This is a genomic window from Flavobacterium praedii (assembly GCF_026810365.1).
Lineage (GTDB): Bacteria > Bacteroidota > Bacteroidia > Flavobacteriales > Flavobacteriaceae > Flavobacterium > Flavobacterium praedii.
On the sequence record NZ_CP113948.1, the window covers coordinates 867,672 to 950,000 of the forward strand.

66 protein-coding genes, 1 tRNA gene, 1 rRNA gene and 1 pseudogene (1 of these 69 cut by a window edge) are annotated in these 82,329 nt (G+C 33.1%); 49 read left to right on the forward strand and 20 right to left on the reverse strand.

The genetic code is table 11. The features are described from left to right. The 3 genes from menD to OYT91_RS03760 all read left to right on the forward strand — a co-directional run. Nucleotides 1-713: the 3' portion of a 2-succinyl-5-enolpyruvyl-6-hydroxy-3-cyclohexene-1-carboxylic-acid synthase gene (menD, locus tag OYT91_RS03750; protein WP_281239571.1), read on the forward strand. 949 nt of this gene lie to the left of the window's left edge; the window shows 713 of its 1,662 coding nt (coding positions 950-1,662); its start codon lies beyond the left edge, outside the window; its stop codon occupies nt 711-713. 161 nt (nt 714-874) lie between these two features. After that, nucleotides 875-1,216, forward strand: a complete 342-nt coding sequence (locus OYT91_RS03755) for a DUF2853 family protein (protein WP_269222969.1) — start codon at nt 875-877, stop codon at nt 1,214-1,216. 134 nt (nt 1,217-1,350) lie between these two features. Beyond that, nucleotides 1,351-2,205, forward strand: a complete 855-nt coding sequence (locus OYT91_RS03760) for a CvfB family protein (protein WP_269222968.1) — start codon at nt 1,351-1,353, stop codon at nt 2,203-2,205. Nucleotides 2,206-2,898: 693 nt separating this feature from the next. Here OYT91_RS03760 and OYT91_RS03765 read toward each other — a convergent pair. Further along, nucleotides 2,899-3,762, reverse strand: coding sequence for a DUF3943 domain-containing protein (locus tag OYT91_RS03765; RefSeq protein ID WP_281239572.1), 864 nt, complete (start codon nt 3,760-3,762; stop codon nt 2,899-2,901). A gap of 533 nt (nt 3,763-4,295) precedes the next feature. Between OYT91_RS03765 and OYT91_RS03770 the strand changes: the two are divergent. The 7 genes and pseudogenes from OYT91_RS03770 to OYT91_RS03800 form a co-directional block, all read left to right on the forward strand. After that, a pseudogene (locus OYT91_RS03770) lies at nt 4,296-5,841 on the forward strand (type I restriction-modification system subunit M); the annotation flags it as partial. A 152-nt stretch (nt 5,842-5,993) separates the two neighbouring features. Then, on the forward strand, nt 5,994-6,611 hold the full coding sequence (locus OYT91_RS03775) for a restriction endonuclease subunit S (protein WP_281240361.1): 618 nt from the start codon (nt 5,994-5,996) through the stop codon (nt 6,609-6,611). A gap of 163 nt (nt 6,612-6,774) precedes the next feature. Beyond that, nucleotides 6,775-7,434 (forward strand): transposase, encoded by a 660-nt coding sequence (locus OYT91_RS03780; protein WP_281239573.1) that lies wholly within the window; start codon nt 6,775-6,777, stop codon nt 7,432-7,434. Between the two features lies 1 nt (nt 7,435). Further along, nucleotides 7,436-10,315, forward strand: coding sequence for a type I restriction endonuclease subunit R (locus OYT91_RS03785; protein WP_281239574.1), 2,880 nt, complete (start codon nt 7,436-7,438; stop codon nt 10,313-10,315). Nucleotides 10,316-10,616: 301 nt separating this feature from the next. After that, nucleotides 10,617-11,207: a transposase gene (locus OYT91_RS03790; RefSeq protein WP_281239575.1), complete on the forward strand. Its 591-nt coding sequence runs from the start codon at nt 10,617-10,619 to the stop codon at nt 11,205-11,207. Between the two features lie 53 nt (nt 11,208-11,260). Then, nucleotides 11,261-12,823, forward strand: a complete 1,563-nt coding sequence (locus OYT91_RS03795) for a DUF1186 domain-containing protein (protein WP_281239576.1) — start codon at nt 11,261-11,263, stop codon at nt 12,821-12,823. Between the two features lie 184 nt (nt 12,824-13,007). Beyond that, nucleotides 13,008-13,466, forward strand: coding sequence for an RNA methyltransferase (locus OYT91_RS03800; protein WP_281239577.1), 459 nt, complete (start codon nt 13,008-13,010; stop codon nt 13,464-13,466). A gap of 270 nt (nt 13,467-13,736) precedes the next feature. On the opposite strand, the gene OYT91_RS03805 is transcribed toward OYT91_RS03800, so the two are convergent. After that, the gene (locus OYT91_RS03805; RefSeq protein ID WP_281239578.1) at nt 13,737-14,096 is read right to left on the reverse strand and encodes a hypothetical protein; all 360 of its coding nucleotides are present in this window, start codon (nt 14,094-14,096) and stop codon (nt 13,737-13,739) included. An 88-nt stretch (nt 14,097-14,184) separates the two neighbouring features. Beyond that, entirely contained in the window at nt 14,185-15,573 is a 1,389-nt protein-coding gene (gene mnmE, locus OYT91_RS03810; protein ID WP_281239579.1) for a tRNA uridine-5-carboxymethylaminomethyl(34) synthesis GTPase MnmE, read from the reverse strand. 212 nt (nt 15,574-15,785) lie between these two features. On the opposite strand from mnmE, the gene OYT91_RS03815 reads away from it, so the two are divergent. The 3 genes from OYT91_RS03815 to OYT91_RS03825 all read left to right on the forward strand — a co-directional run bounded on the left by OYT91_RS03815 (nt 15,786) and on the right by OYT91_RS03825 (nt 19,552). Further along, on the forward strand, nt 15,786-16,613 hold the full coding sequence (locus OYT91_RS03815) for a universal stress protein (RefSeq protein WP_269222958.1): 828 nt from the start codon (nt 15,786-15,788) through the stop codon (nt 16,611-16,613). A 251-nt stretch (nt 16,614-16,864) separates the two neighbouring features. Continuing rightward, on the forward strand, nt 16,865-17,698 hold the full coding sequence (locus tag OYT91_RS03820; RefSeq protein WP_269222957.1) for a universal stress protein: 834 nt from the start codon (nt 16,865-16,867) through the stop codon (nt 17,696-17,698). 81 nt (nt 17,699-17,779) lie between these two features. Then, nucleotides 17,780-19,552 (forward strand): MutS-related protein, encoded by a 1,773-nt coding sequence (locus tag OYT91_RS03825; RefSeq protein ID WP_281239580.1) that lies wholly within the window; start codon nt 17,780-17,782, stop codon nt 19,550-19,552. Nucleotides 19,553-20,230: 678 nt separating this feature from the next. Here OYT91_RS03825 and dnaN read toward each other — a convergent pair. The 5 genes from dnaN to OYT91_RS03850 all read right to left on the reverse strand — a co-directional run bounded on the left by dnaN (nt 20,231) and on the right by OYT91_RS03850 (nt 25,304). Beyond that, entirely contained in the window at nt 20,231-21,349 is a 1,119-nt protein-coding gene (dnaN, locus tag OYT91_RS03830) for a DNA polymerase III subunit beta (RefSeq protein WP_269222956.1), read from the reverse strand. Nucleotides 21,350-21,456: 107 nt separating this feature from the next. After that, entirely contained in the window at nt 21,457-23,142 is a 1,686-nt protein-coding gene (gene gldG / locus OYT91_RS03835) for a gliding motility-associated ABC transporter substrate-binding protein GldG (RefSeq protein WP_281239581.1), read from the reverse strand. Then, entirely contained in the window at nt 23,142-23,867 is a 726-nt protein-coding gene (gene gldF / locus OYT91_RS03840) for a gliding motility-associated ABC transporter permease subunit GldF (RefSeq protein WP_281239582.1), read from the reverse strand. The genes gldG and gldF overlap by 1 nt, the downstream gene beginning before the upstream one ends. A gap of 84 nt (nt 23,868-23,951) precedes the next feature. Beyond that, nucleotides 23,952-24,248, reverse strand: coding sequence for a putative quinol monooxygenase (locus OYT91_RS03845; protein WP_269222954.1), 297 nt, complete (start codon nt 24,246-24,248; stop codon nt 23,952-23,954). Nucleotides 24,249-24,473: 225 nt separating this feature from the next. After that, on the reverse strand, nt 24,474-25,304 hold the full coding sequence (locus OYT91_RS03850; protein WP_281239583.1) for an SAM hydrolase/SAM-dependent halogenase family protein: 831 nt from the start codon (nt 25,302-25,304) through the stop codon (nt 24,474-24,476). A gap of 127 nt (nt 25,305-25,431) precedes the next feature. Between OYT91_RS03850 and OYT91_RS03855 the strand changes: the two genes are divergently transcribed. The 6 genes from OYT91_RS03855 (at nt 25,432) to OYT91_RS03880 (ending at nt 32,072) form a co-directional block, all read left to right on the forward strand. Beyond that, nucleotides 25,432-25,650 (forward strand): hypothetical protein, encoded by a 219-nt coding sequence (locus OYT91_RS03855; RefSeq protein ID WP_281239584.1) that lies wholly within the window; start codon nt 25,432-25,434, stop codon nt 25,648-25,650. Nucleotides 25,651-25,797: 147 nt separating this feature from the next. Further along, nucleotides 25,798-26,751 (forward strand): PhoH family protein, encoded by a 954-nt coding sequence (locus OYT91_RS03860; RefSeq protein WP_281239585.1) that lies wholly within the window; start codon nt 25,798-25,800, stop codon nt 26,749-26,751. Nucleotides 26,752-27,207: 456 nt separating this feature from the next. Then, the gene (locus OYT91_RS03865) at nt 27,208-28,026 is read left to right on the forward strand and encodes a Cof-type HAD-IIB family hydrolase (RefSeq protein WP_281239586.1); all 819 of its coding nucleotides are present in this window, start codon (nt 27,208-27,210) and stop codon (nt 28,024-28,026) included. 18 nt (nt 28,027-28,044) lie between these two features. After that, nucleotides 28,045-28,620, forward strand: coding sequence for a hypothetical protein (locus OYT91_RS03870; protein ID WP_269222948.1), 576 nt, complete (start codon nt 28,045-28,047; stop codon nt 28,618-28,620). 51 nt (nt 28,621-28,671) lie between these two features. Next, a complete protein-coding gene (locus OYT91_RS03875) occupies nt 28,672-31,020 on the forward strand; it encodes a S9 family peptidase (RefSeq protein ID WP_281239587.1) in 2,349 nt (782 codons plus the stop codon). Nucleotides 31,021-31,118: 98 nt separating this feature from the next. Continuing rightward, nucleotides 31,119-32,072, forward strand: coding sequence for a phosphoribosylaminoimidazolesuccinocarboxamide synthase (locus tag OYT91_RS03880; protein WP_269222945.1), 954 nt, complete (start codon nt 31,119-31,121; stop codon nt 32,070-32,072). 604 nt (nt 32,073-32,676) lie between these two features. Here the strand turns inward: OYT91_RS03880 and OYT91_RS03885 are convergent. From OYT91_RS03885 to porX, 5 genes are all read right to left on the reverse strand, one after another. Beyond that, nucleotides 32,677-33,051 (reverse strand): DUF4258 domain-containing protein, encoded by a 375-nt coding sequence (locus OYT91_RS03885; protein WP_269222944.1) that lies wholly within the window; start codon nt 33,049-33,051, stop codon nt 32,677-32,679. Between the two features lie 123 nt (nt 33,052-33,174). Further along, nucleotides 33,175-34,368, reverse strand: coding sequence for an alanine dehydrogenase (locus tag OYT91_RS03890; protein WP_281239588.1), 1,194 nt, complete (start codon nt 34,366-34,368; stop codon nt 33,175-33,177). 92 nt (nt 34,369-34,460) lie between these two features. Beyond that, nucleotides 34,461-34,937, reverse strand: a complete 477-nt coding sequence (locus OYT91_RS03895) for a GNAT family N-acetyltransferase (RefSeq protein ID WP_281239589.1) — start codon at nt 34,935-34,937, stop codon at nt 34,461-34,463. Nucleotides 34,938-34,944: 7 nt separating this feature from the next. Continuing rightward, nucleotides 34,945-35,352: a tRNA (adenosine(37)-N6)-threonylcarbamoyltransferase complex ATPase subunit type 1 TsaE gene (tsaE, locus tag OYT91_RS03900; RefSeq protein WP_281240362.1), complete on the reverse strand. Its 408-nt coding sequence runs from the start codon at nt 35,350-35,352 to the stop codon at nt 34,945-34,947. A 102-nt stretch (nt 35,353-35,454) separates the two neighbouring features. After that, on the reverse strand, nt 35,455-37,038 hold the full coding sequence (gene porX / locus OYT91_RS03905) for a T9SS response regulator signal transducer PorX (RefSeq protein WP_281239590.1): 1,584 nt from the start codon (nt 37,036-37,038) through the stop codon (nt 35,455-35,457). A 479-nt stretch (nt 37,039-37,517) separates the two neighbouring features. Here porX and fabG point away from each other — a divergent pair, with 479 nt between their 5' ends. The 6 genes from fabG (at nt 37,518) to OYT91_RS03935 (ending at nt 43,132) form a co-directional block, all read left to right on the forward strand. Next, the gene (gene fabG / locus OYT91_RS03910) at nt 37,518-38,264 is read left to right on the forward strand and encodes a 3-oxoacyl-[acyl-carrier-protein] reductase (RefSeq protein WP_281239591.1); all 747 of its coding nucleotides are present in this window, start codon (nt 37,518-37,520) and stop codon (nt 38,262-38,264) included. 82 nt (nt 38,265-38,346) lie between these two features. Then, complete coding sequence (locus tag OYT91_RS03915) at nt 38,347-40,374, forward strand: hypothetical protein (protein WP_281239592.1); 2,028 nt, start codon at nt 38,347-38,349, stop codon at nt 40,372-40,374. A gap of 187 nt (nt 40,375-40,561) precedes the next feature. Further along, nucleotides 40,562-40,873: a nucleotidyltransferase family protein gene (locus OYT91_RS03920; RefSeq protein ID WP_269222940.1), complete on the forward strand. Its 312-nt coding sequence runs from the start codon at nt 40,562-40,564 to the stop codon at nt 40,871-40,873. After that, a complete protein-coding gene (locus tag OYT91_RS03925) occupies nt 40,842-41,174 on the forward strand; it encodes a HepT-like ribonuclease domain-containing protein (protein ID WP_281239593.1) in 333 nt (110 codons plus the stop codon). Before OYT91_RS03920 ends, OYT91_RS03925 begins: the two co-directional genes overlap by 32 nt. A gap of 30 nt (nt 41,175-41,204) precedes the next feature. Then, a complete protein-coding gene (locus OYT91_RS03930; RefSeq protein ID WP_281239594.1) occupies nt 41,205-42,101 on the forward strand; it encodes a LysR family transcriptional regulator in 897 nt (298 codons plus the stop codon). Between the two features lie 68 nt (nt 42,102-42,169). Next, a complete protein-coding gene (locus OYT91_RS03935) occupies nt 42,170-43,132 on the forward strand; it encodes a YeiH family protein (RefSeq protein ID WP_281239595.1) in 963 nt (320 codons plus the stop codon). 171 nt (nt 43,133-43,303) lie between these two features. On the opposite strand, the gene OYT91_RS03940 is transcribed toward OYT91_RS03935, so the two are convergent. Beyond that, nucleotides 43,304-44,035, reverse strand: coding sequence for a YoaK family protein (locus tag OYT91_RS03940; protein WP_281239596.1), 732 nt, complete (start codon nt 44,033-44,035; stop codon nt 43,304-43,306). A gap of 96 nt (nt 44,036-44,131) precedes the next feature. Here OYT91_RS03940 and OYT91_RS03945 point away from each other — a divergent pair, with 96 nt between their 5' ends. After that, on the forward strand, nt 44,132-45,136 hold the full coding sequence (locus OYT91_RS03945) for a zinc dependent phospholipase C family protein (protein WP_281239597.1): 1,005 nt from the start codon (nt 44,132-44,134) through the stop codon (nt 45,134-45,136). Between the two features lie 194 nt (nt 45,137-45,330). On the opposite strand, the gene OYT91_RS03950 is transcribed toward OYT91_RS03945, so the two are convergent. Continuing rightward, nucleotides 45,331-47,430, reverse strand: coding sequence for an LTA synthase family protein (locus OYT91_RS03950; RefSeq protein WP_281239598.1), 2,100 nt, complete (start codon nt 47,428-47,430; stop codon nt 45,331-45,333). Between the two features lie 393 nt (nt 47,431-47,823). Here OYT91_RS03950 and OYT91_RS03955 point away from each other — a divergent pair, with 393 nt between their 5' ends. The 11 genes from OYT91_RS03955 to OYT91_RS04005 all read left to right on the forward strand — a co-directional run bounded on the left by OYT91_RS03955 (nt 47,824) and on the right by OYT91_RS04005 (nt 59,050). Further along, the gene (locus tag OYT91_RS03955; protein ID WP_281239599.1) at nt 47,824-48,258 is read left to right on the forward strand and encodes a thioredoxin family protein; all 435 of its coding nucleotides are present in this window, start codon (nt 47,824-47,826) and stop codon (nt 48,256-48,258) included. Next, a complete protein-coding gene (locus OYT91_RS03960) occupies nt 48,258-49,244 on the forward strand; it encodes an FAD:protein FMN transferase (protein ID WP_281239600.1) in 987 nt (328 codons plus the stop codon). Before OYT91_RS03955 ends, OYT91_RS03960 begins: the two co-directional genes overlap by 1 nt. 7 nt (nt 49,245-49,251) lie before the next feature. Then, nucleotides 49,252-49,458, forward strand: a complete 207-nt coding sequence (locus OYT91_RS03965) for a DUF4266 domain-containing protein (RefSeq protein WP_269222934.1) — start codon at nt 49,252-49,254, stop codon at nt 49,456-49,458. A 190-nt stretch (nt 49,459-49,648) separates the two neighbouring features. Then, nucleotides 49,649-51,001: a DUF3570 domain-containing protein gene (locus tag OYT91_RS03970; RefSeq protein WP_281239601.1), complete on the forward strand. Its 1,353-nt coding sequence runs from the start codon at nt 49,649-49,651 to the stop codon at nt 50,999-51,001. A gap of 117 nt (nt 51,002-51,118) precedes the next feature. Then, a complete protein-coding gene (locus OYT91_RS03975) occupies nt 51,119-51,787 on the forward strand; it encodes a response regulator transcription factor (protein ID WP_269222932.1) in 669 nt (222 codons plus the stop codon). A gap of 4 nt (nt 51,788-51,791) precedes the next feature. Further along, complete coding sequence (locus OYT91_RS03980) at nt 51,792-53,168, forward strand: sensor histidine kinase (RefSeq protein ID WP_281239602.1); 1,377 nt, start codon at nt 51,792-51,794, stop codon at nt 53,166-53,168. A gap of 140 nt (nt 53,169-53,308) precedes the next feature. Next, the gene (locus OYT91_RS03985) at nt 53,309-54,427 is read left to right on the forward strand and encodes a VIT1/CCC1 transporter family protein (protein WP_281239603.1); all 1,119 of its coding nucleotides are present in this window, start codon (nt 53,309-53,311) and stop codon (nt 54,425-54,427) included. An 80-nt stretch (nt 54,428-54,507) separates the two neighbouring features. After that, the gene (locus OYT91_RS03990) at nt 54,508-55,020 is read left to right on the forward strand and encodes a DUF2231 domain-containing protein (RefSeq protein ID WP_281239604.1); all 513 of its coding nucleotides are present in this window, start codon (nt 54,508-54,510) and stop codon (nt 55,018-55,020) included. A gap of 88 nt (nt 55,021-55,108) precedes the next feature. After that, nucleotides 55,109-55,678, forward strand: a complete 570-nt coding sequence (locus OYT91_RS03995) for a hypothetical protein (RefSeq protein WP_281239605.1) — start codon at nt 55,109-55,111, stop codon at nt 55,676-55,678. A gap of 32 nt (nt 55,679-55,710) precedes the next feature. Further along, nucleotides 55,711-56,574 carry a cytochrome c3 family protein gene (locus OYT91_RS04000; protein WP_281239606.1) on the forward strand — a complete coding sequence of 288 codons (864 nt, stop codon included), beginning with the start codon at nt 55,711-55,713 and terminating at the stop codon, nt 56,572-56,574. 355 nt (nt 56,575-56,929) lie between these two features. Beyond that, nucleotides 56,930-59,050 (forward strand): chitobiase/beta-hexosaminidase C-terminal domain-containing protein, encoded by a 2,121-nt coding sequence (locus OYT91_RS04005; RefSeq protein WP_281239607.1) that lies wholly within the window; start codon nt 56,930-56,932, stop codon nt 59,048-59,050. A 203-nt stretch (nt 59,051-59,253) separates the two neighbouring features. On the opposite strand, the gene OYT91_RS04010 is transcribed toward OYT91_RS04005, so the two are convergent. After that, a complete protein-coding gene (locus tag OYT91_RS04010; RefSeq protein ID WP_269222922.1) occupies nt 59,254-60,798 on the reverse strand; it encodes a hypothetical protein in 1,545 nt (514 codons plus the stop codon). Between the two features lie 153 nt (nt 60,799-60,951). On the opposite strand from OYT91_RS04010, the gene OYT91_RS04015 reads away from it, so the two are divergent. The 9 genes from OYT91_RS04015 (at nt 60,952) to OYT91_RS04055 (ending at nt 72,829) form a co-directional block, all read left to right on the forward strand. Next, a complete protein-coding gene (locus OYT91_RS04015; protein WP_269222921.1) occupies nt 60,952-62,115 on the forward strand; it encodes a 2-isopropylmalate synthase in 1,164 nt (387 codons plus the stop codon). Between the two features lie 35 nt (nt 62,116-62,150). Next, nucleotides 62,151-63,266 carry a 3-isopropylmalate dehydrogenase gene (gene leuB, locus OYT91_RS04020; RefSeq protein WP_281239608.1) on the forward strand — a complete coding sequence of 372 codons (1,116 nt, stop codon included), beginning with the start codon at nt 62,151-62,153 and terminating at the stop codon, nt 63,264-63,266. A 274-nt stretch (nt 63,267-63,540) separates the two neighbouring features. Beyond that, the gene (ilvD, locus tag OYT91_RS04025; RefSeq protein WP_269222920.1) at nt 63,541-65,214 is read left to right on the forward strand and encodes a dihydroxy-acid dehydratase; all 1,674 of its coding nucleotides are present in this window, start codon (nt 63,541-63,543) and stop codon (nt 65,212-65,214) included. 52 nt (nt 65,215-65,266) lie between these two features. Next, complete coding sequence (ilvB, locus tag OYT91_RS04030) at nt 65,267-66,964, forward strand: biosynthetic-type acetolactate synthase large subunit (RefSeq protein WP_281239609.1); 1,698 nt, start codon at nt 65,267-65,269, stop codon at nt 66,962-66,964. 99 nt (nt 66,965-67,063) lie between these two features. Beyond that, nucleotides 67,064-67,585 (forward strand): acetolactate synthase small subunit, encoded by a 522-nt coding sequence (ilvN, locus tag OYT91_RS04035; protein ID WP_269222919.1) that lies wholly within the window; start codon nt 67,064-67,066, stop codon nt 67,583-67,585. A gap of 65 nt (nt 67,586-67,650) precedes the next feature. Then, nucleotides 67,651-69,120 carry a ketol-acid reductoisomerase gene (ilvC, locus tag OYT91_RS04040; protein ID WP_281239610.1) on the forward strand — a complete coding sequence of 490 codons (1,470 nt, stop codon included), beginning with the start codon at nt 67,651-67,653 and terminating at the stop codon, nt 69,118-69,120. Nucleotides 69,121-69,525: 405 nt separating this feature from the next. Next, complete coding sequence (gene acs, locus OYT91_RS04045) at nt 69,526-71,436, forward strand: acetate--CoA ligase (RefSeq protein ID WP_281239611.1); 1,911 nt, start codon at nt 69,526-69,528, stop codon at nt 71,434-71,436. 364 nt (nt 71,437-71,800) lie between these two features. Continuing rightward, nucleotides 71,801-72,178 (forward strand): ankyrin repeat domain-containing protein, encoded by a 378-nt coding sequence (locus tag OYT91_RS04050; protein WP_281239612.1) that lies wholly within the window; start codon nt 71,801-71,803, stop codon nt 72,176-72,178. A 180-nt stretch (nt 72,179-72,358) separates the two neighbouring features. Continuing rightward, a complete protein-coding gene (locus OYT91_RS04055) occupies nt 72,359-72,829 on the forward strand; it encodes a hypothetical protein (RefSeq protein WP_281239613.1) in 471 nt (156 codons plus the stop codon). Nucleotides 72,830-72,916: 87 nt separating this feature from the next. On the opposite strand, the gene OYT91_RS04060 is transcribed toward OYT91_RS04055, so the two are convergent. From OYT91_RS04060 to OYT91_RS04075, 4 genes are all read right to left on the reverse strand, one after another. After that, a complete protein-coding gene (locus OYT91_RS04060) occupies nt 72,917-73,558 on the reverse strand; it encodes a DUF2238 domain-containing protein (RefSeq protein WP_489886107.1) in 642 nt (213 codons plus the stop codon). After that, complete coding sequence (cydB, locus tag OYT91_RS04065; RefSeq protein WP_281239615.1) at nt 73,542-74,579, reverse strand: cytochrome d ubiquinol oxidase subunit II; 1,038 nt, start codon at nt 74,577-74,579, stop codon at nt 73,542-73,544. Before cydB ends, OYT91_RS04060 begins: the two co-directional genes overlap by 17 nt. Before the next feature lie 9 nt (nt 74,580-74,588). Next, nucleotides 74,589-75,941 carry a cytochrome ubiquinol oxidase subunit I gene (locus OYT91_RS04070; protein ID WP_281239616.1) on the reverse strand — a complete coding sequence of 451 codons (1,353 nt, stop codon included), beginning with the start codon at nt 75,939-75,941 and terminating at the stop codon, nt 74,589-74,591. Nucleotides 75,942-76,176: 235 nt separating this feature from the next. Then, nucleotides 76,177-77,265 carry a M42 family metallopeptidase gene (locus tag OYT91_RS04075; RefSeq protein WP_281239617.1) on the reverse strand — a complete coding sequence of 363 codons (1,089 nt, stop codon included), beginning with the start codon at nt 77,263-77,265 and terminating at the stop codon, nt 76,177-76,179. 83 nt (nt 77,266-77,348) lie between these two features. On the opposite strand from OYT91_RS04075, the gene OYT91_RS04080 reads away from it, so the two are divergent. From OYT91_RS04080 to OYT91_RS04090, 3 genes are all read left to right on the forward strand, one after another. Continuing rightward, complete coding sequence (locus OYT91_RS04080) at nt 77,349-78,017, forward strand: DUF4294 domain-containing protein (RefSeq protein WP_281239618.1); 669 nt, start codon at nt 77,349-77,351, stop codon at nt 78,015-78,017. A 2,475-nt stretch (nt 78,018-80,492) separates the two neighbouring features. Next, a 16S ribosomal RNA gene (locus OYT91_RS04085) occupies nt 80,493-82,006 on the forward strand. Nucleotides 82,007-82,210: 204 nt separating this feature from the next. Continuing rightward, a tRNA-Ile gene (locus OYT91_RS04090) sits at nt 82,211-82,284 on the forward strand. The last annotated feature ends 45 nt before the right edge of the window (nt 82,285-82,329 follow it).

Consider the following 82,329-nt stretch of genomic DNA (forward strand, 5'->3'; position numbering starts at 1 on the left):
AACATTTTGAGGTAACTCCCAATACTTTTTTCGAGGCTTTTATACCCTTGACAAAAATTATTGAAAGTGATTATTTTTCTAAAATGAATGCGGTTAAAACCGTGCGAAAAGAAAAACACGATATTTATTTGTCCAAAATTCCTTTTTCAGATTTCAAAGTTTTTGAGAACGTGATTGGTACTTTGCCTCAAAAGAGTCAATTGCAAATCAGTAACAGTTCGGCCATACGGTATGCGCAATTAATTCCAATTGATCCTTCAATCGAAGTCTATTGCAATAGAGGTACAAGCGGAATAGACGGAAGTACTTCGACTGCAATTGGTGCAGCTGTCGCAAATGTAAAACAGACTGTATTTATAACCGGAGATATTGGTTTTTTATATGATAGCAATGCACTTTGGAACAATTACATTCCGAAAAATTTTAAAATCATTTTGATTAATAATGGTGGAGGTGGAATTTTTAGAATTTTGCCAGGACACGATGAAACGCCTGTTTTTAATACTTTTTTTGAAACTTCGCATAATTTGACTGCCGAACATTTGGCTAAAATGTATGGATTCGATTATGTTGCGGCCAATGATGAGTTGAGTTTGACTAACGCATTAACATGTGTTTATAGTCAAAATGAAAATCCTTGCATTCTTGAAGTTTTTACCCCAACATTAGAGAATAATTCTATTTTATTGCAGTATTTTAAAGAGTTGGTTTAGTTCTAGAATTAAGTTGTGAAATTAATAAATGTATAATTCTTACTTTGGTAAAAATATAATTAAAAATGCTTTAAAAAAATAATGTATAAAAATCGCACATATTTAAAATAAATGATTAAATTTGAGATAGTTAAACTAAAATAATCTTTAAATATTTTATTATGAGTGCAAGAGATGAATTAATTTTAAAGTATGCAGCCGATTTGAAAGACAAATGCGGCATTGTTCCGGATATGAATTTATTGACAAAAGTAACTATTGGTTGTGGACCGTCAATTTATAATCCAGATTCTTCTACAGTTTCAGGAACACAAAAAGCAGAATTGGTTACTGTCAAAAATAATTTTTTAATTAAGAAATTGGGTTTACCTGATGATTCAGCTCTTGATGCAGGTATAGATGCTGTTTTAGAAATATATGGAAAATCAAATAAAAATAAATACAGAGCCGTTTTTTATTATTTATTGGCTGTTCATTTTAAAAAAGAAAGTGTTTTCAATTAGACCATAGATTGACCCGAATATAAACGTCCTTAATTGGGCGTTTTTTTATGGGATTATTTTTCGAATTCCCATTTTCAAACTTCGTACCTTTGCGCTTTAAATAAGTTGTTCAACAACTCAGAATCGATACAAAAATGATTGAAATAGGAAAATACAATACGCTTACTATATTACGGGATACCAAAGTAGGTTTGTTTTTAGGAAACCCAGAGCAAGACCCCGAAGGAGTACACGATATTCTTTTACCCAATAAATATGTTCCAAATGAATTTGAAATAGGCGAGGAGCTTATTGTTTTTGTTTATTTGGATCACGAAGAACGTCCAGTTGCTACAACTTTAGAACCTTATATTTTACTTAATGAATTCGCACTCCTACGTGTGAATTATACCAATCAAATAGGAGCTTTTATGGATTGGGGTATGGAAAAGGATATTCTAGTTCCGTTCAAAGAGCAAGCGCGTCCTATGGAAAAAGGAAAGCGTTATTTGGTATACCTGTATATGGATGAAAAAACAAATCGTTTGGTAGCCTCTAGTAAATTGAATCAATTTTTGAAAAATGATCATCTTACCGTTGAAAAAGGAGAAGAAGTAGAACTAATCGTTTCTCATATAACAGAACTTGGTATCAATGTGATTATCAATGAACTGCACAAAGGGCTTTTGTATAAAGACGAAGTTTATGATGACGCTATTCGTACAGGCGATCGTATGCGAGGATATGTCAAGAATATTAGACCGGATAACAAAATAGATGTTTCGTTGCAAATTCAAGGTTATCAGAGTATAGAGCCCAATGCTGAAAAAATATTAGACGAATTGAGAGCCAGTAGGGGCTTTTTGCGTCTAACAGATAATTCTCATCCCGAAGACATAAAAACGGTTCTTAAAATGAGCAAGAAAACTTTTAAGAAAGCCATTGGTGCTTTGTATAAAGAGAAACTTATCGAGATAAAAGAAGATGGTATTTATTTAGTAAAGGAATAAAAAAAAAGAAAGACTAGTCATTTTGATTAGTCTTTCTCTTTTTACTTTTGTTTGTATCCTGTAGACATAAACAAAAATAAAACATTTTCGAACATTCTAGAAAGTGTTCAAACTCTTTTTAAACTCAAAGTATATAAAATACTAAATTAGTATAAAGATAAAAACTCTTTTTAAAATGGATTGTCTATAAATAGAGCTATTACTTTGATAGTAAAATGTAAATTTCACAATAAAACCATTGGTTTTCTATACATTTAAAGATTGCAATCTAGTAGTGTACTTGTGTAAAGTAGTTGTATTGTAAATCTTTTTCCTAACCTTTAGGTGTTACTTTTTATCAATTACTATTTGGGTAAAAGCGGTATTTAATTGCTTGTATTTTAAAATAGTTTTTGAAAAAATTATATAATTTAAAACCATAAAAATAGAAGCGACAATAATTTCAATTTTACTCAAAAAAATCATTTTTTAGGTTAATAAATCAGTGAAAAATAGATTTGCTAATCTTGACATAAAACTAATGTTGACTTAATATTACTATGATTAGCAGGAAATAAAAGTAATAAATAATTCAACTTGTGATTGTTAAAATAACAGGTATTTTTTCTTTTTTTTAAACTTTAACACTTCTAAAGTTATATTGAAAGAAATGATTTAATAATTGATTTTCAGTGATTTGTATATTCGTATTAATTAAAATTGCATATTGAAATTAAGTCCCCAAATGGCTTTATTGCTTCCATTATCAAAACCTACTGGAGCAATGTTTAGTTGGGTTGTACGTTGGTCTTTATAACCAAAACCATCTAATATAGTATTGAACGGGTCAATTAATAATAGCGATGTGTATCCTAAAAATTTTGAATTCAGTACTTTTTTATCATGTTTTACGATGCTTTTTTTGACATAGAAAAAACCTTCCCCTATAATAGAACCTATCACTGGTGTAACTATTAAATCTTGTTTAGATGGAATTTCAGCAAACGCCTCGATACCATATTCCCAGAAAAAAGTAGACATAAAAGCCGAATATAAAAAGGACTCAAAAATATTGAAACCACTGCTTCTGGCGGTCATATAATAAACGCCTCCAGAATATGGATGTGTAATGTAATTTAGTACCCAATCATCGTTATCCCAAACTGGACCTGCTTTTACATTTTGTTTCCATTTGTTGAAAATCCCGTTTTTTTTCATATCCTTTTTGTCCCAATTGGTTACACTTTCCGGCATAGAATACAAAACACCAAATGCAATAATTGTAGCACCTACATACATTGAAGTATTATAACTTAATCTTGTATAATCTCTAGTTGCAGGTGGGTAGACATTTAAAGGTTGCGCCGTTTTTAATGTGTCTATACTGTTGATTAGAGTATAGTTGAGTGTGTCTTTTTTAATTGCATTTTGAGAAATGGAATCTTCAATTGTATTTTGGGCAAGAACTTCGAGAGATTGGTTTTGCGTGATTTCGGATTGATCCGCTTGTTGTGCAAAAAGGGTATTTCCAAAAAAGGATAATAGAAGTAGGTATAAAACAGTTTTAAATGAATTCATTTGGGGAATATAAAAGCGGTTAAAGTTGTCCAAAAAATGAATTTGGTTTTAATAATAGGAACTGATTTTGTAATTAAAACCATTGAATTGCAATTACTTTTAGATTGAATTTGAATAGTTTTAAAACGGCGCAAATATAATTAATTAATAAGAACATTGAAGTTATTTTTTGAGTCTTAAGGTTAAATTAATAAATGGTTCTTGTCTCATGCGTTTGTTGCGTAATTTACTTTTTTTCAATTGTAAGAATTACATTGGTTTATGCCGTTATAGCTTATGATAAACAATAAATAAATAGAGTTTTAATTGAAAGCGAATTGTTAAATTTGATAAAATTACTTTTAAAATTAAATCTTGAATATCTCTAATTACAATTTAACTAGAAGTTGAACAATTTGAAAGTGTAAGTATTTATCTTGTAGAATTCATAATCACTTAAAATAATTAAAATTGACCTTATTTACGGTTTTCCTCAAAAAGTATCGTATAAATTTCAATACCTTAGCGGTTATAAAAATAGATAATACCCTATAATGGCAGCCGAACAAAAACAAAAATTAGAACAACAACTCTGGAATATCGCCAACACCCTACGTGGGAAAATGGATGCCGATGATTTCCGTGATTACATATTAGGTTTTATTTTCTACAAGTACCTGAGCACCAAAATGGACTTGTATGCCAACACCATCCTAAAACCAGACGGTTTGACTTTTCAGGAAGTCGAAGGTCATGCAGATGAAGCGGCTTTGCTGGAAGAAATCAAACAATTGGCTTTAGACAAATTAGGTTACTTTTTGCTCCCATCCGAATTGTTCTCGGAATTGGCACGAAGAGGCAACGCAGGCGGAAAAAACAATTTTATTCTGGGTGATTTAGCCAAAGTATTGACGCACATTGAGCAAAGTACGATGGGTTCTGAAAGTGAAGAAGATTTTGGAAACCTGTTTTCTGACCTCGATTTGACTTCCCACAAACTTGGAAAATCCGAAGCCGACAAAAACGAACTCATTGTAAAAGTCCTCGTGCATCTGGATGAAATTGATTTTGATTTAGAAAATACCGACAGTGATGTTCTGGGAGATGCCTACGAATATCTAATTGGGCAGTTTGCCAGTGGCGCAGGCAAGAAAGCAGGCGAATTCTATACCCCACAACAAGTCAGTAGCATTTTGGCACAACTGGTAACGGTGGGCAAAGACAAACTCAAGAGCGTTTATGACCCTACTTGCGGTTCCGGTTCGTTATTGTTGCGTGTAGCCAAAGAAGTAAAAGACGTAAGTGCTTTTTACGGACAGGAAATGAACCCTACGACGTACAACTTATGCCGCATGAATATGATTATGCACGATGTGCATTACAAGCGATTTGACATTAAGAACGAAGATACGCTGGAACGCCCACAGCATTATGATATGCGTTTTGAAGCCATTGTTGCCAATCCTCCTTTTTCTGCCAATTGGTCTGCCAGCCCTTTGCACATGAACGACGAGCGTTTCTCTGCCTATGGGAAACTCGCACCAAGCTCCAAAGCCGATTTTGCCTTTGTGCAACACATGGTGCACCAACTTGCCGATAACGGAACTATGGCAATCGTTCTCCCTCACGGTGTTTTGTTTCGTGGTGGTGCCGAAGGACACATACGCGAATATTTGATCAAAGAAAAAAACTACCTCGATGCCGTAATTGGTTTGCCAGCCAATATTTTTTACGGAACCAGCATACCAACCTGTATTCTGGTTTTGAAGAAAAAGCGTACCGATGCCGAAAATATTTTGTTTATCGATGCCAGCCAGCATTTTGAAAAGGTGAAAACCCAAAACGTGTTGCGTACCGAGGATATAGATAAAATAATTAGCACTTACGAAAACAGAACCGAAGAAGATAAATATTCGCATATTGCCCCTATTGCGGCCCCTATCATCCGTACAGACGCGATTAATCGTACAGACGCGATTAATCGCGTCTCTACATCATCATTATTAGACGCGATTAATCGCGTCTCTACCAGCATCGCCGAAAACGATTACAACCTGAATATTCCTCGTTATGTGGATACTTTTGAAGAAGAAGAAGAAATTATTGTTAATGATATCTGTATTAGCTTAGAAAAACTATCTGATTTATCAAACAAAAATGATGATATTCTTAAAAAACAATGTGATATTCTAAAAATTCCTTTTCCAAACGGACATAATATATCATTATTAGAACAATACAAAAAAGGCGTAATGCAACAATTGTTCTCCGGTAAATTAAGGTTTAAAGACGAGAACGGAAAGGATTATCCGGATTGGGAGGAGAAAAAGTTGGGGGATGTTTGTGAAATTGTTGGTGGAGGAACACCAGATACTAATATTTCAGAATATTGGGGAGGAGAAATTCAGTGGTTTACACCAACAGAAATTAAATCTGATTTTGTTTCAAGTAGTATTAGAACAATAACAGAATTAGGTTTACAAAAATCCTCAGCTAAGAAATTACCTATTGGAACAATCCTTCTTACTACAAGAGCTACAATTGGTGAAGTTTCAATAGCACGAGAAGAATGTTCAACAAATCAAGGGTTTCAATCGTTAATTGCAAGAAAAGGAAATAGTAATATTTTTATATTTAATTGGATAAAACAAAACAAGCATGAATTAACTTCTAGAGCTAATGGTTCTACTTTTCCTGAAATTAGTAAAACTGCAATTGAGAAAATATTTTTAAATGTACCTTCTTTTAAAGAACAACAAAAAATCGCCAATTTTTTATCGAGTATTGATACAAAAATAGAAACCGTGAATGGGGAAATAGGAAAAACGCAATTATTCAAAAAAGGGTTGTTGCAGCAAATGTTTGTGTAATGCAACGGTAGAGACGCGATTTATCGCGTCTATGTGTGGTGTGATGCAACGGTAGAGACGCGATTCATCGCGTCTATGTGTGGAGTGTGTGTAATGCAACGTAGAGACGCGATAAATCGCGTCTGTACACTATCCGGAGCATGTAGAATAAAAATAATGAAATATGAAAAAATTTCAGAATAAATATCGAATCCCATCCGCCCGATTGCAAAATTGGGATTATGGCGAAAATGGAGCGTATTTCATCACAATATGCACCAAAAATATGGCGTGTTATTTTGGTAATATTGTATCCGGCCCATCCGTAGAGACGCGATTAATCGCGTCTGTACATGATAATGATTCAAAATGCGAAATGCAATTGAATGAATTAGGGAAAATTGCCCATCGCAATTGGGAAAATATTCCAAATCAATTTCCCGATATTGAATTGGGTAATTTTGTGATTATGCCCAATCATATGCATGGGATATTAATAATCAATAAAATGAAATTGCCATCCGATACCGTACAGACGCGATTAATCGCGTCTAATGATGATAATACAGAGACGCGATTAATCGCGTCTGTACATGCGCAAAATGAAAATAAAATAGGTGGATTTGCAGGCGATAAAAATCCGATGCTAAATGAAAATATATCACGCATCATTCGGTGGTATAAAGGAAGATGCAGTTTTGAAATGCGTAAAATTCATGCTGATTTTGAATGGCTTTCACGATTTCACGATCATATTATTAGAGATTCAAAGGCATTCGAAAGAATACAAACCTATATAGAAAACAACCCTTCCAAATGGAAAGAAGATAAATTTCACAACTAAAATGAGCCATCAATCCGAAGCAATATTAGAAAACAACTTAATCAAGCAATTGCGGGGTTTAGGCTATGCGTCTGTAACCATTCCCGATGGCGATGCTTTGGTTTCCAATCTACAAAGTCAATTAGAAGCTTTTAACGAAACCACTTTTACAGCCAAAGAGTTTGATGCTATCGTCAATCATCTAGCCAAAGGCAATGTTTTTGAAAAAGCCAAAACGCTACGAGACCGTTTTCAATTGACCAAGGAAGATGGCACTTCGTTTTATGTTCGTTTTTTCAATGTGGAAGACAATAGCCAGAATTTATTTCAAGTTACCAATCAAATCAGTCTGGAAGGAAGCTACAAGAACCGTTTTGATGTAACGCTTTTGGTCAATGGTTTGCCATTGGTACAAATAGAACTCAAACGTTCGGGCTTAGAAATTAAAGAAGCGTTTAACCAAATTAATCGCTACCAATTGCATTCTTTTTGGAGCAATCACGGTTTGTTTCAATACGTGCAACTGTTTGTAATCAGTAATGGTGTAAATACCAAATATTTGGCAAACAACAAACTGCAATCGGTCAAACAAACGTTCTTTTGGGCAGATACCAATAATAAAAACATAACCGAGTTGCACGAGTTCGCAGCTGCATTTCTGAACCCGGAACATTTGGGCAAAATGGTGTCTCATTATATCGTGATAAACGAAACACACAAGGTAATGATGGTGTTGCGACCGTATCAATATTTTGCCACAGAAGCGATAATTCATCAAATCAAAAACTCAAGCGAGAACGCCTACATTTGGCACACCACAGGTTCGGGTAAAACTTTAACCTCGTTCAAGGCAAGCCAAATTGTGATGGAATTACCTGAGGTGTACAAAGTTGTTTTTGTTGTGGACCGTAAAGATTTGGATTTCCAGACCATGAATGAATTCAACGCTTTCAAAAAAGATAGTGTTGATGTCACGGATAATACACAATCCTTGGTTCGGCAATTAACGGATACTACCAAGTTGGTTCTGACTACGATTCAGAAATTAAACAATGCCGTTTCAGAACGTTTTGCTGGTAAAATAGAGTCGTTGCGCCATAAGAAAATCGTTTTTATTTTTGATGAATGCCACCGTTCCCAGTTTGGAGAAACCCACGATAGAATTACCAAATTCTTTGACAAAAGTCAGTTAATCGGTTTTACAGGAACGCCCATATTTGCCGAAAACGCTTCCAAGAATGATTTAGGAAAACGCACCACCAAAGATTTGTTTGGTAATTGCTTGCACAAATACGTGATTACGGATGCCATTCAGGATGAAAACGTATTGCGCTTTGGGATTGAATATGTGGGGAAATACAAAAACAAGAGCAATTCTTTTATCGACATAGAAGTCGAAGATATAGACAAGCAAGAGGTTTTGGATTCGGAAAAGCGAATCAACAAAATCGTCGATTATATTATTGCCTATCACAATCAGAAAACCTTTGATAGAGATTATTCAGCCCTTTTGGCGGTAAGCAGTATCAATAATGTGATTCAGTATTACGATCTATTCCAAAAAAAGAAAGAAGCTGGAGAACACGATTTGCGTATTGCCACTATTTTTACCTATGGTACCAATGAAGATTCAGACCAAGCACAGGATTTCCTTCCCGAAGATGAAGTCGATTTTGATGTTTTGGCAGAACCACAAACCAGTTATCAGGGAAAGCATACCCGAGATAAATTAGAAAGATATATTGGAGATTATAATACAATGTATGGCACCAGCTATTCTACAAAAGACAGTGATTCTTTTCAAAAATATTTTCAAAATATCAGCAGAAGATTAAAAGACCGTGAGAAGGAGAATTTTGACAATGAGAAAGACCGTTTGGATATTGTAATTGTTGTGAATATGATGCTTACCGGTTTTGATGCCAAAAAAGTAAATACGCTTTATGTGGATAAAAATTTGAAGCAACACGGTTTGATACAAGCATTTTCGAGAACGAATCGAATCCTTGGAGAACAGAAGTCACAAGGAAATATTTTGTCCTTCAGGAACCTCAAAAAAGCTACCGACGATGCTATTACTTTGTTTTCAAATAAAGAGGCGATTGAAGTCGTTACCATGCCCGATTATGAAAAAATAGCAGCGAAGTTTGATGAAGCTTTGAAACTCCTACGAGAAATTACACCAACCTACCAAAGCGTAAATGATTTGGAAAGTGAAGAAGCAGAAGCTCAATTTGTACAAGCTTTCCGAAAATTAATGCGAGCCATGAACGTTTTGCAATCCTACACCGATTTTGATTGGGAGGATTTACTGTTAGACGAGCAGGAATTTGAAGATTATAAAAGCAAGTATTTAGATTTATACGAAAAAGTAAAACGGGACAACGAAAAACAAAAAACTTCGATTCTTGATGACATTGATTTTGAATTGGAGTTAATCCATCGTGACCAAATCAACGTGGCCTATATCCTGAAATTGTTAGCACAATTGAAAGGAGCAAAAACACCATCGGCAGTTGCCGCACAAAAGAAAGCCATCATTGATTTATTGGGTGGTGATATTCAGTTAAGAAGCAAGCGAGAGCTGATTCAGAAGTTTATCGATGAAAATATGCCCCACATCAAAGACGGTGATTCCATTGAAGATGAATTTGAAAAATACTGGCAAGACCAAAAAGTATTGGCACTAGGCAAACTTTGCGAAGACGAACACCTGGACAAAGCGCAATTCAAAGCCTTAATTGATGCCTACATCTACAGTGGTCGCGAACCCATCAAAGATGAGGTTTTCCAATGCCTAGACAACAGACCAAGTATTCTGCAAGCCAGAACAATTGGCGATCGTATCATTGCCAAAATGAAGGAGTTTGTTGAAGTTTTTGTTAAGGGGATGATGGCGTAAATTTGTAGAGACGGGTTTGAAACCCGTCTGTACGAATTCCGTCTGTACGAATTCCGTCTGTACGAAACCCGTCTGTACTGTATGAATTCCGTCTGTATGAAACCCGTCTGTATGAAACCCGTCTGCCGATGATCCTATATCTAGATTATCTCATTTGTGAAATTATCATAATAATTCTGAAAATTGGGAAAATGATTGTGTTTGGGCAAAATAAATAGGATCGGGTGAAATAATTCTGAAAATTGTAAAAATGATAATTTTGTAAATATATTTGAAATAGCAATAAATTGAATAATAGAATATGCAAAAATTTAAAGGTAAATACCGCATTGATACCGCTAGAGCAAAATGGTGGGATTACAAGAATGAGGGGAATTATTTTATAACAATTTGTACCAAAAATCGAGCGCATTTATTTGGATATGTAAACGATGGCGAAATGAAATTGAACGAATATGGTAAAATTGTTTCCGATTGTTGGTATGATTTGCCCAATCATTATAGCAATATTATATTGGATGAATTTCAAATAATGCCCAATCATATTCATTGTATTGTTGGGGTGGATAATTCCAATTCGATTTTCCCCGTAGAGACGGGTTTCAAACCCGTCTGTACTTCTAATGATTCCGCCAATGATTCCGCCAATGATTCCACCGATATTTCAGAAAATAAAGAAAAAAAAATTCACGGTATATTTGAATTTATACGTGCATTAAAAACATTTTCGTCTAGAAGAATTAATGAAATGCGAGATACCAAAGGAGTTTCTAATTGGCAGGAGCGATTTCATGACCATATCATTAGAGATGAAATGGAATACAATAGAATAAAAAACTACATCATAAATAATCCTAAAAATTGGAGTGAGGATTGTTTTTTTGATAAATAAAAAGGAATATAGAATAAAATCAAGGGTACATATAAATAAATAGAATTGTAATAATGAATAGCAACACCATTCACACCAAGTTAAAAATATCGTTCGACAATGATTTTATTAGTCGTCTATATGACGTAACACCCGCACAAACTAAATTATTGAGAGAATTAACGATACGGGTACATGGGAAAATTGATAAAGTTTTGATTCGAAAATTAGAAAAACTGTCGAAAGAAAACCCCAATTTACCGCAGTTAAAGAATTTTATGTCTGTGGCTTACAACAAACTTGGTGATTTTGCCAAATCATTGGAAATAAACAGTCAGCTATTAAAAGAATTTCCGGATTATTTACATGCCCGACTTAATGCAGCAAATCATTATATACACAAAGGAGAACCTGATAGTGCTTTGGAATATTTGGGTGAAAATTTAGATTTAAAAGGAATGTTTCCTAATCGTTCAGAATTTCATTTTTCGGAAGTACAAGCTTATTATTATTCAACGTTTCTATATGCCATAGCAAAAAGAGATTTGCCTTTAGCCGAAAATAGATTGTCATTTTACAAATCAATAGACGAAGACAATCCTCGTATCGAAGAACTTGAAGAACATCTAGAAAGTTTAAAATTTGATTTAGGTTTTGATGATTTTGGCGATGATTTTTCAGAATTAATAGAAAATGAGCCTCCTGTAACCGATAGAGTTAATCCCCCAGTTTTTAACCATCAAGAGATTTATGAACTGTATCAATTAGGTTTCAAGAATGCAAAACCAGTACTTGATAAAATTTTAGCACTACCTAGAGAAACTGTTATTCAAGATTTAGAAATGGTTTTACAAGATGGTATAGAGCGCTATCCCTATTTTTTAGATAAGGACTGGTCCGTTTTCACACATTCGTTTGCGTTACATGCGATGTTTCTTTTGATGGAATTAAAAGCGACAGAGAGTTTAATGCCAGTTTTGAATTTTTTACAATATGATGAAGAATTTTTAGAATTTTATATTGGCGATTTTTTAACAGAGGAAATTTGGCAATGTGTGTATTTTCTTGGGAAAGGCCAAGTAGATTTGTTAAAAGAGTTTTTGATGAAACCAGGAGTATATACTTTTGCAAAGTCTGCTGTATCTCAAGCTTTAACACAAATTGCAATCCTTGAAAATCGTAGAACTAATGAAATAGAAAAGGTATATACAGAAATACTAACTTTTTTCATAAATGCTAAAGGGGAAGACAATGTAATAGATCCCACATTTATAGGACTGATGATAGGGGATATTGGTGATGTCAAATTGAAAAGTTTATATCCACTTATTGAAGCTTTATATGATTTAGAATATGTTGATTATAGTTTAGAAGGGGATTTTGAAAATTTTAAAAAAAACCATAATCAAGATGAAATTGTAACTCTTGAATATTCGATAAAAATATTAAGTGTAATCTATTCCGAAGCAGATTTTTGTGAAGAGTCTGATACTGTTGAAAATAAAGACGATAATTATTTTCATTCGCTTAAAAATGAACCAAAAGTCATTCAGTTACCAGTAAGTTCTGTAAAAGTGAATAGAAATGATCCATGTCCTTGTGGAAGTGGCAAAAAGTATAAAAAATGTTGTGGATAAGAAAATAAGCAATAAAGGTGGTTTTTGGGAATTATATAAAACTCATTAAATGAAACTCTCCGTAGTCTCCCGACTTCAAAGTCTTTTTTAATACCAATCCCCAAAATCCCTACCGATACCGGCTCTTTCTTTCATCTCAATAATAAAATTGATTTGTGTACGTACAGTTTGTACTTTTGCCTTTATGAATGATAACTTTATAAATGAATACTTTGGGATAGGGATACAAAACGGTAAAACGCCCGAAAATTTGGGTGTTTTGTGGCGGTCTGCCCAAAACTTAGGCGCCAGTTTTATATTTACCATTGGCAATCGCTATGCCAAGCAGGCTTGCGATACCCATGATGCCGTAAAAGCAATTCCGTATTTTCATTACGATACCTTTGAGGCTTTTTTTGACAACTTGCCCAAAGGAGCGCGATTGGTTGGCGTTGAATTAGACGAAAATGCGTCAGATTTAGAGACTTTTGAACATCCAAGGCGTTGTGTGTATTTATTGGGAGCCGAAGATCATGGCTTATCCAAGAAAGCAATGAATAAATGCCATCATTTGGTAAAATTTAAATCAGAAAAAAGTTTGAATGTAGCTGTGGCTGGAAGTATAATTTTGTACGATAGAGGTTTGTCTAAACCACGTTCTTAAAAAAAACTTTACTAAACTTCTGTTGTATCTGAAATTGGTTGACGGGGAAGATATTTTGTCAATAATGGTTGTTTTGGGTAACGAATAGTTCTTGAAATTCGATATACTGTCAAGGATAGCAGCGAAAAGCCCGTAAAGGCAGAAATCCTATTAAAACAAAACCCAAAAGAGCGACCAACGGAAGCTCCTTTTGGGTTTATGTTTTATGGATTGATGACTGCGGACTTGTAGCGGATAGCCTGCCCGGACAGCCTTATTATTATGCCAAGATTAATTCAAAATTTCATGAGAGGTCATTCTTAAACAGCGTTCGTTGCCTAAATAGAGGGGGTTCCCATGTTTCTCGGACCAAAAACCATCTAGTATATCTTTGTTGATGCATTTGTAGACAGCAATACCTTTGTAAATATGATCGTCTTCGCCACGGTAGTTGAAATGAATCACCAAAATACCGTCCTTGAAAAATCCGTTGCCGTTTTGTACTTGGTCTTTGTTGATCACCCATTGGGCAATAATTCGGTTGTTTTCATCAAGGGACAAACTCAATTTGCCTTTGTAAGCAATTTTGTCACTTTGCTCTTGATTGCTGCCTTCGATTGCATATTCGCCTACTAAATCGTTTATGGTCATTTGGTTTTATGATTGTGTCGTAGTAAAGAAAAATTTTGTGTTGCAGAAATATCGGCGCTTGATTTGATCAATAGTATGAGTATGCTTTTTACTTTCCGATACAGAAATTCGCAAAAATATTCCCCAGTAATTCATCATTCGTAACCTGACCGGTAATCATTCCAAATTGGTATAGTGCTTCTTTAATATCAAGTGCCATAAGGTCACTAGAAAGATTGGTTTCTAGACCAAATTTTACTTTTTGGATTTCCTCTAAGGCTTTGAGCAACGAATCGTAATGACGTGTATTGGTAACAATAGTTTCGTTATTGCGCAAAGCGCCAGTATTAACAAAAGAAAGCAACTGATTTTTAAGATCCTCAACACCTAGTTTTTCTTTGGCTGAGATCAATAGAATTTCTGGAATCTCGGTTTTTATATTTTGAATTTCAGTTTCACTTAATTTATCAGCTTTGTTCCCAATAATCACAAGCGGTTTCAACGGAAACTGATTCTTAATTTTCTCCAATTCTACTTTCAACTTTAATCCCGAAACTTTAAACTCGGAACTGTCAAAAAGAAAAACCACAACTTGCGCCTGTTCAATTTTTTCAAAAGTTTTTTTAATTCCAATGCTTTCTACCACATCAACCGTTTCACGAATACCCGCTGTATCAATAAATCGAAATCCAATACCGCCAATTACCAATTCGTCTTCAATAGTATCACGCGTAGTCCCCGCAATTTCAGAAACAATGGCGCGTTCTTCATTCAGTAAAGAATTCAGTAGTGTAGATTTCCCTACATTGGGTTCGCCTACTATCGCCACAGGAATTCCGTTTTTAATCACGTTCCCCACGGCGAACGAATCAATTAATCGTTTTAGTACAAACTCAATTCGGTTTAGCAATTCATGAAATTGGGTTCTATCGGCAAATTCTACATCTTCTTCGGCAAAGTCCAATTCAAGTTCAATCAGCGAGGCAAAATTCAACAGTTCCTCACGGAGTTTGGCAATCTCGTTAGAAAATCCCCCACGCATTTGCTGCATAGCAATTTGGTGCGACGCTTCGTTGTCTGACGAAATCAAATCGGCAACGGCTTCGGCTTGCGATAAATCGAGTTTACCGTTCAAGAAAGCTCTCAAGGTAAATTCACCAGCATTAGCCATTCTGCACCCTTTTCGTAGCAATAACTGAATAATTTGTTGCTGAATATAAGTAGATCCATGGCATGAAATCTCAATAGTATTTTCACCAGTATAGGAATTAGGCCCTTTAAAAATCGAAACCAACACTTCATCCAGCGTTTTGGTATCATCTACAATATGACCCAAATGCAATGTATGGGTTTTTTGTAACCTTAAATCCTTGCTCTTAATCGATCGAAAAACCGAATGTCCTATAGCTATGGCGTCTTCGCCAGAAATTCGAATTACGGCAATGGCACCAGCTCCTGATGGGGTGGCCAAAGCTACTATAGAATCGTTTTGAATCATAACTGAAAATTTATGCAAAAGTACGCAAAACTTAGAACTTTTTGACTTTTTGTAATCTGTGTTAGGCAAAATAGAGCACTCTAAAACCTGCTTTTTGACAAAAGACAGATGTTATATTAAATTTTAAATCAAATTGATTTTTTTCATACTTTATTTTAAGAAGTTTCGTAACTTTAAATGAAATAGTGGTACACAATAAATTAAAGATAGATATGAAAAAAATATTGTTTCCAACAGATTTTTCCGTAACCTCAAATAATGCTTTTATATACGCATTAAAGCTTGCTGATGCTATAAATGCTGAGATTATTACACTGCATGTTTATCAAGTAGATTCACCGGTATATTTGGATATGTCAATGTACTTGAAGGAAATATACGATTATGAACAACTGAGTAATTTCGAAAATTACAAAGATGAGGTGCCTTTACTTCGAAAAATTGCCGATGAAAATAATTTAGGACATATAAAGTGGAGTAATGTGCTTATACAAGGGGTGTTAATAGATGAAGTAGTCAAAATCTCAAAAAAAGAAAATATTGATTTCATTGTAATGGGGACCAAAGGCGCAAAACACATGAGTGAAATATTTTTAGGAACACAAACAACCAAAGTAATGAATGATGCCAAAGCCATAGTTTTGGCCATACCTGAAAAATGTCAATATGCACCCATTCAAAAAATTCTTTTTACTACCAAATATGAAATTAAAGACATAGAGGCATTACAAAAAGTAGCTGATTTAGCTAAGTTTTTGCATTCGCATATCGATTGTCTTAACATAAAAGCGCCTCACAAAGTATACAAAGATGATCTAATACTTGATTTTAAAAATGTTTTCAAAGATCAAAATATTAATTTTCATTCCGTAATAAGTAATGATGTAGAAGGAGAAATTTTGAAGTTTATAGAAAAAGATAAAATAAACATGCTAGCCATTCATGTACGCCATCGAGGTTTTTTTGAAAAATTATTCAACGTCAGCCTTTCCAAAAAATTAGCTTTTCACAGCAACATACCTATTTTGTCTATTCAATAAATAAATTCTATTTCAACTAGTTGGGCGTGACCCCGTTGAGCAAAGGGGCTTACTCGTAGTGCCGCTCATACAGCCCCTTTGCTCAACGCTGTCGGGCTATACGCACTACTTCGGTAGCTTGCTTCTATCCCTCACGCAAAACCGATGAACAAGACGTTTAATGCATTAAAACAAAATAAGAACCTTGTTTTTTATCGGTTCAAAATCATAAAAATATATTTTCATCAATTAAAAATTTAAATACCTTAGTAATGAAAAAGATTTTATTTCCCACCGATTTTTCCGAAGTTGCCAATAATGCTTTTATCCATGCATTGCATTTTGCTAAAATTGTAAACGGAGAAGTTTTATTGTTGCACACTTTTGATTTGCCAATAGTAGACAATCAATTTATTCCAGATAATTATTATACTATTTTTGATTCCTTACAATTGGCACAATTTGATATGTTTAAGGAAGAAATTCCAAAACTCCGAGAAATGGCCATTGCCCATCATCTAGATCATATAAAATTAAGCCATAAACTTGTTGATGGTGACCTAATTTATGCTATCAAACAAGCAGTCATAGACGAAAGAATAGATTATGTGGTTATGGGAACCTCCGGTGCTACAGGTTGGGAATCTTTTTTTATAGGTTCAAATACCGGTGCTGTGGTAACTGCTGTCGATGTTCCTGTTTTATGTGTACCTATCGAAGCAAAATACTCAAAAATTGAAACGATTGGCTTTACAACCAGATTCAGAGATAAAGATAAAGCAGCTTTAAAGCAAGTAATCAAAATGGCAAAAAAAACGCATGCGGTTGTAAAATGTTTGTATGTAAAAACTAGTAAATCAGATGTTAAAGATGATACTGTTGCTCAATGGAAAATAGAATTCGAAAAAGAACCTGTTCAGTTTTCAATTGTAAAAAGTGATCTTGTAAAAGAAACAATTTTAGATTTTATCTCCCACAAAAACATAGATACTTTGGCAATGATTACCCATAAACGTAATTTCTTCTCCGAGCTATTTAAACCAAGTTTGACTCAAAAATTCTCGAATATATCAACCATTCCTGTTTTGGCAATGCACGAAGAATAGAATTCAATTAATTTGTTATTTTGCCATTGCAATTGATATTGCCATTGGCTTTCCCTACATTTGTATATCATTAAAACAAGCATGGAAATATACAAAAGTTATAGTCAAAATTATTTAGAGGAGTTAAAATCAATAAATACAAAATACAATAGCATTAGTTTTCTGAGGTTTATTAGTATTTTGCTTTTTTTAGGAAGTTTATTTTATTACATAAAAACTAGTGAATCAGTATTTGTCATGGCAGCAATTATACTCTTTGCTAGTTTTCTTTTTTTGATGCGAATCCACTCGAAACTTTCTTTTCAAAAGAAAATTAAAACGGCATTGGTAGAAATCAACAACAATGAAATTAATTATTTAGAAAGAAAATCAATCCCTTTTGAAAATGGTTCCGAATTCAATGATTTTCATCATCCTTATGCTTATGATCTTGATATTTTTGGAGATCATTCGTTGTTCCAAAATCTAAACAGAACCGCCACTTTCATAGGAAAAAAAACTTTGGCCAAAAAGCTTTTAACCCTTTTACACAATGATGAAATTCTAAAGAATCATCTGGCAGTGCAGGAATTAAAAGAAAAATTAAATTGGCGTCAGGAGTTTTTGGCTCTTGCCAAAATAGGGCAGGATAATCAATCGGTATATTCGTCTTTACTACAATGGAGTCGATTTGAAAGTACACCTTTATCAAAAGTTAGTGTTGCTTTGTCTTTCCTTTTTCCAATAGGTTTTTTTTGTAATTTGTTGGGTTATATTTTGACCTCCAATCCTGTTTTTTTATCGTATTTAACCTTTTTCTTTGTGTTGAATATGTCTTTTTTAGGCAGATTTTATAAAAGAATAACAATAGAAATTGCCAACGCCGAAAATATTGATGTTATCGTTGGACAATATAGTTTATTGGTTCAGAAAATAGAAAACGAAACTTTTCATTCTGATAAATTAGTTGATTTACAACAAAAACTGAATTTTCAAAATCAGAAAGCAAGTGTACATCTTAAGAAATTATCGGGCTTATTCTCCAATATGGATACGATCGGAAATTTTGTGACAGGTATAGTACTCAATGGAACCTTCCTTTTTAACTTCCACGTTCTGAAATCGCTGATCGCTTGGAAAAAACAGCATACTATTGTTCTAGAAGAATGGTTAGAAGTAATTGGAGAATTCGAAACACTCAGTAGTTTGGCGAATTTCTCTTTTAATAATCCGGAGTTTGTGTATCCAACTTTAAACACTAATTTTAAAATTGATTTTTCTAACTTAAGTCATCCTTTGCTGAATCCAGCAACTAGAGTAGGGAATGAGGTGCAGTTTCATCCACAATCGTTTATGATTTTGACGGGTTCGAATATGTCGGGCAAAAGTACTTTTTTGCGTAGTTTAGGAATCAATATGGTGCTTTCGGGGATGGGAGCTCCCGTATGCGCGAGTCAGGCCAATGTACATCCGCTACCTGTTTTGGTTTCTATGCGATTATCCGATTCCTTGTCCGATAGTGAATCCTATTTCTTTGCCGAAATCAAGCGCTTAAAGCAAATTATGGATGAATTGGAAATGAATCCTGCCTTTGTGCTTTTGGATGAAATTTTAAGAGGAACCAACTCCGATGACAAACGAAATGGAACGATTGAAGTGGTCAAAAAAGTAATTTCCAAAAAAGCCATTGGTGCCATTGCTACACATGATATTGAAGTTTGTTTGACCACCAATGATTATCCAGATATTCTAACCAACAAATGCTTTGAAGTCGAAATCAGCAACGATGAACTGCATTTTGATTACACACTTCGTAACGGTATTTGTAAAAACAAAAGCGCTACTTTTTTGATGAAGAAGATGGGGGTTATTTAAAAAAAGTGTTCAGTATTCAGTTTTTTAGTATTCAGTCTCAGTAATCTTTGTCAAAGTTTTGAACTTTGACAAAGATTGATTTGCACCATTTTCTGCAAGGTTTTTTTTAACCGAGATTCCGCAATAGGAAATATTTCACGAAGATGCGCAAAGGATTCGCAAAGACACGCAAAGGGAAATCTAATTCTTTGAATGGAGGTTAAAAAACTTTGTGATTCTTCGCTAATTCTTCGTGTAACTCTGCGTAATAATGTCTAATGCTGAATCCGGGTTTAACCTTGTAGGTATTGAACCTAAGGATAAACGACCAATATACCTACAAGGTTCAAAAAAAACCTTGCAGGGTAATCTAGGAGCAATTGATTTAGTTCTTTTGAAAAACAAAATCTTATAATTTTCCTTAAAGTTCTTGTATACGCGTAAGTGATAGAAGCTAGCTACCGAAGTAGCGCGAATAGCACGACCCCCGATAGGAAAAAGGGCAATGACGACAAAGAAACGAGCCCTTTTTTCTAGCGGGGGTTACGCCCACACAAGCTTAATCGGACTGACGAGGTAAATAATTTTAAACCGATCTATTTGTTCAGTTAAGTTCAAAAAAAAACCAAAACTCTGGTTAGGAATTTCGGTTTTTTAAATATAAAAAATGGTTTTGGTTAGTTTAGTATTTTGAGGTAACTAGCTGTTTAGCATTACAGGCATCACTAGCATGGTTACGGTTTCGCCATCTTCTAGTCCATCTATCGGAGTTAGAATACCAGCTCTGTTTGGTAATGACATTTCAAGCATTATCATATCAGATTGCAAATTATTCAACATTTCGGTTAAGAAACGAGAGTTGAAACCGATTTGCATATCATCTCCTTGGTAATCACAAGTCAATCTTTCTTCGGCCTTGTTGGAGTAGTCAATATCTTCGGCAGAAATGTTTAATTCGGCTCCAGCCACTTTCAAACGAATTTGGTGTGTGGTTTTGTTAGAGAAAATCGCAACACGACGAACTGAGCTCAAGAATTGAGAACGATCCATCATCAATTTGTTTGGATTTTCTTTTGGAATAACGGCTTCGTAATTTGGATATTTTCCATCGATTAAACGACATAATAAAATGTAGTTGTCAAAAGAGAAAGTAGCGTTCGAATCGTTGTATTCTATTTTTACTTCAGCATCGGATGTGCCTAAGATACTTTTTAAGATGTTCAAAGGTTTTTTTGGCATAATGAACTCAGCTACTTGAGATGCTTTTACATCAGTACGAGCATATTTTACCAATTTGTGAGCGTCTGTTGCCACAAAAATCAAACCTTCTGGAGAAAACTGGAAGAAAACACCAGACATTACCGGACGCAAATCGTCATTTCCAGCTGCAAAAATCGTTTTGCTGATAGCAGTAGCCAAAACATCTGCAGGAACTAGTGTTACCGATGGTTCGTCAAGGTTTACTGATTTTGGGAATTCCTCTCCTGGAGCATACGCCAACGCATATTTTCCAGAGTTTGAACTGATTTCTATAGTGCTGTTTTCTTCAACCGTAAAAGTTAAGGGTTGTTCTGGAAAGGTTTTAAGGATTTCCAACAATAATTTTGCGGGTACTGCAACACTTCCTTTACTGGTTGAGTCAATAGCCAATGTGGCAGACATTGTAGTCTCCAAATCGGATGCCGAAACAGTTAATTCGTTATTATTTAATTCAAATAAGAAGTTATCCAAGATTGGTAAAGTATTGTTATTATTGATAACGCTACCTAAAACTTGTAATTGTTTTAATAAGTACGAACTCGATACTATAAATTTCATCTCTATTATTTTGTTTTTAAGGGTGTGCTTTTTCAGAATTAAAACTTAGAATACACTTTACAAATATATTGTAAACTATTCTAGAAAACCAACTTTTTTATTAACATCTATTTGCTGTATTTTCTTTTTCGAAGGAATGTAAATCCAAAACCAAATAGTAACAAAATTAGAATTGGAAGCCCGATAGTTAGGAACTGTGTAAAGGTATAGTTTTTATATACTTTTTCTTTATCTAATAATGGTAAGTCAAGATCTTTGCTACGAATGTTAATAAGTCCTGTATCATCCAATAGATAATTCACACAATTCATCATAAAATCTTTGTTGTCATATAAATTCCCAGAACGTTGGTCATAGCCTAATTCTATTGGCTGTCCCGCTTTATCCAGTTGGTTTTTTATAATATCCCCGTCTGCAATCACAATCATTTTGCTTTCTTTTCCATTGGTAACAAATGATTTGTCTCCAAAAGGAAGTACACGATTCTCAAACATCGAATGAAAAGAACCTTCTAATAAAACCGCTAACGAAATGTTTCCTTTATTCAGGTAATCAGTTGGAGCAGTTTGTTCCGAAACCATATTTAGGTTAATTTCTACTGGTGTTCCTATTTTTTTGGAATAGGAAGATGATTGTAATAATACCGTTTTCTTGATTCCATTTTTTAAGGTATCCATCGCATTGGCAAAATCAAATTTGATACCACCTAGATTTTTTACAATGGGATGTTTACTGATAGGATATACTTGAGGTGCAAATTTCCAGTTGAAATCCTGGTATTGTGTTCCGCTTCCTTGTTCTCCACTGGCCAGTTTTATAGGACTTCCTTGTTCGTCTTTGACCAAATCTGGATTGATACGCACCCCGTATTTGAAGAACATATCGTTTAAGTTCAGATCCTTTGGAAATGCCAATGTGGCTCCAGATGGGTTGTAAAGACTGTCCATTTCGGCATTGACTTGATCGATTAGCCACAGGGTTTTTCCTCCGTGTATGATGAACTGATCCAGAACCATTTTTTCTTCATCGGTAAAAGCTTCAGTAGGTTTGGCTATGACTGCCAAATCGTAATTTTGTAATGATTTTAATGTTCCTTCAGGGTTTTTGGCAACCGAATCCAAGGTGAATGGACCAATGAAGTAACTTTCGCGAACTTGCATCAGAAACTTGGCGATATGTCTTTCTTGAAGTTCTCCATTTCCTTTGATGATGGCAACTTTCTTTTGTTTGTCTTTAGAAATTTTATTTATTCCATCCGAAATCGAATATTCAAGATGCTGAACCGATCCAATTACTTTTTGGGTGGTAGAAGCGCCCATAATGTTTTTTAACAGCGGAATATTCACCTCTTTATTATTGTAAACAGCAATTGCCCAAGGAAAAACCATCGATTGAGATTGTTTTCCTTTATCATCAACAGTTATGTTTATTGGCGTTAAGCCTTTTCGATACAACTCTTTAATATTGTCCATGCTCTCGTCTTTGTTCTCCAATGGATCTACAAATTCGATAATGATATTAGAATTATAGGCTTGAAATTCTTCCAAAAGTTGTTTGGATTCCATTTGTAATCGCTTGAATTCTGCTGGTAATTCACCTTGCAGGTATACTTTTATGGATAGTGGATTCTTTACCTCTTTAAGAATTTTTAAAGTTGTAGGGGAAAGAGTATAGCGATGATCTTGAGTTAAATCAAAACGATGAAAAACGAAATTGCTAATTATATTTATAAGGAAAACAATTGCAACAGTGATCAATAATGATTTGGCGTTTTTTAAAGGGAATGCTCTCATTACGATTTAATAGATTTTAAATTAAAGACTGTGAACGAAAGAAACAAAACTGCGATACTAATAAAATAGATTACGTCTCGTGTGTCTATAACGCCTCGACTCATGCTCTTGTAATGATCTTGCATTCCGAAATAAGAAATGAAATTAGAAAAACTAGGTAATACAGAGGCCAACCCTTGAAATCCAAAATAGAAAAAGAAACAAAGGAAAACAGCAATGATAAAGGAAACAATTTGATTCTCGGATACAGACGAAGTAAAAATTCCAATAGCAGAATAAGCTGCAATCAAGAACAATAATCCAAAATAAGAACCTAGAGTGCTTCCTAAATCTAGATTTCCTTCGGGTGAGCCTAAATTCCAAACCACTTCTACATAAATAAAAGTTGGAATGATTGCCATTATAATTAATAGAAATGCACCCAAGAATTTTCCGTTTACAATTTCCCAAAGACTAATTGGTTTTGTGAGTAACAACTCAAGTGTGCCTTGCTTTTTTTCATCTGAGAAACTGCGCATGGTTACAGCGGGAATTAAGAAAATTAAAATCCAGGGAGCCAATGTGAAAAAAGGCGTTAAATCGGCAAAGCCCGTATTTAAAATATTATATTCACCTTGGAAAACCCAAAGGAATAATCCATTTCCGATAAGGAAAAGTGCAATTACTAAATATCCGATTGGTGAACCAAAAAAGGATTTTATTTCGCGAAATACGATTGACTTCATTTTATATTTTTTATTTTAAAAAGTTTAATGTTTAAAAAGTTTAATGTTTAAAGTTTATTTGAATTTGTTTCCAATTAAACAACTTTAAACCAAAGAAACTAATTTATCAACACTCCAAGCTTCTGGTTTTGCATTAAATAATTGTTTGGTAAAGGTCCAAACGGTATCAAAAAGGGCTGAATTTCGATAATTTTCCAAATCCATTTCTGTTTCCCAATAACTATAGGTAAAGAAAATACTTTTATTTTCTTTGTCCTGATACAGCTCTAAAAAACGATTACCAGGAGCATTTCGTATTTGATCTTTCATTAATTCAAAGTTTTCAAGAAAAGCTGGGATGTTTTTCTCGTGAAAACTCAGTTTTACAATTCGTACAAACATGGTGGAATTTTAAATTTATTGTGCAGATTTTAGGTTTTTGAATTTAATTTAAAACTTGATTTTTATTCAAGGAATTGTATATTTTGCTTTATAATTTAATTCTATAATTTCTTTCATCTACTAATTTTTATGGTAATCAATATTCTATTGTCTCTCTCTCTCTTATTTTTTAAATCTGCATTATTCAATTCAAAATCTGCAATCTTCATTCTGCAATCGAAAATCTCAATTCTTAAATAGTATCGAAACTACATCTCTGTAATTAAGTCCCAGTAGCGTACTAGCAGATCCTACTGTTAATGGGTTACTCCTAAAAAGTGCAATCTCCAGATAACCAGCTTCATTGAAAATAGCCAATCTCTGGCCTTCATAGTATTTTACAGGATATTTATCTGAATTGGCAATGGCAGAATAATAAGGTAAAATTGTTTTAATTGTTTGGTTTCTGTACACAACTTCGTAATCTCTCCCTTTTGCACATTCTATAAACTGTTTTTTGGTAATATTGATTACCACATTACCAAAATGATCGATATAAATCACGTTACCTTTTAGCTGATTTCCTTCGTCGGTTAAAATAACTTGTAAATCGGTGACTTGTTTCAGGGTTGTAATTTCTTTTCCAATTACACTTAATACACCACCTTTGGCAATATGGCAGGCTACTTTTACAAAAACATCCAAATCAGAAGCTTCATTATGCAGTCGGTCGTGTATCGTTATTGCAGCAATTTTTTGAGGAAGTATCTTTTGCGAAAGCATACTTAATATGCCATTATCGGCAGCAATAAAGAAATGATCATTCCATTGCATAACAATATGTTGGTTTTCTTTATTCGATTCTAAATCAACACCAATGATATGAACTGTTCCTTTTGGAAAACTATTGTAAGATGCCGAAATAATATAACAAGCTTCTGCAATGTTGAATGGATTGATGTCATGTGAAATGTCAATTATTGAAGCTTCTGGATACTCTGATACTATTTTCCCTTTCAACGCACCTACAAAGTGGTCTTTCAATCCGTAATCGGTAGTAAGGGTTATTGTTGACATAAAATTGTTTATAACTATTGAGTTTTATAGCGACCGAAACTTTTTTTTTATTAAATTTGAGTACTGCAAAGCTAAAGTATTTTATACTTTATTTAAACAGTTTTTTATCTGATTTAAAACAAAATGTATGTTGAAGATTATTTTTTTAGTATCTGTTTTCTTTTTTAGTATGCAATCTTTTAGTCAAAAAGCTTTTTCAAATCCTAAAATTAAACAATCTTTTATTCCTACAAAAGAAATTGATATTGAATTACTTGCAAAAGATAATCTTTGTAAAATTTTATCTATAAAAGTTTCTGATTTATTGAATGAATCTATGTTAAAAAAATTAAAAGCAAACGTATAATTAGAACTAGAATAACCGAAATTCTAGAAAGATGTTTTTTAGTGTTATTTACAGAATTGGAAATTAAAAACTGCAATATAATAATTTGTAGCGTAAATATTAAAAATTGATTTTAAACTCAATTAATTAACTTAAAAACTTCTTATTTTGAACGAAAGAATCATCGAGCTCGTCGACATTGCTCCAAAAGATTTTTGGGGCACTCAGGATTCACATCTTGAGTCAATTAAAAAGTACTTTCCTAAATTAAAAATTGTTGCAAGAGGGACAACGCTCAAAGCATTTGGAGACAAAGATGTCTTAGATGAATTTGAAAAACGTTTTCAACGCTTGATGTTGCATTTTACCAGATATAACACTATTGATGATAATGTAATCGAACGAGTGATTCTTAGCGATTCTAGAGAGGAAAACAAAATTCTAGGACAAGACAAAATTTTAGTGCATGGTGTAGGGGGTAAAATCATAAAACCCATGACTCCCAATCAACAATTATTGGTAGACACTATGGATAAAAATGATATGGTTTTTGCTGTTGGTCCTGCGGGAACTGGTAAAACCTATACCGGAGTAGCCATGGCCGTAAAGGCACTAAAGGAGAAACAAGTCAAGCGAATTATTTTGACTCGACCTGCTGTGGAAGCTGGTGAAAATCTAGGCTTTCTTCCAGGAGATATGAAAGAAAAATTGGATCCATACATGCAGCCGTTGTATGATGCTTTGCGAGACATGTTGCCTAACGAAAAATTAGAAGATTATATTTTAAAAGGTATTATTCAAATTGCACCATTGGCTTTTATGCGAGGTAGGACATTAGATCATGCTTTTGTAATTTTGGACGAAGCACAAAATACGACTCATTCACAAATGAAAATGTTCTTAACACGTATGGGTAAAAGTGCTAAGTTTATGATCACTGGCGATCCCGGTCAAGTGGATTTACCCCGTAGAACTATATCTGGACTCAAAGAAGCATTGTTAGTCTTAAAAGATGTTGAAGGTATAGGGATTATTTATTTGGATGATAAAGATATTGTACGTCATCGATTGGTTAAAAAAGTCATTGATGCTTACAAACAAATTGAGAATAATGATTATTAAATTTAAAAACGGATGTACTATTCTAATTTAAATGATGAAAATAATTCAATACTATTTTGAAAGGAGAAACTCTATATTTGAGTTTCTTCTTTTTGCTTTAAAAAACAATAAGATTAGCCCGTTGGGTGCAATTATTTTAAACACATACATAGATTTTCTAAGCTCAAAAAAGAGATGTTTCACTTATTTGAAACACACATAGTGCTTTATGTGAAATAAATATATTTTTTTTTGATATTCTTTTTTAAAATAAAGTCTATATTTCTATGTGTTTTATAAAAATTTCATGAATTACACCCAACGAGTTAAGATTATTAGAACAGTATTTATTTTGAAAATTAAAGTTAATATTTGGTATAATTAAGTTAAAAGCATCTTTAATATGGGTTACTTTTTGGGTTTCTTCTTTAATTGCAATAAATTTGGAATATGTTATAAATCAATTTGAAAAGCAAAATGTCAAACCAAAAAATTAAAGTAATAATCAGCGATTTAGATGGTACATTACTAAACTCGGATCATGCAATTTCGGACTATACTAAATCTGTTTTTAAAGAATTTCATGAACAAAACTATTTGATAATTGTGGCAACAGGAAGACATCACATCGATGCAATGGCTATAATAGAGAGTTTAGAAGTTCCAGTCTATTTAGTGACTTCTAATGGAGCAAGAATACATTCACCACAAAAAGAGCTTTTGTATTCTTTTAATATAGAAAGTGATGCTGTAAAATCGGTTTTGTCAATAGACATAGATCCAGAAATCACTACGGTATTGTTTAAGGAATCAGTTTGGCAAACTTCTAAAATCAATAAAAAGTTAAATGCATTTCAGAAAGATTTGGTTTATCCTCCTGAAGTAGTTGATTTTTCCACATTGGATGATTACAGCGCCATAAAAATGTTTTTTACCCATGAGAACCATCAAAAATTGGTTGATTTAAAAGATAAAATTTTAGAAAATCATTCGGATATGTTCAGTCATGCGTTTAGTTTACCAATTTGTTTGGAGTTTATGGATAAATCTGTTGATAAAAGTATTGCTATTGCAAAAATTCTTAGAAAAGAAGGTTTTTCATTTGAAGAAGTCATTTCTTTTGGTGATGGTTTTAATGATGAAAGAATGCTGGAAGTCGCTGGAATTGGATTAATTATGGGAAATGCACCGGAGAATCTAAAAAATAAATTACCTCATTTAGAAGTAATTTCAACAAATAACGAAGATGGTGTTGCAAAATATTTGTCAAATTTTATTACGTGTTTTAATGTTTAATTTAAAAAAATAAAAGGTATGAGTCATTATTTAGAAAATGTAAAGCAAAATTGTATTTCTGGTATTTTATTTTTATTGCCAGTTTTGATTTTATTGGTTTTAATACAAAAGGTATTTGGAATTTTTGCCAAATTCGGAAATGGTATTGCCAAAATGATTGGAATAGATCAGATTTTAGGTCCGAATACTGCAAATTTTATTGGTGCTTTAATTTTATTGACCTTTGTCTATATATGTGGATATTTGGTTAGATTGACTTTTTTGAAAAAAATAAGTGATGGAATTGATGCTAAACTAAAACAAATAATTCCTGGGTATGAAAAGCATAAAGAAATGGCCAAAAAACAATTAGTCGATGTGCCTAAAATAGAGACAGATTTACCAGTTTTGTTGCAATTCGGGGACTATTGGAAACCAGGATTTTTGATTGAACAAACCGATGAAGGAAATGCTGTAGTAAGTATTCCAAATTCAAACGGTAATGAGATTTATATTGTTCCAATTCAAAAAGTGAAATTATTAAAAGAAACTTCGCTAAGTGCTTTGAAGGCATCTGTTAATGCTTCAGGAAAAGGGCTTTTGGGTTTTAAATAGATTACTTTTGAATAGTTCTGTTTTAAAAAATAATAGTATTAAAAATAAAAAATGTTTAAAAAAGGATTGGTTTTAGTTTTTTTGGTTTGCAGTTTCTTTGGTCAAAGTCAGGTTTTAAAATTGGAGGAAATCATGAAGGGCGAGTCATATATAGGAGGACAACCTACAAATGGACATTGGTCAGCTGAGGGAAAAAAAATCTATTTTGAATGGAATCCGAATAATGAAATTGATAAGAGTATTTATTATTGGGAGAAAGGAATAGCGAGTCCACAACTGGCTTCAGCAAAAGAAGCGGCTTTTTCAAAACTAAACATACTACGAAATCCCAATCTAGATTTAGGCTATTATCTTGAAAATGGTGCTTTGTATTCCTATTCGGTAAAGAGCAAAATAGCTAAAAAACTTTTGCAGCAAACCAATCCTATTTCTAATCTAAAATTGGCTTTTGAGAATGGTGTGCTTTTTTTTGAACAAAATGGTAATATTCTAAAATACAATACCAAAGAAGGAACCATTTTGCAACTTACCAATTTTAAGGAAGGAAAAGAACATCAAACAGAATTGGAAAAAGAATCTTTTTTGAAAAGTCAGCAAAAGGAATTGTTTCAATTCATCCGAGACCAAGAGTCAAAAAAGAAATGGAATACTCTAAAAACAAATGAAAATAAGTCGGATTTTCCAAAAGAGTACAACTATGGTTTGGGTGTTTTTGATAATTTAAGCATCAATCCAAAAGGGAATTTTGTAACGTTTAGACTAACAGATAAAACGACCTCTCAAAGCGAAAAAATGGAGCTCTTTATAACCAAAGACGGTTACAATCAAACTCCAGACACTAAAGAGAAAGTATCTGTTACTAATTTAGTGAATTCAAAATTCGGAATCTATTCTGTAGCCAAAGATTCTGTTTATTATATGAACTTTTCATCGTTAAGTCATATTCAAGATGTGCCAAAATATTATGATTTATATGATAATTTAAAAAACAGTAAAAAAGAAGATAAGTTGATTGTGGTTCAAACACCAATTTACAATCAGGATGGAACTTTTGCAGTAACGGAAATTAGAAGTCAAGACAATAAGGACAGATGGTTAATTAAGCTAAATTTAGATAAAAAAACTTTTGAAGAGATAGATTATCAGCATGATGAAGCTTGGATTGGAGGTCCCGGAATTCCTTCTTATCCTTTTGATTCAGGTGTTCTTGATTTTCTGGGTGATAATGAGACAATTTATTTTCAATCAGAAGCTACGGGTTATTCTCATTTGTATACTTATAATATCAAAACTAAAAAGAAATCACAATTGACCAAAGGAAATTGGGAAGTGAGAGATGTAATTTTGTCAAAAGATAAGAAAACTTTTTATTTGACCACAAATACAACCCATCCTGGAAATAGGAGTTTTTATAAATTGTCTGTCAGTGATGGGGTTTTGCAACCTATTTTGACAAATGATGGAGCTTATGAAGTGAGTTTGTCACCAGACGAAAATAGTTTGTTGGTTCGTTATTCCTTTAAAAACAAACCTTGGGAGCTTTATATTGCGGAGAATAAAACAAAAACTGCACTACAGCAAATTACTTTTTCGACCAAAGAGGAATTCAATAAGTATCCTTGGCGCGTACCAGAAGTTATAGAATTTAAGGCTCAAGATGGAATGGTTGTTCATGCTAGGTTGTATAAACCGCAATTAGATAAAAGCAATAAAGCGGCAATTCTTTTTGTTCATGGTGCTGGTTATCTTCAAAATGCGCATAATTATTGGAGTAATTACCACAGAGAATACATGTTTCATAATTTATTAACCGATTTAGGTTTCACTGTTTTGGATATCGATTATAGAGGAAGTGATGGCTACGGAAGGGATTTTAGAACAGGGATATATCGTTTTATGGGAGGTAAAGATTTAACGGATCAAATTGACGGGAAAAACTATTTGGTTAAAAATTTAGGAATAGATCCGAGTAAAGTAGGGATATATGGTGGTTCTTATGGTGGTTTTATCACTTTGATGGCAATGCTTACCACTCCAAAAGAATTTGCTTCAGGAGCTGCTTTACGATCAGTAACAGATTGGGCTCATTATAACCATGGATATACGTCTAATATTCTAAATTTTCCGGAAACGGATCCAATAGCATATAAAAAAAGTTCTCCAATCTATTTTGCAGAAAATTTACAAGGCAATTTATTGATGCTACACGGAATGGTTGATGACAATGTGGAGTATAAGGATATTGTTCGAATTTCACAACGATTTATTGAATTGGGAAAGAAAAATTGGAGTCTCTCCTCTTATCCAATAGAAGCACATGGTTTTAAAGAAACCTATTCTTGGGTCGATGAATATAGTAGAATATTGAATTTATTTACTACTACGCTACTAAAAAACTAGAAAATATTGTTTTTTTCAAGTTGAATTATGCTTCAACATTTTTGTGTATCTCTTTTAAACAACCTATTTTTGCCAAAATAACAACACATCAAACTACAATGAGCAATACAATAACTACTACCAATTTTAATTTTCCAAATCAAAAATCGGTATATCGCGGAAAAGTAAGAGAAGTTTATACTATTAACGATGATTTACTTGTGATGATTGCCACGGATAGGCTTTCGGCATTTGATGTCGTTTTACCAAAGGGGATTCCATACAAAGGGCAAATTTTGAATCAAATTGCCACAAAATTTATGGAATTAACAAAAGATATTGTTCCTAACTGGTTAATAGCTACTCCAGATCCAAGTGTTGCTGTTGGGCATTTATGTGAGCCTTTTAAGGTAGAAATGGTAATTCGTGGATACCTTTCGGGTCATGCAGCACGTGAATATGCTCTAGGCAAAAGACAAATTTGTGGAGTAACAATGGCTGAAGGTTTGAAAGAAAATGATAAATTTCCAGAACCGATAATCACTCCAACCACAAAAGCGGATAATGGAGAACACGATGCGGATATCTCAAGAGAAGCTATTCTTGAAAAAGGAATTGTAACCGAAGAAGATTATTTAGTTCTAGAAAAATATACTCGTGCTTTATTTCAAAGAGGAACCGAAATTGCTGCCAGTCGTGGTTTAATTTTGGTGGATACAAAATACGAGTTTGGAAAAACTAAAGATGGTGTTATTGTATTGATTGACGAAATTCACACTCCTGATTCTTCTCGTTATTTTTATTCTGAAGGGTATCAAGAAAGACAAGACAAGGGAGAAGAACAAAAACAATTGTCAAAGGAGTTTGTGAGAAGGTGGTTGATTCAAAATGGTTTTCAAGGTTTGGAAGGGCAACAAATTCCCGATATGACCGATGAATATATTGAAACTGTTTCTGAGAGATACATTGAATTGTACGAAAATATTCTTGGCGAAAAGTTCGTAAAAGCTGATATTTCGAATATTAATGAACGAATTGAGAAAAACGTTTTGGCTTATTTAGCGCAAAGATAAAAGAGGTTTCATTCTAAAATAGGTTCTACCCTCAACTTTGTGGGTAAAAGTTTTTCGCCACAAATTACACAAATTATCACAAATTCTATAAACTCAAAATTTGAATTACACGAATTATAAATAGTTAACTTGGATTTACTAACAGTTGAATAGTTGGTAGTAAAATATTAATGTGCTTTAATTTGTGGTTCACCCTTTTTTAATTTTTGTAAAACCTACACAATTAGTGGTAATACCCTAAAATAATACGTTTTTTAAAAAGTCATAATTCAAAATTTGAGTTATGGCTTTTTTTTTGAGTTTTGAAATTAGATTAGATTTATACCTTACAGGTTTTTTTTAACCTGTTTGGTATTATTTTACGGACTAAGGAATTAACGGTTGTAATCGGTAGTGTTTCCTAAAACAGACTATTTTGGCTATTTAGCCCCGATGGGAGGGAATATTCTTTTGAAGAGACGGGTTTCAAACCCGTCTCTTCAAAAGAATTGGAAGGACAGCGGGAATCCTATTTAATGATAAAGCCTATTGTTTCGCTCCTTACTATTTTTATAGTACCTTTTTAACAAAAAAAAAACTCTTCGAGAGGAAGAGTTTAGTAGGCTTATTTTTTGGTAATGTCTTCAAGAACTGCTTTGTTGGAGTAATTGATGACTTTGACTATAATTTGTTGGTTTTGTTTAGTTTTACCCTCGATAATATATAATTTTCCTTTTTTGTAAGGTATGTTACTTTTGTCAAAATCTACATCACCCAGTTTCAAAGTGTTTTTTATATCAGTGGTATCAACCCATTTTTGTGATAAAATAGCGGAAGCTTTATCTGAGTAATAAAATGGTTTTGTGCTTAAATCATTCAGTACTCTGGCGTTTGGAAAGTAATTACAACGGGTGTCTTTTCCGCTAAATATAGCTGCAACGACAAATAAACCCATTATCAAACCCACTAGATAGTAGGCAAAACGTTGTATGAAATTCATATTTAATTTATTGTTTTTTATTGTTTATATGTAATTCGCATAATTACTGTTGGTGTTTTCGACCTATTGAAATTTAAGCTCCTTTTATATTTTAACTTTCGGCAAAGGTATGGGAAAGTTTAGTTAAAAAACAATTAAATTAATGTCGTTATCAGGTAAATCGAACCAGTCACCTATGGCTTTGTTTGTTAAAATGCCGTGATAGAGATAGATACCATTTTTTAGGCCTGCATTGCAACGGATAGCACTTTCTATGCCGCCATCTTCGGCCAATTGAATCAAATAGGGTGTGATTATATTGCTAATGGACAGTGATGCAGTTTTTGAATATCTTGAAGGAATATTGGGTACGCAGTAGTGTAAAACATTATTCTTGATGAATGTGGGTTTTTCATGGGTTGTTACTTCAGATGTTTCAAAACATCCACCGGTATCAATACTTATATCTACAATTACTGCGCCTCTTTTCATGTGTTCTACCATAGTTTGGGTCACAATAACGGGGCTTCTCTCGATACCTCGCATTGCACCAATAGCGACATCACAGCGTCTTAAGGCTTTTAGTAAAGATTTTTGTTGGATTGTGGAAGTGAAAATTCGTTGGTTTAAATTGTTCTGCAAACGTCGTAATTTGGTAATGGAATTGTCAAAAACTTTTACACTTGCCCCAAGTCCAATGGCTGTTTTAGCAGCAAATTCCCCCGCAGCTCCTGCGCCAATAATAACAACTTCGGTAGGAGGAACTCCTGTGATGTTTCCAAATAATAGTCCTTTTCCAAATTCATTGGTTATCATCAATTCGGCAGCGATTAATATGGAAGCAGTTCCTGCAATTTCACTGAGTGATTTTACGGCAGGGTAGGAGCCATCTTCGTCTTTCAGGTATTCAAAAGCGAGTGCGGTTATTTTTTTTCGGGATAGCGCTTCGAAATAGGATTTTTTTCTAGTTTTTAATTGAATTGCTGATAATAAAATGGTTTTGGGATTCATCATTTCAATTTCAGCCGTAGTTGGAGGTTCTACTTTTAGTAGCATTGGGCAGCTAAAAACCTTTTTGGTATTTTGAGTAATTTCGGCACCCGCTTCGCTGTATTCTTTATCACTATAACTGGAACTCACTCCAGCTCCAGCTTCAATCATTACTCTGTGTCCTAAATAGGTAAGAGAATTCACAGCGTCAGGTGTTAAACAAATACGTCGTTCTTGAAAACTGGTCTCTTTTGGAATTCCTATAAAAAGTTGGCTTTTTTGTCTAGCAATTTCTAGTTTTTCTTCTTGAGGCAGTAATTGTTCTTTTGTGAATGGACTTATAGACATTGATGGTGTGAAATTAGTGGTACAATTTACAAAAAAGATTCAAAGTATTTTTATTTAAATGAGGCCTAATTGGATTATAAAAAAAAATCTAATTAGCGGAGTATTTTCTCCATTTTTATGTCAGCTCTTTCATAAACGCCTTCTTCGACAGGAATTTCGATGAAGCCAAAACTTTCATATAGATGTATCGCAGGCAGTAATTTTCTATTGGAATATAGAATCAATTTTTGAATTCCTTTGTCTTTTGCCTCATTCAAGCAATGTTTCATCAGTTTTTTACCGATGCCTAATCCTTGATTCTCATCTGAGACTGCCATTTTTGTCAGTTCAAATGTGGTTTCATCTATTTTTAATAAAGAAACCGTACCCACAATTTGATTGTTGTATTGAGCATAAAAAATAAATCCTCCTTTATCGATTATTTCGCCTTGAGGGTTAGATAATACTTTTTCATCTTTGGGTTCCACTTTAAAGTATTTATGGAGCCATTCCAGGTTTAAGGTTTTGATCGGGTCTTTCAAATCAATTGAAAAAGGGATGATTTCTACTTTATTGGTATCTAAGTTCATTAGTTTATTACTTTAATTCCAATAAACGCTCACCATTTGGTAGTAATTCGATTGTAATTATGGTGTGTTGTTCCGGAATCAGGTTTTCAATTTTTTCAGACCATTCTATAAAACACCAATTCCCAGAATACAAATAATCATCGACACCCATATCTAATGCTTCTGTTTCTTTGTTTAATCTATAAAAATCAAAGTGATATACAATTAGATTGTTGTTGGTTTGATATTCATTTACCAATGAGAATGTAGGACTGCTCGTAGCGTCATTTACACCCAATGTTTTACAAAGTTGCTTGATTAAAGTAGTTTTTCCTACACCCATTTCTCCATTAAAAAGGATTACTTTATTTGGATTTTGGTCTAAAATTTGTTGAGCGACTTTTGCAAGTTGGTCTATAGAAAATGTGATTGTCATTTGTTTTGAATATTCTGTTATGCGTTTTGGGTTATGCGTTTTTTTAGATTTCTCCATCAGTTTAATAACTGATTACTAAAAACTGAACACTGACCACTTCTTTTACTTTGGATTAAAAACCAAGAATGGAATGATCATTTCTTCCAATGAAATTCCACCGTGTTGATAAGTGTTTTTGTAATAACTCACATAATGATTGTAGTTGTTAACATAAGCCAAAAATAAATCATTTTTTGCAAAAATATAGGAACTACTCATATTGATGGCAGGCAAACCAATGTTTTTAGGTTCTTTGATGGCATATACATCTTTTTGTTCGTATGTCAAACTACGCCCAGTTTTGTAACGTAAATTCAAACTCGTGTTTTTGTCGCCTACTACTTTTGATGGATTTTTTACATTAATGGTGCCATGATCAGTCGTCAGAATTAATTTGAAGCCTAATTTTTGTGCTTGTTGAATAATTTCGAGTAAAGGTGAGTTTTTAAACCAACTTAAAGTTAAAGAACGATAGGCTTTATCATCGGAAGCGAGTTCTTTTACCACATCCATTTCGGTTTTAGCGTGCGAAAGCATATCGACAAAATTATACACTACAGTTACAAGGTCATTGTCTTTTAATGATTTAAAACTTTCTGCTAGTTTTTTTCCACCGGCTAGATTGGTTATTTTGAAATAATCTTGTTTTAAATCTAATCTCAGGCGCTTAATTTGAGCGGTTAAAAATTCAGCTTCGAATAAATTTTTACCTCCTTCTTCTGGATCATTTTTCCAATACTGAGGAAACTGTTTTTCCATTTCTAGAGGCGTTAAACCGGAGAAAATTGCATTTCTTGCATATTGTGTAGCCGTAGGAAGGATAGAGAAATAAGGTACTTCTTTTTCGAGTTTGTAATAATTACCTACGACACTTTCAAAAGCTTTCCATTGATCATAACGTAAATTGTCGATAACAACAAAAAGTACAGGTTTAGCTTTGCTCAGTTCGGCGTCGCCTCGGGTGTCTTTTTTCAGAATCTCTGGGACAACTAATTCTTTAAACAAATTGTGAGATTGTATGGGTTTATCTGCTTTTGGTGCAAACCAATCTTCGTAGTTCCGTTCGATGAATTTGCCAAATTGGGAATTGGCTTCTACTTTTTGGGATTCTAGGATTTCAATCATTCCTTGGTCATTAATATTCTCCAATTCTAGTTCCCAAAAAATAAGTTTTTTATACAATTCAACCCAATCTTCATAGGAGTTGACCATCGCCATTTCCATAGTGATTTTTCGAAATTCTTTTTGATAATCCAAAGTTGTTTTTTGAGAAATCAAACGGGAATGATCTAAGTTTTTCTTTAAACTCAACAAAATTTGATTTGGATTAACAGGTTTAATCAAATAATCTGCAATTTTGGAACCAATGGCTTCTTCCATAATATACTCTTCCTCACTTTTGGTAATCATAATCATAGGGATGGAAGACTTTTTTTCTTTCATTTCTGATAATGTTTCCAAACCACTCATTCCAGGCATATTTTCATCAAGAAAAACGATGTCAAAATTATTTTCTTCAAAAATATCAATTGCATCACGTCCATTGTTACAAGTAGTTACGCTGTAATTTTTTTTCTCTAGAAATAGTATATGTGGTTTAAGTAAATCGATTTCATCATCAACCCAAAGTATTTTTATGTTGTCCATTTAATTTTAAATTTTAGTGCAATTTAATAGTATAGATCTAAATATATATTAAAAATAGTATAAAGTTGATTGATAAAAAAATAATATGTTTTATTGGTTACAGTACTTTTAAAACACGGATTTAAATTTATTCATTAAAAATCAGGGAAGAATGGGTTTAAATTTAGTGAAAATAATTTAATTTGAGGTTGGTAATTAATAGGATAGCTTTAAATACCATTTTTTAGTCTAATATTGGTCTAATTGAATTTTTCTATTATTTTTCTATCCGTAATTTATTATTATATTTGAACTTTGTAAACTAGCCCTGATAGAAACGGAAATCCTTTATTTTTTTTCTTTAAAAAAATAAAGATTGAAGTGGATAGCAGGAATAGCTCCTAATGAAAACAAACTAATTTTAGAATATGAGATGTGCATTAACTACTAGTTGTTATGCGAATTACATATGACAAATAAAAAGCAATAAATATTAACATATGAAATTACTAGAAGGAAAAGTTGCCATAATTACTGGCGCAAGTCGTGGAATTGGAAAAGGAATTGCAGAGATTTTTGCTAAAAACGGAGCAAACGTTGCATTTACGTATAGCTCATCGGTAGAGTCAGCTTTGGCTTTAGAAAATGATTTGAATGCTTTGGGAATAAAAGCAAAAGGGTACCAATCCAATGCAGCCGATTTTAATGAAGCTCAAAAATTTGTAGATGCTGTTTTGGCTGATTTTGGTACAGTTGATATATTGATTAACAATGCCGGAATTACTAAAGATAATTTATTGATGCGTATGTCAGAGGCTGATTTTGATCAAGTTATCGATGTTAACTTGAAGTCGGTTTTTAATATGACAAAAGCAATTCAAAAAACATTTTTGAAACAACGTTCTGGTTCGATTATCAATATGAGTTCTGTAGTTGGAGTAAAAGGAAATGCTGGTCAAACAAATTACGCTGCTTCTAAAGCTGGTGTTATTGGTTTTTCAAAATCAGTGGCTTTGGAATTGGGTTCTCGTAATATTCGTTGTAATGTAATTGCGCCTGGTTTTATTGAAACTGAAATGACAGCTAAACTTAGTGAGGATGTTGTAAAAGGTTGGAGAGAAGGGATTCCGTTGAAACGTGGTGGTTCTACTGAAGATGTTGCCAATGCATGTTTGTTCTTTGCGTCTGACATGAGTGCTTTTGTAACGGGCCAAGTATTGAATGTTTGCGGAGGAATGCTTACTTAAATAATTTAATGATTTAATAATTGAAAGATTTAAAGATTTGTATTCTTCAATCTTTTAATTTTTCAATCTTTCAATCAACTATATGACAACAAACACAATTCTATTACTACTACTTTCTTTACTAATAGCGGGTGGTTTGTCGTTTTTTCAATATTTATACAAAGTCAAAAACAAATCGAATGTGCATTTGTTTTTGACTTTTTTGCGTTTTTTTAGTATTTTTTCGGTGCTGTTGCTTTTGATAAATCCCATCATTACGACTAGTACAACTGAAATTATTAAAACACCTTTGCCAGTAGTGGTCGATAACTCTAGTTCTATTTCTTTTTTGAATTCCAAAGATAAAGCTTTGGAATTAGCCCAAAAGTTAAAGTCAAATAAGGCGCTTCAAGAAAAATTTGACGTGCAATCGTATCTATTTGATGCTGATTTTAGGCAATCGGATAGTATGACTTTTAAGGGAACTCAAACCAATTTGGATTTGGTTGCCAAAAATCTGAAGAGCATCTATAAAAATGCATTTTATCCAACGGTTATTATCACTGATGGAAATCAAACTTCTGGGAATGATTATGTCTATAGTTTTGATGAAAATAATAAAGTGTATCCTTTGGTTTTAGGCGATACCACAAAAGTATTGGATTTGAAAATCAATCAGCTGAATGTTAATAAGTATGCTTTTCTGAAAAATAAATTTCCAGTTGAAGTGTTTTTGCAATATTCAGGGGATAAAAGTGTAACCGCAAATTTTAGTATTATACAAGGAAATGAAGTTTTGCATAAAGAAAGCGTTTCTTTTTCTCCAACTAAGAAAACAGCAGTCCTAAATGTGCTTTTGCCTGCCAATAAAGTAGGATTGCAAATTTATAAAGCTAAAATTGAATCTAAGGAAAGCGAAAAAAACACCTTTAACAACATCAAGAATTTTGCTGTTGAAGTAATTGACCAAAAAACAACCGTTGCAATTGTATCTGCTATAAATCATCCTGATATTGGTGTTTTTAAAAGAGCCATTGAATCCAATTTGCAACATAAAGTAGTATTGGTTAAACCAAGTGATGTGAAATCATTAGAAGATTATAACGTGTTAATTTTGTATCAGCCCACTACTGATTTTAAGTCTGTTTTCGAATTGAATAAAAAAGCAAATCTAAATACCTTTATCATAACAGGAACGAGTACTGATTTTTCGTTTTTGAATCAACAACAAAATAATTTTGTTTTTAAAATGAGTGGTCAGGAAGAAGATTATTTGGCAGATTTTGATTCGCAGTTTAATCTTTTTGCAGTGGATAATTTAGGGTTCGAAAATTTACCTCCTTTGCAGAATAATTATGGTTCAATTACCACCAATGGGGAAGTAAATGTGTTGCTTTCTGCTAAAATCAGAAATATAGATACCAAAGCCCCTTTATTGTCTTTTACGGAGAATCAAGGAAAAAGAGCCGCTTATTTATTTGGAGAAAACAGTTGGAAATGGAGTTTGCAAAGCCATATCGACAATCAGTCTTTTGAAAAATATGATATTTTTGTAAATAAGATTATACAATATTTGGCTTCTAATAATGCCAAAAAATCATTGGTTGTCAATCACGAAAGCTTCTACAATTCGGGTGAAGCCATCGAAATTACGGCGCAATTTTTCAACAAGAATTATGATTTTGATGAAAAGGCACGTTTGACAATTGCGGTGACCAACGTTAAAACGAAGCAAACCAAGAACTTCGACCTTTTAAAAGGGAACAATACATATAAAGTAAATCTTGACGGACTTTTGGCAGGAAGTTATAATTTTTCGGTTAAGGAATTGAATTCCAAAACTTCGTATTCAGGACATTTTGAGATTCTGGATTTTGATATTGAAAAGCAGTTTGTAAATCCAGATGTTCAAAAGTTGAATCAATTGGCAGTACAAACTAAAGGAGCTGCTTTTTATCCCAATCAAATAGATGCTTTGATAAAAACATTATTGGAGAATGAAGAATATAAAGCTGTTCAAAAAGAGGTTGTAACCAAATCTCCTTTGATAGATTGGAAATGGTTGCTAGTTTTGATTGTTGTTTTTCTTTCTACAGAATGGTTTGTAAGGAAGTATAATGGGATGTTGTAGGTTTCAGAATAATCAGTGCTTGGAGATTAGTGATGAATAACTTCAAAAAAAATAAACTATCTTAGCTTTATGAAATCGCCATAACAAATTGCTTGTTGCAAACAAAAACTATAAATAAAAAGCGATCCCATATAGGACCACTAACAAAATATTTTTTGCATATATGAAAATGAAAGAGTCAATACAAATGAAATTAACAGAATTTTTGGCATTATGCAAAAGCCATAATGTTAAGAATATTTATGCTTTTGGATCTGCTGTGACTGAAAATTTCAATGATGAATCTAGTGATATCGATTTGCTAATCGAAATTGATAACGAAGATCCAATAGAGCGTGGAGAAAATTTGATGGATATTTGGGATAAGCTCGAAGTGTTTTTTCAAAGAAAAGTTGATTTATTGACTAATTCCTCTATAAAAAATCCAATCCTCAGAAAAAATATAGACACCACAAAAATTTTACTTTATGACGGAAAAGAGCAAAAAGTATCTTTCTGATGTCTTAATGGCGATACACTTAATTCGCGAATTTACTTTTGACATTATAGATTTTAATATTTATGATAATGACAGAAAAACTCAAAGTGCCGTCGAAAGACAATTGGTAATTATTGGGGAGGCTTTGAATAAATTAAGGCAGACTGAAGCTGAAATTGTAATTGAAAATGACAAACAAATTATTGGTTTTCGCAATCGTTTAGTTCACGCTTATGGCAGTATTGATAATTCCATTGTTTGGGCAATTATAAATCGTCATTTAGAAAATTTAAAAAACGAAATCGAGAATTTAGAAAGTTAATAAAAACTGTTTGCTAAAAGAAATACAATTATGGATTTTAGACTAAAAGTATTCTTCACTGTTGCAACCCGATTGAGCTTTACCAAAGCGGCAGCTGAATTGTTTATTACACAACCTGCAATTTCCAAGCATATTCAGGAATTGGAAGAAGAATACAAGATTAAACTTTTTGAAAGAAACGGTTCTAAAATAGCACTTACAAATGCTGGCGAAGTGTTGCTGAAGCATACCAAAAACATTTTTGAAATTTATAGAGAAATTGATTTTGATATGAGCACGTTTATCAATGAACGCAAAGGAGTGTTGCGTTTGGGAGCTAGTACTACTATTTCTCAATATATTATTCCGCCAGTATTGGCTCGCTTTCATCAGAAGTTAGAGTCTGTAAAAGTTAGTTTACTTAACGGAAATACGGAGCAAATTGAAAATGCTTTGTTGAACAAAGAAATTGAAATTGGAATTGTAGAAGGACAATCCAAAAATCAATCTATAAAGTACACTCAATTTATTAAAGATGAGTTGGTTTTGGTTTGTAGTGCCAATAATCCACTAGTACAAAAAAAAGAAATTATTCCGACTGATCTAAAATCTTTACGATTTGTCGTGCGAGAACAAGGGTCTGGAACACTTGAAGTTATAGAATATGCTTTAAAACCGTTCCATATTACAATTGATCAATTACAGGTCGAGATGCAGTTGGGTAGTACGGAGAGTATAAAGTCCTATTTGATGAATTCTAGTTGTGTTGCTTTTTTATCTATTCATTCCGTTTATAAAGAGTTAAAAAACAGAGAGTTGCAAGTTATTGATGTCGATAATTTAACTATTGAACGTTTTTTTTATATTATTACTTTACAAGGAAAAACAGATTCCCTTTCGGAGTTGTTTGTAAAAAATATTTCAAGCTATTATAATTTAAAGTTATAGTGGATTATTTTTAACGATTGGTCTTGATTGTGTTTTATATCGACCTTTGTAGTGTTAAAAATAAAAAAATGAAAATTAAAAACAGTAATGCCCCGATATTATATAAAATCAATACCAAGTTACAACGAGGTATTTTTGTTTTGTTATTGCTTCTTTGTTTGTTTCCTATTATTTCACCGCCTATAGCTTTGTTGTTGGGTTTGGTTGTTGCCAATCTTTCAGGGCATCCTTTTTTGCATTTAAATCATAAGGCCACAAATATATTGTTGCAGGTTTCTGTAGTAGGACTAGGGTTTGGAATGAATGTGCATAGTGCGGTAGCAGCAGGCAAAGAAGGTTTTCTTTTTACTGTTGGTTCTATCGTTATGACCATTGCTTTGGGAACTTTACTGGGTAAATGGTTTGCTATTCAAAAGAAAACGTCACATCTTATTTCATGTGGTACAGCGATATGTGGAGGTAGCGCTATTGCTGCGATTGCTCCAGTAATCCAATCGGATGAAAAGCAAACATCGGTAGCATTGGGAGTAATTTTTATACTAAATTCGATTGCTTTGTTTGTTTTTCCTGCAGTGGGACATTGGTTGGATATGTCACAGAATGATTTTGGATTGTGGTGTGCCATTGCCATTCATGATACAAGTTCTGTTGTTGGGGCAGCCAATAAATATGGAGCAGAAGCTTTACAAGTTGCAACAACGGTAAAATTAGCAAGAGCTTTGTGGATTATTCCCGTTGCATTGATTACGGCAGTCGTTTTTAAAAACAAAACAAGCAAACTGAAGATTCCTTATTTTATAGGGTTGTTTATTTTGGCGATGATTTGTAACACATATTTTTCTCCAGTTGCCAGTATTGCACCATATATAGTTTCCATTGCTAAATTAGGACTTACGGTTACATTGTTTTTGATAGGAGCAGGGTTGAGTGGTTCCGTATTGAAATCAGTGGGATTGTTGCCATTATTGCAGGGAGTTTTGCTTTGGGTATTTATTGCAGTTGTTGCTTTATTAGCAATTTTATATTTTTGATGCATGATTTTTTCAATCGTAAAGGTCTTGTCTAAATGGTTTTGCGTGAGTGATGGCAGTGGAGCTCTTTTATTGATCCTTTTTTTTGGGATCAATAAAAAGCGGGAACGAACAGCACGACCTGAAGTTTTTCACGAATGGGCACGCCCAAAATAAACGGATTAATTGTTTTTAAAATGCTTTTTTCTTGCGCTTTATGGCAATCAAATGCAACCGGATGTAGTCGTAGTAAAGTGCTATCAATAGAAAAGTTGCGGCAACAAACAATGTTTCTAGGGCTAAATATCCGTAAACAAATCCTCCGATGAAACAACCCAAGAAAAAGAATGAAATAATGGATAGTCTTAAATAAATACTGGTTTTTAAGGCTTTGATTTCTTCGGGTTTTTTGTAAAAAAATAGCTGCGATAATTCGATACCTAAATCGGTGAAAAGGCCTGTTAAGTGCGTTGTTCTTACGGTTGATTGTGAAATTTTGGTCACTAATGCATTTTGTATTCCCATGGCAAAAAGAAGACCAAAGGCAATCCATTTTCCATCTATGGTATTGTATGTAGGAAGCATGCTTAATGTTCCCAGCGAAATTAAAATTAAAAATTCGATTGCTATGGCTGGCAAATGGGAAAGGTCTTGTTTTTTTTCGGAAACTAATTCGGCCAAAAAATTGGATGTAAAAGCACCTGCCAAAAAGAATAGTGTATAGATTAAAAATACAATGGCGGATTGGTAATTTTTTTTGGTTACTTCTTCGGCAAAATACGCAAAATGTCCTGTGACATTTGTTGTTAATGTGTGAACGGCCAAAACGCCTGTTACATTGACGATACCTGCAACAAATGATAGTACTATAGCGAGTCGTAAATTGTGTTTTGAAGTTCTGTTTTTGCCTTGATGTCTGAACATTTTAATTTATTTTCTTTGGATTAACATAAATTTAAACTCAAATTGATTAAATTATCTTTAAAAAAAATACTTTTGTACTTCAAATAAATAAATATAATGAAAAATTTTAGATTTAAACCTACATTCATTACTTTTTCGGTAATAAGTATTGCTTTTGTTACATTGTCTTGGGGGATTTTTGGTCACGAGCATATTAATAATTCGGCTGTAATGGCTTTGCCAAAACCTTTGCAAACATTCTTTTACAATCATGTTGATTTTATAACTCAAGAATCCACGGTTCCTGATTTGCGTAAATATACTTTACGTGATAAATCCGAAAATCCGCGTCATTTTATGGATTTGGAGAATTTTGGGGCAGTAGATTCAATTCCACTTTCATTTGACGTTGCCAAGAAAAAGTATGATGAAAAGTTTTTGTCAAGTAATGGTATTTTGCCTTGGTATATCCAAGAAACTATGACTAAGTTGACCAAAGCATTCAAAGATAAAAGAAAAACTGAAATATTATTCTTGGCCGCTGATTTAGCTCATTATATTGGAGATGCAAACATGCCTTTTCATACTTCTGCCAATCATGATGGACAATTAACCAATCAAAAGGGGATTCATTCATTATGGGAATCCCGTCTTCCGGAAATGTTTGGTAAAAACTATAATTTTTATACCGGTGAAGCTAAGTATATTGAAAATATTGAAAAAGCGACTTGGGATATGTTAAAAGACAGTCATAGTCTTGTTGAGCCAACTTTGCTTATTGATAGAAAACTTCGTGAACGTTTTACACCAGAAACGATGTATGATAAAGATGAGAAAGGTAATATTGCAAAAAACAAGTTTAATGATATGGTTCATTCCAAAGAATATGTGACTCAATTTCACACTGATTTGAATGGAATGGTGGAAAGCCAAATGCGAAAAGCCATTGTTGCAACTGCCAATTTTTGGTATACAGCATGGGTAAATGCTGGGAAACCAAATTTGGATGATATGGATTCAAAAGAGTTGACCAATCGAAATAAGAAGAATTTGAAAAATGATTTAAAACTTTGGAAAACGGGAAAACTTTTTGGTTTAGAAAGTGAAAATGATTTTAATTAAGTTGAGCATAATTTAGACACAGATTTCACAAATTATCACAGATTAATTAATGTAAACGGACCTCCTTAGTTATCTATCGATTTGTTGTAGAAATTGTTTCAATAATAATATTGATTTTTTTATAAAAAAGCCTGTAAATTTAATGTTTACAGGCTTTTTTGTATTCCTAAAATTGGAATTTTTATTTTGGAATTCTACTTCAATTTTTGGTATTTCTTTTTCTTCAATATATCCGAAGCGGTTTGATAATAGGATATGGTTTCGTTAACAAGGTCAGTTCTTTCTTTTATTAAAGGAACTTGATCATAGTAGATTTGGAATTCAGGGGACAATTTTTGATCTGGTTTTAAGGTCAATTGGAACTGTTTTACCGTTTGTTTTGGAGAAAGAACGGTTAAAACATTGTCTTTTATTAATCCTAAATCCTGATAAGTAGCTACTAATGCTCTTGGTTTATAATCGGGTTTTAAAACATCTTGTCCAAAAAACTTACTTTGATAATTAAAATGTAATAAGCCAAAAAGCGTCGGCATAATGTCTATTTGTGACATTAGATTCGTGTAATTTTGAGGTTGAATAAAACCTGGGCTATAAATCATAGCTGGAATTTTATATTTATCAACAGGAAGTTCAGTTTTACCCGCACTTGAAGCACAATGGTCTGCAAGAATAACAAATACAGTATTTTTGTACCAAGGTTGTTTGCTTGCCATTTCAAAGAATTTTTTCAAGGCATAATCGGTATATTTTACACCGCCATCTCGAGATTTGGCATCGCCAGGAATATCAATTTTATTGTTTGGATAGGTAAAAGGGCGATGATTACTCACAGTCATCCAGTGATTAAAAAAAGGTTTTCCTGTTTTGGCTTCGGTATTCATTACTTTTATGGCTTTGTTGGCCATATCTTCGTCACAAACTCCCCAAATATTGGCAAAGGTAACTTCGTCAGGAGTAAATGATTTTTTATCGACAATGTCATAACCATTTCCAACAAAGAAGTCTTCCATATTGTCGAAAAAGGCATCTCCACCATAGAGAAATTTTACATTGTATCCTTTTTGTTTAAAAACAGCCCCTGTCGAAAATTTGTCTTTATTGTCTTTTCGTTTTACCACACTTTCTCCGGCTGTAGGAGGAAAACACAACGTTACAGCTTCAAGACCTCGAACTGTTCTATTTCCTACGGCATATAAATTGGTAAACAATAAGCTCTTTTGAGCAAGATTGTCAAGAAATGGAGTGATGTTTTGTTCGTTGCCATACATTTTCATGAAATCAGCACTATAACTTTCAATGGTGATTAAAACCACATTTTTTTTGGTTTCAACGGAATCACTTTTAATTGGTCTTAAAGTTGATACTCCAGAAATGGAATTTATCTGTTTTCCTAATAAAGCAAAAGCTTCATTTTCGGGCAGCGTTTTATAAAATTTAAAATAATCCAATTCACTATTGACAAAAGCCAAGTAGAATCGATAAATTCCATTGGATTGTAGTTCATTGGCAAAAACATTTTGGGAATTTTCTTTTTTTGCTAAATAAGGAATTGCCAATAATGAAATGCCAAATAAGGATAAATAGATTCCGGATAGTTTTAATTTATCAGAAAAATTAGGAATAAAATCAATATAATTTCGAGTTCTTTTAACAATAAAATAAGTTACAGTTCCAGCTATTAGAAACAGAGCCGAAAACAAAGGAATTACAGGGTATGATTCCATAATATTTCCAATTACTTCATTGGTGTAAACCAAGTAATTAACGGCTATGAAATTGTATTTAACACCAAATTCATTCCAAAAGAAATATTCGCTAATTCCGTTTTGAAGAATAAAAACAACATAAAGAAACATTACAAAAGTGAACAGCCAAAATCTGATTTGGCTACGGTATTTAGGTAAAAAAAGTAAAAGACCAAAAAGTAAAGTCTTGATGCCAACAAAAATCAAACCAATTTTTGGTAAAGCACCACCATATTCGTTTAGAATTGTTTTCCCTGAAGCAATATAAAGGAACAACGCTACTAATAATCCAAAAATGATGTAACCATAGGGTTTGTAATATTTTGAATTGGATATAAAAATTAAGTACAACCACAAGAAACCAGTTGCTAATACAAATACAAAAAGATCTGAAACAAATCCTATTGTGAAGATTTTCAAGCTATCAATAAAAGTAAAAGATGTTTGAGTTATCGGGTGAAAGACTAAAACGATTCTTAAAACTAAACTTACAAGGATGTAAAAAAGAGCAAGATTATAAAAAGGGGAAAACTTTTTTAAAAGATTCATAAAGTATTATTTTTTGGCAAAAATACAAAAATTGAGTCTAGAATATTGTTTATGCCAGAATGTTTTGATTCTTAAATTTGACTTAAGACCTTTTATAGGATACATTTAAACGTTTTTTTTGAGTTAAATTTGTTCAATATTTATTGTATATTTAATGAAAAATGTATAAAATAATTATTTCAAGAGTTGTTTGTTACAGTAAAAGTACCTGAAGCTGTACCGAGAGTTTTTTCTTAGTATTTTAAGGTTAAGTTATCATTTGTTATTGTAATTAATCTTGATTCAAAAAAATGAATATTTACATGATTTTAATTGAAATTGAATATATGTTAGGTTAGTTCTTAACTATGAAATGCATAAAAAATTAAGTCCCAAAACATTAAATTTAGTTATATGAAATACTTAATCTACTTCTTTTTATTACTTATGACATCTTTTGGATATTCTCAAAATTGGAACACCAATTTTGAAGACGCAAAGGCAAAAGCTGAAAATGAAAATAAAAACATATTATTGGTTTTTTCAGGTTCAGATTGGTGTGGACCATGTATAAAATTGGATAAAGTGGTTTGGCAATCACCAGAATTTCAAGCTGAAGCCGATAAAAGTTGGGTGATTTACAAAGCCGATTTTCCAAAGAAAAAAGCCAATCAACTTTCACCAGAATTGACAGAAAGTAATAATAAGTTGGCTGAAAAATACAATAAGAGTGGCAGTTTTCCGCTAGTTTTACTTTTGGATAAAAAAGGAAAAGTTATTGGTATTACTGGTTTCAAAAACGTATCAGCACCAGACTATATTAAGCTCATTCATTCTTTCGAAAAATAATGAAAAAAATAGTTTCTATCTGTTTTTTATTTGTTGCATGCTCATCTTTTGCACAGATAATTCATAAGCGCAAGCTATCGATGTTGGGCAGCCCTTTTGAAATGACAGTGGTAGCCAAAGATACTGTCGAAGCCAATATTTATATTAATATGGCGGTTGGAGAAGTAAGAAGAATTGAAAATGAAATCTCCGATTGGATTCCAACAACTCCGATATCACAAGTCAATCAAAATGCTGGAATTAAACCTATAAAAGTACCTCTTGAAGTATTTGAATTGGTTGAAAGAGCAATTAAAATTTCGGAAATAACATCTGGTGCATTTGATATTTCGTATGCTTCGATGGATAGGATTTGGAAGTTTGATGGTTCCATGAAAGAAATGCCAACACCAGAAGCAATAAAAAAATCAGTTGAGAAAATTGGTTATAAGAATATTATTTTAGACAAAAAAGAACATTCCATTTTCTTGAAACAGCAAGGAATGAAATTGGGTCTTGGCGGAATAGGTCAAGGCTATATTGCGGATAAAATTCATGTATTATTGTTATCAAAAGGGTGTGCTTCAGGATTGGTAAATGTTTCAGGAGATATTTTTGCTTGGGGTAAACAACCAGATGGAAATCCCTGGACTGTTGGTATCGTAAATCCAATGAATAAAAACAAAATTTTCGCCACTTTCCCTTTAGAAAATAGCGCCGTAGAAACATCAGGTAGCTATGAGAAGTTTGTGATTTTTGATGGAAAAAGATATTCACACATTATTGATCCTAGAACGGGATATCCAGCAATGGGAGTGGTAAGTGTTTCTGTTTTTGCCAAACAAACTGAGATTGCAGATGCTTTGGCAACAGGGATTTTTGTTTTAGGGGTTGAAGTTGGATTGGATTTAGTCAATCAACTTAAAGGAATTGAGTGCATTATTGTTGATGATAAAGGAAAAACATTCACATCAAAAGGGATAGATATAAAGAAATACAGCAAATAATAACAAGATGAAAAAAGTAATATTAATAGCAGTCGTAATTGTTTTACAGTCTTGTAATTCTGTGAAAGAATATCAAAAAGTAAATATTAATGACCCTGAAATGAAATTAGGGGCCAAAACAACTGAAAGGTATGAAACTACTTTTCAAGTATATAGAGAAGCAGCGGCTGGAGCCAATGGTGGAAAATCAGGTGGTGGTTGCGGTTGTAATTAGTTTTTTTTAAAGTTCCTGAGATGCTGATATTCTTTGATTTTAGTATTTTGGTATTTAGCTTTAAAACAACAAAATAATTATTCTAAAAATAACGAATTAATTTCCTCAAGTATAGAAAGTCATAGGTATTACATAGATTCTCAGAATCTTAGTAGCTCATGAAGTTTTTTCACCAAATAAATTTCCCAAAATGAAAATTATAAAAACATTATTTCTTTTTTTCTTCTTAGTAAGTATGATTTCTTATGGTCAAGAAAAAGATTCTACAGTTGTATTTAAAAAGAGAGTTTTAGAAAGTACCGAAGTTGATTTTATGGCCAGTTATTATGACCAGGACGGAACACATTCTGCCGTTTCAGGTGGAATTGGTTCTGAAAAACTGAATGATTTTGCGACTAATATAACTGTTGCAATGCCATTAAATGATGATGATGTTTTAACGGTAGATCTTGGATTATCTGCCTATTCATCAGCTTCATCAAGTAATATAAACCCATACGATTCTGCTTCAGGAAATCCAACACCATGGCAAGCGTCATCTGGTGCATCTGAAAGTGACCAATTGGTTTCAGCGACTCTTAATTATGCGCATAATAGCGACAACAGGAACTTCATTTGGAACGCAGATGTTTCTTTTTCCAATGAATATGATTATACTTCAGTGGGTTTTGGTGGTGGTGTTACCAAGCTGTTTAATGAAAAAAACACAGAAGTTAGCATGAAAGCCAATGTTTATCTTGACCAGTGGAGACCAATTTATCCAAAAGAACTAGAGTATCCACTTTATGGATTTACTATTTATGACCAAAACGGCGCGGTTTCAAATGGTTATTTGCCATCTAAATTTGCACCAATAACTGCTGTAAATAGAAACTCTTATTCTGCTTCGTTTGCTTTTTCTCAAGTTTTGACTAAAAATTTCCAATTCTCTATCTTTTTTGATGTATTGCAACAACAAGGTTTACTGTCTACTCCTTACCATAGAACGTATTTTGCAGATAAAGCCCATTATTATGTTGGTCAGCCTCAATATATAAATGACTATACAAGTTCAAAGAATACAGGAGTTTATGAACTAGCGGATGATATTGAACGACTTCCTGACAATCGTTTTAAATTGCCTATTGGTGCCCGTTTTAATTATTATATTAATGAACATTTTATTGTAAGAACCTACTACCGTTATTATACAGATAATTGGGATTTAAAAGCACATACCTTTAATATCGAAGTTCCTGTAAAGCTGACGGATAAATTCACGGCCTATCCAATGTATCGTTATTATACACAAACACAAGCCAAGTATTTTGCTCCTTACCAAACCCATTTGTCAACAGAGCAATATTATACTTCCGACTATGATTTGTCTACTTTTTCGGCTAATCAATACGGTTTTGGAGTATCTTACACTGATCTTTTTACAAAAGCCCATATATTTTCATTTGGAATGAAAAATATCGATTTTAGATTCAATCATTATGTAAGGAGTGATGGTTTGAGTGCAAATATTGGTACAATTGGTTTTAAATTTGTATTTCAATAAAACAAGAATGGGGCATGTCCGAATGTTGATCTCAAATGACAATTAAAATTTGTGATTCAAGCCTTAGCAGAATTTGTAGTAATTACATATTCTATTGAAAAAAAATATTATCTTAATATGAAGATTCTAATTGTTGAAGACGAAATAGGGATTGCTAATTTTCTAAAGCAGGGTTTAGAAGAAGAAGGCTATGAAGTTTTGGTAGCACATGATGGTAAATCTGGACTCGAAACAGCAAAAAGCCAAAAAATAGATATTATTTTACTAGATTGGATTTTGCCACAAATGCTTGGAATCGATGTTTGTAAAGAAATTAGAAAAGAAGATTCGAAAACCCCCATTTTATTTTTAACAGCCAAAGATACTATTCAGGAAACTATTGAAGGTTTAAAGGCTGGAGCCAATGATTATATCAAAAAACCGTTTAGCTTTGACGAATTGGTGGAGCGAATTAAAATTCATTTTAGAAATGATAATCATAATAATGTACTTTCGCTAGGTAATATTAAAATAATTCCGTCCAAACATCAAGTAATAGCTAATGATAAAGAAGTTTCGCTAACACAAAGAGAATATGAGTTACTTCATTATTTGATAAAAAACAAAGGTAAAGTTTGTACAAGAAATGAAATTATAACCGATGTTTGGGATATTCATTTTGAATATGATACAGGAGTAATAGATGTTTTTATGAATGCTATTCGAAAAAAACTCAATTTGAACAAAGATGAAGATCTAATAAAAACTATTCGTGGTGTTGGGTATATTGCAAACGATATAAATTAAATTAATGTTTTCATTTTCATACAAAAACAGAATTGCTTTTAATTATATTCTAAGTACTGCACTATTGATATCGGTAGTGTTTTTTACTATTTATGCCATTACTTTATATAGTATCAATAAACATATTAATGATGATATTTTAGAAGAATCTGATGAATATTTGAAACAGATTGAAATTGATAGCAATAATGCTTATCTGATTCAGGTTGACGAATGGAGAGAAAGTGACAACAATAGGGTGAATGTTAATCCTGTTTTTGTGCAATTTTTAGATAATAACAATAAATTAATAGATAAGTCTCCTAATCTAAAAAAAATGCAACTTCAATTGCATAAAGATGATAAGGACAATCTATTTGTAGATTCCTATTTGAACAAACAACCAATACGTCAAATTCAAATCCCTCTTTTTGATAAAGATAAAAAAGTAGGTTACCTTTTTGTTGCAATGTCCTTGGATGAAGCAATATTAATATTGTCTAATCTTAGAAATACACTTTTTATTGCTTTTCCTTTAATCTTACTGCTGTTGTTTTTTATAGCAAGATTGATAGCAGGAAGAAGTATAAAACCAGTAACGCTAATAACAGAAACTTCTCGAAGAATAACAACTGATAATCTTAAAGGTAGAATTATATTGCCTCAAAATAAAGATGAATTATATGTACTTTCGAAAACAATTAATAATTTATTAGATCGTATAGAAAATGCTGTCGAAAGAGAAAAACAATTTACTTCAGATGCTTCTCATGAGTTGAGGACTCCATTGACTGTTTTAAAAGGTACACTCGAAGTTTTAGTGCGAAAAACAAGGAGTCAATCCGAATATGAAGATAAAATTAACTTCAGTATTTCAGAAGTTAATAGGTTGAATAATCTAGTAGATCAATTGCTTTTGTTGGCTCGATTCGAAAATCATAAACAAACCTTGAGAATAGAAAAAATATATTTGAATGCCATAATTCTAGATGTACTTACTTTATACTCTAGTAAAATTAATGATAAAAAAATCGAGGTTTTCCATGATTTTACAAAAGATTATTTTATTAAATCCGATAATTATTTAGTTAGTACTATTATAAGTAATGTGATTTCTAATGCCATAAAATATTCCAATCAAAATGGTAAAATTTCGATTAATCTTAAAAAAAATGGTTCCAAAACCATTTGTTCTATATCAGATAATGGAATTGGAATTGCTTCAGAGGATATAGATAAAATTCTAAATCCGTTTTACAGATCAAATCCTACATTTCATCCGGAAATTAAAGGTTCGGGCTTGGGACTTTCTATTGTAGAACGTATTACAAAATTGCTTGACATTGAGTTTAAAATTGAAAGCGATTTAAATAGAGGCACTCACGTCTATTTTATATTTTAATTTTTTTTACTACAAAATTATTTAATACATATAAGAGTATTAAGCGAATTTTAATCGTTTCTTTTTTAATAGCAATTATAGTTTAAGTACCTTTACTTCAACAGAAAATTAGTTGATTGTTCTGTTTTAATTTATAAATTATGGATTTAAAGAAACTCAAAGAGCAATTACAAGTTGAAGTCGATACTGCTTTCCTATATGAAAGTATTGCAGCCATTCAGGAAGATGAAAATTTAACCAAAGTATTGCAAAGTTTAGCTTCCATCGAAAAAGGGCATGCTATACATATGTTGAATAAAGTTTTGACACTAGACTCAAAATACAAAATGCCATTGCCGTCTTCCAAAGCAAAATTTCAATTAAAATTGGGTAAACTATTTGGATATAGTTCAATTATAAGCAGCTTATCAAATATTGAAAAGCAATTTGCAATCAATACTTTAAAAAATAAAATAGAGAAAGGGGAAAAACCAACTGGTTTTGAACACAATCACCTTAATATTATTGAAGCGGTAAACAATAATTCGGCTTTGAATGTTTCTGGAGGTTTGTTGTCCAAATTTGAAAGTAGGCATAAATCCGTTGGTGGAAATGCCTTGAGAGCAGCGGTTTTGGGTTCCAATGATGGATTGGTATCCAATATGAGTTTGGTGATGGGTGTAGCTGGTGCAGCAGTTTCAAATGATACGATTTTGTTAACCGGAATTGCAGGGTTACTCGCTGGTGCCATTTCAATGGCTTTGGGAGAATGGTTGTCTGTGCAAAGTTCAAGAGAATTGAACCAACGTCAGATAGAACTGGAAACCGAAGAACTCGAAGCTTCTCCCGAAGAAGAAAAAAAAGAACTAGTATTACTGTATCAAGCAAAGGGAATGAATGTTTTGGAAGCTCAAAAACTAGCCGATAAAGCATTCGAAAATCCTCAAACAGCCATAGATGCAATTATAACAGAGGAATTAGGAATTGACAAAGAAGAATTGGGCGGTTCTGCTTGGGAAGCAGCGATTGCATCTTTTATATTATTTGCTATTGGTGCTATTATTCCTCTTTATCCATTTATGATTTTGGATGGGAAAAATGCCATTTTTTTGAGTATTGGTAGTAGTGTTATCGGTCTTTTTGGAATAGGAGCAGCCATTACATTATTAACGGGTAAAAGCATTATGTTTTCAGGCTTTAGACAGGTGGCATTTGGACTGGCTGCTGCAGCAATCACCTATGGAATTGGAACCTTAATTGGAGTCTCTCTAGCTGGGTAGATTAGGTGTGAATAATGTAACACGAAATGCAAATAACAATTGTACTTTTAATTAAAAATAAACTTTAAAATTTTAATATTATGAACGACGCACATTTACACATGGTAGTGAACCATTTTCCTATAATTGGAACCATTTTCGGATTTGGTATTTTAATTATTGGTTTGCTTTTAAAAAATAAAACCTTACTAAATACTTCTTATGTATTGTTTATAGTTGCTGCTATTTTTGGAGCATTTAGCATGGGAACAGGTGAAGGAGCAGAGGAATTGGTTGAAGATATGCCAAATATTGGTAAGCAAATTATACATGAACACGAAGAATTAGCCGAAAAATTAGCTATCCTTCTTTATGTGTTAGCAGGTTTATCCCTCGTTGGTTTGTATTTGAATTTTAAGAATAATGCAAAAGCAAAATTACTGTCTTTTTTAATACTTGGTATTGCTACAGCTGGATTGTTTTTGGCGCAAAAAGTAGGGACTTCAGGGGGAGAAATTCGTCATACCGAAATTAGAGCTAATGCTTCTACATTAAATAGCGTAGGGACTGAAAAAAGTACAGCTATCGAAGAAGGTAAAGAAGATAACGATTAATTTAAAATATAAAATATTGTAAAAGACTCAAAATTAGATATTAGTAATAAAGATTTCGATTTTGGGTTTTTTGTTTATAAAATAAATTATGAAAAATAGTGTCATTTTAAAAGATATAGTGCCTTTTATAACTTGGTTTTCAGCAATGATTTTTAGTGCAATACTAATTGATATTATTCTTCACTATTTTGATATTGTTTTTATAGGTAGACATTTGGGGTATTTAGGTACTTTTACAATTTTGGTTTCTTTCTTGTATTCATTAAAAAAAAGAAAAATGATACAATTTAGTTCACCAAAAGCTTTGTTGGATTTGCATGAATATCTGGCTATTTCAGGATCAGTAATGATTTTGGTTCATGCAGGTATTCATATTCATTCTATTTTGCCATGGTTGGCAATATTAATGTTGTTGATTAATGTCTCTAGTGGATTAGTTGGTAAATATCTTTTGGCTCAAGCCAATAAAACAATGAAGGTTAGGAAATCCTCATTTGAAAATTCAGGAATGTCAGAAGATGAAATTTCTAAAGCCATTTTTTGGGATGCAACAGCAGTAGAAAGCATGAAAAAATGGAGAAAAATACATTTGCCGATTACTTATTTCTTGGGGTTGTTATCCTTGATACACATCGTTTCTGTAATTCTTTTTAACTGATGAAAAATAAAATTATTTTTATAATTATCACATTGATTGTTATCATATTTACAATTAAGTTTCCTCATGAATTGTTGTCGCCTGGCAATTTATATCAAGCTCACTCAGATTTAGAAAATAATTGTTTTGCCTGTCATAAAGTGTTTTCGGGTACACCAAATGAAAAGTGTATTTCTTGCCATAAACCTTCGGAAATTGGTTTGAAAAAAGATAAAAATGGAAAGTTCATTAAGGATAATGATAAAATTTTGTTCCATAAAAATATTGAAAATCAATCTTGTATATCTTGTCATTCAGATCATAAAGGTTTAAAAATGATAAGATCTTCTATTAAATTTGAACATTCGTTGTTGCCTGAAATTTATAGAAATAAATGTGTAAGTTGTCATTCTCAACCCAAAAATGAACTTCATAATCGTGTTTCCAATTCTTGTGTAGGTTGTCATTCAACTATTGGTTGGAAATCTAAAATTGGGTTTAATCATGAATTGATTGAAAAAACATCAAAAGACAAATGTATTTCCTGTCATAAGATTCCAAATGATGATTTTCATAGTAAGATTACTGATAATTGTACTTCTTGCCATGGATTTAATAAATGGAAACCATCGACTTTTAACCATAACTTGTCATTTCAACTTGATGAAAATCACAATACAGATTGTAAAGTATGCCATACAACCAATAATTTAAAGGAATACACTTGTTTTGGATGTCATGAGCATTCTGTTACTTCTATTCGTGAGGAACATTTAGAAGAAGGAATAACTAATTTTACTAATTGTGTAAAATGCCATAAAAACGGTAGTGAAGAAGGGGGAGAATATGATGAAGGTAAAGTTAGGAGTTATATTAACAAGGAATTAAAGAATAAAAATGAAGAAAACGACGATTAATTTTTTAATATAAAAAAGTTAGAATGACTTGTTGTTTCAGTTTAAAGCGATCAAATGGATCACTTTTTTTATGATTCAATTTTGAATTCTATAATTTTTTTCTTGTAATTTTTTATGGTTTTTCTTTCTGGATAAATGTTAAAACAGGAAAAGTTATTCATACTATTACGTTGTCGTAACCAAGTGAATTGTTTGTGGATGATTTTATTGTTTTAAAATGTATAATTTAGAGGACTAAATTTAAGAATGATTAATTAAAGTTTGTTTAAATTGATTTTTGATTAAATTTTAACTTATTTTAATTGTATTTACTAATTTCTTAAATTATTACATCGATAATTAACAACCCCAAATTATGAATAAAAGATTACTTATTAGAAAGGCACTTTTGATGTGCTTGATTATGTTTTCAGGTCTTGGAGCAAATGCTCAAACTTTCAAAGATGATATTATGATGCAAGCATTCAGTTGGGATGTTCATAATCAAGCATCAGTAACCGCTGAAGGTGGACTATATAATTTTCTAAATGCTAGAGCAAGTAGTTATGCTGCAGCAGGTATTACAGTTTTATGGATGCCGCCTCCAAGTAAATCTTCAGGAGGAGTGGGGTATATTCCAACAGAATTGTTTAATTTTTCACAAACTGTATATGGTACAGAAAGTCAATTAACAACTTTATTAACCAATTTAAATTCAAGTAGCCCTAAAATTCATGCAATGGCAGATGTTGTTGTGAATCATAGAGGGGGAACAACAAATTGGACAGACTTTACAAATCCAACATGGGATTGTAAATCAATAACAAGCACCGATGAAGCCAATTCAGGTGTGATTACTGGAGTTCGACCTTGCGGAACTGCTGATACAGGAGATGATTTTAATGGAGCAAGAGATTTAGATCACCGTGATATTCAAGTTCAAAATGGAGTAAAAGAATATTTAACTAGACTAAAAACTTTAGGTTTTGATAGTTGGAGATGGGATATGGTAAAAGGATTTTCAGCAAGTTATGTTGGAACTTACACTACTGATTCTGCACCACATGGTTCTGTAGGTGAGTATTGGGATGGAAATGTAACCAATGTGAAAAATTGGGTTGATGGAACCAGTAAAAAATCAACAGCTTTTGATTTTCCTTTGTATTATAACTTGAGTAGTGCACTTTTGGGGAATTATTCTAAACTTGCTGGAACTCCTGGTTTATCTAGTCAAACGGGATACGGAGACCTAGCAGTAACATTTATTGATAATCATGATACTTTCGTCAAAACAGAATGGATTGCTGATGCCAATGTAATGAAAGGATATGCTTATATTATGACGCATCCAGGTATTCCATGTGTGTTTTTTTCGCATTATTATGGAGGAACTTATAGCAAAGACGGTGTAACAAGAACGTACGTTTCTCATGAAAACGATATAAATGCTTTAATGGCGGTTAGAAAAGCAAATGCAATAAATGCTTTAAGTACTGTAAGTATTCAAACAGCAACAACATCAGAATATTTAGCAATAATTGATGGTAAAGTAGCAGTTAGACTAGGAAATACAACAACATTACCAACTGGTACAGGTTGGATTGAGAATGCTTCTGGAACTGGATATAAAGTTTGGTCAAAAGTTGCGATAAATGTAGCTCCAACAGTAGCCATTTCTCCGGTAGGAGGTTCGTTTGTAGCAGGAACAACTCAATCAGTTACAATTGCGGCTACTGATGATAAAGCAGGTTCTGTTATTTATTATACAACAGATGGAACAACTCCAACTGTAAATTCTTCAGTTTATTCAGCACCAATTAGTGTGTCAACAAATACTACTATTAAAGCTATTGCAAAAGATGTTGCTGGATTGTTCTCTGGAGTAGCTTCACAAACGTATACATTTGTTGCTACTTCTACTTTCTCAGTTTATTTTAAACCACCAACTTCTACACCAAATTGGCCATCGCCAAAAGTTCACTTTTGGGGAGCTACTCCAGCAGGAAGTATTATCGATGCAAATTGGAGTGCTCCAGTTGCAATGACAGCAGATGGAGCAAATCCTGGATGGTTTAAATATACTTTTTCTGGTGTTTCTACAATTAATTTGTTGTTTAGAGACGGAAATTCTACTGGAACATTGGGGGTAACAAAAACAGCAGATGTTGTTAATGTTTCTAAAGAAGTTTGGTACGAATGGGATCCTACAAATACAACGACTTATTTAAAACAAGTAAGTTTGTCAGCAAATGATTTTAAAGCTAGTTCTAATAAAATCACTTTATATCCAAATCCAGTAATAGATTCATTTAAAATAAATGGTGTAGTTTCAAATCTTTTCATTTATGATTTGAATGGCAGAATTGTAAAACAACTTACAAAGACAATAGAATCAAATACTGCTATTGATATTACTGAACTAGTAAAAGGGATCTATTTTGTTACTGCAAAAGATGAAAATGGTTCAAATTTTACATTGAAAATAATTAAAAATTAAAAATAGTTTGTTAGTTAGTTATCAAAGGCTACTTGACTTGTTCAGGTAGCCTTTTTTATTTGTTTTAATCCCAGATTCTGAAGTATTCTTCGTTATTAAGGAATACTATTTAATAAAAACAGTCTAGGTCTTGGTATTGAGTAAGTATACGGATATAGTGGGTTTTTAAAGAGAAATCTGGATTAAAATAAAAAGTTAGTTTATTATCTATTATTCAGTAAAGCTTTCTCTCTGATTATTTCACTTATTTTTCTGTTTTCAATTTTACTCTCCAACCAAGCAATAATATCAAGATATAGGAATGCTCTCTTTTCGTATGTGTTTTTTTCTAATTCGATAAAACGTTCTCTTGCTTTTATAAATTCTTTTTTGATATCACTTGGATATAAAGTACTCAAATTCTTTAAGAAACGAATGATTTCTTTTTGTACTTCATGTAAATCATTCATCTTAATTAAAAATTTATAGGTATTTTTAAGCTGATTTTCAAGGTTGTAATCGTTTCCAACCTCGTAATGTGCAATTAAGCATAATAGTCTAGCAAAACACATTAAATCCTCACGCATGGTTAGATTTTTATTGTTGATTATTTTTTCTAAATAAACAATGCATTCTTGGTATTTTTCATTTCCAAAATAGATACAGGCAATTTTATAATAGAACATCATTTCGTGATGTTCATCCAAGTGCTCACTGTGAATTTTCATTTTGTTTAATATAACAGGAACCAAATATTCGCTTTCGGCAAATGTACCTTCGAGTATGTGATAATTTAACTTATTGTTGTATAAATATAGAAAAGACAAGGAAGCAATGTTGTCATTTACAGGAAAACGAGGATCATTGATGGTTTCTTCTAATAATTCTAAATATTTTTTAAAATTTGATTTGTATTTCAGCATAAATAAAGACTCTAATAAATAATGATTTCCTTTTAGAAAGAAAACTGGATTTAGAAAAATCATATTTTTATTGTCATAAAATAAAGTTACCCATTTATAGGCATATTTATAGCAGGAAAGAAAGTCTTGTACCAAAAAACTTCTCCATAAATTAGCATTATAAAACCAATATTTTTCTCTAAATTCAAATTTAGATTGATCCAAATGGGCAATATGTTTATTGAAATAATCATCAATGTATTTGTATTCTTCATCGCTTTTTACAAATCCGGTTTTTAGCATTATACCATACAATTGCAGTGATAAATTAGATAATTTACTAGAAATAGTATTGCGATAATTTAATTCTTTGGCTTGAATTACCAATTCATCAGCTCTTCCTTGGATACTTCTGGTGATGTATTGTGACTCGATCAGTTTTTCAAATTCAACAATTTCAAAAGCCATGTATTTTTCATCATTTTCAATGGCTTGTTGTTTGGTTTTATCCAATATTTTTAAACTTTGCTTGTATAATCCTTTGTTATATAGAATTGCGGCAAAGTCGATTTGTTCTCTTAGTTGGTATCGAATGTTTTGACTTGGAATGTTCAATCGAATACTAACTAGAATTTGTTTGTATAAGTATGATTTTAGATTTGATAATTGCACTTTCTTAATCAACCCATTCTTTAATATCAATTTTTCATCATACACTTCTGATTTGTCTAAAATATTAAACAATTCGATAAACTTAGTATTTGAACTGGTTTCCAGTCGACTTGCAAATATCTTAAATTGTCTTTTTTCAGATTTGGAAAGGGATTTTATTAGAACAAATAAAAAATCTTTTTGATGGTTAGCCATTGTATTATAAAAGTATTTAATATTCTGATATACAGATTGTTAAGTTGGTATTTTTTGCTTTATAAGTAGTATATTTACTCAAAAGAGGTTTAGTTTTAAGTAAATGAAAACTATTTTTGTTTTAAGATGTGAAATTACATTAAATATATTAAAATGAATAGAGAGAAAGTCCAAATTTTTGACACCACATTAAGAGACGGAGAACAGGTCCCAGGATGTAAGTTAGACACCAATCAAAAACTAGTTATTGCCAATCGACTAGATGAGATGGGTGTAGATATTATTGAAGCTGGTTTCCCTGTTTCTAGTCCAGGTGATTTTTTATCTGTTTCAGAGATATGTAAAATTGTTAAAAATGCTACTGTTTGTGGTCTTACAAGAGCTGTAGAAAATGATATAGATGTTGCTGCAGCCGCTTTGAAACACGCTGTTAAACCTAGAATTCATACTGGAATTGGAACTTCTGATTCCCATATTATACACAAATTGCAGACTACGCGTGAAGATGTCATTGCAAGAGCCAAACATGCTGTTGCTCATGCAAAGAAATATGTAGAGGATGTTGAGTTTTATGCAGAAGATGCTGGAAGAACCGAAAATGCTTTTTTGGCCAAAGTTTGTGAAGAAGTTATTAAATCGGGGGCAACTGTTCTTAATATTCCTGACACCACGGGTTACTGCTTACCAGAAGAATATGGTGCTAAAATAAAATACCTTAAAGAGAACGTAAAAGGAATTGAAAATGTTATTATTTCATGTCATTGTCACAATGACTTAGGTATGGCTACTGCTAATTCTATTGCTGGAGCTATAAATGGCGCAAGACAAATTGAATGTACAATAAATGGAATTGGAGAAAGAGCCGGAAATACAGCACTTGAAGAAGTAGTTATGGTTTTTAAGCAACACCCTTATTTGAATTTATATACGGACATCAATACTAAACAATTGAACGAAATGAGTCGATTGGTATCTGAAAGTATGGGAATGTTCGTTCAGCCCAATAAAGCAATTGTTGGGGCTAATGCATTTGCGCATAGTTCTGGAATTCATCAAGATGGAGTAATTAAAAATAGAGCTACTTACGAAATCATGGATCCTTTGGATGTTGGGGTAAATGAATCATCTATAATCCTTACCGCTAGAAGTGGAAGAGCGGCTTTGGCATATAGAGCCAAAAAAGTAGGTTATGAACTTACTAAAGTACAATTGGATATTGTTTATGTTGAATTTTTAAAATTCGCAGATATCAAAAAAGAAGTTTTAGATACTGATATTCATCAAATTATTGAAGCCAGTAAAATTAATATGAACTAAATTGCATTAGTTTTAATTCTTTAAAATATATAATTATGAACTTAAAAATAGCTGTACTTGCAGGGGATGGAATTGGACCGGAGGTTATCTTACAAGCAAAAAAAGCGTTGTATGCTATTAGTGTTGCTTATGATCATGAATTTATTTTTGAAGATGCTCTAATCGGTGCAACTGCAATTGAAAAAACAAGAAATCCATTACCCGAGCAAACTTTAAATCTTTGTTTGAATACTGATGCCGTATTGTTTGGTGCTATTGGAAATCCAAAATACGATAATAATCCAGAAGCTAAAATCCGTCCAGAACAAGGATTGTTAAAACTTAGAAAAGAATTAGGTCTTTATGCTAATATTCGCCCTATAAAACCTTTCAAAAATCTTTTGGATGCGTCTCCTATCAAAAAAGAGGTTATCGAAAATGTAGATTTTGTAATTTATAGAGAACTTACAGGCGGTTCTTATTATGGCGAAAAAATAATAAATGAAGAAGGGACTTTTGCTTCAGATGTATGTGAGTATTCTGAAAATGAAATAAATAGAATTACACATCAGGCATTTAAGGCAGCGCAAACGCGAAGAAAAAAAGTGACATTGGTGGATAAAGCCAATGTATTGGAGACTTCTAGATTGTGGAGAAAAATTGTTAAAAAAATTGCTCTTCAATACCCAGATGTAACATTAGAATGTCAATATATTGATAATGTTGCAATGCAAATAATCACGGACCCTAAACAGTATGATGTTATTTTGACTGAAAATTTATTTGGTGATATTTTGTCAGATGAAGCTTGTGCAATTATGGGATCTATCGGTTTAATGGCTTCGGCTTCTATTGGAGAAAATAATGCGCTTTTTGAACCTATCCATGGATCATATCCACAGGCGAAAGGTAAGAATATAGCCAATCCAATCGCTTCAATTTTATCGGCAGCTCTATTGTTAGAACATTTCGGTTTGGATAAAGAAGCAAAGAAAGTATATGAAGCTGTTGAGAAAGCAATAGAATATAAAGTAGTTACGATAGATTTGAACCCTGGTTCACGTTTTGGAACAAATGATGTAGGGGATTTTATTTCGAACGTCATATTAAGTAAAGATGATTTGTATTTTAAAAACGATAATGTTCAAATTGGACAATCAACTATTGTTTAGATAATAAAAATCATAAAATATTGCATTATATCACTAAAAACATTTGGATTGTTGATAAAATGTTTTTTTATTGGATTTGTTTTTTATACTTTTGCAGAGTTAAAAACAAGAAAAATGAAACATATTATCAATATCCTTTTTGTCGTAAGTGTCATTGTGATTATCACATATGAAAAGGGATTGGTATAGATATAAGTGAAAACATATTTAAAACCTCCCATAATTTGGGAGGTTTTTTTTTAGAAAAATAATAAAATACACAAAATAAAATACAATGGAATTAAATAAATACAGCAAGACAATTACACAAGATATCACACAACCAGCTGCTCAAGCAATGTTGTACGGGATTGGTTTGACAGAGGAGGATCTTAATAAAGCGCAAATTGGAATAGTGAGTATGGGGTATGAAGGGAATACTTGTAATATGCACTTAAATGAACTTGCCAAAGATGTCAAAAAAGGGGTCTGGGATGCTGATCTTGTTGGTTTGATATTTAATACGATTGGTGTTAGTGATGGTATTTCAAATGGTACCGAAGGAATGCGTTTTTCCCTTGTTTCTAGAGATGTGATTGCTGATTCTATTGAAACAGTAATGGGAGCACAATGGTACGATGGGTTAATTGCTGTTCCGGGTTGTGATAAGAATATGCCAGGAGCATTGATTGCTATGGGTAGAGTAAATCGTCCAGCATTAATGGTGTATGGAGGAACCATTAATTCTGGTAGATGGAAAGGAGAACACTTGAATATTGTATCTGCTTTTGAAGCACTAGGTAAAAAATTTCAAAAAACTATTTCTGACGAAGATTTTAAAGGAGTTATCAAAAACTCTTGTCCAGGTCCTGGTGCGTGTGGTGGAATGTATACAGCTAATACTATGGCATCGGCTATTGAAGCTTTAGGAATGAGTTTGCCATACAGTTCTTCAAATCCTGCTTTAAGTGAAGATAAAAAACAAGAATGTGTTGATGCTGGAAAAGCAATCAGAATATTATTGGAAAAAGATATTAAACCAAGAGACATAATGACTCGTGAAGCTTTTGAAAATGCAATTACAATCGTTGCAGTTTTGGGAGGTTCAACAAATGCAGTAATGCATTTAATTGCTATGGCTCACTCGGTAGATATCGAAATAACTTTAGCAGATTTTCAAGCTATTAGTGACAAAACACCAGTATTGGCTGACTTAAAACCAAGTGGTAAATACATGATGGAAGATTTGCATGCTGTTGGAGGTGTTCCAGCTGTTATGAAATATTTATTAAAAGAAGGATTTATTCATGGAGATTGTTTGACTGTAACTGGGAAAACTGTAGCGGAGAATTTAGAAACGGTTCCTGATTTAAAAGAAGGACAAGAAGTAATCCATGAAATTCAAAAAGCACTAAAATCGACTGGAAATATTCAGATTTTATACGGAAACTTAGCCTCAGAAGGGTGTGTGGCTAAAATAAGTGGAAAAGAAGGAGAGTATTTTGAAGGTACTGCAGTAGTTTTTGAAAGTGAATTTACGGTTATTCCTGGAATTCAAAGTGGTTTAGTTAAGCCTGGGGATGTTGTGGTTATTCGTTATTGTGGTCCAAAGGGCGGTCCAGGAATGCCAGAAATGTTAAAACCAACTTCTGCCATTATGGGGGCAGGTTTAGGAAGTAGTGTAGCCTTAATTACAGATGGTCGTTTCTCTGGAGGTTCACATGGATTTGTGGTTGGTCATGTTACACCAGAAGCCTACGACGGTGGTGGAATAGCATTGGTTGAAGATGGAGACTTAATTACTATTGATGCTGTTAAGAATACCATCAATTTGAAAATTAGTGATGAAGAATTTGCTAAAAGAAAAGCCAATTGGGTTCAACCTGTATTAAAGGCATCTAAAGGGGTTCTTTTAAAATATGCAAGATCCGTTTCAAGCGCTTCAACAGGATGTGTTACAGATAAATAAGGTACAAAAGCTATGGCAAAATAGAAATTTGCAAATGCTAAAAATATAAAAAATGAAAAATAATAGAATATCAGGAGCAGAAGCCGTTATCAGATGCTTATTAGCCGAAGGGGTAGACATAGTTTATGGATATCCAGGTGGTGCTATTATGCCGGTTTACGATGAATTATATAAATTTCAAGATCAATTGCATCACGTATTAGTACGTCACGAACAAGGTGCAACACATGCAGCACAAGGGTATGCAAGAGCTACAGGAAAAGTAGGTGTGGCAATTGCTACTTCAGGACCAGGGGCAACCAATTTAGTCACAGGAATTGCAGACGCTCAAATAGATTCTACTCCAATGGTTTGTATAACAGGTCAAGTTGGTAAACATTTATTAGGATCGGATGCTTTTCAAGAAACCGATATTATTGGAATTTCAACTCCAGTAACCAAATGGAATTATCAAGTAACTGAGGCTCATGAAATACCTGCAATTATTGCAAAAGCTTTTTTTATTGCAAAATCAGGACGTCCAGGACCGGTATTGATTGATATCACCAAAAATGCTCAATTTGATGAAATGGATTTTAGTTACGAAAAATGTACCAGCATTAGAAGTTATACACCTAAGCCAACTTTAAATCTTGAAAAAGTTGCAGAAGCGGCTGATTTGATTAATAATGCAAAAAAACCATATATCGTTTTTGGTCAGGGAATTATTCTTGGTGAAGCCGAAGAACAATTAAAAGCATTGATAGAAAAATCTGGAATTCCAGCTGCTTGGACTATATTGGGTCTTTCGGCTTTACCAACAGAACATCCTTTAAACGTTGGTATGTTAGGTATGCACGGGAATTATGGACCTAATGTTTTGACAAATGAGTGCGATGTATTGATTGCGTTAGGAATGCGTTTTGACGATCGTGTTACGGGTAATTTAGCTACTTATGCCAAACAAGCCAAAGTAATTCACTTTGAAATTGATCCTGCCGAAATAGATAAAAATGTTAAAACTACAGTAGCTGTTTTGGCCGATGTTAAAGAAGCATTAACAGCTTTGATTCCACTTGTTGAAAGTAAAACTCACGAGGCTTGGCACAATGAATTCAAAGAGAAATACAAAATTGAATTAGAAGCTGTTATCAATGAAGAGTTAACTCCGACAAATAATCGCGGAATATCAATGGGTGAAACTATTGAAATGATCAATAAACATTCAAATGGTGATGCAATCATGGTTTCGGATGTGGGTCAACATCAAATGTTTACATGTAGGTATTCGAAATTTAATTCATCCAAAAGTAACATTACTTCTGGAGGTTTGGGAACTATGGGTTTTGCTTTACCAGCAGCAATTGGTGCCAAAATGGGTAGGCCTGATCGAGAAGTAGTTGCCATTATTGGTGATGGTGGTTTTCAAATGACAATTCAGGAATTGGGAACCATTTTTCAAACCAAAGTTCCTGTAAAAATTGTGGTTTTGAACAATGAATTTTTAGGAATGGTTCGACAATGGCAACAATTATTCTTTGACAAGCGATACGCTTCTACCGAAATGATAAATCCCAATTTTATAGCAATTGCTGAAGGATATTACATTAAATCAAAAAAAGTAACAAAGAGAGAAGATCTAGATGCTGCTGTTGCCGAAATGATGGCCTCTAAAGATTCTTACTTTTTAGAAGTAATGGTAGAAAAAGAGAATAATGTATTTCCGATGATACCAACAGGAGCTTCGGTTTCAGATATTCGATTATCTTAAATTAGTTTAAAGTTTAAGGTTTAAAGTGGTTTGAAAATGAAAATTAAATTCATTAAACGATTTTAAACTTTAAACAGAAAAAACTTTAAACAAAAAAAAATGGAAAATAAAATGTTCACCATTTCTGTTTATTCAGAAAATAATGTTGGCTTGCTAAATAGAATATCAGGAATATTCTTGAAACGCCACATTAATATATTGAGTCTAAATGTTTCCGAGTCTGAAATCGAAAATGTTTCCAGATTTGTAATTGTCGTAAATACAACCGAAAAGTGGGTACATAACATTGTAGGTCAAATAGAAAAACAAATTGAAGTTATAAAAGCATTTTATCATATTGATGAAGAAACCATCTTTTTGGAAAGTGCAATTTTCAAAATAGAATCTAGTTTGCTTTTTGATGAAAGACAAATACAGAACATCATTAAAGATAGTAAATCAGAAATTGTTACAGTTTCTAGAGAGTTTTTTGTGATTTCAAAATCAGGTAAACGCTCTGAAATTGAAGATTTATATGCAAAATTAAAACCTTTTGGAATCATGCAATTTGTACGATCAGGAAGAATATCAGTTTCAAAAGAAAAAATGGAAATCTCAACTTTATTGGAAGCACTTTCTTAAAAGACAGTAGTTTTCAGTTTTTAAATTAATTAATAAAATTTTACATTCATTAAATATTAAAAAAAATGGCAAATTATTTCAATTCATTACCACTTAGATTACAATTACAACAATTAGGAGTTTGCGAATTCATGGATCAAGCTGAATTCTCTAAAGGAATAGAAGCATTAGCAGGGAAAAAAGTAGTTATTGTTGGTTGTGGAGCACAAGGTTTAAACCAAGGTTTGAACATGAGGGATTCAGGATTAGATATTTCTTATGCATTGCGTGCTGATGCAATTACAGAAAAAAGAGCTTCTTTCAAAAATGCTTCAGATAATGGTTTCAAAGTGGGGACTTATGATGAATTAATCCCAACAGCTGATTTGGTTTGTAATCTTACACCAGATAAGCAGCATACTGCTGTGGTCACAGCTATTATGCCATTAATGAAACAAGGTGCTACTTTGGCTTATTCTCATGGATTTAATATTGTAGAAGAAGGGATGCAAATTCGTAAAGACTTAACTGTTATTATGTGTGCGCCTAAATGTCCAGGTTCTGAAGTACGTGAAGAATACAAAAGAGGTTTTGGAGTACCAACTCTTATCGCAGTTCACCCAGAAAATGACCCAAACGGAGAAGGATTAGAGCAAGCAAAAGCATATGCAGTAGCTACGGGAGGTCATAAAGCAGGAGTTTTAAAATCTTCATTTGTTGCTGAAGTAAAATCAGATTTAATGGGGGAACAAACCATTCTTTGTGGAATGTTGCAAACGGGATCTATTTTATGTTTTGATAAGATGGTCGAAAAAGGAATCGAACCAGGATATGCTTCAAAATTAATTCAATACGGTTGGGAAACTATTACTGAGGCTTTGAAACACGGTGGTATCACTAATATGATGGATCGTCTTTCTAATCCTGCAAAAATTGAAGCGTATGAATTGGCAGATGAATTAAAAGACATCATGCGTCCATTGTTTCAAAAACACATGGATGATATTATTTCGGGTGAATTTTCTAAAAACATGATGATTGACTGGGCAAATGATGATATCAACTTATTGACTTGGAGAGCTGCAACAGCGGAAACCAATTTTGAAAAAACAGCTCCAACCGAAGCTGCAATTTCAGAACAAGAATACTTTGATAATGGAGTATTAATGATTGCAATGGTAAAAGCGGGTGTAGAATTGGCATTTGAGACAATGACTGAATCTGGAATTATTGAAGAATCTGCATATTATGAGTCATTGCACGAATTACCTTTGATTGCCAATACAGTAGCAAGAAAAAAATTATATGAAATGAATAGAATCATTTCGGATACTGCAGAATACGGTTGTTATTTGTTTGACCATGCTTGTAAACCATTATTGACTGAGTTCATGAAAACGGTTGAAACTAACATTATTGGTAAGTCTTTTTCTACTACAAATGGTGTAGACAATGCAGTGTTAATTGCAGTTAATAAAAGTATTCGTCAACATCCAATTGAAGAAGTTGGAGAATGGTTGAGGGAATCTATGACTGCCATGAAAAAAATAGGATAGTTAAATAAAATAGGAATTACCACACATGAGGGTGTGCTGGGATTTGCATAATATCAAATAGGTTTGAATATTTTGAATTAGTAAGCACTTATTAGACAATTGAAGATATTTATGCATATTACATTCACTTAACTTCGTACGAGCTGTAAGTTAAGTGAAGTAATCCCTAGTTTCTATAAATAATTTTTTTGATTCAATAAGAAGATAAAATTGTTGTTAAATATTGTTGATAAAGGACATTTTAGTATTCTATTGTGTCCTTTTTTTGTTTATGTCTAAAATGTTTAATAAAAAAGCATTAAATTTTGAATAAGTTCTATTTTTTATTATTTTTTTGGAACATTTTATAATTTATTAGTTTTGAAAACCGAACAGATTTAATACTTTTATAAAAAATTAAAAAAGATGAGTTATTTTAAAATTGATAGTTTAGAACAATACTTTAAACATTATAATAAATCGATACGAGAACCAAGAAAGTTTTGGGGTAAAATTGCTGAAGAAAATTTTACTTGGTACCAATATTGGGATAAAGTTGTTGATTTTAATATGGCTGAAGCCGAAGTTAAATGGTTTGTTGATGCTAAAGTAAATATTACAAAGAATTGTATAGACAGACATTTAGCTAAAAAAGGAGAAAAAACCGCAATTATTTTTGAACCAAACGATCCAAATGAACAAGCATTACACATTAGTTATAATGAGTTGTATGATCGTGTTTCTAAAATGGCCAATGTTTTAAGAGATCAAGGTATAACAAAAGGAGATCGTGTTTGTATTTATTTACCAATGATTCCAGAATTGGCTGTAGCCGTTTTGGCATGTGCTAGAATTGGTGCTATTCATTCTGTTGTTTTTGCTGGTTTTTCAGCATCTGCAGTATCATCACGAATTAATGATAGCCAATGTAAAATGGTTATCACTTCAGATGGTGGTTTCCGTGGAAATAAAACTATAGATTTGAAAGGGATTATTGATGATGCTTTGGAGAATTGTCCATGTGTAAAATCAGTTTTAGTTGCCAAAAGAACTAATGCTCAAATCAAAATGAAAGAAGGTCGCGACCAATGGTTGCAACCACTTCTAGATAATGCGATAAATAATTGCGTTGCCGAGATTATGGATGCTGAAGATCCTTTATTTATTTTATATACATCTGGTTCTACTGGTAAACCAAAAGGTATGGTACATACTACTGCGGGATATATGGTTTACACTGCATATACTTTTAAGAATGTATTTAATTACGAAGAAAATGATATTTTCTGGTGTACTGCAGATATTGGTTGGATAACTGGACACTCTTATATTCTTTATGGGCCATTACTAAATGGAGCTACAACTGTTATCTTTGAAGGAATTCCTTCGTATCCCGATTTTAGTAGATTTTGGGAAACAATTGAAAAACATAAAGTAACCCAATTTTATACTGCACCAACTGCTATTCGCGCTTTAGCGAAAGAAAATTTATCATACATTCAAAAATTTCCATTAAAATCATTGAAAGTTATAGGATCTGTAGGAGAACCTATTAATGAAGAAGCTTGGCACTGGTATAATGACCACGTAGGAGGGAAGCGTTGTCCTGTAGTTGATACGTGGTGGCAAACCGAAACAGGTGGTATTATGATAGCTCCTTTATCATTTATTACACCAACAAAACCAACATATGCTACACTTCCATTACCAGGAATACAGCCTGTTTTGATGGATGATAAACGCAATGAAATTGAAGGCAATCAAGTAGATGGTAGTTTATGTATTAAATTCCCATGGCCAGGTATCGCCAGAACTATTTGGGGAGATCATCAAAGATATAAAGATACTTATTTCTCTGCTTTTCCAGGTAAATATTTCACAGGAGATGGTGCATTACGTGATGAAGTAGGGTATTATAGAATCACAGGTAGAGTTGATGATGTAGTAATTGTTTCTGGTCATAATTTAGGAACTGCACCTATTGAAGATGCAATTAATGAACATCCAGCAGTTGCAGAATCTGCTATTGTTGGTTTTCCACATGATATCAAAGGAAATGCTTTATATGGTTTTGTAATTCTAAAAGAATCGGGTGAGTATAGAGATAGAGACAACTTGATAAAAGAGATTAATCAACATGTATCTGATCACATTGGCCCAATTGCCAAATTAGATAAAATTCAGTTTGTTTCAGGTTTACCTAAAACTAGATCTGGTAAAATTATGCGTCGTATTTTGCGCAAAATTGCCGAAGGAGATTATTCTAATTTTGGTGATATAACTACGCTTTTAAATCCAGAAATTGTAGATGAAATTGTTCAAGGAAAAATTGAATAACGATTTTTAAATGTTTTAAAAAAACTGCTTCTTTAATTGAAGCAGTTTTTTTTTGTCCGCATATTAAATGTTTTTTATAATGTTAATTTTTTATTAACTAACGTAACAAAAGGATTGATTTTCAGTCTATTTAATGTTATTAAAATGGAATTATTTAAAATCTAAAATGTTTGTTTTTCTATATTCTATTTATTTCATTTTCATTTAATCAATAAAAAGACTGATAAAGTTAAAAAAATGTTAAAATTAAGTACTATGTGATGCATGATACCTTTTTTAAGATATATATTTGCATAGGATATTATTATATGAATTTATATCCCATAACATCAATTAAAAATTAATCAATCAAAAATCAATTATTATGAAAAAATCAATCGTTTATTTAGGTGTAGCTCTGGTAGCTTTTGCAAATGTTTCTTTAGCTTCAAATTTAAAACCATTCAATAGCCAAAAAGCAATTGAATTTTATGAAGGAACAACGCCATTAAGTGTTGCAATTAGTAAAGGTGATCTTGAGGCGGTGAAAAAATTTATTGAATATGGGGCAGATGTAAACGAAAAATCAAACGGGATGAGTCCTTTAATGATAGCAGCTCGTTACAATAAAGTTGAAATTATTAAAATTCTGATTTCAAAAGGAGCTCATCTTAATGATAAAGATGAGAATGGCTTTACGGCTTTAAAATATGCAGAATTATCAAATGCAAATGATGCAATCGTGTTATTAAAACATTCTTAAAATAATCAAATGAAGCATCATCTAAGATGTTGATGCTTCATTTTAATCAATCAATCAATCAATCAATCAATCAATCAATCAATCAATCAATCAATCAATCAATCAATCAATCATGAAAAATTCAATTTAATATTAGGAATCTCATTACTTTCTTTAACTAATGTTTGTAATGCAAAAAATGTGGTCAGTAAATCGTTTAATTTATTTCAAACAGCTGTCTTAACTGAGGCTAATGAAATAATTGTTCCAAATGAAGAAGTGAAAATAGTAAAACCTTCTTTAATCGAAGTTACAGAAGAGTTTAATCCAGAAAATGTTATTTCTTATAATCGTAAAACGGTGAAAGAAACCATTGAGGAAGACGATAAAATAATAGAAAATACAACTTCAGATGATTTAGAATTTATAGCTTATGAGGAATCAATGAAGAAGATTATAGCACAATCTGACTTAATTATAGAGAATACTGGTTCAAACGTAATTTTTCCTCTTTATATCGAAAGAACTATTGAAGATGAAATTGCTGAAATGGAGTTGATTATTGAAAGTACTGAAACCAATGAAGTGAGTCCGTTGGATTTTAGAAAAATCAATAAAAGTTCAATTATTAAGGATACAGTTTACTCCAAAAGATTTGTCGGAATGAATTAAATAGTTAACAAATTTAAGATAAAAGCTTTATAGGGATTATAAAAAAGCAACATTATTAAGCGTATAATGATGCTTTTTTTATAAATTTCAAATTATATTTCTAAGTTGATTGTCTTGTGTTTTTGAAAATAAAAGTAAAGCAACAGTAGCTCCAATTGTCGCAAACAACATATCCGATTGGGTATCCCATACATAACCTTGTGTTCCTAAAAATGCATCTCCACCTTCACCAGTGGCAATAGAAACAAACCATTCAATCCATTCGTAAGCAGCACTGATAGCCAGACAAATACAAATAATTATAAAATTGAAAAAGCTCTGGTTAGCAATTACTTTTTTTCGAATAAATAATTCACGAATGATCATAGCTGGTACAAAACCTTGGGCAAAATGACCAACCTTATCATAGTTATTTCTACTTTGATGAAACACCTCTTTGATATAATCGAAAAAAGGAACTTCGGCATAGGTATAATGTCCTCCTATAAAGAGTATAATGCAATGAAATAAGATTAAAGTATAAGTAAAATTGCTAAATCTAAATTTGTTAAATGTCAAAGTCAAGATCAAAATCCCAATTATTGCAGGAATAATTTCCAAGAAACAAGTAAATTCTTCTTTCGGATTTATAATTGACCAGATAAATGTTAACATAAATAGGGTTAACAGTAGATAGATGTATTTCATTAATAGATTTAAGGATTTTTTTGGTTTAATAACTGGTATCATCTAGCTGTACTTTTCCATTGAATGTTTTGTACAAAAAGAAAAAATAAGCCGCCAATAAAGGTGCTCCAATGGCAACAATTGTCAGCATTATTCCTAATGATTTTTGAGATGAAGCTGCATTATAAATGGTTACACTATATTTTGGGTCAATTGTAGAAATTAAAAGTGTAGGATACAATTGTAGTGCAACAAGAATAAGCAAAAAGGCCATTGTCAAAGATGAAAACACTAATGCCAGCATATATTCTTTTTTGGATACTAATCGTGGGACATTGGCAACAGCCAAAAATGATATAACAGGAACAACAAAATAAAGCGGATTAGCTCTAAAGTTAGCTGTCACTTCGGGAATGAAAACCAATGTATAAAGTGTTGTGATTCCAAAGCTTATGATAAAAAATATCATTCCTTTTTGAAGTAAAAATGTAAGTCGCTCATGCAATCTGCCTTCAGTTTTTAGTAAAAGATAAATAGCACCTTGTGTCATAAAAATGGATAGAGTTGTGAATCCAACCATTATTGCATAGGGATTTAAGAATGAAAAGAATATGCCTCCGTGATAACTAAAATTAGAACCCAAAGCAAATCCTTGTAAAATATTGCCTAAAACAACTCCAAGCAAAAAAGCTATAAGAATACTGGAAACGCTGTAAATTATATCCCAGCTTTTTCTCCACCAAATCATTTCTTCAACACTTCTAAATTTAATCGCTGCTGCACGAAGTACATTTAGCATCAAAAAAAGCATAAAAGGAACATACATTGCCGAAAGCATGGTAGCATACATTACAGGAAATCCAGCAAATAATGCTCCTCCTCCAATAATTAACCAGACTTGATTGGCATCCCAAACCGGGGCAATAGCATTTATAGCAATCCTTCGGCTTAAATCTTTTCTGAAAAATAAATGCCAAGCTCCAGCACCAAAATCAAAACCTTCTAAAATAGCATAACCAGAAAAAAGCAATCCGATTACTAAATACCATAATGTTGGATAATCAATTCCTAAAAAAGTTTCCATATCTTTAGTTTATATAAAATTGAAGTTTACCTCTTCTTTAGGTTCATCATAAGGCCCGTGTTTTATTTTTTTGTTAACGGTGTATAAAAACAAAGCTAACAATAGCGAATATACAACTGTAAACATAACCAATGAAAATATGATTTGGTTGGAAGCAACTTCTTGCGAAAAAGCTTTGCTAGTGCGTAATTGTCCGTAAACTACCCAAGGTTGCCTACCCATTTCGGCAGTAAACCAACCCACTTGATTGGCAATTTGTGGTAAAATAACCGCAAAGGAGAATATCCATAACAGCCATTTGGTTTCAAATAACCTACCACGCCACCATAAAAAACAAGCGTATAATGTAAGACCAATTAAAGCCATTCCTATAGCAACCATAATATGATAAAATTGAAAAACAGCATTTATTTGACTAGGCCTATCTTCAACAGGAAAATTGTTTAACCCTTTTATGGGAGCATTAAAATCCTGATGGACTAAAAATGACAATCCGCCTGGAATCCCAATTCCAGTAACTTTTTGATTTTCTTTATCTACCCAACCCAAAAGATATAAATCAGCAGGTTTATCCTTTTGAAAATGACCTTCCATTGTAGCTAGTTTCGCCGGTTGATTCACAGCAACTCCATCAGCTGTACTGTGGCCTGAAATCAATTGGGTTAATGAAAATAAAGTAGCAACAACTAAGGAAATTTTGAATGCTTTTTTAGATATTTCGATATAACGACCTTTTCTAATGTAGTAGGCATGAACACTTAAAACCAAAAAAGCTCCAGCCAAAATAGCACCTTGCCAAGTATGAATGATTCGATCAACACTTGAAGGGTTGAAAACCATTGCCCAAAAATCGGTTACTTCGGCACGGGCATGCAATCCTTTACCAACAATATGATAGCCTGCAGGTGTTTGTTGCCAAGAATTGGCGACTACTATCCAAACTGCAGAGAACATCGAACCTAAAAACACACCTAAGGTAGATATGAAATGTACCCATGGTTTTACTCTATTCCATCCAAATAGCAATATTCCTAGAAAAGTACTTTCTAGACCAAAAGCAAATAATCCTTCGGCAGCTAAGGCACTACCAAAGATATCACCTACATATCTGGAATATACTGCCCAATTGGTTCCAAATTCAAACTCCATTATAATTCCTGTAGCAACACCTATGCCAAAAGTTAAAGCAAATATTTTAATCCAAAAACGGGTTAAAATTTCATAATCTTTATTTCCAGTTTTTAAGTAAAGTCCTTCCATTATTACCATAATCAATCCAATTCCTATGCTAAGAGGTGGATAGATATAATGAAAAGCTATAGTAAAAGCAAATTGTATACGGGCAAGTATTTCAACATCCATAATGAAATTTTTTTTTAAAAGTCTTCGCAAATTTACAATAGAAATAGGACTAATTGGTTAAATAGATCAATTTCACGGTGCCTTTTTTTACTTTTTTAGCAATTGTTTTTGTAGTAGTTAAAATAGGTTTAAAATGATTTTATATTTAATAATTTATCTACAAAATGTTTATCTAAAAATTTAAAAAGAGTACTTATCAAAAAAAAGCACCATTTTTAAGATGGTGCTTTCTTTTTTATTTAAAATACGAAAAGGTTTCGTTGTTTTCAATCTTCAGTAACGTTTCATAAATCAATTTGATTACATTTTCGACATCCTCACGGTGTACCATTTCAACTGTAGTATGCATATATCGCAAAGGCAGTGAGATTAATGCCGAAGCTACACCACCATTACTATAGGCAAAAGCGTCTGTGTCTGTACCTGTAACTCTTGAGGAAGCCAAACGTTGAAACGGAATATTTTTTTCAATAGCTGTATCTAGTATTAATTCTCTCAAGTTATTTTGAACAGCAGGAGCATAAGTAACAACAGGGCCTTTACCAATTTTAGTATCCCCCTCAATTTTCTTGTCAATCATCGGAGTAGTTGAATCATGGCAAACATCTGTAATTATGGCAACATTTGGTTTTATCGTTTGAGTAATCATTTCGGCTCCTCTCAAACCAACTTCTTCTTGAACCGCATTGGTAATGTATAGACCAAAAGGAAGTTTAATGTTATTTTCATGTAATAAACGAGCCACTTCGGCAATCATAAATCCTCCCATTCTATTATCAATGGCGCGACAAACGAATTTATTCTCATTCATAATCATGAATTCGTCAGGATAGGTAATTACACAACCTACATGAACTCCCATTTTTTCAACCTCTTCTTTTGTTTCACAACCCAAATCGATAAAAATATTGCTAATCTTTGGATTTTCTTCTTTGTCTCTATTTCGGGTATGAATAGCTGGCCAGCCAAAAACGCCTTTAACAATTCCGTTTTTTGTGTGAATATTTACGCGTTTCGATGGCGCAATTTGATGGTCTGAGCCTCCATTACGAATTACATAAACCATTCCCTCGTCAGTAATATAGTTCACATACCAAGCAATTTCATCGGCATGACCTTCTATAACTACCTTATAAGCAGCATCTGGGTTAATAACGCCTACAGCAGTTCCATAAGTGTCCGTAATAAAAGTATCTACGTAAGGTTTTAGATAGTCCATCCATATTTTTTGCCCTTCACTTTCAAAGCCAGTAGGGGAGGCGTTGTTCAAATATTTCTCCAAAAAGGTTATAGACGATGCTTTCAATATTGATTCAGTACTCATATAAATTATTTTTTCGCTAAATTAGAAATTTGTCTTTATACTTCTATATTTAATGTATAATTTTGTGTTAAAAATATTCTTTCATGAACTTTTATAAAATCTTAGTTTTTACTTTTTTCCTAACATTGTCTATTAATGCTCAAGACACAAAAAAGGACAATATTCCAATGGGTTATATTTTAACAGAAGCCGATAGTATTTTTGGGGACACCATTGTGCTTCCAGAATTAGTCATAGAAAGACACAAAATGAGTGATGAGGATAAAAAACAGTTCCTTTTATTACAAAGAAGAGTTTATGCAACATATCCCTATGCCAGAATTGCATCCGAAAGACTGACTTCCTTAAATAGAGGTATGGCCAAGTTTACCAATAATAGGGACAAAAAAAAATACTTCAAAATAGTTGAGGATTATTTAACCAATGAGTTTGAGGTCAGGTTGAAAAAACTCTCCAAAAAACAAGGTCAAATCTTGGTTAAATTAATTGATAGGCAAACAGGAACCACAACATATGACTTGATTAGGAATCTTAAAAGTGGTTGGAAAGCATTTTGGTCCAATACGGCTGCCAGTATGTTTAATATTGATTTGAAATTAAAGTATAAGCCTTATGAAGTCAATGAGGATTATTTAATAGAGACAATCTTGGTAAATGGATTTGAGTCGGGTCGACTTAGAAAACAAGAACCCGCTCAGCCAATAGATTTTGATAAGTTGGTTGATACTTGGAGTGAAAAAGCAAATCATTAAAAAGATGGCATTCCAAATAAAATCTAAAAAGGCAATTACTACAGTAGTTGTCTTTTTTTTGTGTTCATTAGAAATTTTATTACAAGGAGCTTAAACCTGCTATCCGCTTCAATCTTATGAGCCGAATACCGGCTCATAAGGATTTCCACTACTATCAGGGCTAGGACATTCGTTTTCATGAGGTCGTATTCATAAATAAAACAACACCTAATATATAGGTAAAGAAGAAACAAAGAAAATCCGCATCCCACCCCGCCGAATTAGATTAAGTTAAGCTTTGTTTTTCTAGCCAAGCCACCAAGGTACCAAGTTTAGAACAGTTTTCTTTGCGCCTTCGCGCCTTTTCGAGACCTATATTTTTTAATAGGACATAGCTATAGAGAGTTACAAAGACCACATTATATTAAGGAAGGGAATAAAAATCCGCTTCCCACCGCGCCTAATTATATTGAGTTAAGCTTTGTTTTTCTAGCCAAGACACCAAGGCGTCAAGTTTAGAACTGTTTTCTTTGCGCCTTCGTGCCTTTGCGAGACCTATATTTTATAATAAGATACAGCTATAAAAGCCCCACTATATAAAGGAGGGAATAAAAATCCGAGCTCCTCCGCGCCTTCGCACTAGCGAATCAATAAAATCTGCATCCCACCGCGCCTAATTAGATTTAGTTGAGTTTTTTTTTCTCGCCAAGATGCCAAGGCGCCAAGTTTAGAACAATTTTCTTTGCGCCTTCGCGCCTTTGCGAGACCTATATTTTTTAATAGGACACAGTTATAGAGAGGTACAAAGACCACATTATATTAAGGAAGGGAATAAAAATCCGCGCTCCTCCGCGCCTTCGCATTAGCGAATCCGTCAAATCCGCATCCCACCGCGCCGAATTAGATTAAGTTAAGCTTTGTTTTTCTAGCCAAGACGCCAAGGCGCCAAGTTTAGAACAGTTTTCTTTGCGCCTTCTCGCCTTTGCGAGACCTATATTTTATAATAAGATACAGCTATAAAAGTCCCACTATATAAAGGAGGGAATAAAAATCCGCGCTCCTCCGCGCCTTCGCATTAGCGAATCCGTCAAATCCGCGTCCCACCGCGCCGAATTAGATTAAGTTAAGCTTTGTTTTTCTAGCCAAGACGCCAAGGCGCCAAGTTTAGAACAGTTTTCTTTGCGCCTTCGCGCCTTTGCGAGACCTATATTTTTAATAGGACACAGCTATATAGAGCTAGAAAAACCACCTTATATTAAGGAAGGGAATAAAAATCCGCGCTCCTCCGTGCCTTCGCATTAGCGAATCCGTTAAATCCGCTTCCCACCGCGCCTAATTATATTGAGTTAAGCTTTGTTTTTCTCGCCAAGACGCCAAGACGCCAAGTTTAGAACAGTTTTCTTTGCGCCTTCGCGCCTTTGCGAGACCTATATTTTTAATAGGACACAGCTATAAAAGCCCCACTATATTAAGGAAGGGAATAAAAATCCGCGCTCCTCCGCGCCTTCGCATTAGCGAATCCGTCAAATCCGCGTCCCACCGCGCCGAATTAGATTAAGTTAAGCTTTGTTTTCTCGCCAAGACGCAAAGGCGCCAAGTTTAGAACAATTTTCTTTGCGCCTTCGCGCCTTTGCGAGAACTGTATTTTTTAATAGGACACAGCTATAGAGAGGTACAAAGACCACCTTATATTAAGGAAGGGAATAAAAATCCGCGCTCCTCCGTGCCTTCGCATTAGCGAATCCGTTAAATCCGCGTCCCAAAGAGCGATAAATGTCCATTAGTAAAACCCAGTCCATATCTCGAGAGAATACAACCAGGAACAAAGAGTAGTACTAACAAGCTGTAAAAAGGGCAATACATCTGGTATTAATCCCTTCTGAAAAGGCACAAAAAGTAATAAAACCGTAAAAAGGGCCTAAAATTTTCAGTAAGAACGATGGATTTGATAAAAAAGGGGTTGTATAAAGCTCAATATACCAATAGATTAAAAAATAAATCAAAAAAACCTCAAAAAAGTCATTGTTTAAAGGGATAAAGGGTCTACTTTTGCACCCGCAACAGCGACTAAGTTCTTTAAAACACTGACAAGTAATAAAAATCAAAAGAAGATTTATTTTCAAAAAAGATTAAAAAAAGCTTGTGGGAATTAAAAGAGTATGTTACTTTTGCACCCCGCTAAACGCGCAACGTTCCTTGAGAGGCTGATAAGAAAAGAGAAGAAACTGAGAAAAATATTTTTCAAAAAAAACTTCAAAAAGTTCTTGCCAGTTAGAAAAAGAATTGTTAGTTTTGCACCCGCTTCGAGAGACACGCAATGTGAGTTAAACGAGTGGAAAAACGATAAGAATACGTTCCTAGACATATTGAATTGACAGCCGTTTTAACAGAGATGTTAAAACAAAAGAATAAGAGTAATAGAATCGAAAGATTTGAGAATAGACCACTAGAATTGGAGTCGCATAATAATAGCTTAAGCAATTAAGCATACAATATACGATGAAGAGTTTGATCCTGGCTCAGGATGAACGCTAGCGGCAGGCTTAACACATGCAAGTCGAGGGGTATTGGTTTTCGGACCAAGAGACCGGCGCACGGGTGCGTAACGCGTATGCAATCTACCTTTCACAGAGGGATAGCCCAGAGAAATTTGGATTAATACCTCATAGTATAGCAGTTTCGCATGAAACCACTATTAAAGTCACAACGGTGAAAGATGAGCATGCGTCCCATTAGCTAGATGGTAAGGTAACGGCTTACCATGGCTACGATGGGTAGGGGTCCTGAGAGGGAGATCCCCCACACTGGTACTGAGACACGGACCAGACTCCTACGGGAGGCAGCAGTGAGGAATATTGGACAATGGGCGCAAGCCTGATCCAGCCATGCCGCGTGCAGGATGACGGTCCTATGGATTGTAAACTGCTTTTGCACAGGAAGAAACAACATTACGTGTAATGTCTTGACGGTACTGTGAGAATAAGGATCGGCTAACTCCGTGCCAGCAGCCGCGGTAATACGGAGGATCCAAGCGTTATCCGGAATCATTGGGTTTAAAGGGTCCGTAGGCGGTTTAGTAAGTCAGTGGTGAAAGCCCATCGCTCAACGGTGGAACGGCCATTGATACTGCTAGACTTGAATTATTAGGAAGTAACTAGAATATGTAGTGTAGCGGTGAAATGCTTAGAGATTACATGGAATACCAATTGCGAAGGCAGGTTACTACTAATGGATTGACGCTGATGGACGAAAGCGTGGGTAGCGAACAGGATTAGATACCCTGGTAGTCCACGCCGTAAACGATGGATACTAGCTGTTGGGAGCGATCTCAGTGGCTAAGCGAAAGTGATAAGTATCCCACCTGGGGAGTACGTTCGCAAGAATGAAACTCAAAGGAATTGACGGGGGCCCGCACAAGCGGTGGAGCATGTGGTTTAATTCGATGATACGCGAGGAACCTTACCAAGGCTTAAATGTAGATTGACCGGACTGGAAACAGTTTTTTCGCAAGACAATTTACAAGGTGCTGCATGGTTGTCGTCAGCTCGTGCCGTGAGGTGTCAGGTTAAGTCCTATAACGAGCGCAACCCCTGTTGTTAGTTGCCAGCGAGTCATGTCGGGAACTCTAACGAGACTGCCAGTGCAAACTGTGAGGAAGGTGGGGATGACGTCAAATCATCACGGCCCTTACGCCTTGGGCTACACACGTGCTACAATGGCCAGTACAGAGAGCAGCCACTGGGTGACCAGGAGCGAATCTACAAAACCGGTCACAGTTCGGATCGGAGTCTGCAACTCGACTCCGTGAAGCTGGAATCGCTAGTAATCGGATATCAGCCATGATCCGGTGAATACGTTCCCGGGCCTTGTACACACCGCCCGTCAAGCCATGGAAGCTGGGGGTGCCTGAAGTCGGTGACCGCAAGGAGCTGCCTAGGGTAAAACTGGTAACTAGGGCTAAGTCGTAACAAGGTAGCCGTACCGGAAGGTGCGGCTGGAACACCTCCTTTCTAGAGCTTTAGTGTTAGTTGAAAGACACGCTAAAGAAAGAAGACGAAGAGACTATTGGTTACAGATTTAAGGTTATATTACTCTTGCTGTTAATTTAAAAAAATAATTGAAAGATTTAAAATTTTAAAATTTTAAAGATTAAAAAATTCGCAAGAATGGTTCAATCTTTAAATCATTTAATCTTTAAATAAAAGAAAAAAGAGTGTCTCGTAGCTCAGCTGGTTAGAGTACTACACTGATAATGTAGGGGTCGACAGTTCGAGTCTGTCCGAGACAACAAAATAATTATTAATTGTAAATTGATAATTATAAATTGAAAAGA

What these genes read in the sequence shown, in the direction of transcription:
- OYT91_RS03755 (WP_269222969.1), top strand. Translation starts at nt 875, where the DNA reads ATGAGTGCAAGAGATGAATTAATTTTAAAGTATGCAGCCGATTTGAAA.
- OYT91_RS03760 (WP_269222968.1), top strand. Translation starts at nt 1,351, where the DNA reads ATGATTGAAATAGGAAAATACAATACGCTTACTATATTACGGGATACC.
- OYT91_RS03765 (WP_281239572.1), bottom strand. Translation starts at nt 3,762, where the DNA reads ATGAATTCATTTAAAACTGTTTTATACCTACTTCTATTATCCTTTTTT.
- OYT91_RS03775 (WP_281240361.1), top strand. Translation starts at nt 5,994, where the DNA reads ATGCAACAATTGTTCTCCGGTAAATTAAGGTTTAAAGACGAGAACGGA.
- OYT91_RS03780 (WP_281239573.1), top strand. Translation starts at nt 6,775, where the DNA reads ATGAAAAAATTTCAGAATAAATATCGAATCCCATCCGCCCGATTGCAA.
- OYT91_RS03785 (WP_281239574.1), top strand. Translation starts at nt 7,436, where the DNA reads ATGAGCCATCAATCCGAAGCAATATTAGAAAACAACTTAATCAAGCAA.
- OYT91_RS03790 (WP_281239575.1), top strand. Translation starts at nt 10,617, where the DNA reads ATGCAAAAATTTAAAGGTAAATACCGCATTGATACCGCTAGAGCAAAA.
- OYT91_RS03795 (WP_281239576.1), top strand. Translation starts at nt 11,261, where the DNA reads ATGAATAGCAACACCATTCACACCAAGTTAAAAATATCGTTCGACAAT.
- OYT91_RS03800 (WP_281239577.1), top strand. Translation starts at nt 13,008, where the DNA reads ATGAATGATAACTTTATAAATGAATACTTTGGGATAGGGATACAAAAC.
- OYT91_RS03805 (WP_281239578.1), bottom strand. Translation starts at nt 14,096, where the DNA reads ATGACCATAAACGATTTAGTAGGCGAATATGCAATCGAAGGCAGCAAT.
- mnmE (WP_281239579.1), bottom strand. Translation starts at nt 15,573, where the DNA reads ATGATTCAAAACGATTCTATAGTAGCTTTGGCCACCCCATCAGGAGCT.
- OYT91_RS03815 (WP_269222958.1), top strand. Translation starts at nt 15,786, where the DNA reads ATGAAAAAAATATTGTTTCCAACAGATTTTTCCGTAACCTCAAATAAT.
- OYT91_RS03820 (WP_269222957.1), top strand. Translation starts at nt 16,865, where the DNA reads ATGAAAAAGATTTTATTTCCCACCGATTTTTCCGAAGTTGCCAATAAT.
- OYT91_RS03825 (WP_281239580.1), top strand. Translation starts at nt 17,780, where the DNA reads ATGGAAATATACAAAAGTTATAGTCAAAATTATTTAGAGGAGTTAAAA.
- dnaN (WP_269222956.1), bottom strand. Translation starts at nt 21,349, where the DNA reads ATGAAATTTATAGTATCGAGTTCGTACTTATTAAAACAATTACAAGTT.
- gldG (WP_281239581.1), bottom strand. Translation starts at nt 23,142, where the DNA reads ATGAGAGCATTCCCTTTAAAAAACGCCAAATCATTATTGATCACTGTT.
- gldF (WP_281239582.1), bottom strand. Translation starts at nt 23,867, where the DNA reads ATGAAGTCAATCGTATTTCGCGAAATAAAATCCTTTTTTGGTTCACCA.
- OYT91_RS03845 (WP_269222954.1), bottom strand. Translation starts at nt 24,248, where the DNA reads ATGTTTGTACGAATTGTAAAACTGAGTTTTCACGAGAAAAACATCCCA.
- OYT91_RS03850 (WP_281239583.1), bottom strand. Translation starts at nt 25,304, where the DNA reads ATGTCAACAATAACCCTTACTACCGATTACGGATTGAAAGACCACTTT.
- OYT91_RS03855 (WP_281239584.1), top strand. Translation starts at nt 25,432, where the DNA reads ATGTTGAAGATTATTTTTTTAGTATCTGTTTTCTTTTTTAGTATGCAA.
- OYT91_RS03865 (WP_281239586.1), top strand. Translation starts at nt 27,208, where the DNA reads ATGTCAAACCAAAAAATTAAAGTAATAATCAGCGATTTAGATGGTACA.
- OYT91_RS03870 (WP_269222948.1), top strand. Translation starts at nt 28,045, where the DNA reads ATGAGTCATTATTTAGAAAATGTAAAGCAAAATTGTATTTCTGGTATT.
- OYT91_RS03875 (WP_281239587.1), top strand. Translation starts at nt 28,672, where the DNA reads ATGTTTAAAAAAGGATTGGTTTTAGTTTTTTTGGTTTGCAGTTTCTTT.
- OYT91_RS03880 (WP_269222945.1), top strand. Translation starts at nt 31,119, where the DNA reads ATGAGCAATACAATAACTACTACCAATTTTAATTTTCCAAATCAAAAA.
- OYT91_RS03885 (WP_269222944.1), bottom strand. Translation starts at nt 33,051, where the DNA reads ATGAATTTCATACAACGTTTTGCCTACTATCTAGTGGGTTTGATAATG.
- OYT91_RS03890 (WP_281239588.1), bottom strand. Translation starts at nt 34,368, where the DNA reads ATGTCTATAAGTCCATTCACAAAAGAACAATTACTGCCTCAAGAAGAA.
- OYT91_RS03895 (WP_281239589.1), bottom strand. Translation starts at nt 34,937, where the DNA reads ATGAACTTAGATACCAATAAAGTAGAAATCATCCCTTTTTCAATTGAT.
- tsaE (WP_281240362.1), bottom strand. Translation starts at nt 35,352, where the DNA reads ATGACAATCACATTTTCTATAGACCAACTTGCAAAAGTCGCTCAACAA.
- porX (WP_281239590.1), bottom strand. Translation starts at nt 37,038, where the DNA reads ATGGACAACATAAAAATACTTTGGGTTGATGATGAAATCGATTTACTT.
- fabG (WP_281239591.1), top strand. Translation starts at nt 37,518, where the DNA reads ATGAAATTACTAGAAGGAAAAGTTGCCATAATTACTGGCGCAAGTCGT.
- OYT91_RS03915 (WP_281239592.1), top strand. Translation starts at nt 38,347, where the DNA reads ATGACAACAAACACAATTCTATTACTACTACTTTCTTTACTAATAGCG.
- OYT91_RS03920 (WP_269222940.1), top strand. Translation starts at nt 40,562, where the DNA reads ATGAAATTAACAGAATTTTTGGCATTATGCAAAAGCCATAATGTTAAG.
- OYT91_RS03925 (WP_281239593.1), top strand. Translation starts at nt 40,842, where the DNA reads ATGACGGAAAAGAGCAAAAAGTATCTTTCTGATGTCTTAATGGCGATA.
- OYT91_RS03930 (WP_281239594.1), top strand. Translation starts at nt 41,205, where the DNA reads ATGGATTTTAGACTAAAAGTATTCTTCACTGTTGCAACCCGATTGAGC.
- OYT91_RS03935 (WP_281239595.1), top strand. Translation starts at nt 42,170, where the DNA reads ATGAAAATTAAAAACAGTAATGCCCCGATATTATATAAAATCAATACC.
- OYT91_RS03940 (WP_281239596.1), bottom strand. Translation starts at nt 44,035, where the DNA reads ATGTTCAGACATCAAGGCAAAAACAGAACTTCAAAACACAATTTACGA.
- OYT91_RS03945 (WP_281239597.1), top strand. Translation starts at nt 44,132, where the DNA reads ATGAAAAATTTTAGATTTAAACCTACATTCATTACTTTTTCGGTAATA.
- OYT91_RS03950 (WP_281239598.1), bottom strand. Translation starts at nt 47,430, where the DNA reads ATGAATCTTTTAAAAAAGTTTTCCCCTTTTTATAATCTTGCTCTTTTT.
- OYT91_RS03955 (WP_281239599.1), top strand. Translation starts at nt 47,824, where the DNA reads ATGAAATACTTAATCTACTTCTTTTTATTACTTATGACATCTTTTGGA.
- OYT91_RS03960 (WP_281239600.1), top strand. Translation starts at nt 48,258, where the DNA reads ATGAAAAAAATAGTTTCTATCTGTTTTTTATTTGTTGCATGCTCATCT.
- OYT91_RS03965 (WP_269222934.1), top strand. Translation starts at nt 49,252, where the DNA reads ATGAAAAAAGTAATATTAATAGCAGTCGTAATTGTTTTACAGTCTTGT.
- OYT91_RS03970 (WP_281239601.1), top strand. Translation starts at nt 49,649, where the DNA reads ATGAAAATTATAAAAACATTATTTCTTTTTTTCTTCTTAGTAAGTATG.
- OYT91_RS03975 (WP_269222932.1), top strand. Translation starts at nt 51,119, where the DNA reads ATGAAGATTCTAATTGTTGAAGACGAAATAGGGATTGCTAATTTTCTA.
- OYT91_RS03980 (WP_281239602.1), top strand. Translation starts at nt 51,792, where the DNA reads ATGTTTTCATTTTCATACAAAAACAGAATTGCTTTTAATTATATTCTA.
- OYT91_RS03985 (WP_281239603.1), top strand. Translation starts at nt 53,309, where the DNA reads ATGGATTTAAAGAAACTCAAAGAGCAATTACAAGTTGAAGTCGATACT.
- OYT91_RS03990 (WP_281239604.1), top strand. Translation starts at nt 54,508, where the DNA reads ATGAACGACGCACATTTACACATGGTAGTGAACCATTTTCCTATAATT.
- OYT91_RS03995 (WP_281239605.1), top strand. Translation starts at nt 55,109, where the DNA reads ATGAAAAATAGTGTCATTTTAAAAGATATAGTGCCTTTTATAACTTGG.
- OYT91_RS04005 (WP_281239607.1), top strand. Translation starts at nt 56,930, where the DNA reads ATGAATAAAAGATTACTTATTAGAAAGGCACTTTTGATGTGCTTGATT.
- OYT91_RS04010 (WP_269222922.1), bottom strand. Translation starts at nt 60,798, where the DNA reads ATGGCTAACCATCAAAAAGATTTTTTATTTGTTCTAATAAAATCCCTT.
- OYT91_RS04015 (WP_269222921.1), top strand. Translation starts at nt 60,952, where the DNA reads ATGAATAGAGAGAAAGTCCAAATTTTTGACACCACATTAAGAGACGGA.
- leuB (WP_281239608.1), top strand. Translation starts at nt 62,151, where the DNA reads ATGAACTTAAAAATAGCTGTACTTGCAGGGGATGGAATTGGACCGGAG.
- ilvD (WP_269222920.1), top strand. Translation starts at nt 63,541, where the DNA reads ATGGAATTAAATAAATACAGCAAGACAATTACACAAGATATCACACAA.
- ilvB (WP_281239609.1), top strand. Translation starts at nt 65,267, where the DNA reads ATGAAAAATAATAGAATATCAGGAGCAGAAGCCGTTATCAGATGCTTA.
- ilvN (WP_269222919.1), top strand. Translation starts at nt 67,064, where the DNA reads ATGGAAAATAAAATGTTCACCATTTCTGTTTATTCAGAAAATAATGTT.
- ilvC (WP_281239610.1), top strand. Translation starts at nt 67,651, where the DNA reads ATGGCAAATTATTTCAATTCATTACCACTTAGATTACAATTACAACAA.
- acs (WP_281239611.1), top strand. Translation starts at nt 69,526, where the DNA reads ATGAGTTATTTTAAAATTGATAGTTTAGAACAATACTTTAAACATTAT.
- OYT91_RS04050 (WP_281239612.1), top strand. Translation starts at nt 71,801, where the DNA reads ATGAAAAAATCAATCGTTTATTTAGGTGTAGCTCTGGTAGCTTTTGCA.
- OYT91_RS04060 (WP_489886107.1), bottom strand. Translation starts at nt 73,558, where the DNA reads ATGATACCAGTTATTAAACCAAAAAAATCCTTAAATCTATTAATGAAA.
- cydB (WP_281239615.1), bottom strand. Translation starts at nt 74,579, where the DNA reads ATGGAAACTTTTTTAGGAATTGATTATCCAACATTATGGTATTTAGTA.
- OYT91_RS04070 (WP_281239616.1), bottom strand. Translation starts at nt 75,941, where the DNA reads ATGGATGTTGAAATACTTGCCCGTATACAATTTGCTTTTACTATAGCT.
- OYT91_RS04075 (WP_281239617.1), bottom strand. Translation starts at nt 77,265, where the DNA reads ATGAGTACTGAATCAATATTGAAAGCATCGTCTATAACCTTTTTGGAG.
- OYT91_RS04080 (WP_281239618.1), top strand. Translation starts at nt 77,349, where the DNA reads ATGAACTTTTATAAAATCTTAGTTTTTACTTTTTTCCTAACATTGTCT.